This is a genomic window from Leucobacter sp. NPDC058333, from assembly GCF_042726155.1.
GTDB lineage: Bacteria > Actinomycetota > Actinomycetes > Actinomycetales > Microbacteriaceae > Leucobacter.
Genome location: NZ_JBHXHV010000003.1, coordinates 284,754 through 399,743, shown reverse-complemented (window position 1 = coordinate 399,743; position 114,990 = coordinate 284,754). Strand labels below are relative to the sequence as shown.

At 62.6% G+C, this 114,990-nt stretch carries 105 protein-coding genes and 3 tRNA genes (2 of these 108 running past the window's edge); 50 read left to right on the top strand and 58 right to left on the bottom strand.

The window, feature by feature from the left end:
• Together hisD and ACFWHR_RS12360 are read left to right on the top strand one after the other, a co-directional pair.
• Positions 1-633, top strand: partial view of a histidinol dehydrogenase gene (gene hisD / locus ACFWHR_RS12365; RefSeq protein ID WP_382448600.1) — the final stretch only. It extends 684 nt beyond the left edge of the window; 633 of the gene's 1,317 nt are visible here — the last part of the coding sequence; its start codon lies beyond the left edge, outside the window; its stop codon occupies positions 631-633.
• A gap of 154 nt (positions 634-787) precedes the next feature.
• Positions 788-2,167, top strand: a complete 1,380-nt coding sequence (locus ACFWHR_RS12360) for a PhzF family phenazine biosynthesis isomerase (protein ID WP_382448599.1) — start codon at positions 788-790, stop codon at positions 2,165-2,167.
• A 21-nt stretch (positions 2,168-2,188) separates the two neighbouring features.
• Here ACFWHR_RS12360 and ACFWHR_RS12355 read toward each other — a convergent pair whose 3' ends face one another.
• Positions 2,189-2,641 (bottom strand): hypothetical protein, encoded by a 453-nt coding sequence (locus ACFWHR_RS12355; RefSeq protein ID WP_382448598.1) that lies wholly within the window; start codon positions 2,639-2,641, stop codon positions 2,189-2,191.
• A gap of 180 nt (positions 2,642-2,821) precedes the next feature.
• Here ACFWHR_RS12355 and ACFWHR_RS12350 point away from each other — a divergent pair, with 180 nt between their 5' ends.
• Positions 2,822-4,117, top strand: a complete 1,296-nt coding sequence (locus ACFWHR_RS12350) for an acyltransferase family protein (protein WP_382448597.1) — start codon at positions 2,822-2,824, stop codon at positions 4,115-4,117.
• Positions 4,118-4,304: 187 nt separating this feature from the next.
• Here ACFWHR_RS12350 and ACFWHR_RS12345 read toward each other — a convergent pair whose 3' ends face one another.
• Genes ACFWHR_RS12345 through ACFWHR_RS12335 form a run of 3 tightly spaced genes read right to left on the bottom strand, consistent with a single transcriptional unit; the run spans position 4,305 to position 6,399 of the window.
• Entirely contained in the window at positions 4,305-4,625 is a 321-nt protein-coding gene (locus ACFWHR_RS12345) for a hypothetical protein (RefSeq protein WP_382448596.1), read from the bottom strand.
• The gene (locus ACFWHR_RS12340) at positions 4,622-5,143 is read right to left on the bottom strand and encodes a GNAT family N-acetyltransferase (protein WP_382448595.1); all 522 of its coding nucleotides are present in this window, start codon (positions 5,141-5,143) and stop codon (positions 4,622-4,624) included. Before ACFWHR_RS12340 ends, ACFWHR_RS12345 begins: the two co-directional genes overlap by 4 nt.
• Positions 5,140-6,399, bottom strand: coding sequence for a benzoate/H(+) symporter BenE family transporter (locus tag ACFWHR_RS12335; protein WP_382448594.1), 1,260 nt, complete (start codon positions 6,397-6,399; stop codon positions 5,140-5,142). The genes ACFWHR_RS12340 and ACFWHR_RS12335 overlap by 4 nt, the downstream gene beginning before the upstream one ends.
• A 332-nt stretch (positions 6,400-6,731) precedes the next feature.
• Between ACFWHR_RS12335 and ACFWHR_RS12330 the strand changes: the two genes are divergently transcribed.
• On the top strand, positions 6,732-6,911 hold the full coding sequence (locus tag ACFWHR_RS12330) for a hypothetical protein (RefSeq protein ID WP_382448593.1): 180 nt from the start codon (positions 6,732-6,734) through the stop codon (positions 6,909-6,911).
• A 671-nt stretch (positions 6,912-7,582) separates the two neighbouring features.
• Here the strand turns inward: ACFWHR_RS12330 and ACFWHR_RS12325 are convergent.
• Entirely contained in the window at positions 7,583-8,065 is a 483-nt protein-coding gene (locus tag ACFWHR_RS12325; RefSeq protein WP_382448592.1) for a hypothetical protein, read from the bottom strand.
• Between the two features lie 406 nt (positions 8,066-8,471).
• Between ACFWHR_RS12325 and ACFWHR_RS12320 the strand changes: the two genes are divergently transcribed.
• Positions 8,472-9,419 (top strand): tyrosine-type recombinase/integrase, encoded by a 948-nt coding sequence (locus ACFWHR_RS12320; protein WP_382448591.1) that lies wholly within the window; start codon positions 8,472-8,474, stop codon positions 9,417-9,419.
• A gap of 93 nt (positions 9,420-9,512) precedes the next feature.
• On the opposite strand, the gene ACFWHR_RS12315 is transcribed toward ACFWHR_RS12320, so the two are convergent.
• On the bottom strand, positions 9,513-10,640 hold the full coding sequence (locus tag ACFWHR_RS12315) for an alanine/ornithine racemase family PLP-dependent enzyme (RefSeq protein ID WP_382448590.1): 1,128 nt from the start codon (positions 10,638-10,640) through the stop codon (positions 9,513-9,515).
• On the bottom strand, positions 10,637-11,812 hold the full coding sequence (locus tag ACFWHR_RS12310; protein WP_382448589.1) for a DUF1611 domain-containing protein: 1,176 nt from the start codon (positions 11,810-11,812) through the stop codon (positions 10,637-10,639). The genes ACFWHR_RS12315 and ACFWHR_RS12310 overlap by 4 nt, the downstream gene beginning before the upstream one ends.
• A 1,340-nt stretch (positions 11,813-13,152) precedes the next feature.
• On the opposite strand from ACFWHR_RS12310, the gene ACFWHR_RS12305 reads away from it, so the two are divergent.
• The 7 genes from ACFWHR_RS12305 (at position 13,153) to ACFWHR_RS12275 (ending at position 23,054) form a co-directional block, all read left to right on the top strand.
• Positions 13,153-13,482, top strand: coding sequence for a hypothetical protein (locus tag ACFWHR_RS12305; protein WP_382448588.1), 330 nt, complete (start codon positions 13,153-13,155; stop codon positions 13,480-13,482).
• A gap of 1,478 nt (positions 13,483-14,960) precedes the next feature.
• Complete coding sequence (locus ACFWHR_RS12300) at positions 14,961-17,546, top strand: hypothetical protein (protein ID WP_382448587.1); 2,586 nt, start codon at positions 14,961-14,963, stop codon at positions 17,544-17,546.
• 675 nt (positions 17,547-18,221) lie between these two features.
• Positions 18,222-18,551 carry a hypothetical protein gene (locus tag ACFWHR_RS12295; protein ID WP_382448586.1) on the top strand — a complete coding sequence of 110 codons (330 nt, stop codon included), beginning with the start codon at positions 18,222-18,224 and terminating at the stop codon, positions 18,549-18,551.
• A gap of 376 nt (positions 18,552-18,927) precedes the next feature.
• Positions 18,928-19,437, top strand: coding sequence for a hypothetical protein (locus ACFWHR_RS12290; protein ID WP_382448585.1), 510 nt, complete (start codon positions 18,928-18,930; stop codon positions 19,435-19,437).
• Positions 19,438-19,457: 20 nt separating this feature from the next.
• The gene (locus ACFWHR_RS12285; RefSeq protein ID WP_382448584.1) at positions 19,458-20,429 is read left to right on the top strand and encodes a cation transporter; all 972 of its coding nucleotides are present in this window, start codon (positions 19,458-19,460) and stop codon (positions 20,427-20,429) included.
• A 1,072-nt stretch (positions 20,430-21,501) separates the two neighbouring features.
• Entirely contained in the window at positions 21,502-21,951 is a 450-nt protein-coding gene (locus ACFWHR_RS12280) for a hypothetical protein (RefSeq protein ID WP_382448583.1), read from the top strand.
• A 512-nt stretch (positions 21,952-22,463) separates the two neighbouring features.
• Complete coding sequence (locus tag ACFWHR_RS12275; RefSeq protein ID WP_382448582.1) at positions 22,464-23,054, top strand: recombinase family protein; 591 nt, start codon at positions 22,464-22,466, stop codon at positions 23,052-23,054.
• A 153-nt stretch (positions 23,055-23,207) separates the two neighbouring features.
• Here the strand turns inward: ACFWHR_RS12275 and ACFWHR_RS12270 are convergent, their stop codons facing one another.
• Positions 23,208-23,537: a hypothetical protein gene (locus ACFWHR_RS12270; RefSeq protein ID WP_382448581.1), complete on the bottom strand. Its 330-nt coding sequence runs from the start codon at positions 23,535-23,537 to the stop codon at positions 23,208-23,210.
• Between the two features lie 445 nt (positions 23,538-23,982).
• On the opposite strand from ACFWHR_RS12270, the gene nrdH reads away from it, so the two are divergent.
• The 6 genes from nrdH to ACFWHR_RS12240 all read left to right on the top strand — a co-directional run bounded on the left by nrdH (position 23,983) and on the right by ACFWHR_RS12240 (position 27,929).
• Complete coding sequence (gene nrdH / locus ACFWHR_RS12265; RefSeq protein WP_382448580.1) at positions 23,983-24,225, top strand: glutaredoxin-like protein NrdH; 243 nt, start codon at positions 23,983-23,985, stop codon at positions 24,223-24,225.
• Positions 24,222-24,770, top strand: a complete 549-nt coding sequence (locus ACFWHR_RS12260) for a thermonuclease family protein (RefSeq protein ID WP_382448579.1) — start codon at positions 24,222-24,224, stop codon at positions 24,768-24,770. The genes nrdH and ACFWHR_RS12260 overlap by 4 nt, the downstream gene beginning before the upstream one ends.
• 19 nt (positions 24,771-24,789) lie before the next feature.
• Complete coding sequence (locus ACFWHR_RS12255; protein WP_382448578.1) at positions 24,790-25,767, top strand: hypothetical protein; 978 nt, start codon at positions 24,790-24,792, stop codon at positions 25,765-25,767.
• Between the two features lie 76 nt (positions 25,768-25,843).
• Complete coding sequence (locus ACFWHR_RS12250; protein ID WP_382448577.1) at positions 25,844-26,029, top strand: hypothetical protein; 186 nt, start codon at positions 25,844-25,846, stop codon at positions 26,027-26,029.
• Between the two features lie 192 nt (positions 26,030-26,221).
• Entirely contained in the window at positions 26,222-26,662 is a 441-nt protein-coding gene (locus tag ACFWHR_RS12245) for a LexA family protein (protein WP_382448576.1), read from the top strand.
• Complete coding sequence (locus ACFWHR_RS12240) at positions 26,646-27,929, top strand: Y-family DNA polymerase (RefSeq protein WP_382448575.1); 1,284 nt, start codon at positions 26,646-26,648, stop codon at positions 27,927-27,929. The genes ACFWHR_RS12245 and ACFWHR_RS12240 overlap by 17 nt, the downstream gene beginning before the upstream one ends.
• 7 nt (positions 27,930-27,936) lie before the next feature.
• On the opposite strand, the gene ACFWHR_RS12235 is transcribed toward ACFWHR_RS12240, so the two are convergent.
• From ACFWHR_RS12235 to ACFWHR_RS12220, 4 genes are all read right to left on the bottom strand, one after another.
• The gene (locus tag ACFWHR_RS12235; protein ID WP_382448574.1) at positions 27,937-28,629 is read right to left on the bottom strand and encodes an SOS response-associated peptidase; all 693 of its coding nucleotides are present in this window, start codon (positions 28,627-28,629) and stop codon (positions 27,937-27,939) included.
• A 90-nt stretch (positions 28,630-28,719) separates the two neighbouring features.
• Positions 28,720-29,211, bottom strand: a complete 492-nt coding sequence (locus ACFWHR_RS12230; RefSeq protein WP_382448573.1) for a hypothetical protein — start codon at positions 29,209-29,211, stop codon at positions 28,720-28,722.
• A gap of 3 nt (positions 29,212-29,214) precedes the next feature.
• Positions 29,215-29,937: a hypothetical protein gene (locus ACFWHR_RS12225; protein ID WP_382448572.1), complete on the bottom strand. Its 723-nt coding sequence runs from the start codon at positions 29,935-29,937 to the stop codon at positions 29,215-29,217.
• An 89-nt stretch (positions 29,938-30,026) separates the two neighbouring features.
• Complete coding sequence (locus ACFWHR_RS12220) at positions 30,027-31,433, bottom strand: hypothetical protein (RefSeq protein WP_382448571.1); 1,407 nt, start codon at positions 31,431-31,433, stop codon at positions 30,027-30,029.
• 313 nt (positions 31,434-31,746) lie between these two features.
• On the opposite strand from ACFWHR_RS12220, the gene ACFWHR_RS12215 reads away from it, so the two are divergent.
• The 4 genes from ACFWHR_RS12215 (at position 31,747) to mobF (ending at position 37,721) form a co-directional block, all read left to right on the top strand.
• Positions 31,747-32,079 carry a hypothetical protein gene (locus tag ACFWHR_RS12215; protein ID WP_382448570.1) on the top strand — a complete coding sequence of 111 codons (333 nt, stop codon included), beginning with the start codon at positions 31,747-31,749 and terminating at the stop codon, positions 32,077-32,079.
• Complete coding sequence (locus tag ACFWHR_RS12210) at positions 32,076-32,384, top strand: hypothetical protein (RefSeq protein WP_382448569.1); 309 nt, start codon at positions 32,076-32,078, stop codon at positions 32,382-32,384. Before ACFWHR_RS12215 ends, ACFWHR_RS12210 begins: the two co-directional genes overlap by 4 nt.
• A 685-nt stretch (positions 32,385-33,069) precedes the next feature.
• Positions 33,070-33,780: a hypothetical protein gene (locus ACFWHR_RS12205; protein ID WP_382448568.1), complete on the top strand. Its 711-nt coding sequence runs from the start codon at positions 33,070-33,072 to the stop codon at positions 33,778-33,780.
• A 44-nt stretch (positions 33,781-33,824) separates the two neighbouring features.
• On the top strand, positions 33,825-37,721 hold the full coding sequence (gene mobF / locus ACFWHR_RS12200; RefSeq protein WP_382448567.1) for a MobF family relaxase: 3,897 nt from the start codon (positions 33,825-33,827) through the stop codon (positions 37,719-37,721).
• A 15-nt stretch (positions 37,722-37,736) separates the two neighbouring features.
• On the opposite strand, the gene ACFWHR_RS12195 is transcribed toward mobF, so the two are convergent.
• The 14 genes from ACFWHR_RS12195 to ACFWHR_RS12130 all read right to left on the bottom strand — a co-directional run bounded on the left by ACFWHR_RS12195 (position 37,737) and on the right by ACFWHR_RS12130 (position 51,292).
• A complete protein-coding gene (locus ACFWHR_RS12195) occupies positions 37,737-38,783 on the bottom strand; it encodes a hypothetical protein (RefSeq protein ID WP_382448566.1) in 1,047 nt (348 codons plus the stop codon).
• 47 nt (positions 38,784-38,830) lie between these two features.
• On the bottom strand, positions 38,831-39,448 hold the full coding sequence (locus ACFWHR_RS12190; protein ID WP_382448565.1) for a hypothetical protein: 618 nt from the start codon (positions 39,446-39,448) through the stop codon (positions 38,831-38,833).
• A 213-nt stretch (positions 39,449-39,661) separates the two neighbouring features.
• Positions 39,662-40,078: a hypothetical protein gene (locus ACFWHR_RS12185; RefSeq protein ID WP_382448564.1), complete on the bottom strand. Its 417-nt coding sequence runs from the start codon at positions 40,076-40,078 to the stop codon at positions 39,662-39,664.
• A gap of 110 nt (positions 40,079-40,188) precedes the next feature.
• The gene (locus ACFWHR_RS12180; RefSeq protein WP_382448563.1) at positions 40,189-41,277 is read right to left on the bottom strand and encodes a single-stranded DNA-binding protein; all 1,089 of its coding nucleotides are present in this window, start codon (positions 41,275-41,277) and stop codon (positions 40,189-40,191) included.
• A 493-nt stretch (positions 41,278-41,770) separates the two neighbouring features.
• Complete coding sequence (locus ACFWHR_RS12175) at positions 41,771-43,576, bottom strand: type IV secretory system conjugative DNA transfer family protein (RefSeq protein ID WP_382448562.1); 1,806 nt, start codon at positions 43,574-43,576, stop codon at positions 41,771-41,773.
• Positions 43,576-44,064: a hypothetical protein gene (locus tag ACFWHR_RS12170; RefSeq protein ID WP_382448561.1), complete on the bottom strand. Its 489-nt coding sequence runs from the start codon at positions 44,062-44,064 to the stop codon at positions 43,576-43,578. Before ACFWHR_RS12170 ends, ACFWHR_RS12175 begins: the two co-directional genes overlap by 1 nt.
• Positions 44,061-45,533, bottom strand: a complete 1,473-nt coding sequence (locus ACFWHR_RS12165) for a hypothetical protein (RefSeq protein WP_382448560.1) — start codon at positions 45,531-45,533, stop codon at positions 44,061-44,063. The genes ACFWHR_RS12170 and ACFWHR_RS12165 overlap by 4 nt, the downstream gene beginning before the upstream one ends.
• 15 nt (positions 45,534-45,548) lie before the next feature.
• The gene (locus ACFWHR_RS12160; RefSeq protein ID WP_382448559.1) at positions 45,549-47,039 is read right to left on the bottom strand and encodes an SCO6880 family protein; all 1,491 of its coding nucleotides are present in this window, start codon (positions 47,037-47,039) and stop codon (positions 45,549-45,551) included.
• Entirely contained in the window at positions 47,036-48,316 is a 1,281-nt protein-coding gene (locus tag ACFWHR_RS12155; RefSeq protein ID WP_382448558.1) for a hypothetical protein, read from the bottom strand. Before ACFWHR_RS12155 ends, ACFWHR_RS12160 begins: the two co-directional genes overlap by 4 nt.
• Positions 48,317-48,583 (bottom strand): hypothetical protein, encoded by a 267-nt coding sequence (locus ACFWHR_RS12150; RefSeq protein ID WP_382448557.1) that lies wholly within the window; start codon positions 48,581-48,583, stop codon positions 48,317-48,319.
• Positions 48,584-48,698: 115 nt separating this feature from the next.
• Positions 48,699-49,115, bottom strand: coding sequence for a M23 family metallopeptidase (locus ACFWHR_RS12145; protein ID WP_382448556.1), 417 nt, complete (start codon positions 49,113-49,115; stop codon positions 48,699-48,701).
• Positions 49,116-49,333: 218 nt separating this feature from the next.
• Entirely contained in the window at positions 49,334-50,236 is a 903-nt protein-coding gene (locus tag ACFWHR_RS12140; protein ID WP_382448555.1) for a hypothetical protein, read from the bottom strand.
• Positions 50,236-50,673, bottom strand: a complete 438-nt coding sequence (locus ACFWHR_RS12135; RefSeq protein ID WP_382448554.1) for a hypothetical protein — start codon at positions 50,671-50,673, stop codon at positions 50,236-50,238. The genes ACFWHR_RS12140 and ACFWHR_RS12135 overlap by 1 nt, the downstream gene beginning before the upstream one ends.
• A gap of 67 nt (positions 50,674-50,740) precedes the next feature.
• Positions 50,741-51,292 carry a hypothetical protein gene (locus ACFWHR_RS12130; protein ID WP_382448553.1) on the bottom strand — a complete coding sequence of 184 codons (552 nt, stop codon included), beginning with the start codon at positions 51,290-51,292 and terminating at the stop codon, positions 50,741-50,743.
• Positions 51,293-51,697: 405 nt separating this feature from the next.
• Here ACFWHR_RS12130 and ACFWHR_RS12125 point away from each other — a divergent pair, with 405 nt between their 5' ends.
• Both ACFWHR_RS12125 and ACFWHR_RS12120 read left to right on the top strand, forming a co-directional pair.
• Positions 51,698-52,366 (top strand): DUF6349 family protein, encoded by a 669-nt coding sequence (locus ACFWHR_RS12125; RefSeq protein ID WP_382448552.1) that lies wholly within the window; start codon positions 51,698-51,700, stop codon positions 52,364-52,366.
• Between the two features lie 74 nt (positions 52,367-52,440).
• Positions 52,441-52,632 (top strand): hypothetical protein, encoded by a 192-nt coding sequence (locus ACFWHR_RS12120; protein ID WP_382448551.1) that lies wholly within the window; start codon positions 52,441-52,443, stop codon positions 52,630-52,632.
• A 75-nt stretch (positions 52,633-52,707) separates the two neighbouring features.
• On the opposite strand, the gene ACFWHR_RS12115 is transcribed toward ACFWHR_RS12120, so the two are convergent.
• From ACFWHR_RS12115 to ACFWHR_RS12070, 10 genes are all read right to left on the bottom strand, one after another.
• Complete coding sequence (locus ACFWHR_RS12115) at positions 52,708-56,043, bottom strand: hypothetical protein (protein WP_382448550.1); 3,336 nt, start codon at positions 56,041-56,043, stop codon at positions 52,708-52,710.
• Positions 56,044-56,179: 136 nt separating this feature from the next.
• Complete coding sequence (locus tag ACFWHR_RS12110; RefSeq protein ID WP_382448549.1) at positions 56,180-57,559, bottom strand: hypothetical protein; 1,380 nt, start codon at positions 57,557-57,559, stop codon at positions 56,180-56,182.
• 117 nt (positions 57,560-57,676) lie between these two features.
• A complete protein-coding gene (locus ACFWHR_RS12105; RefSeq protein ID WP_382448548.1) occupies positions 57,677-58,483 on the bottom strand; it encodes a hypothetical protein in 807 nt (268 codons plus the stop codon).
• Positions 58,484-58,673: 190 nt separating this feature from the next.
• On the bottom strand, positions 58,674-58,814 hold the full coding sequence (locus tag ACFWHR_RS12100; RefSeq protein ID WP_382448547.1) for a hypothetical protein: 141 nt from the start codon (positions 58,812-58,814) through the stop codon (positions 58,674-58,676).
• A gap of 2 nt (positions 58,815-58,816) precedes the next feature.
• Positions 58,817-59,599 (bottom strand): hypothetical protein, encoded by a 783-nt coding sequence (locus tag ACFWHR_RS12095; RefSeq protein ID WP_382448546.1) that lies wholly within the window; start codon positions 59,597-59,599, stop codon positions 58,817-58,819.
• Complete coding sequence (locus tag ACFWHR_RS12090; protein ID WP_382448545.1) at positions 59,592-60,623, bottom strand: ParB/RepB/Spo0J family partition protein; 1,032 nt, start codon at positions 60,621-60,623, stop codon at positions 59,592-59,594. The genes ACFWHR_RS12095 and ACFWHR_RS12090 overlap by 8 nt, the downstream gene beginning before the upstream one ends.
• A 337-nt stretch (positions 60,624-60,960) precedes the next feature.
• Positions 60,961-62,016, bottom strand: a complete 1,056-nt coding sequence (locus ACFWHR_RS12085; RefSeq protein WP_382448544.1) for a hypothetical protein — start codon at positions 62,014-62,016, stop codon at positions 60,961-60,963.
• 263 nt (positions 62,017-62,279) lie between these two features.
• Positions 62,280-62,486, bottom strand: coding sequence for a helix-turn-helix domain-containing protein (locus ACFWHR_RS12080; RefSeq protein WP_382448543.1), 207 nt, complete (start codon positions 62,484-62,486; stop codon positions 62,280-62,282).
• 396 nt (positions 62,487-62,882) lie between these two features.
• Positions 62,883-62,956: transfer RNA gene (locus ACFWHR_RS12075), tRNA-Ile, on the bottom strand.
• 169 nt (positions 62,957-63,125) lie between these two features.
• Positions 63,126-63,893: a FadR/GntR family transcriptional regulator gene (locus ACFWHR_RS12070; RefSeq protein ID WP_382448542.1), complete on the bottom strand. Its 768-nt coding sequence runs from the start codon at positions 63,891-63,893 to the stop codon at positions 63,126-63,128.
• 220 nt (positions 63,894-64,113) lie between these two features.
• Between ACFWHR_RS12070 and hemQ the strand changes: the two genes are divergently transcribed.
• The 5 genes from hemQ to efeB all read left to right on the top strand — a co-directional run bounded on the left by hemQ (position 64,114) and on the right by efeB (position 69,135).
• Positions 64,114-64,839 carry a hydrogen peroxide-dependent heme synthase gene (gene hemQ / locus ACFWHR_RS12065; RefSeq protein ID WP_382448541.1) on the top strand — a complete coding sequence of 242 codons (726 nt, stop codon included), beginning with the start codon at positions 64,114-64,116 and terminating at the stop codon, positions 64,837-64,839.
• Between the two features lie 121 nt (positions 64,840-64,960).
• Entirely contained in the window at positions 64,961-65,449 is a 489-nt protein-coding gene (locus ACFWHR_RS12060) for a Dps family protein (protein ID WP_382448540.1), read from the top strand.
• A gap of 188 nt (positions 65,450-65,637) precedes the next feature.
• Positions 65,638-66,588, top strand: coding sequence for an iron uptake transporter permease EfeU (efeU, locus tag ACFWHR_RS12055; RefSeq protein ID WP_382448539.1), 951 nt, complete (start codon positions 65,638-65,640; stop codon positions 66,586-66,588).
• Complete coding sequence (efeO, locus tag ACFWHR_RS12050; protein WP_382448538.1) at positions 66,585-67,790, top strand: iron uptake system protein EfeO; 1,206 nt, start codon at positions 66,585-66,587, stop codon at positions 67,788-67,790. Before efeU ends, efeO begins: the two co-directional genes overlap by 4 nt.
• Positions 67,791-67,794: 4 nt before the next feature.
• Positions 67,795-69,135 (top strand): iron uptake transporter deferrochelatase/peroxidase subunit, encoded by a 1,341-nt coding sequence (efeB, locus tag ACFWHR_RS12045; RefSeq protein ID WP_382448537.1) that lies wholly within the window; start codon positions 67,795-67,797, stop codon positions 69,133-69,135.
• A 70-nt stretch (positions 69,136-69,205) separates the two neighbouring features.
• Here the strand turns inward: efeB and ACFWHR_RS12040 are convergent, their stop codons facing one another.
• Positions 69,206-69,988, bottom strand: coding sequence for a glutamine amidotransferase (locus tag ACFWHR_RS12040; RefSeq protein WP_382448536.1), 783 nt, complete (start codon positions 69,986-69,988; stop codon positions 69,206-69,208).
• A gap of 121 nt (positions 69,989-70,109) precedes the next feature.
• Here ACFWHR_RS12040 and ACFWHR_RS12035 point away from each other — a divergent pair, with 121 nt between their 5' ends.
• Positions 70,110-70,565 (top strand): VOC family protein, encoded by a 456-nt coding sequence (locus tag ACFWHR_RS12035; RefSeq protein ID WP_382448535.1) that lies wholly within the window; start codon positions 70,110-70,112, stop codon positions 70,563-70,565.
• A gap of 3 nt (positions 70,566-70,568) precedes the next feature.
• On the opposite strand, the gene ACFWHR_RS12030 is transcribed toward ACFWHR_RS12035, so the two are convergent.
• The 6 genes from ACFWHR_RS12030 to aceE form a co-directional block, all read right to left on the bottom strand.
• A complete protein-coding gene (locus ACFWHR_RS12030; protein WP_382448534.1) occupies positions 70,569-71,807 on the bottom strand; it encodes a beta-ketoacyl-[acyl-carrier-protein] synthase family protein in 1,239 nt (412 codons plus the stop codon).
• A gap of 118 nt (positions 71,808-71,925) precedes the next feature.
• Positions 71,926-72,174, bottom strand: coding sequence for an acyl carrier protein (locus tag ACFWHR_RS12025; protein ID WP_010157098.1), 249 nt, complete (start codon positions 72,172-72,174; stop codon positions 71,926-71,928).
• Between the two features lie 110 nt (positions 72,175-72,284).
• Entirely contained in the window at positions 72,285-73,289 is a 1,005-nt protein-coding gene (locus tag ACFWHR_RS12020; protein WP_382448533.1) for a beta-ketoacyl-ACP synthase III, read from the bottom strand.
• Between the two features lie 19 nt (positions 73,290-73,308).
• On the bottom strand, positions 73,309-74,229 hold the full coding sequence (locus ACFWHR_RS12015; protein ID WP_382448532.1) for an ACP S-malonyltransferase: 921 nt from the start codon (positions 74,227-74,229) through the stop codon (positions 73,309-73,311).
• Positions 74,230-74,344: 115 nt separating this feature from the next.
• The gene (locus ACFWHR_RS12010; protein WP_382448531.1) at positions 74,345-75,553 is read right to left on the bottom strand and encodes a PucR family transcriptional regulator; all 1,209 of its coding nucleotides are present in this window, start codon (positions 75,551-75,553) and stop codon (positions 74,345-74,347) included.
• Between the two features lie 33 nt (positions 75,554-75,586).
• Positions 75,587-78,313: a pyruvate dehydrogenase (acetyl-transferring), homodimeric type gene (gene aceE / locus ACFWHR_RS12005; protein WP_382448530.1), complete on the bottom strand. Its 2,727-nt coding sequence runs from the start codon at positions 78,311-78,313 to the stop codon at positions 75,587-75,589.
• Positions 78,314-78,578: 265 nt separating this feature from the next.
• On the opposite strand from aceE, the gene ACFWHR_RS12000 reads away from it, so the two are divergent.
• On the top strand, positions 78,579-79,043 hold the full coding sequence (locus ACFWHR_RS12000; protein WP_382448529.1) for a peroxiredoxin: 465 nt from the start codon (positions 78,579-78,581) through the stop codon (positions 79,041-79,043).
• Positions 79,044-79,273: 230 nt separating this feature from the next.
• A tRNA-Val gene (locus tag ACFWHR_RS11995) sits at positions 79,274-79,350 on the top strand.
• A gap of 79 nt (positions 79,351-79,429) precedes the next feature.
• On the opposite strand, the gene ACFWHR_RS11990 is transcribed toward ACFWHR_RS11995, so the two are convergent.
• The 4 genes from ACFWHR_RS11990 to ACFWHR_RS11975 all read right to left on the bottom strand — a co-directional run bounded on the left by ACFWHR_RS11990 (position 79,430) and on the right by ACFWHR_RS11975 (position 84,243).
• A complete protein-coding gene (locus ACFWHR_RS11990) occupies positions 79,430-81,235 on the bottom strand; it encodes an amino acid transporter (RefSeq protein WP_382448713.1) in 1,806 nt (601 codons plus the stop codon).
• Between the two features lie 442 nt (positions 81,236-81,677).
• Entirely contained in the window at positions 81,678-82,538 is an 861-nt protein-coding gene (locus ACFWHR_RS11985) for a metal ABC transporter permease (RefSeq protein WP_382448528.1), read from the bottom strand.
• Complete coding sequence (locus ACFWHR_RS11980; protein WP_382448527.1) at positions 82,535-83,278, bottom strand: metal ABC transporter ATP-binding protein; 744 nt, start codon at positions 83,276-83,278, stop codon at positions 82,535-82,537. Before ACFWHR_RS11980 ends, ACFWHR_RS11985 begins: the two co-directional genes overlap by 4 nt.
• Positions 83,275-84,243: a metal ABC transporter substrate-binding protein gene (locus tag ACFWHR_RS11975; protein WP_382448526.1), complete on the bottom strand. Its 969-nt coding sequence runs from the start codon at positions 84,241-84,243 to the stop codon at positions 83,275-83,277. The genes ACFWHR_RS11980 and ACFWHR_RS11975 overlap by 4 nt, the downstream gene beginning before the upstream one ends.
• A gap of 152 nt (positions 84,244-84,395) precedes the next feature.
• On the opposite strand from ACFWHR_RS11975, the gene ACFWHR_RS11970 reads away from it, so the two are divergent.
• Both ACFWHR_RS11970 and crcB read left to right on the top strand, forming a co-directional pair.
• Positions 84,396-84,866, top strand: a complete 471-nt coding sequence (locus tag ACFWHR_RS11970) for a fluoride efflux transporter FluC (protein ID WP_382448525.1) — start codon at positions 84,396-84,398, stop codon at positions 84,864-84,866.
• Positions 84,863-85,234: a fluoride efflux transporter CrcB gene (gene crcB, locus ACFWHR_RS11965; protein WP_382448524.1), complete on the top strand. Its 372-nt coding sequence runs from the start codon at positions 84,863-84,865 to the stop codon at positions 85,232-85,234. Before ACFWHR_RS11970 ends, crcB begins: the two co-directional genes overlap by 4 nt.
• An 18-nt stretch (positions 85,235-85,252) precedes the next feature.
• Here the strand turns inward: crcB and pdxY are convergent, their stop codons facing one another.
• Positions 85,253-86,104 (bottom strand): pyridoxal kinase PdxY, encoded by an 852-nt coding sequence (gene pdxY, locus ACFWHR_RS11960; RefSeq protein WP_382448523.1) that lies wholly within the window; start codon positions 86,102-86,104, stop codon positions 85,253-85,255.
• 177 nt (positions 86,105-86,281) lie between these two features.
• Here pdxY and nhaA point away from each other — a divergent pair, with 177 nt between their 5' ends.
• Positions 86,282-88,123: a Na+/H+ antiporter NhaA gene (gene nhaA, locus ACFWHR_RS11955; RefSeq protein WP_382448522.1), complete on the top strand. Its 1,842-nt coding sequence runs from the start codon at positions 86,282-86,284 to the stop codon at positions 88,121-88,123.
• A gap of 88 nt (positions 88,124-88,211) precedes the next feature.
• Here nhaA and ACFWHR_RS11950 read toward each other — a convergent pair whose 3' ends face one another.
• From ACFWHR_RS11950 to ACFWHR_RS11930, 5 genes are all read right to left on the bottom strand, one after another.
• Positions 88,212-88,745 (bottom strand): hypothetical protein, encoded by a 534-nt coding sequence (locus ACFWHR_RS11950; protein WP_382448521.1) that lies wholly within the window; start codon positions 88,743-88,745, stop codon positions 88,212-88,214.
• Complete coding sequence (locus ACFWHR_RS11945; protein ID WP_382448520.1) at positions 88,745-90,001, bottom strand: DUF6973 domain-containing protein; 1,257 nt, start codon at positions 89,999-90,001, stop codon at positions 88,745-88,747. Before ACFWHR_RS11945 ends, ACFWHR_RS11950 begins: the two co-directional genes overlap by 1 nt.
• On the bottom strand, positions 89,998-90,252 hold the full coding sequence (locus ACFWHR_RS11940; RefSeq protein WP_382448519.1) for a hypothetical protein: 255 nt from the start codon (positions 90,250-90,252) through the stop codon (positions 89,998-90,000). The genes ACFWHR_RS11945 and ACFWHR_RS11940 overlap by 4 nt, the downstream gene beginning before the upstream one ends.
• A gap of 298 nt (positions 90,253-90,550) precedes the next feature.
• Complete coding sequence (locus ACFWHR_RS11935; RefSeq protein WP_382448518.1) at positions 90,551-92,260, bottom strand: FAD-dependent oxidoreductase; 1,710 nt, start codon at positions 92,258-92,260, stop codon at positions 90,551-90,553.
• A 49-nt stretch (positions 92,261-92,309) separates the two neighbouring features.
• Positions 92,310-93,680 (bottom strand): FAD-binding oxidoreductase, encoded by a 1,371-nt coding sequence (locus ACFWHR_RS11930; protein ID WP_382448517.1) that lies wholly within the window; start codon positions 93,678-93,680, stop codon positions 92,310-92,312.
• 85 nt (positions 93,681-93,765) lie between these two features.
• On the opposite strand from ACFWHR_RS11930, the gene gluQRS reads away from it, so the two are divergent.
• Positions 93,766-94,713, top strand: coding sequence for a tRNA glutamyl-Q(34) synthetase GluQRS (gene gluQRS / locus ACFWHR_RS11925; protein ID WP_382448516.1), 948 nt, complete (start codon positions 93,766-93,768; stop codon positions 94,711-94,713).
• On the opposite strand, the gene ACFWHR_RS11920 is transcribed toward gluQRS, so the two are convergent.
• Both ACFWHR_RS11920 and ACFWHR_RS11915 read right to left on the bottom strand, forming a co-directional pair.
• Positions 94,703-95,047, bottom strand: a complete 345-nt coding sequence (locus ACFWHR_RS11920; protein ID WP_382448515.1) for a spore germination protein GerW family protein — start codon at positions 95,045-95,047, stop codon at positions 94,703-94,705. The genes gluQRS and ACFWHR_RS11920 overlap by 11 nt on opposite strands.
• A gap of 22 nt (positions 95,048-95,069) precedes the next feature.
• Positions 95,070-95,897, bottom strand: a complete 828-nt coding sequence (locus tag ACFWHR_RS11915; protein WP_382448514.1) for an SGNH/GDSL hydrolase family protein — start codon at positions 95,895-95,897, stop codon at positions 95,070-95,072.
• Positions 95,898-95,997: 100 nt separating this feature from the next.
• On the opposite strand from ACFWHR_RS11915, the gene ACFWHR_RS11910 reads away from it, so the two are divergent.
• The 3 genes from ACFWHR_RS11910 (at position 95,998) to ACFWHR_RS11900 (ending at position 98,514) form a co-directional block, all read left to right on the top strand.
• Positions 95,998-97,809, top strand: coding sequence for a DEAD/DEAH box helicase (locus ACFWHR_RS11910; protein ID WP_382448513.1), 1,812 nt, complete (start codon positions 95,998-96,000; stop codon positions 97,807-97,809).
• A gap of 10 nt (positions 97,810-97,819) precedes the next feature.
• Complete coding sequence (ybaK, locus tag ACFWHR_RS11905; protein ID WP_382448512.1) at positions 97,820-98,326, top strand: Cys-tRNA(Pro) deacylase; 507 nt, start codon at positions 97,820-97,822, stop codon at positions 98,324-98,326.
• Between the two features lie 103 nt (positions 98,327-98,429).
• A tRNA-Leu gene (locus ACFWHR_RS11900) sits at positions 98,430-98,514 on the top strand.
• A 53-nt stretch (positions 98,515-98,567) separates the two neighbouring features.
• Here ACFWHR_RS11900 and ACFWHR_RS11895 read toward each other — a convergent pair.
• Both ACFWHR_RS11895 and ACFWHR_RS11890 read right to left on the bottom strand, forming a co-directional pair.
• The gene (locus ACFWHR_RS11895) at positions 98,568-99,482 is read right to left on the bottom strand and encodes a dihydrodipicolinate synthase family protein (protein WP_382448511.1); all 915 of its coding nucleotides are present in this window, start codon (positions 99,480-99,482) and stop codon (positions 98,568-98,570) included.
• Between the two features lie 4 nt (positions 99,483-99,486).
• Positions 99,487-100,437, bottom strand: a complete 951-nt coding sequence (locus ACFWHR_RS11890; RefSeq protein WP_382448510.1) for a DMT family transporter — start codon at positions 100,435-100,437, stop codon at positions 99,487-99,489.
• An 81-nt stretch (positions 100,438-100,518) separates the two neighbouring features.
• Here ACFWHR_RS11890 and ACFWHR_RS11885 point away from each other — a divergent pair, with 81 nt between their 5' ends.
• The 3 genes from ACFWHR_RS11885 to mshC all read left to right on the top strand — a co-directional run bounded on the left by ACFWHR_RS11885 (position 100,519) and on the right by mshC (position 104,122).
• Positions 100,519-101,832 carry a M20/M25/M40 family metallo-hydrolase gene (locus ACFWHR_RS11885; RefSeq protein WP_382448509.1) on the top strand — a complete coding sequence of 438 codons (1,314 nt, stop codon included), beginning with the start codon at positions 100,519-100,521 and terminating at the stop codon, positions 101,830-101,832.
• 143 nt (positions 101,833-101,975) lie between these two features.
• A complete protein-coding gene (locus tag ACFWHR_RS11880; RefSeq protein WP_382448508.1) occupies positions 101,976-102,878 on the top strand; it encodes an undecaprenyl-diphosphate phosphatase in 903 nt (300 codons plus the stop codon).
• Complete coding sequence (mshC, locus tag ACFWHR_RS11875; protein WP_382448507.1) at positions 102,878-104,122, top strand: cysteine--1-D-myo-inosityl 2-amino-2-deoxy-alpha-D-glucopyranoside ligase; 1,245 nt, start codon at positions 102,878-102,880, stop codon at positions 104,120-104,122. Before ACFWHR_RS11880 ends, mshC begins: the two co-directional genes overlap by 1 nt.
• A gap of 11 nt (positions 104,123-104,133) precedes the next feature.
• Here mshC and ACFWHR_RS11870 read toward each other — a convergent pair whose 3' ends face one another.
• The gene (locus ACFWHR_RS11870) at positions 104,134-105,255 is read right to left on the bottom strand and encodes a PAC2 family protein (RefSeq protein ID WP_382448506.1); all 1,122 of its coding nucleotides are present in this window, start codon (positions 105,253-105,255) and stop codon (positions 104,134-104,136) included.
• Positions 105,256-105,295: 40 nt separating this feature from the next.
• Between ACFWHR_RS11870 and ACFWHR_RS11865 the strand changes: the two genes are divergently transcribed.
• From ACFWHR_RS11865 to lnt, 8 genes are all read left to right on the top strand, one after another.
• Positions 105,296-106,057, top strand: coding sequence for an HAD family hydrolase (locus ACFWHR_RS11865; protein WP_382448505.1), 762 nt, complete (start codon positions 105,296-105,298; stop codon positions 106,055-106,057).
• Complete coding sequence (locus tag ACFWHR_RS11860) at positions 106,054-107,133, top strand: tRNA (adenine-N1)-methyltransferase (protein WP_382448504.1); 1,080 nt, start codon at positions 106,054-106,056, stop codon at positions 107,131-107,133. The genes ACFWHR_RS11865 and ACFWHR_RS11860 overlap by 4 nt, the downstream gene beginning before the upstream one ends.
• An 89-nt stretch (positions 107,134-107,222) precedes the next feature.
• Positions 107,223-108,149: a peptidylprolyl isomerase gene (locus ACFWHR_RS11855; protein ID WP_382448503.1), complete on the top strand. Its 927-nt coding sequence runs from the start codon at positions 107,223-107,225 to the stop codon at positions 108,147-108,149.
• A gap of 8 nt (positions 108,150-108,157) precedes the next feature.
• Positions 108,158-109,228, top strand: coding sequence for a helix-turn-helix transcriptional regulator (locus ACFWHR_RS11850; protein ID WP_382448502.1), 1,071 nt, complete (start codon positions 108,158-108,160; stop codon positions 109,226-109,228).
• Positions 109,221-110,228 (top strand): helix-turn-helix transcriptional regulator, encoded by a 1,008-nt coding sequence (locus tag ACFWHR_RS11845; RefSeq protein WP_382448501.1) that lies wholly within the window; start codon positions 109,221-109,223, stop codon positions 110,226-110,228. Before ACFWHR_RS11850 ends, ACFWHR_RS11845 begins: the two co-directional genes overlap by 8 nt.
• A 44-nt stretch (positions 110,229-110,272) precedes the next feature.
• Positions 110,273-111,124: a twin-arginine translocase subunit TatC gene (gene tatC, locus ACFWHR_RS11840; protein ID WP_382448500.1), complete on the top strand. Its 852-nt coding sequence runs from the start codon at positions 110,273-110,275 to the stop codon at positions 111,122-111,124.
• The gene (locus ACFWHR_RS11835; RefSeq protein WP_382448499.1) at positions 111,121-113,391 is read left to right on the top strand and encodes a DEAD/DEAH box helicase; all 2,271 of its coding nucleotides are present in this window, start codon (positions 111,121-111,123) and stop codon (positions 113,389-113,391) included. The genes tatC and ACFWHR_RS11835 overlap by 4 nt, the downstream gene beginning before the upstream one ends.
• On the top strand, positions 113,388-114,990 hold the 5' portion of the coding sequence (gene lnt / locus ACFWHR_RS11830) for an apolipoprotein N-acyltransferase (RefSeq protein WP_382448498.1). It continues 65 nt past the right edge of the window; the window shows 1,603 of its 1,668 coding nt (coding positions 1-1,603); its start codon is at positions 113,388-113,390; its stop codon lies off the right edge, out of view. Before ACFWHR_RS11835 ends, lnt begins: the two co-directional genes overlap by 4 nt.

Genomic DNA, 114,990 nt, shown 5'->3' with positions numbered 1-114,990 from the left:
TTCGGACGCGTGGCAATTGACCTACTCGCGGGTCCGTCAGAGGTCGCGGTACTCTCCGACGAGTCAGTAGACCCCGAGCTGGTCGCCGCAGACCTGCTCGGCCAGGCCGAGCACGGGCCGAACTCGCCCGCAGCTCTCGTGACGACGAGCGAGTCGCACGGGCGCGCGGTCATGGCAGCGATCGAACGGCAGTTGCCGACGCTGTCGACGGTCGAGATCTGCGGCCCAGCGTGGCGCGACTACGGCTCGGTCACCGTGGCCGACAGCCGCGAAGTTGCTGTCGCGCTCATGGACGACCTCGCCCCCGAGCACCTCGAGGTCATCACCTCCGACGACGCGTGGTATCACGACAACCTCAGTAATTACGGCTCGGTGTTCTTGGGCCCCTGGAGCACGGTCGCGTACTCCGACAAGGGCATGGCGGGCACGAACCACACGCTGCCGACGGCGGGCGGCGCCAAGCACAGCGCCGGACTCTCGGTCTCGCGCTATCTGAAGCCCCTCACCTACCAGCGCATCTCGAAGGAGGCGACCCCTCTGCTAGCCCCCGCCACCATCACGATTTCGGCGTCCGAGGGCATGTCTGCGCACGAGGCGACTGCCCAAATGCGCCTAGACCGCTACGAGAGCTAGCCCAAGGGGCGTGCCCTGCCCCTGCTCCTGCCCACCCCAACGCCGTTCTTCTGTCGGCGCAAATGATCCGTTCACTCAGCTGATGCGATCATTTGCGACGACAGAACGGGGGAGTGGGGTTGGTAGCTTGGAGTCATCCCATCGGAAGGTTCCCATGTCGCACCCGCCCGCTTGCGCCCTACGCCCGTTTGTTGAAGCCGACGCGGCGTTCTTCGCGTCACTCGCCGCCGATCCGCGAGTGACGCGCTATGTGGGCGACGGCGCGATCTGGGCCGAGGAGCGGATTCGGGATCGCGTCAGCACCGCACTCAGCGGCATTCCAGTCGAAGCGCTGGGTGCCGCGCGTTGGTTCGTAGCGACCGACGGGGACGAGTCGGTCGGGGTTGTGGTTTCGTGGCGGGAAGCCGACGGCATCGAGATCGGATACTGGGTATCGCCGGAGCACTGGGGTCGGGGCATCGCGAGCGCGATGGTCGACGAGGCACTCACGAAAGTTCCCAGGGTGTTCGGCACAGGCCGACTCCTCGCGCGCGTCGACCCCGAAAATGTCGTCTCCGCCAAGTTGTTGACTCGGCGTGGGTTCCGGCTGATCCGGAGCGAACCCGGGTGCGACTATTTCGGGCTGGAGGAGCAAGCGATGGCTGAAGCTATCGCTTGCTCAAAGACTGCGCAGCCAGCACAGTCGCGAGTGCCGATTGTGCAGATCGACGCCTTTGCCGATGCACCGTTTGAGGGGAATCCGGCAGCGGTGATGCTGCTCTCGGAGTGGTACCCGAGCGATGTGCTCCAGCGGATCGCTGAAGAGAACAACCTCTCGGAGACAGCGTTTCTGGTGCAAGGGCTTCCGGACGGCGCGCTTGCCCCCAACCCCGATCATCCCGCCTATCATCTGCGCTGGTTTACGCCAGTGGTCGAGGTCGCGCTGTGCGGCCATGCGACGCTGGCGGCTGCCTCGTACCTATTCGAAGACGTGCATCCCGATGCGACTGAGCTACAGTTCATCACGCTGAGCGGGTGGCTCTCGGTGACGCGCACGGAGACGGGCCAGTATGCGATGGACTTTCCATCCGAGACGCCCGCGCCAGTCGCTATCGATCCCGTCATTGCTGAAGCGCTGGGTGTGCGCGTAGTAGAAGCACTCCGAGCGACCGATCTGATTTACGTGGTCGAAAACGCGCAGACGGTCATTGGTCTTGATCCAGAGCTCGCCGTTCTGGCATCGCTCCCCGTTCGAGGCACCATCGTAACGGCGCGCGGCGATGACACCGAATACGACTTCGTGTCGCGCTGGTTCGGTGCAGAGGCCGGCGTTTCCGAAGATCCTGTTACCGGATCCGCGCACTGTCAACTCGCGCCTTTCTGGTCAGAACGGCTCGACAAGCGCGACCTGCTCGCCCGGCAGGTATCAGCGAGAGGTGGCACCGTCAGAGTGACCTATCGAGGGGAACGCACGCTACTGACCGGCGGGTGCGTGAGATTTATGGACGGCACGGCGTTACTGCCGCGCAACGCGCAGTCGAACGCGGACAACTGAGCCGCTCGCAGGACGTTCGGTTTACTGCTCGAACTGCGGGGTAGTGGCAACGCAATTCACTGCTTCTCCAGGCTCGCCTTGGAATGATGCGATCTCGCGTTCGCCATCGAGCAATATTCGACAGCTCGCCGAGACGTCGGCCGCGGGTGTGGCGCTGAACGAAACGTCGTCGCCGGCGACGGCGATCGTGTCGACCGCCCACCCGGCGGAGTTACCCACGGTTCCTGGCAAGGCCGCGACATCGTCGATAGTGATCGTCTTTGGCTCTTCCAAGCGTCCATCACGATCGACGTACTCGACCGCGGAGAGTGGCGTTTCTGTGGCTGAGTCGGTGCTGATTTCGTAGGTTACGGCCCAGGCGTCTTCGCTACTTTTTCTCACGTCTTGGATGAAGCCGCACCCGGTGAGGGAGAGCCCGAGTACGGCGCAGAAGGGAACGAGTGCGAGCATGCGTGTGCGTTGTGTTTCGTGCATACAGACCAGTTTGGTGACCGGGCGGAACTTGGGGATCGCTCTGCGGTACCGACTGACTCAGACCCCAGTACGACCCGTAATTGAGGTTGGGCCACAAAACTCATGAATGGCACTCCGGTGCCAGGTCGCCACACCGCGGGTGGATGCGAGGGGTAATCTTCGACCGGAACCATGAATTACATGACACATCAATCCTCGTCTCAGCACATGATTCCTGATGCCACCGAACCGTCGCCGATCCGCGGTCGATACGCTGGCGCCGATATCGCAAGACTCCTTGCGATCATCGGAATGATGGCGACCCACCTGGTGCAACAGGCCTCTGCCGAACCCTCTGCGTTTGACCTCGGCGCAATCGCCGTCGTGACTGCAATTGCGGCCGGCATCTCGGCACCGCTCTTCGCGGTACTGGGTGGTGTGAGCATCGTGTTTGCTTCGCGCCGGTATTTGCGAGAAAACCGTACCCTCGCGGCGTGCGTCTCGCTGGCGACGCGTGGGCTCGTGCTTGTGCTGCTGGGTTTCGCGCTCGGTCTCGTTGACGCACCCGCGATCGTTGTGCTCGCATACTACGGCGTGGCCACGATCCTCGTCGCGCCACTTGTGAATGTACCGACATGGGTGCTCACAGGCATTGCTGTGATTATCGGGGCGTTCGGGGGCACACTGAATGCTGCCGTTCGTACGAATCTGGGGGTCGTGACAGAGGGTGGTTCGCTCTCGTTCGAGTCGTTCGTGACAGATGTTCCGGGCTCGCTTCGCGCGCTCGTGCTGACGGGCGTGTATCCAGCTATTACCTGGGTTGTGTATTTGCTTATCGGCATGGTGCTCGCCCGTCTACTTGTGTCACTTCGGACGCGTCGGCAGCTCCGCACGGTCGTCACGCGAGTCGCCGCCGCAGCGGTGGCAATCGCCGCCCTCGCTCAGCTTGCTTCCGCCTGGGTGGTGGCGCATCTCGAACTTTTCGGTATGTCGTTTGCTTCCGGCAGTGAACGCGAGCTCATTGAAACAACGGTGATGACTCCGACGTTCGGTGCGCCGTTTTCACCGGCGCTGTGGTCTCAACTCGTTGCGGGACCGCACTCAGGATCGCCAATGGATATTCTGCGCACCTCGGCTATTGCAGTCGCCGTCATCTGCGTCTGCATCTGGCTGTGCGATGCGCGGTCGCGCCCAGTTTCCGGAAGGGTCTTCGAGATGTTCAGAAGCGCCGGCGCCGCCTCGCTCACGATCTACGTGATGCACGTGCTCATGCTGGGGCTGCTCACTCAGACAGCGGTCCTGCGCCTCGCGGAAACTTCGGGATCAGGATCGAACGTCGCCGCTCTGCCGTGGTGGGCGATCGGACTGCCCGCCCTCGCGCTGCATGTCACGCTCGCGCTGCTGATTGGGCTCATTCTGATGCTCCTGCACCGCCGCGGCCCGCTGGAAGCGCTGACATCTGGCATCGCGAAGTTCGTGCCGCGTCGACTCGGTTAGTCGACCCGTTTAAACTCCCGGCAGGAAGGTCGCTCTCCCGACGATCGGTCGCGAATTGCGGGTGTCGACCTTCGTTCTACGGTGGGTGACGAGAACCAATTTCGTGTGCTTCGACGAGCTACTGGTGAGTCGCTCACGGTCATCGCCGTGGTGCTCGTTGCGGTAGGCATCGCTCGCGGTACGAGGATCAAATGAGGGTGTCAACCTCGAACACTTCGGTGCGCGCGACTGCCTGCTCATGCATTCCAGCCAGCGCGAGACGTTCGGGGTCTGACATGTAAGCCGCCAGTGCCGCAGTGTCCGGTAGATGAATGACCTGGACCTCGAGCGGCGCATCGGTGGCCGCACTCGGGGCGGCGTCTGAGGCGCCGGCTGTGGCTCGGCGAACCCGGCTCACCACTTCGCCGCCGTGTCGCGGTACCAGTCTGAGCACTCGATCCTCATACTCGGTGAGTGCGTCCTCCTGCCCAGATACCGCCCAGAGCAGCACACACAGTCGGAGGGTCATTCCGCCACAATACCGGCGGGAGGCAGGATTTTTGCGAGCTGATGATCTGCATAGGGTGAATTCGAAAATGGCTCGACGGGCTCGTAGCTCAGCCGCTGGTAGAGATGGTGGGCTTCAGCCAAATCCTTGCGTACAGTGAGTCTCAGGGTCCGAATGCCCCGGCGCGCGCTGATGGACTCTAATTCAGTGATGAGCTTCCGCCCGAGGCCCGCGCCACGAGCTTCAGCATCAATGAACACTCGCGTGAGTTCACCGAGCCCCTGCTCGACGGCTCTCACCCCACCGCACCCAACCACCCGCGTGCCGTCGTAAACGACGACGAAAAATCCGCCGCCATCGCAGATATCGTCGCTGGGTTCATCGCTCATCGCCTGCGTGACCTCGCGCTGGGTCGCAGGTCGATCCCAATACCGCGTGACCGTATCGAAGTAGAACCGTCTGATGACTTCCCGCCCGATCGGCGATCGAGGATCAGTAACGCCGAAAGTGATTGATGGTGTGCGCTCGTTGGGGATCATGATTTCGTGGGGTTCGTGGGGTTCGTGGGGTTCGTGGGGTTCGTGGGGTCGCCGGTGCTGTCGCCGTCGCCGCCGGGTGCACGGGGCGTGCGCGGCGCGAGTGCCCAGCGCAGAATGAGTCCGACGACCAGTGACCAGAAGGCTGCGCTGATTCCGGCGAACGCGACGCCCGAGGCAGCCACCAAGAACGTGGCGACTACCGCAATGCGTTCGTCCGCGCGCTCCCAGGCCCCTTGCACCGCTGATCCGAGCGTGGATACAAGTGCGACACCAGCGACCGTCGCGAGAACGCCCTGCGGTGCGAGCACGGCGACCGCGACGACCGCGGAAGAGAGCAGGCCGAGTATGACGTAGAACGTGCCCGTCCACACGGCGGACCGCCAACGACGGTCCTTGGGCACACCGCTTTCGGGGCCAGCGGCCAATGCTGCGGAAATCGCAGCGAGATTGACCGCGTGACCGCCGAACGGTGCACCGATCGCCGAACTGAGGCCAGTAACCATCAGCGATGATCGCCAAGGCGTGTCGTACCCGAAGCTGCGCAGTACCGCGACACCGGGTATGTTTTGGGAGGCCATCGTGACCACGTAGAGCGGCAGTGCGACGCCGATGAGCGACGTGATCGTGAACGTGGGTGACGTCCAACTGAGTGTAGGCACCAGCGCACTCGCATCAACGCCGAGCCCGGCAATATTGAGATGCACCGCGATGACGACGGCAGCGACGAGCATCGCAAGCGGCACCGCCCAGCGCGGGAAGAACCGCAGACCCACCAACCAGATAAGTACGACGGGGAGCACCGCGAACGGAGCGGTGGCTGCCCCGAGCACGGGCTGCAGACAAATGGGGAACAGCACCCCGGCGAGCATCGCCTGCGCGATTCCGCCAGGAATGCGTCGAGCATGACGGCCAAGCCAGGGCCATAACCCGGTTGCGACCAGACACAGCGCGCAAACCAGGAACGCGCCGACGGCGTCAGAAAACTGCCCGACGGCAGCACCGGCTCCGCCGAGAACCGCAGCTCCAGGTGTCGACCAGGCTGCGGTGATGGGCAAGCGGTGGACCAGGGCGAGGATCAGGGTCGCCAGCCCCATGAGAAGTGAAAGCGCCATAAGCCCCGACGCCGCCTGCGCGTCGGTGGCGTGCACGGCGGTCAGACCGGTGATCACGACCGCGAACGATGACGTAAACCCCACGAGCGCGGTTACGGCGCCGGTAGTGACCTCGCGCGTGTTCGCCGAATGGGCACGCGTCACTGCGCGCGACCTAAGTCGCGACTCCGTAACGAGGCGAGGATGCGAGAAGCTATGGTCGAGAACTCGACACGCTCCACCTCTCCCATGTGGTTTAGCTTAGCTGGCGGCTCGTCGCGGCTCGTCTCCGACAGGGTGAACGTCGTACTCCGTGTCTGGCGCGCGGTGCCTATGCGAGGAACGAGCCGCAGTGCTTAGAATTTTGTGGCACTTAATTACTTTATGTGCAGCTTAGTTGAACGTCAGATTGCGAATTTTTCGGCGGCGATATCGTGGCGGTACTTCTGGGGCCGATCTGGATCTCACAGGCGCTCGCGCCGCTTTACGCATATGGAATGTTGTGGATCTCGACCGTGGTTCCGCAACCGAAGTGGATCGCGCGTAACGACATCTCATATGGGGTCTACATTTATGCCTTCCCAGTGCAGCAGATGCTCGCGGTGTTTGGTCTCGGATCGGTGAAACCGCAGCGACCTGAGGCGTGGTCTCTACGCGCGCTTAAAATGGGCGCATGAGCTCACGCCGCGACCCTCCTCAACGAAAGGAGGTCATCAAACGCCGGGATACCTCCAGAATTCACGGGTATCAGCGGCGAGCTTGGAGAGGCGTAGCAATCGAGGTGGGCATCGGGTTGTTCCTCTGGGCTGGATGCGTATACATGATGACCCGCCTGAACTGGAATTTTACGACGATGGTCGGCGGTGGTGCGCTGCGAACAAGCGGGCCTGCGATTCCGGCATGGAGTGCATTTGCGCTCCTCGGATCCCTGGGGCTCGTGGCCGTTGTGTGTGGCGTAATCGATATGCGGAGGGTACTGCTCAAAGCGCAAGCGTCACCCGGTCAGAAATAGGGTCGTGCCCGGTAACTGGAAGCGTAGAGCGCCGCAAGACTGCGGCGGCGTTGCAGTGGAAAGCCGAGGAGTTCGTCGCACGCTTTCGCAACATCAGAGAAGCGGATGTCATTCGGATTCCTGCGCATCTGTGCGATAAGGCTCTGGGCCGTCACCACGCTTAAACGGGGTCATTTCGGGTACCAAAGCGGTCTGTGACTCCTCCAGCAGTCGCCCCAAGTCGAGGAGATTCAGATGACGACGTTGCCCCTCTGTGCGCACTCGAGGGCGAACGTGTCCGGCGCCGAATGGGCTATTTCGGCGACTTCACTACATCAACGATGAGCGCGATCACCGCTATCGCTGCAGATACAGGTTGTAGGCAAAACCCAAGAAGAGGATCCCTCCGACGCCGATATTCGGATCTCCTGCCCAACCCGACTTAATGAGCGATAGGCCCACGATGAAGGGCAATCCGGTGACGAGAAAGGTGATCAGTAGGCCGAGGAACGTACCTTTCGAACGTGCGACAGAGTAAGCACCAAGAACGCCGGACGCGAAGCCAGTGGCTGAGAGGAGCAGCACCCAGATGGGTGCGCCGTTCTCGTATTCAGTAAAGATGATCACAGAGGTCAAGGTCCATGCGGCGAACGCGATGCCAAGAAGCATCCGGCCAAGGTTTCGATTCCGCAGGGCTATCATTTTCCATCCCAGTTGTTCGTCGCGGAGTTCACGAAGGTCCAGTAGATCGATGCCTGACCGAAGCAAGCTGTGCGGACGAGAGTCGATGTGTAGAGCTTGTAACTGCAGTTCTGGAGCAGCTGTGATTTGCACGACCACCAAAGCGAGTCTTGTCTTGTACTTGAAGCTATCAGGAGGCGAAGTGCAGTAGTCATGAACGCTCTTCGTTTTGAACTTTGTAGCCGTACAACTCATGCACTGCACGTAGTTCGACGGAATCATAAGGGAGGCAGGTGGCACACCGAGTGTGCACTACCAGGCTGCGAGCAGGTGCCCATCACGCCGACGAAGCAGCGGAGGTGCTGCAATACCGAACGTCGGCGACTTGTGGAGCAGAACGACTGCATTAAAAGGCTCCCACTACGGCAGCAGTGGGAGCCGAAGGAGTAGGGCGTGCGGGACTTGAACCCGCGACCGATGGATTACGTGTCAGCGCGCATATTACTAGCCTTGAAAGCTGGGTTCGTTACGGACAGGACAAGCGATCTATTGCAGTATAAATAATGTGTTAGACGCTCAACTAATTGATGAATATCGCCTATATCTACTTAGGCAGGGTCGTTCACCCGGGACACTCGAGCAGAGAATAGGCGACGTGCGAAGGCTGCTCATAAAGATTGGTCCAGCCGCGTCCGTCACTCAAATTCAGCTAGAGAGGTTCATTGATGACCATACGAGCCATTGGTCTGCCGCCTATCGAAAGAAGGTTTACGCGTCATACAGAATCTTCTTCTATTGGGCGAGGAAGCGTCAATTTATCGATGTGAACCCATCTCGACATCTCGATACTGTCCGAGTTCCTAGATATCTACCGAGACCGGCACCCGAAGAGGTCGTTCTCAAAGCATTTGACAACGCGTCGTTGGCAGAGTCTGCAATGCTTTGCCTTGGCGCAACACAAGGGCTTCGGCGAACTGAGATCGCTTCTGCGCACCCGATGAACCGCGACGGCGGGGTGCTTCGCGTGGTCGGAAAAGGCACCAAGGCGCGGATGGTGCCTCTCGATCCGCTAACTCGAGGGCTACTCGAACAACTCGAAGCGGATCATGGAACCACGGACTTCTATTTCCCTGGGAGATTTAGCGGTCACGTTCATCCTGCGACCGTCTACAAGTGGCTCAAGCGCCATCTTGGTTCTGCCTGGAGCACACACAACCTACGCCATCGCGCTGCAAGCCTCGGGCTGAGAGAAACAGGGGATTTGAGAGGGATCCAAGAGTTGCTTGGACATTCATCCCTAGCAACAACGCAGGTGTACACGCTTGTGGACGTTGATCAGCTCATCGCAATAGTGAATGCCACTTCGCTCCAGCGCATGGTTATCGAGCGACGGATGAGTCAGGTTTTCTTGCGAGGCAACTCACCCGATAGGCAGGATGGGGATGTAGTTCAAGCGTTACAAACTTTAGCCGCGCATCTTCGAGCACCAACTACTCAGCCGCTGGTCGCATGAATATGAACGAGGTCGTGCGCTGAGCAGTGGGGTATCCGTGCAATCGTATTCGGACGGACTCAGGCCCTCAGCGCAAAAGGTGCGGAGGGGATTTTAGGCTACGCTTTTCAGGGTTTGCGGTCCGGAATTCGAGCCAGGATGGTTTGCTGGGTGCGAGCTTCCGCCTCGAATTGCCGCTTCGACATAGGGCGAGCTCGTGGCACGCATCAGCGCGCTGTACCCCAAGTCGAAGAATATCTCGTCGCCCACGGCCGTGGTGTGGTGGCCGATGTTGAGGATGAGATGGTCGCTGCTCATCCCGAGGATTGTCATTCCCTGTGGGGGAGTGAGACCGTCAGTGACCGTGTCGAGCCGGCCGAGCGCGACGATGGCTTGGCGAATCGTCCCAGTACCGATAGGTGGGGTGCGATCCCCAAACTTCATGGCAACGTAAGTGCCCCAAGGTCGCACCGGCTTGTCACGAACTTCAATGACCTCACCAACGAGCTTGAACGCATCGGTTCGCAGCCCTGAGACAGGCCCGCCCGTGAGTGGTTCTGTCCCCAACAAGATCGCTTCGCCCAGCCGTAATTCATTCACGCGGCCGACGTCCCCACCGCGGAACGCCCAGTTAAGATTTGCAGAGTTCCCACCCGACACAGTTGCAAGCGGGTGTCCGATTTGACGTTCGACCCGCACTGCGAGATCGGAGAGCTCCGACATTTTCTGTTCGTCCGGGACAATGCCGCTATGGCACGCCAGGTTGGTGCCGATCCCGTCGAGTTTGAGTCCCCGAAGTGCTGTGACCGATTGCGCAGCGTCGATAAGCTCACCGGCGGCGATTCCTTCGCGGAGATCTCCCATCTCGACCATCAGAATGACCCCGTGTACCTGCCCCGCGTGTTCAGCTTCACGCGCGAGCGCCCTGAGAATGCTCGGCTCTGTATTGACGCTAAACTCGGCAATCTGTATCGCGCGTTTCACCTGGCTCAGCATTGGCGATCGGATGAGAGTGCAGGTGGCCATCACGCCGGACTCTCGCAGGCGCGCGAGATTGTCGACGCGTGAATCTCCGATTCCGGTGGCACCGCCTCGAACTATCGCCTGGGCAACTTCGGGAAGCCCGCAGGCCCCCTTCGCCACCCCGAGGACGCGGACTCCGAGCCCAGACAGGCGTTCGACTAGGGTACGAGTGTTCCACTCGATAGCGTCAAGATCAATTTCCAGGCGAGGCGCGCTCACAATGCAGGCGCGGTCGAAGTCACTAGGGCTGGGAAAGCTCGCACCACAATCTGCGCCAGTTCGTCAATTGGGCGAGTCAATGGGTCTGTCGCAGGCAGACCGAGGTCGCGCGTATAGGCATCAATCACGGCGTCGAGTTCGCCCTGAGCCATGCCCTCATGATTTATTGCGACGCCAATCACTTGTGTGTCTGCAAAGGCTTCAATGAGAGCGATTTCGCTGCGAACGGTCGGAGTTTTCAACCTCGGGTAATCGCCAAGCATGACTCGTTTCGGCGCGTGCTGCACGATCACCGCTTGTGGTCGACTACCTCTGAGAATCGCTGTCGAACTCAAGTACGCCGGATGGCTGAGGGCGCCCTGACCTTCCACGACTATAACATCGGGCTGTTCCCCGTTGAACGCTGCAACGACTTGCGCTTCCACTTCCCCGGAGCAGAACTGCGGAGTGATCGCGTCGAGGGCGACACCGTACTTTGTTCCCTGAATGAGGGTTGTCTGGCCGGTGCCTACAAGCACCGCTCGAATGCCTCGCTGGTTGAGTGCCCGCACGAGCAACGTAGCTGTGGTGCGCTTTCCTACCGCGCCATCGGTTCCGAGAATGGCGATACGAGGGCAACTCACGTCGAAGATCTGACCCGTGAACATCTTCAGGTCCTTCTTAGGCTTTGGGCGACGTACGTCCGTGATCGTGACATTCGCCAAACGACTCGCCGCGAGGAACTCAGCGTCATCATTCAAGAACTCGTGAAGTCCATTAACGAGGTGCATCCCAAGCGAGAGGCCTTCAAGTAGTGCCCCCCTCTGGTCGGCCGCCAACGAACCAGATGCGGGTGCAAGTCCGCAGATTACGTAGTCGGGGGTCACAGCCGAGTGTGAGATTGCGTCAGCCAACGTCGCATAAATCGGAATCCCGTTGGGTTCGCCATCGAGGAGAGTCCCTGCATCCTGGCCGGCGCACGTGCTGTCGATAACACCTATGATTTGATATCGTTCGGAAGAACGCACCAATCCGTTCGCGGTCTTGCCGTCCTGCTCACCAAACAACCCTTCACAGTAGATCAGCGCCGTGTTCCCAACTGGAAGCCGAACGCCGGGGAGTTGGGGCGAAGTGATCGCGAACTCTGATAGGTGAGCAAAGTTGGAAGTATTTGGAGCGGGGTGCATGTTCATTCCTCCGAGTAGCTCAGAGGAAACGACAGCATCACGACGCGGCCACGAAGGGCCAGGCAGTCCACGAGAAGTCTTCCCTGAAGCTGACAAGTGCCAGCGAGTTGACCATACCGCGCTGGGGTGGGTTGCCACTCAGGAATGAGATTCCGAACCGCACTGCATCCGTAAGTGCATATGCCGACACGATTGCGAAGTAGGACGTGACGCGGCCGGACTCATTTTAGGCATCCGCGAGTGGGACCCGACTAATGCCCCCCCCCCGATCTAGTTCGAAACCACACGAAGAGCAAAGTGCGCGATGTCACCCGATGCCTGCTACCAACGCAATCGAGCCACAATGCGTCGCAGATACTCGTGCGCCGGACCTGATCGAATTGGGCGAATCAGACGCTGGATACGATTGGCATTGAATTACGCGCAGTTGGTGCAGACTCGATCCTCGTTCATTAGGTAGCGGCACTTCGGGCACGGACTCCGCATCCATGCTGGTCGGCTCTCTTTTGAGCTTCTGCGTTCACGAGCGTCTGATTCGGCGCGGTCGGGGAGACTTACCCACCAGTACCCAGGTCGAGATTTGCTTGGCATGGCGTGAGTGGCTCCCGTGGTAGTGGTTGCTTCACGCTCAGACGAGTATCCGCTAATGATTCCACGATAAATTCTCATATCGACACCAGCTCTGCGGACGACTTTCACGTATGCCTTTGTCTCTACAATCGCAGCGACCGCGACTCGTTCGAACGCATGCGCAATAAAGATACGGTTTGCCACAGAGACATCATGGGCGTGAAACATATCGTCAAAAGTGGAAAAGTCTCGCCGAGTTTCAAGTGTCATGAGTACTTCCGTTTCCAGGCTCAACCGCGCTATGTCCACCCGTCTAGTTAGACGGGCGGGATATCCACTCAGTTACTCAGGACAATCCATGAGTAAAGAATCGTGTTGCAGGTGCCGATCACATATCTTGCAGCGTGAGGAGGCTCTTGATTTCGTAAGTCGTCGGTCCTTCGGCCCCCATGCCTACAGTAGACCGAAACATGGCCTCCGGCTGCTGGCGAAGCTTAACAACACGATCCGCTCTTCCCACGCAACCTGGATCACGTTTGACCGGTGCGCGACGCAACTCCATTCGAAAGCATGTTTGAACGAGATGGCGTGAGCTTCCAATACGTGCGGCTGTGTGCTCAGCGCGATCATCGACGAGTTTTACTCGTACATGAGTCCATATGAATGACACATGAGAGCATCGTGGGCCGCTACAAGGAATCCTTCATAAGAACACACACATGCGATGGTCTGTCAAGCTTCGGAAGAAAGTCTTGCGTTCTGGGAGGATACAAACCATGGGGAAAATATTGCATGGCGAGCAAGAATATGAGTTCGAAGATCGGTTGCTCGCGCATCTACATTTCGTGATTGGGCAGAAACTTAAGCGGCAGGAGAGCTTTTTTCTTAGCTGGACGAAGCAACACGAAGAGGGCGGCGGGCGTGTGTCCGTCTGGATATCGCCACACGTAACTGTCGGTTTTCACTTTGCTGGCAGCAGGGAGCCTGAACTCAACAAGGCATGGCTCAGGGCGCTCAACTCGCTCGCGCATACGCCCCGTGGACTGCTCGCGATCCGAGAAGATGAAGCCGAGCGCTATGTGAAAAACAATCCTGACCTCGTTTAGCAACAACGAACATCGCCCTCACGAAGAAACGTGGGGGCGATGGTGTTCTTCCCGGTCGAGTGTTAGGGACAACCCGGGGACTGGGAACAACACTGTTATTTTCGTCCTCGCCATTCGTGAGCGCAAGGGACTGGAGATTTCCGAGCTCTGAATGGTGGTAGGTGACAGTCCAGGTGGGTCGTTTCGGCAGCTTCCAGTTGCGCTGCTTCACCCGCCGATTCACCTCATTCAGCGACCGGCTGGCGTCGTCCCCCGTCATCGCGCGCGGCGAGGCCAGCCCAACATCTTCGCCCGTGCGCTTGGCGCTTTCTATCACTCCAAGTCGGTAGACAATAGTGTGCAGTGGCGCGAGATCGTCAGCGACGCGAGTGTAGTGGCGGCAGCCGCGCGCATTGCCTGCCGTGTGCTCTGCGTTCCTAATGGCCGCGCTTGGCCCTTGGATCCCGCGCGTTTGCGCACTCGACATGGGCGATACGTAATGCCAGTTAGAACCGAACCTCATGCGACGTAGGGTATGCCGCTTCTCCAACAATGATCGTGAAGTGCCGAATACACATATAAGTGCTAGCGCTCGTGCAGGGGCGACGCTTTCAGCGGCATTCTGCACACATGGACCGCCCCGCCCAACGATGATTGGGAGGGGCGGAACGGTGCTTAGTGCATGTCGCCCGCAACTTGGTGCAATGGTGCACAGGGGTATCGGGGGCGACGCCATAAGTGTGCGCGCAATAGATGGACGTGTCGCGGGGGTTGCTGACAGATGATGATGGGTCTACGCTGCAATGTCAGCGATCCGATAATGCGTGTTGCAGAAAAATCCTCGTCCACCCAAACGGACCCTTATGTCGCACTGCTTCTCGCCCGGGATGTGTCATATCAGTCATAACACAAATTCATGCGACGCGGTCTCCGCAGCCCCCCCGACAAGGAGTGCAACCCAGCGACAATGGCAGCGCGTCTTCACACGTCGGCTTGTCTTCCTTGAATCGAGGAATATGAGTCCCGGTATCCACGACGAGCGCTCGTTCTTAGGAAAAATCAAAATGAAATTATGGTGGCCACCTCGCTTGTCATGCAGCGGTGCAGTGGAGTGATCCTTCTCGTTGGCCTACTGACTTTAAAGAATGGCGAGTTCCCATATCGGAACCAGATAAGCGAGGGGGTCCCGATCTGAAGCGATATCCGCTACTATCAGCTCAACCGGCGGAACTATTTCGCTTGTGGGGGTCAGCGAAGATGGCGGCGACGAGGGGGTCGGCGTCTAGCTAGCTCGTGGGTGTCCATCCACAGGCTCCCTTCTGAATAGTTCGAGCCTGATGTTACGCATGCTGTCGCCACCGCTTTATTGATGGCGTCCTTGGGTTGAGGCTGCGGCATTGACTCATCGTCCCTCAAGACGGAAGTCTCCTACGAGAAAGATCTCCACTATGGTGCGTTCCAGAATCGGACAGCGCAGACGTTCATGTATCGGCTTCGCAATGCTTGCAACCGGGGTGACGGTCGCCGCTGGCATGCTCAGCCCCGTGCTGACGTCGCCGGCGGGAGCGGTCCCGGGATCTCCGGGGGTGACATCTCCAGGAGTCACGATTTACTCCGAGGATTTCTCAAATATGCCGGCCGCGGGGGCTCCTATCCAAATCGGAGACTATGTGGGTGGGCCAGCGGCAGATGGCGAGACGTATTTCGCAGATGCCGCGTGGAGCCCCGGTTATGCGGCTTGCAACGGCTGGGTCATGCAACAAGGGACGCCGTTGCCTTCCGGGAGCGGCGGCGCAGTTGGTGACGATGAGTGCGCCCGCAATGAGGGCTTCACGATCTTGGGACGCATGGCGGTGGCGATGGGCCAATTCCAGGGAATGGACGCTGCGACTGCGGCCGATAACCAGATCCTCACACAGTACAGCAACAGCGTAAACGGCGCTCAAGCCGCCGGTGTGCAGCTTCGCACGACGAACAACTCGATCCCGACCGTCGCCGGCCACTACTACGCAGTTTCGGGAGTCTTTGCGCAGACCAACTGCTTCAGTAACCATGCGAAGCAGGAGTTCTCAATTCTCGTCAACGGCGTCCCCACAGTCGTCGGAAGCAACCTGGACCCGTGTACCGACCCACTTGCAGAAGTGATCTTCGTCGAGAACACACGATTCAGCGTCGCGAAACTTCAATCAAACGCGATACAGATTCCAACAACCGGCGTCACCCCAATGCTCGGCATTCAGGTTCGCAACCTCCAAGCGACGGGCACGGGCAACGACGCAGGATTTGATCTCCCTCAGCTGGTAGATGTCACGCCCCAGCTCGATAAGGAATTCACGCCCGCATCTATGTCACAGGGCGAAACAACCACACTCACATACACGGTCACGAACACGAACGACCTCATGGCAAAGGACGGCTGGCACTTCGTCGACGACCTGCCCGCGGGGCTGACCGCGTCGGACCCAGTCGGCGGAACATGCGAACTCACCTCAAGTAGCGCTGCCGGTTCCGCCATTGATATCACCGGGAATCTTGCACTCGGGGCGCCGTCCTGCACCATCACGGTGCAGGTCACGAGCGACATACCGGGCGCATATAACAACTCCGGATGCGTTGACAATCTGGGAGCCGTGATCCCTGACTGCACGAATAACATCACCACAATCACCGGGCTGAACCCCCCAGGCACGACACCGTTGACCGTTCTGCCAGTTATCGATGTGTCGATCGCGAAGACTGTAGACGTCGCCTCCTACAGCCCGAGCGAACCCATCACCTACACCGTTGTCGTAAACAACGCCGGGCCCAGCGACGCTATCAACGCAACCTTCTCGGACCCGCTCCCCGAAGCAGTCACTGGCGCGAGCTGGACATGTGAAGTTACGGAGCTGGGTGCCCCCACCTTGCCGCCGTTCGAACCCACGTCGTGCACCGCAAATGGCACCGGCAACGTATCCGACACCGTGCGAATCAACGCCGGCGGATCATTGACCTACACGATCACCGGGACAGTTGCCGACGGCACAAGCGGCGAGCTCGTGAATACAGCGACGATTGTCCCCGCGGAAACGACTGATGTTCCGAACATGCCGGGCGGAGGCCCTAACCCGGAACCCGACTCAACAACCCCAGTCACGACGGTCGACACCAATTGCCCGCCGTCACCCGGACCTGGATGCTCGTCCACAATTGCGACTCCGGGCAGCGCGATCGATCTTGAAAAGTCCATCGATTCCGTTACCGACACCAATGGCAACGGGATTACAGATGAAGGAGACGTGATTCACTACTCGATCCTCACCACGAACGCCGGCGATGCGCGCTTGTCCGACGTCACTGTGAGCGACCAGCTGGCGGCACCGGCCGGGCCCGCGCTCAGCCTCAGTTGCACTCCCACTATCCCCGCGACTCTTGCGCCAGGAGACACGATCAATTGCGTCGCGGACTACATGGTGACCCGAGATGATACTCTCCACGGCACCATAGAGAACACAGCTACGACAACAGGCACCCCACCCGATGGGCCGAACGTTACTGATTCGGACACCGTGATCGAACCCACCTCCGGAACCGGTGCGATCATCCTCGAGAAGTCGTCCACCACGACAAGCGTCGTACAAGTCGGACAGCGCGTCACCTACGAATTTCTCGTTAAGAACGTGGGCACTGCACTCCTCAACAATGTGACGGTGACAGACGTCGTCCAGGAACCCTCGCTGCAGGGAGATCTCGGTCCGATCACGTGTGGGCCCGAGAACGCGACTAACGGAACACTGACACTCGCACCCGACGAGAAGGTTGTGTGCCGAGCTGAGTACACCGTGACTTCCGCCGACCTCGGCGCTCTCGCAGTACGAGACATCGCCGTCGCCACCGGTACACCGCCGACAGGTGATCCAGTTACGTCTCCCGAAGACTCGTTGTCGATCCCCGTTCGGTCGACGGTCGCGCCTACGGGTCCGACACAACTGGTCACCACTGGGATGAACACACCTTCCGGCCCCTGGATTCTGGCCAGTATCGCCGCAGTAGGCGCAGGGATCATGGTGATTCGCCGAGGAAGGCTCACACTCCGTAAGCGCTAGTCCGCCGAAAGCTTCACGCTCCAAAAGAGGAACTGGAGCCAACCGATACGCCCCATCTGGCCATTTGGCTAGGTGGGGCGAGTCGTGTCTGCCACGATGCGATCGGGGGAATCAGGCGGGTACCCATTCTTGTCGTCGAGGCTAGCTGGGCGAAACCCCTACATCCGGGAGCTGGCAGGTATCTCGACTGCCATGGCACCGCCCCTTCCGCAGTGTCCCGGCTCTCGAACACCCCGATTATGCGCTCCCGATGTATAAACGAATCCCACGGTGACAAGAGGTACCGCACATCCCCACGCGTGTCCCGCAACGCCCTGATCACGGACTCTGGCTGCTGCGGGAACTCGCGCATCACGATCCACACATCCCACGCGACTTGAATCATGTTTGACCATCGCACGACGCAAGCAAGTATGTGCGGACAGGTTTCAGCGTTGCAGCCCCGCCTACCCGTAGCGTTCGGGTACCCGCGGTAGCCGTTCGGGTAGTGCGGCCAGTATTCGTAAGGCGCTCGTGGGACCGAGAATGACTTGGTCTCTCTGGCGCGACGCAACGAGTTCGGCTCTCGTGCTTCCCGTGACGCCGGGTGTGCAAGAATGGCGTTTTTCCTAGAGCGCTTATTTCCATAATTCAAGGGGATATGGTCGCCGAGGCGTTGATGTAACTATGGCGGACATGGGACATCTAATTCATGGCGTCAATGATTACCTGGTTGAGGATCGCCTGCTGGCGCATTTGAAGATTGTGATCAGTCAGAAGCTTGGTCGGCAGGAAGCTTTCTTTCTGAGTTGGTCTAAATCGGCTGCGGAAGGAAGCGGCCGGGTGTGCTTGTGGGTGTCACCGTATGTGCCGCTTGCGTTCAAGTTCACGGCCGACGAGCCGCCCGAGTTGAACCGACATTGGCTCCGAGCGCTGAACGCGCTTTCGCGCTCGCAGCATGGACTTATCGCGATCGACGAGGACCATGCGGAGTCATTCATAAAGAACAACCCAGACGCTTACTAGGGGCTCGGGGCCGCCCCACGACGGACGATCGGGGTGGGGCGGCTTCGTACATAGTGCATGTCACCGTGTCATAGGAACTGAAAGACTGGTACTTCGGTAGCTGGCATATTGTGACGGCGCGTCGATGCTGCGTCTGCTGGGTTGACCGTGCCGCACCCAAGGGCGTATTGGTCATTGCTCAAAATCGCGATTGAGAACTAGCTGTGGTATCGCCCAGAAACTAGGAGTCGTCGCCGCACTCGGATGAGTTTGCTGACAAATAGCGTGAGGCCCATTCTCCGTGTGAGGCCCTCGCGCTCGCCTCTGTCGCCCTAAGACGTCGCCTGCCATGCGAGCGTACCGCCTCTTGGCGTGCCCAGTGTGGGATGATGCATCCGTGAAGCTGAAGTTTAGAGCTGCGAGACGAACGGGTTGCGGGACCCTCAATGCACTGCTGCGGACAGGCGCAATTGCTTCGCTGGCGCTGGCGTTAACTGGATGTAATGCTTCAATTCCCGCTGACCCAAATGGCACGCTTGCTCGGGTGTCGAGCGATGAATTGAGGGTGGGGATCGCTATTGAGCCTGGACTAAGTGAGAGTGGGAACCCGCCCGCCGGTCCGCTCGCAGAGCTGGCAATTGAATACGCAGCGTCTATAGACGCAACGCCGTCTTGGCAGACCGGCGGTGAAGAAACCCTCGTCGGAATGCTCGAGAATGAAAAGATCGATATTGCCTTCGGACATTTCACTCCGGAAACTCCCTGGCTAGATCGGGCAGCGGTATCGCGGTCCTTCGTGATTGACAATCAACATAGCGAAGAACTCGTTGCTTTGATGCCGCTCGGAGAAAACGCTCTGCTCTCGAACTTTGAAACATTTCTGGATGAAACGGAGAGATCGCAATGAGGCGCGGAAACGCAAGGAGCGTGACCGACGGCCTTCCCGAGGAGCAAGCAACGGCACTTCGAAGAGCTATCAGATGGCAGATTTTCACTGTCTGTTATACGGCAGTAACGATCAGTGTTGTCGCATTCGTTCTGGGAAGTTCTCAAGCAATGAAGACCGCATGGATCGAAGACATGCTCTCGCTGCTCCCTCAACTATCGTTCTTCATTGCCCTCATATTCGTGAATCGAAAACCGACACGGAAACGACCGTATGGGCTGCACCGGGCGATGAGCGTAGGACACCTTGTTGCCGGTATCGCTCTCCTAGCGGTGGGCTCCAGCCTCGCCATCGAATCAGCTACTGGACTCTTTAAGACAGAACATCCCACTATCGGCACGGTGAACCTCTTCGGGCACACTCTTTGGCTGGGGTGGTTGATGGTCGTGGTCATGGCGATTGTGGTCGTCGGCCCCGTGTTCCTATATGGGCCCGCGAAAGCAAAACTCGCCCCTGTCCTTCACAACAAGCTGCTATACGCAGATGCGGACATGGCAAAAGCAGACTGGCAGACCAATGTCGCCTCGATAGTGGGTGTACTTGGAGTCGGAATTGGATGGTGGTGGCTTGACGGGCTAGCGGCCGTCTTCATCTCACTCGGCATCATCTGGGACGGAGCTCGCAACACGAAAGCGGCTGTGTCGGACCTTATGGACCAGCGCGCGCGTACCTTTGACGACAAAAAACGTCACCCGCTTCTCGATGAAATCCACCACTACTTATCCACACTTGAATGGGTGAGTGAATCAGGGATTCGTATGCGTGACGAGGGGCAAGTGTTCCACGTCGAAGTTTTCATCGTGCCCCGGGGTGGTGTGCTCGTTGCTGACCGTGCCGAGGAAGTGACGTCCGCTCTGCATGATCTGGATTGGAAAATTCAGGACGTGGCGATTGCCGTTACTACGAAGCTGCCCGACCATTTGGACATCTCGATAGAACCATTCATGACATAGAAGCCTTTGGGTGCATCGGGTCTGATGTTTTGGTGACATTCGACATGGCTAGTTTTTCCTGACCCGGAAGAATGATCACTATGCCGTCTCGCTTCCCTAGAACGGGCTGCGCTGGGTCTGGAAGGTCTGAGGACCACACAGGCCGGGGGCGTTGAGCGTGCCAGTAGTCGGGGGAGCGTAGAACGGCAGCATCGGCGAGAGGGATCGAGTGCGGTCTTGAAACAAATTAACGACTACTAATAGAAATTGTCACGGGTGCAGCCTTGATACCGGTCGAACCCAACCAAGTCGGGGTCACGACAGTGTCTACGCTTTCAATTAGGAAGTCGGCGGGGAGTAAGACGGTTTCATCTGGCGGAAACGTCATTTGAACTGTCAAGGTCATCAACGATGGGACCGGGCTGTCGGGCAACGTAGCGGTGCTCGACGACTTCCCAGTGGGGCTTGAATACGTCAGCTCGGTGTCGGAGGCCTTGACGCGATGTGCTGCGAGGATGTTTACGCAGTCTTGCGATCATGCGTCCCGTCGAAAGACCACAACTGGAACATGTGCGCTTACAGCGCAGGCGCGTTCGCTGCCCGCGCGCGCCGAACAGAGGAATCGCCCTACTCTCGCTCGTCAACGACGACGAAGCGCGGCGACAGTCAACGCGGGAGGCTTCGGTCAACGGCGCCGACCTCGCGATCGGCTGTATATCGACTCTGACCGACTGATGCTTCCCGGAGGTCCGCCCATTCGCCGAGCAGAATGCCATGTGCTGGGGCGTTCTGAGCCGCTCGCACGGTGAGAATCGAGGAGTTCCGACCTGGAGACAACTTGCAGGACGTCCCCGGCTGGCATGCACGGCGGCGGCGAGGTGGCAGGCTGCGCCCATGTGGCATCACGGGATGCCTGGTGCCGTCGGTGCCGGTGCGTTAACCTTTTTGAATGGCGTCACCGACTCGGGTCTACATGGCAGTCCTTTCGACCTTGGTCGCCGCTGGTGCCATCGTCGGATGTGGTGGTCCTGTGCCGGCACCGAGCCCGACGTCGAGCACCACGGCGACGACCAGTCCGACATACACCGTGCCAATGGGGTTTGGAGAGGACGAGTGCCCGTTCGTCGACGCCGGGACCCTCGCTGCCGCCGACCCGACCGGCAACTTCAGCGAACCGGAGGTGAAGTACGTCAGCTTCTCGGCGACTTGCAGTTTCGTCTTCCCTGTATCCTCCGACGTACCAGCCCGGAATGGCGTTCTCACGCTCCAGCTCTCGGACGGCTTGCCCGCCGACATCGCCGTGCAGCAGTCCGAGGTCTACGCCACGACGCCCGCGCCCGTATTGGGTGCTGACACTTTCCGGCTGACCGGACTGCCGGAAAACCTCGCGATCGGGAATATCCAACTGGGTGTCCTTGAGCCGGTGGACGGTGCCCAGTCGCTGCTTATAACGTTCCTCATCGATCCCGAGGGCTCGTCGTATACCGCCGCCAATGTCAGGACCTTCGCCGACGCTGTCGCGACTGCGGTCACGCTCGGCTGAGCAGGTCAGAGGGGCCGGCCGGCGCCGTCCATTTGAGAGCAAGCGGACGCTGTCTCGGCCGATGTGAGTCGCACCAGTAAATTGCGGAGTTCTGACAGGTTCAAATTTCAGTTCTACTGTCTGCTAGGTGAGCTCTTAGCGGGCAGCCTGTCGCAGGTAACGATTGTGCTCGGTTACCGTCTCGGGGCGTTGTCGTTGCCCGCGAGCCCGCAAGCCGTTCCTTCTGCTGATCCGTCGGTGTGGGAATCGGGTGCGCGTGGACAGTCGGTGAGTGGTTCTTCGAGAAGGACGAATGCAGCGCCCGCGATGGTGGCTATGGCAAGAGTGAGGAAATCGTCCACGATCTCGGCGATCCCTCCGATGAGTAGAAGGGAGAGGTGGAGCCCGACGCGCCCGGAAACGGTCGTTTATGAGACGGCGCGATCTCGGAAGAGGATCAACGGCGATTCTCGTCTCGTAAAGCGTGTCCGAAATCTACGTAATGCGAGCGACGTTTGCGTTACAGTCAGCACATGGCAATCATCGGTTACGCACGCGTCTCGACCCGTGAACAAAACTCGGACAGTCAGACCGACGCACTCGAACTAGCCGGCTGCGATAAAATTTTCGTCGACCACGCATCCGGCACGCTCGCGAAACGACCCGCCCTGACCGAAGCACTTGGCTACCTCCGTGAGGGCGACACCGTCGTCGTCACCAAGCTCGACCGGCTCGGCCGCTCAGTGCGAAACCTGAAAGAGATCTCCGACGAACTCCAGCAACGGGGGATAGGGCTGAAAGCCCTATCCCAAGGCATCGACACCACCACTCCCGGCGGCAGGTTGTTCTTCCACATGCTCGCCGCGATCGCGGAATTCGAGCACGACCTCATTGTTGAGCGCACCCAAGACGGACTCGCCGCTGCGCGAGCTCGCGGACGCAAAGGCGGGCGCCGACCCAAGATGACCCCGAACAAGATCACTCAGGCCCGCGCCATGTACGAAACTGGCGACTACACCGTCCAGGAGATCGCTGACACCTTCGGCGTCGCTCGACCCACGATCTACCGCCACTTCGACCAAAGCAAAAACTTGCCGGCATTGCCGAAGGCTCTAACGCAGTAACCGAATGTCGAGGTCATCGAGACTCTTTAAATAGATGAGTCGCCGGAGTAGATTAACGATGTCGCGCCCGATCCCTGTGTTATCCCATACAACGTTCCGGGAGCGACGTATCGCCCCTCCCGGGACTGCTGGAAGGGGCGATACCAATTCTTGCTAGATGAGATCTGGGTTGTTTTTCACATACCGCTCGGCCTCGTCCTCACGGATCGCGATGAGTCCTCGCGGTGTGTGAGACATAGAGTTGAGCGCCCTGATCCATGCACGATTAAGCTCCGGCTCTCTGCTGCCCGAGAAGTGAAATCCAACTGTCACGTGCGGCGACAGCCAGATTGACACTCGGCCGCCCCCTTCCTCATGAGACTTGGTCCAGCTAAGAAAGAAGCTCTCTTGCTTCTTGAGTTTCTGCCCGATCACAAAATGCAGGTGTGCCAGCAGACGATCTTCAAACTCGTATTCACGTACCCCGTGTATAAATTTCCCCATGCTCTGTATCCTCCCAAAGCTAAGGACAAACGCAAAGGGATAGCCAACGGTCGATGCGTTGACTGACTGAGATTACAGGTCCGTGAGTAGACCCACGAAGGCAGTGACCCTGCAAGCAGGGACCGCTCCGCGGGGCGCACGCAGTGCGCCTGAAAGAGCCAGCACGGAGGCCGGCCCTTTCCTTTTGGGGCTACGCCCCGTTTTCTTGCCGTGAAGCCTGCGGCATTCTACGTGCGTTCAGCGCGCCACCTAACCGACCGCCCACCCGCTTTGCGTGCGTGCTTGACGGTGCATTCTCGCGCGTCTGCGCCGCGCGGGCCTGCCCCTCCGGTTAGGTTCTGCGCTGCCCGCCGAGGAAGTCACTTCGTGCCTTCACGGCAAAAAAACGTGAGGGAGGGAACAGGAACCGCGCGGGACGGCGCATCTAGGTAGCAGGAGGAACACCATGAACACCATCATTGTCTACTCGCAGCCCCGCTGCGTCCAGTGCACCGCGACCTACCGAGCTCTCGACAGCAAGGGAATCGACTACGACGTCGTGGACCTTTCGACGGCCCCGCTCGCTCTCAAAACCGTCAAAGAGCTGGGATATCTGCAGGCTCCCGTCGTGGTCACCGACCAGGGTCACTGGTCGGGCTTTCGTCCCGACAAGATCGCAGACCTCAACAATGAACAGGAAGACGCATGAAAAAGCGCACCGCGACCCGCCTCACCAAGCTCGCCGTGACTGTTGCGATCGCCACAGTTGCCACTATCTTCGCAGTACAGAACGCAACCCAGGTCGACACTGACGCGCAGGCCCCTGAACCGGGCACATCCTCCCCGCAACAGGTGATCGCCGTGGTCGACGGCGACACCATCAACACCATCGACGAGAACGGCACCAAGAACCGCGTCCGCATCATCGGCATCAACACCCCAGAAATCGGACGCGGGGGAGTGGCCGACGAATGCTACGCCCAAGACGCCCGCACCGCGCTCAGCAACCTCGTCGACGGCCAGAAGGTCGAGCTCGTCACCGACCCCAGCCAAGGAGACACCGACAAATACGGGCGACTCCTCCGTCACATCCACACCGACTCAGGCAATATCGCGCAGCTGCTCCTCGAGCAGGGAGCCGGGCACGAATACACCTACAACACCCCCTATGCCGGACACGATGACTTCCGCGCTGCAGAGGCCGCAGCGCGCGACGCTCACATCGGGCTCTGGGGACACTGCACCACCCGATAACGAAACGGAGAACACCACCATGCCCGAGAACAAAACGCCCTACGACACCGGATTGCGACTCGAACCCAAGATTTGGGTACAGGACCCCGCGACCCCTGCACCTGCCCAAAACACTTCATCACCTTCGATGAGTATTAAAGAGGTTGAAGAGAAAATCTCAGAGCTCACGGGCAAGGCGGAATGGGCTCAAGAGAACGCCTTCCGCTTGGAAGACGGCGATATTCCCGGCGACTCCCAACGCGAGTACGCGGCGAGGCTCTACGCCGAAATCGAGGCCCTCACCCAGGAATACGGACTCCCGTCTCGGCTCGGCACCGGCGACCCCGAAGAGGGCGAGTATCCGGACGACGACACCACGTATTCCGAAACTGCCACTACCCAGATGAATGGCGACAACTACGGTCGAGTCGACTTCGACGACCCGGAGAGCAACACCATCTTCACCGCCTGGATACAGAAAAACGAAGACGGCAGCTACATCATGCGCGTCGACGAACACCAGGACGTCAAGCTCACGATCGAGACCAGCAGCCAGAGGCACGAGCGCGAAGCGGCCATGCAGTACCTCAGCGCCGAAATGGCCGTCATCGCTACCGATTTTGGTGCCGCAATCGAATACTCGGACCAAGACCCAGACGCCTTCGGAGTTGGGCACTTCGTGTTTCACAACGCGGACGGTAATCAACGGCTGGTCATGACCGAGCAGTACATCGGAACCGACTCATTGGACGCTGACCGCATCCCCAATAGTTGGAGCTGGCGCGCGGAGAAATACGCCACAGTCGACGGCGCAGCGTTCTGGGTTCAAACAGGCGGCGGCGAAGTCAATGCCAGCGGCATTAACCAGCTCGTCAACGAGATCGACGGGTGGGCGCAGGCTCGATACCAGGAACACAGTTCCGCACTGGCGGCTGCCAATCAGGCGCACCAACAGCAGCACGATCAAATGATGCAGAACGTCCACCAGCAACGGGATCAGCCGGGCATCACCCACTAGATCTACCTGCGAAGGGGAGGTAGCCAGGCGCGGCTCCCTCCCCTTTTCGTTTGCCCGAAACAACTAGCCTGGACCCATGCGAGCACGAGCACTCATCGCACTAGAAGCCGGAGCGATCCCCACCCAGGAACGCCACGCCCGCGACCTCAACAATTTCACAGTCACTGAAGTCGTCGGCGACGAACACCACGAATGGGCAGCGGCCAAAGCCTCAGCGGTCATCCCCGCAAATGCCCTGATCCTCGCCTGGTACCGCGAGTAGCCGATCGCGCGGCCGACGCGCCACGCCATGACCTTGGATATCCGATCGGGAACAATCACCCCACCTGAACTGCGCGATTTCGCCGCAGCGGCCGCAACGACGCACCCTAAGCTGATGGGCTCTCGCCCCGAATGTCAGCCCGGAAGCGTAATATCCTTATTCGAACACAGATTCGAATAAGTGGGGTGTGAAATGCAGATCGCGGACATTCGTGCTCTCACTGCAGACGCCCCTGCAGCACTCGTCGATGTCGCAAACGTTGAAGTGCTGTGCGGGTTTCCATCACCCGCTCAGGACTACCAAACCAGCGAGCTCGACCTGAACGAGCACTTGATGCCAAACCGCGTCTCCACGTTCCTCATCCGAGCGCGCGGGCACAGCATTGTCCGGGCGGGGATCTTCGACGGCGACGAACTCATTGTCGATCGCTCAATCCAAGCCAAAGACGGCCACGTGGTTGTGGCCGTGGTCGACGGGGAGATGACCGTGAAGCGGCTCCGGCTCATGTCAGATGGTTCCGTGGTCCTCTCGGCCGAGAATCCGCAGCACCCGAACATCGAGATCGCGGAACTGTCTGAGCTTCGCGTCTGGGGAGTCGTCACCCGGAGTCTGCACCGTGTCCTCCGTACCTGAACGCCAGATCGCGCTCATCGACTGCGAATCGTTCTACGCATCCTGCGAGCGCGTCTTTGACCCCCCTCTCGACGGCAAACCCATCGTGGTGCTCTCAAACAACGACGGCTGCGTCGTCGCTCTGAACCGCGAGGCGAAAGCGCTCGATATCCCAATGGGTATCCCGTGGTTCAAGCTCGAAGGGTACCCCAAAGCCGCCGGCGTCATCGCCCGCTCGAGCAACTACGAGCTCTACGGGTCGCTCTCTGCCCGCGTCATGGAAATCATCGGCCGCTACTGCGCCTGGCAGGAGGTGTACTCGATCGACGAGAGCTTCGTGGAACTCCGCGGCACCGTCGACGAGCTCACCGCTCTCGGGCACGAGATCCGCGCCGAAGTACTCCGCTGCACGGGGATTCCCGTCCGCGTCGGAATTGGACGCTCAAAGACCCTCGCAAAGCTCGCGAGCAGGGGTGCGAAAGCGGATCTCTCACTCGGCGGTGTCTGCCACCTCGGGAGCTACAGCCCCACCCACACCGACCGCATCATGGAAGGCACCCACGTCACCGACCTCTGGGGAATCGCCTCACGCACCGGTAAACGCCTGGCCGCAATGAACATCCACACCGTGAAAGAGCTGCGCGACGCGGACGCGAAGTGGATTCGTAAGAAGTTCTCCGTGGTGATGGAGCGCACCGTGTACGAGCTGCGCGGAATCTCCTGTATCCCGCTCGAAGAGGTACGCGAGTACAAAGACCAGCTGATCTTCTCCCGCAGCTTCTCACGCCCCGTACAGACGGTCTCTGACATGCAGCAAGTGCTCTCCATTTACGCGCAGCGGGTCAGTAGCCGGCTCCGCGCGCAGGGCCAAGTCGCCGGCGTTGTCTCGGCGTGGTCTGCGACAAGCTGGCACCGACCAGGTGAGTCCCACAACCCGCACGTCGCTGTCGGCATCCCAACTCCCACCGATGACCCGATCGGGATTGGCAAGGCAGCGTTCGCGCTCCTGCCACGCATCCGTCACGGAATGCCCTATGTGCGTGCAGGTGTCGTGCTCACAGGGCTTCGACCCAAGGGCAGCGCGGCACCCCTCGCGCTCTTCGAACCAGAGTTCGAGGGGAGGCATGTCGGGGAAACGCTCGACGCGATCACGAGCAAGCTCGGACCGCGAGCGATCGGTGTGGGCCTTGGCGGCTTGCAGGGCGCACCCGTGTGGAACATGAAGCGAGAGATGCTCTCACGCCGTGCCACGACGCACTGGGATGAACTCTGCGAGGCGACCGCCTGAAGTTGCGTTACGCCGGCAGGATCAGCTCGGGACCGTCGCCCCGCAGCGGTAACACCTCGTACTCGCGCAGTTGCTCACTGAGCGATACCGCACCCTCTGAAACGGCCTCCATCAGCAACTTGTCACCCACCGTTTCGGGGTCAAGCCAGTCCTGCAGTAGCTCATCTGACATGAACACCGGCATACGGTCATGCAGTGGCTCCATCACGCCGGCCGAAGCGCGCGTAAGGATTGTCGCAGTGAGGTGCCAGCCTTCGTCATCCCCTGCGTCCGGCTCGTGCCACCACGAATACAGGCCAGCCATCGGAATGATCGGTGCGGGGCCGAAGATCGCGTGTGGCGTTCGCTTCGATTTCGGACCAGTCCACTCATAGAACCCCGACACGGGGATGATGCAACGCCGGTTCTTCACTGATGCTTTGAAGCTCGCTTTCTCCGCGGCCGTCTCCGAGCGCGCATTGAAAGTTGGGAACTTCGTTTTGAGCTCCTTCGACCAGATCGGCACGAGCGACCAGTACGCCAGCTCAAACCGATGATCACCACTCTTGTGATCTGTAAACGCGACAGGGATATCCTGCGTCGGTTTCAAATTCCAGGAGGCTTGGTACCCCTCGGGTCGCTGCGTCATCCATCCGGCGAGTTCCGTGTTCCCGGCAACATCCATGTTCTCGTCGTAGTCGACGATGACTCTTCCGCACATGCCCACAGCGTACGCGTCCCCAGGCGACCGATGCGCCGCACGTAAAAGCGCCCCCTGCCAGGCGGCAGAGGGCGCTTTGGGTTCACAGGCTCAGAAAGGGTTCTCTGACCCCAAGAACTGTTCGCCAGGATCTTTGAGATCCGTGCGGAGATCCGCGAGTGACGAACCTTTATGGTCGATCCACCACCGTGCCTTGTCGATGCGGCGGGCGGGCTCGATCACCTCCGCATCGAACTCATCCTCGCTGAGCTGCTCGGATTGCACCAGTTCTTCGTAGGCGTCACGCAACAGCGTGAATCGCTCCTCTGTGCCCCAGGGGATTTGCTTCTCGCTGCCTTGCAGGGGCGGCAGGTTCATGCGTTCCTGGTCCTCGTAGGCGCTTTCGCGCTTCGCGTTCCACTCGGCGCGCAGCTCTTTTGAAATGGTGCGTTTGCGGGGCGTCGCTCGCAGGCAATCCGTGCAGATCTGCGTTTCCCACCACTCTGCCTTCTTGGGGCGGAGTGAAGCCGCAGTCTCTGACAAGTCTCGCTCTTGCTCGTGACCGCAGGAGTGGCTAATTTCGAATACGGTCTGGCTCGACATGGGTTACACCTCCGTCGCGTTTCGAGAACCAGACACCGCGGTGCGCAGAGCCTGACCAATGCGGCGACGTCCGAAGATGACCCCACCCGCTGCGGCGACGGCGACAGCTGTTGCAGAGAGCGCAACCGAGTCGCCGCTTCCTGTCGTAGCGAGTGTTGTTGGCTGCGTTGCAGGCGCGTACTCAACGCTCGACCCCCACCCATTCGAGGCCGGCCACACACCCACACCTTCAGTGCTCACTGGCACGTCAGGCTCCACAGGAACCTCCGGTGTCACGGGCTGCTCGGGCTCGACCGGGTCAACCGGATCAGTGGGATCGGTTGGGTCGACAGGATCAGTGGGATCGACGGGATCAGTTGGGTCCACCGGATCAGTGGGATCAACCGGATCGGTTGGGTCGACGGGATCGATTGGGTCGACGGGATCGACCGGGTCTACTGGTTCGATGACGGGATCGCCGACGTCGGCGTTCGCGTCGTCGACGACGTCTGCCACGGGCAGGGGAGTCTCGTCGCACGTGTCGAGCTCGACAGTGGCCGGCTCCAACTCGATTGCTGTTTCAAGGGGAGTGAGCGTCAGTGGCGCGCAATCATCAGGGTTTCCTGCTGGCGTGACGGTGGTCTGCTCGGTGGCGATCTCGTCGGTGGGTTCGGCTGCCATTGCCGCGGTAGGTGCGAGAACGATCCCGGCCGCGACTGCGGCGGTAAGGAGGGTCTTGGATTTCACTGGATGCTCCATTGTGTGATGTGGGTGATGGGTGAGGGGTTACGGCGCGGGGCGGTGCCCGCGCGTCATCGCCCTCGGGGTGAAGATCGTTAGTCCTGCGCACTCGCTGCCGGCTCCTTGGGGGTGAGGGCTGCGATTTGCTTTCCGGTGTTCACGATGAGTGACCCATCCGGGGACACCGCGACAGGGGTCACCTTGTCGCCCTTCAATGAAGTCGCCTTGCCGTCCGCGCCGATGAGAGCGGCCGGGTCATCGCCGAGGAAGTTGTCGCCGACCGCGGCGACAACGGCATGGTCGATTTCGGTGGTGGCACCTGTCGTCGCATTGATCAGCACATTCGCGTAGGCGACACTCGCCCCGTTCCGGGTCACTGTCGCCCGCGCGTCTTCTGCTGCGGGGAGGGGGTTGGTGGAGAACGTGTCGCCTGACTTCAGCGAATGGACGACTAGCGTGTCCTTGTCGTCGTTCGTCCACACGACATAGACGTGCTTTTCGTCGCCGCCAACCCAGCGCGACACGGTCGCGCTCTTGTTGGGTTGAGCGAGCGTGATGTCGCGTCCCTTCATGCCGTCCGCATCGGTGACGTAGGCGACACCTTTGTTGGTGCCCCACACGATCTGCTTGTTGGTCGCGGCGACAGGCACTGCGCCCTTCGTGGGGACCGGAATGGTGTCGCGTGTCCCGTCGCCGTTGAGTCGCTCATACTTCGCGCCCACCTTCGCGACGATGAACGCCATGTCGCCGCGGATCGTGAACGCGTCCCCATCGAGGTCGACCGTTGTCCAAGCGTCACTGTCGTGTCCCGTGTCGCTCTCACCATCGGCGTTCTTCGTGTGCATGTCCGTGTCGCTGGTCCAGACGTGCAGGTTGTCGCCGTCGACAACGACTCCGGTGTCGCCGACCCAGTACGCGGTCGCGGCCTTATCGCCGAGGGGCTGGGTCGCGATGATGTCGCCGGTCTGGGTGTCGATGACGCTCGCACTCGCGCGGCTCGTGGTGAGCAGTGTCGCACCGTCTGCGCTCTCGGCTGTCGCTGTCGCGTCGACGTCAGCCACCCATGCCGGCGTCTTCGTCCATCCGTTCAGAGTCACCGTGGTCTGGGGCGTCGCTTCTTCAGTGACCGCCATCGGGGTGGTCGTGACGACCAGCCAGGTGAAGACAGACGCGAGGACGATCGCGACGCCGAATGATCCGGCGATGATCCAAGGCGCACGTGACGGGCGCCGAGCGCTCCGAGTCTCCGGTTCGACCGCGTCGACGCGGAGCAGTTCGGAGAGCGTTTCGGCAGGAGGCGGCTCTTCCACAGCGACTTGCTCGACGTCGGTGTCGGGCTCAATCATTTCCGGCTCAGGTTGCGTTCGCCTTTGCAACGCTCGGGAGAGGTCGAGCCCGCAGTTCTTGCAGAGCGCGTCTTCGGTCTCGATAACGGTGTTCGTGAACAGGCAGAACGAGCACTGCAGGAGCGTGCTCTGGGCGGTGGATGGAAGATCACTCATACCCATCGAACGGGTCGGCCGCGCACTAGGAGGGGGAAGAGCCCCCTCCGATCTTTTGCCCGCTACACCTCACCATGCGCAGATCAACTGCTCGTGTCTGCACAGCAGCAATAACCCCGGGCAGTACTTGCCCAGTTCTTCTATCGCAGCGCAGACGCTGCTTGTTCCGGCTCCACTGCGTTTCGCCGGAACTTCTCCTTACACCACTGGCATTCGAGGGTTTGTGCGTCCCGCGTTCCGTGACACGAGGTGCGCGCGGCCGCGCATCTCAGTAGTGATCGGGTACCCACCCGACGCGAAATGGAGGCCATGAATGGAAAACAGCCAGGGCAAAAAAGGGCAGAACCCGAGTGGTGTGGCGCGTAGTTTCACCCAGGAGGAAATCGACGCCGAGCCAACCGTGACAATTGAGGTCCCCTTCTCGATCCTCGAAAGCGCAGCGGCTGAGATGTACTTCACCCGCGACGACCCTTCAGCGCCAGAGAACTACCACTCGCCAAACGCGAGGAAGGTGCTCGAATACCTCGATGCATGTGTCGATGTGCTTCAAGCCGAGGGGGTCCTCGTCGCTGAGGGAGGTTTCTGGCCGACGATCCGTCAAGAGGGTAGGGCCTACAAGATCGTCGACCCGAAGGGGGAGGCGTGACTGCAGACATAACAATGATCCGCCGAAGTGATGAGCGGCCGTTCATTGTCACCTCTCACCTGGTGACCGTCGTTACCGATCTCGTGTACGCGAGATCCAACGATGAAGCGATCCGTCGTGTTTCGCTCGGCCAAGGAGACCGGATCGACTCGTACGTTGACGAAGATCGGCCTCCGATGCAGCTCAGAGCAGAGCCCGAACCCGTGGAGAGCTACAACTCGTCGGCGACATCGACCGTGACTACGAATCGCGGTGCTTCCCTCGACGCGTCCTCGCGTGGCGTCCGGGTCGGCGTTTCCTCATGAATTCGCTCAAGGCGACCAACCGCAATACATCGGCGGCAAGGCGCACTGCTCCCAGCACCGTGCGGGCGATTTCTACGTACTGGTTGATGTCGTTCATTCGAGATCTCCAATCTCCGGTGAGCGGGAGGGCGGCGCTCGGCTTCTCAGATATGTCCCTCACCTGGGTTATGCGCGGTGGAGCCAGCAAATGGATCGCGGGGCGCTCATGAAGTCCGCAAGCCAACGAGCGTTCGAGGCTCAGATACGTCGTTCTCGCGGATTGGCACACCCGGCAGCCCCGGTCGACGGGGGCGATGGGTGGCGCACTATGTGTGCGCGGCCAGGGTGCGAGCAGACGTTCATCACGCCGACGAAGCAGCGGAAGTACTGCAGCACGGAATGTCGGCGACTCGTCGAGCAATCCCGGCAGCAACGCACAGAGGTCCTCGCCGGGATGCTGCTCTACTCGTGCGCTGCGCCACGCTGCAACAACGTGTTCCTCCCAGACCCCCATAGTCGCGTCCACATGTACTGCTCAGCCCGGTGCCGAAAGCGCGCCCACCGCAAAGACAGCGACCTATCAACGCTGTTCTGCACCTGGTGCCACATCCCACTGCCGCCCGGAAAGACCCGACGCCGCACCTACTGCGGGGCCACCTGCCGAAAGCGCGCCCAGCGTGCGACCCAACAAAACGAAGGATGACTAATGTCCGATAACACCCCGAACCCGATCACCGGCGTCGACGTCACTGTGTCGCGAGAAATCGTCGAACAAATTTGGGAGCTTACGGAGCTCGCCTATGACCGATGGATCGGTGGGCCACCCCAAGTGCTGATGGACCTCTTGAATACAGTCGGCCGTGAAGACCGACGAGCAATTGTCATCGAGCCAATGGGTGACAATCGGGGCGCGGACGGCGCACCAGAACCCCTTGGGGAAGCAGATCAAGAGGCGTTCGACCGACAAATCGAGGAAGAACTTGCAGCGATGGGAGCGTGGGAGGAATCCGAGGAGGGCCAGGCTGTCTACCGACTCTCAGAGCTCGTCGAGTCTCTGCTGCGAAAGCGGCGCGATCAGCACCGTGAACAGTTCGAGATCCTCGCATCGCACCTCGCAGATGAGTACCAGCGCACCACCAACCGCTGGAACGCATCGTTGCGAGCGCAAATCACAGCCGAAGCGACCCTCATTGTTGCCGGAGAGAAGCCAGCCTCAGCTGACGAACGACGAATGCTCGCGCTCGTCCGCGGTATGACCCCCGCTATCGAACTCTCATTCCTGCGTGGGGATAGCAGCCATTCACGCGCCACCCGCTCGGCGCTGCAGCGCGCAGTTCGAGCGCAAAAGGATGGCAACGTCGATGCCGTCGACAAATGGGTGGCACTGGCCCTCGACAGTGCAGTAGACGCGTGCTAACGGTCACCCTCATCGGTGCGTCCCGTGACGCGTGGGGATACCTCATGAATTCGGTCTCGACCGAGCACGCTATCGACCGCGCCGAAGGGAAAGCGGCGTACTACATGGCGAACGGCACGCCCCCGGGGACGTGGGCCGGTGCCGGCCGTGCCGCGCTTGATTTGTCTCCGCGCGACCAGGTCGTGGAAGGGCAACTGGCTGCTCTGTTTGGTGAGGGGGTTCACCCCATCACCGGAACGCAGCTCGGCCGCAAGTACACGACCTTGCTCCCGCTTGAGCGCCGCATCGAGCAGAAGATTCGTGCAGCGGCGACCGACCCTGAAAACCAGTCACTGACTCCCGCCGAGTTCGAGGCACTGGGGGACGCAATTCGAGAAGAAGTCACCAACACCCCAGAGAAGCAATCAGTGGCCGGGTTCGAGTTCGTGTTCTCCCCGCCCAAGAGCGTGAGCTCGTGGTGGGCTCTCGCCGACCCGGAACTGAAAGACGCAATCCGGCAGGCCCACCATGCCGCTATTCAAGCGACTATCGAGAAACTCGAAACCGACATCGTTCGCACACGCACCGGAGCTGACGGGGTCGCACAGACGCACGTGCTCGGGATCACCGCCGCTATGTTCGATCATTGGGACTCCCGCGACGGAGACCCGCAACTCCACACCCACATGCTCGTCTCGAACCGTGTCCAAGGCGAGGACGGGCGTTGGCGCACCATCGACTCCCGCTGGTCCCTCATGCCCGGCGTCGCCACAGCGGGCGCCTACTACGACGGCGTGCTCATGGACGAACTCTCCACCCGCCTCGGCGTCGAGTGGACCGTCCAAGACGTGCTCGAGAAGCCGGAACGCTATTACGAGTGGCTACAAGATGAGCAACGGCCGGATACGCCAGCAGCTCGTCATCAATTCGCGATCGCGTCAGGCACGAATCCTGGCTCGGTGAAGTGGCAAATCGACGGCGTTCCTAAATCACTCGTCGACGAGTACTCCACCCGGTCGAAGCAGATCAATGAGCACGTCGACCGCGAGATCGCCAAGTACGTAGAAAAGCACGGTCGTCGACCCTCTGACCGCACCATCATCAAGATGCGTCAGCAATCCACGCTCACAACGCGCACCGCGAAGAAGGTTCGCTCGTTGCGCGATCTCACCCAGAACTGGCGGCACCGCGCCCGCCCGCACGTCGGCGACTCGTTCATGTTCGCGGACCGACTGCGGGAAGCCGCGGTCACGAGAACCGACGACCTGCCCCTGTGGTCCTTCCGGCAGGACGACGTCAACGATGACGCCGCGCGCGACGCGGCCGAATATGCGCTCCACTCCCTCGCCACCTCGCGCGCGACCTGGGGGCGACGAAATGCCGAGACCGCGGTACTGCGCGCGATCGCTGGCTGGAGATTCCGATCCCCGAACGATCGGAACCAGGCCGTCAAGCGCGTGGTCGAACTCGTGCTCTCTCAAGCGATTCCGCTCACACCGAAGAACGAACTGCACACCCCGTACCGGTTTCACACCGCAGACGGTGAAGACATGTTCCAGCCCGAAGCACGCGACCTGTTTACAACCCGCGAGGTGTGGGACGCAGAGGATCGCCTGCTCAAAGCTGGGGAGCGAATAGATATAGGGATATCCATCGAGCAGGCGATCACCAGCCACCTTATCTCTCAACCCACAGGAACCGAAGGGCGAATTCTGTCCAATGACCAGGCAGCAGCCGTGGAAAACATCGCTACCAGTGGCCGCCAGGTCGACGTGCTCGTCGGCCCGGCCGGAGCAGGTAAAACCACCAGCCTCGAAAAGCTTCGCGAGATCTGGGAGCACCAGTTCGGGGAGGGGAGTGTGCGCGGGCTCGCCCCGACCGCGCGCGCAGCGGAAGTGCTCGCGGAATCTCTCGGTATCCAAACCGAGAACACCGCGAAGTGGCTCCACGAAACAGCGCGCGGCACCGATTCGAAAGACGGCATCGACTATCGGCTTCGCCCCGGTGAACTGATGATCGTCGACGAAGCCTCCATCGGGGGCACACTCGCGCTCGATGCGATCCGAGCACAGGTCGACGCGGCCGGCGCAAAGCTCCTGCTTGTAGGGGACTGGGCGCAACTCGCAGCCGTCGACGCCGGCGGCGCATTCGGGCTGCTCGCATCAGCGCGCCCCGACGTTCCCGAGCTCGTCAACCTCCACCGATTCAAAGCCGAATGGGAAGGTGATGCTTCGAAGCTGCTCCGACTCGGCAAAACAGCCGGCCTCGACCCATACATTGAGCACGGCCGCGTCTCGGCCGGTCTCGACGAAAACATCATCGCCGAAGCGGTCGACGCGTGGAAGCAGGACGAAGCCACACTCAACGCTGCAGGCGACGCGACCCTCGTATCGCTCTTGATCGCGCCCACCAACGAGATGGTCGAACGGCTCAATGACATCGCCCGCACTTGGCGCATCCAGCAGGGTGCCGTCGACGCAACCCAGGAAGCGGTGATCACCTCCGGCGCTGCGTCACCAGGTGATCGCATCGTGACCCGGCAGAACGCGCGCACGCTCCGCACCGACCACGACCGCTGGGTGAAAAACAACGACGAGTGGATTGTCGCCGGCATCAATCCCGACTCCGGCGACATCGTCGCTGTCGCGGGCGAGGAGTACGTCACCCTGCCCGCCGACTACTGCCGGGAGCACGTGCAGCTCGCTTATGCGACCACCGCTCACCGTTCCCAGGGGCGAACCGTGGACACAGCCCACACCATCGTCGATTCGAGCGCCTCACGGGAGACGTTCTATGTCGCCATGACGCGCGGCAAGCAATCGAACCGGGCCTATGTCGTAGTCGACGAAAACGGCGAGATGGGCGACCCCGCAGCGCTCGGCATGTCGCGCACCTGGCGCGAAACCCTCGAACACGTCGTCATGAAGAAAGGAGGCGACATTGCAGCACACGACACACTGCACGACGAAGCCGAACGCATCGGGTCGATCCGGCAGCTCGCGGCCGAGTACCAGACCCTCACCGCTGACCAGCTCGAACGCGAATACATCCCCGTGCTCGCACGCCTTAACCTCGTTGACCCGAAGTCGCCAGACTCCCCGTACCTAGGTCCCGTACTTGCGAACCTGCTCCGACTGGAATCGCGCGGCCGCGACGTCCCGGGCACCATCACCGAGCTGCTCGCCAGTCGAGATCTCGACGGCGCGCGCGACGTGCTCGCGGTCTTGCACTACCGACTGAACACGCACCTCGAAGATCTGCGCGAGCACGAGGTCTACGGCAGATTCGCACCACTCCTGAAACCGTTCGGAATCACCGCCAACGAGACCCGCTCCGACCTGAAGCTCGGCCGAATGCTCACCGCACTGGAAGGCGCGGCCGACACCTCACTCGAGGACGCGGTGCGCGGTGCGTTGGAGCGCATGGACCGGGGGAGCACCCGCGACGTCGCCGCCCGACTCGCTCACCTGTTGCGTACCCAATACGGCCTCGACCCGGACGCGCTCACTGCCCCCGAAGATCTCCGCAGCGCGACCGCAGCTCATTATGTCGCCGGCCTCATCGAAGTCGCCCCGGACTTTGGAGATCCAGACTTTGCCGAGGCACTGAAAGATCGTGAGCTCGCGATACAGCTCCGGGCGGAACTGCTCGTCGACCGCGCGATCGCCGATGAAGAGCCCTGGCTGAAAGCGCTCGGTAATGTGCTGCCAGGTGCTGAATCTGAGTGGCGTCAACGCGCCGTTACCGTGGCCTGCTTCCGTGACCTTTACGGCGTCGACACTGACGAGCCGCTCGGCCGCGAGCACGCTCATGCCCGGAACCGTGAGCGCGATCGTCAAATCGCCGCAGCGGCACTCCGCGTCACCCCGCAATACCAGCCGCAACCCACCGTGGTGAGTACCACGTCGACGCCCGAATACGAGCCTGCACAAAGCAGCTCACCCGGCTACGGGCAGCCGTAAGGCAGCCCAGTAACGCTAGAAGCCGATGCTGGGCCCGTGGGCAGGACCGCCAGGCTCCTGCCCACCCTGAGCGTGGGGCCACGTTCCGTCCCAGGGATTCCTGTGCGGGGGAGCTAAGGCAGCACGATCCTGCTGGGCGATAACGACGGCGGGATGATTCGGCCAGGTTGCCGGAACAGCGGGCAGCTCAGGTGCTTGGTAATCCGACTGGTCCTGGTTCCAGCGCTTCAGCCACTCGAGCGCAATAGTCTGCCTCGCAGAGTCAACGTCCGTAGCTTCCACTCGATCGCGGATCGTGGAGACGAGCGCCAGGTGATCCTCGAAGTACGAATTGATCGCGGCCGCGCCCGCGCTACCGTCGACGTCGACCGTCTGCAACCACGCCGGGTCAGTCGCAGGAGGTTCGCCCAAATGTCGGCGCAGGACGAGCACGTCAATGGTCGCGTCGGTGCCGGCAATCTCACCATGCGCGCCGCGAGGCATTCGGACTGCCCCGAGCAGCTCCCCATGCTTCGCGATCTCTCGCCGCGATCGCTCGCTCTTGGCGTCCATCGTCCACCGCGACGACATCACCATGACGATGCCGCCCGGTTTCGTCTGCCGCAGCGACTTCACGATGAAGTGATTGTGGAGACTCAGTCGAGCCTCGTTATAGGCCGGATCGTAGAGCCGTGTCTGCGCGAACGGGACGTTGCCGATCGCCAGGTCGTACCCATCATGGTCAAGGAACGTGTCGCCAAACGATTCGTTCCTGATGTTTGCCGCCGGATGCAACAAGCGCGCGACGTCGGCCGTGGTCGGGTCGAGCTCAACGCCCGTAACTTGCTGGCCCGGGCGGGCTTGCGCAATGAAATTGCCCGTCCCGCAGCCTGGCTCCAGCACGTGAGCGTCCGACGGCACACCGAGACGGTCGGCCGCGTTCCACATCGCTGAGACGTACTCAGTGTGCGTGTAGTGGGCGTTCAGCACCGTGCGGCGCGCAGCAGCCCACTCCGTGTCGCCCCACAGTTCCTGCAGCGCGTCCCGATCCGCCGAGTACTTCGTCGACGTCGGATCGAACAATTCCGGCGTCGCACCCCAACCGGGGAAGCGGCTCAGCTCGTCAAGCTCTACGGCTGAGGGTTCGCGGCCTTCTCGAAGAAGTCGCTGGAGAGTGCGGACCGCAGACACTCCACCGCCCACCCGGGAGACTGCTCCGGTTCCTGCTCCAGGAACAGGCACACGTTGAGCAGGATTATCGCCTGCGTCAACGTCAACGCCGGCCCCGTGTAGTCGTGACGGGTCGCCGTCTCCAGCGCCCAGCCCATCAACGATTCCTGCAGCTCGGGAAGCTCCCACATCGCCTGATCCAGTGACGCCCAAAACGTCAGCGTTGGGCTCTCCAGCAGGTGCTCCCTGGCGGACGACTCCTCCCCGTACTCCTCCGTCTGTTCCTGGTCGAATGCCTCCCGAAGCTCCAGGTACTCCGGAACCTCCGTCGCGGTGCGAATCACGATCTGACGTGCGAACAGGAACCGCATCACTACTGCCGCGTTCGGCCGACTCGTCAGATCCGCCACGCCGACCGCGAGACGATCCAGCCACGTCAGAGACGACTCGTACGTGTCCCGCTGCGCCATCTCCCGCAGCGCCATCAGATCGTTGTTGATCTGACCAACCCGACGCAAATAGTCCGTCGTCTCCGGCCACGACTGCTGCAGTTTCGCGAGGCTCTCCTGATCGTGCATGTGCTGTTCCTTCCGTCGCTTCTGCTGTCTCGAATTCGCCCCACAGGTCGAACGCTATCTGGGTATCCGGTACCCGCTGCTTCCTACGTGCCATTCTGGCCCCCACCCTCGACGTTTCTACGTTCCATGCCCTTTGAAGCGCGGGCCTGCGCAGTCCCGCAACGAAAAGCGGGGGCCGTGCCAAAAGGCACGACCCCCGCTCAGGAGTGCAGGTCAGGAATACGCGCGAGTCGCCTCCAACTGGCGGTCACGTTCCTGCTGATGCACCGCGGTAACGCTCTGGTACTGATCCGAGCCAAAGGCGCGGACGTGCGCGGTGGACTCCTCCCAGGACTCCGGCCGCCGCCCCTCGGGTGTTTCGAGCGCTGACGTCACGTACCTCTGCTCAACAGGACCCATAAGATGTGGGGCACCGTAGTGAAGGCGCGCACCGAATTCGCGTAAGTCCGTCGAATCTCTTGCCATGTCATGAAGCTGGGACTCACCCTCGGGGCTGACGCGACCCACGGCACGTAGCTCATCAATACGTTTCCAGAACTCGAGATGCTCAAGTTCGGCGAACACGATGACTTCCGGAGACGGTGATGGAGTGCCCACTTCTTTCACCGAAAAACTTGACACTGTTGCCATGCGCTTCTTCCTTTCGATCAGTAACTGGTACCTCAAGAAGCGCCCTGCTGCGCACACGCGAAAGCGGGGCTAGCGAACCATGCCAACCCCGCTTCACTCGACCCGTGTGTTCAGATTCCTGGTGTCACAGACGCGCTTGCGGCGACGTCGCGCCGTGCCTCGTTGACCAGAGCCCAATTAGTGTCCACTGGCTGTGCGGGGCCCGCGGCCGCCGCAGCTTCGTTCCAGCTCTTCGCGTGCCCGCTACCGGCATATTCGTCCGCGACGCTCGACACGTACGCCACGACCGCTTCGTTCGCGCCACCGGCACGCAGCGCGTTCCCCGTCGCCTGCCCAAGCCCCGACGCCGACACTGACGGGTCGTCCCAGACAGCGATGACCTGGTCGGCCACTGCGCCGTCAACGTAACGCTTGCTAACGACGTCATGCAACCGGCTCGCGACCGTAGCCCGGGCCTCCGAACGTGCCTTTTTGTCAACCCACGTTTCGGTCTCTGCCCAACTGAGTCGCTCCCCATCTCCGGCATATTGTTCGGCGACGCTCGTAACGTACACAAGCGCAGACAGAGTCGCGCCACCTCGCTTCAACGCATCACTGACTGGCGTAGGGAAAGTACGGTCCGGACCGCCTTTCAGAACGACTTCCCATGCCTGCATTGCGGCGTCGGCCGTTTCAGGGGTGATGTGCCCGGCTTCGAGCACCTGCTTGACCCGCAACGCAAACTCTGCACTGGCCTCAGCGTCAAATGCTGGGTCGACCTCCGAATCTGGGGCCGTTGGTGAAGCCAACTGGGTTGCTTCCTGCGCGACCGACTGGGTTGCTTCCTGCGCCCGGTTCTGCCGGCGAGAACGATCGAGCGTGAACGTCGACAAGCGAGGGTCGATGCCAAACGAATCGACGTAGAAGTGTGTCGACGGGTACGTTTGGCCGTCAGCCGCCTCTCTAACGCGCTTTTCCTTGTCACCGAAAATGATGATGGAGTCGCCCCGCTCGAACTTGTCGCGGATGAGATCGGCGTCGTTGCCCCGGAAGCTTGCCTCGTACCAGACGGGGTCCAAGTCAACCCACTGCTGCTGGTCTTGATCGTACCTACGCCGGTTCTCAACAACGTCGATGTACATCACCTGCTTCTTGTTGTCTGTCGCGGGGAGATATCTCGGCTCTTTGCCCCCGATGTTGACTCGCACCATTTCAGCCATGATTGCTACCTTTCGATCTGGGCGGACGACGCCTTCGTCCGCTTGCACCACGAAAGAACGGGCCGCGCACCACCTGGTGCGCGGCCCGTTTCAGAGGTAGTCCTTGAGAGATCTCGTAGTCGAACCAACTACTGGGTTCACTAAAATCGCGATCGCCTGGAAGTTAGCTTGCCGTTTCGGGAGCTTTCGCCAAGTACGAGAAGATTCGATTAGCTCATGCAGGAGGCTATGGCACTCCCGGCACATCGGCCACAGATCCTCGTGGGCTTCGTTGCCGAACCGTGCGTAGTCGCAGTGGTGCAGGTCATCGCGGCTAATCCGCCACTTTGATCCGCACTCGCCCCGGCACATTATGGGCTCGGGGGCAATCCGAGCGGCTTCCTCGATTGCCCATTCTTCCCGTCTGGCGAACCAGCGAGGGGAAGTTATGTACTTGGCGTAGTACTCCCGCCAACGTTGTCGGCCGTTCGACCGGATCGCACCCAGCTTCAGTTCACGCACGATCTGTACCCGACGTGGCGCTTAACCGAGCTGCGAACGGTGACGCAACTCTCATTTGGGCTGCCATCGTCGTTTTGTCCTTGCTGCAGCGACCGTAGGCGTCGTTCTTGTCAAATGGTGTCAGTTTCGCGATGACGGGCTTGAGGTTGCGGTAGAACAGCAGTCCATACCCGCCCATCATTTCGCGGATCTCGTTGGGTTCCAGTACTGAGCGTTTTTCTTCGCTGACTTGGATGGAAGGAGTTCCGTCACCCCAGGTGTGTGATTCTCGCTTGACCCACAACTCGCCAATCAGGGCCGAGAGCTTTCGCAGCTCATCCTCGTCACTCCCACCGGGCAGGATGATCTTTGCCACGGCGGCGTCCCACATGGTTTTCGCATTCTCCGGGCCCCACTGTGCCAGCTGCTCCTTTGATTGGAACACTGCAACGACGACGCGACCACGACCGCCGCCGGCGGTGATGATCTCGTACAAACCCTGGTACTCGAAGTTTCCCAGCTCGTCGAGAATGTAACTCACTGGTGGGTCGACGCGACTTCCCGGGGAGGCATCAGCAATGCCTTTGGTGACGTAGTCAAGCTCAGCGAACAGGCCATCAATAATGCGCGTGTATCCGCCCGAGGCTTGCTTATCGCCGACCATGTATACCGTCTGTTTCTCAAGTACGAACGACACCGGATCAAACTCTTCACCCTTGGCGGGCGAGAACCAATCTCTCGCCGATCGCGATTCAAGGAATGCCAGAACGGTTGGGAGCACCCCCCATTGCGCAGCGCGTTGCTCCGGGGGCATATTGATTACGGACTCCAAATGGCGGGCATGCTCTAACAAGCCGTGCTCGTGTTCGCGGATCGCGTGCACCGCCTCCAATGCCCTTTGCGGCGACGAGACCCAATCCCAGATCTTGTCGACAGGACGTTCATAATCTCCACACGCTGCACCATGAAACAGGTGAGCCGCGAGCTGTTGCCCAAGCGTGTCCCAGTGACCACCGTTTGAAGTGGAGCCTGAGAACGAATCTGACGGGATGAGCGAACGCACGCGACGCACAAGAGTTCGCTCCTCGACGCATCCGTCGACCGGATCCCAACGGAGCACGTGACCGAGATCCTCGCCTCCATCAATTCCAGGCGCAAAGATCCAACATTTCGATCCACTTCGCTCGCGTTCAAGCATGGTGATTTGAGCGTTGTCCATCTTTGACGACGTGGTGATGAGCGCGCCTGGTGCCGAAAGGATCCAGTTCAGGATGAGGTACCAACCCTTACCGGAACGTGACGGACCGATGATGATGGTGGGGTCCTCTACTCTGAGCCAAAGGTCGATACCCCAGAACGAGCCGATCCGATACCCGCAATCGGACGGGCGCAAATGGTTGCTGTCGATCATGGGCCGAAGGTTCGGTCCACGGACCTTCACGAGCTGTTTCGTGCTCAGCTCACGGTTGACATCCTTCAACGGAGCTAGACCGGGTTTGTGCTGCGGATCTTTCTTCTGCCGCGCCCGAGCCACGGCCCAGAGAATGATCACACCCAGGCTCAATCCCATAAATATCAAGATCAGGCCCCAATGCACGAAACCAGGGACGTTGGCGTGAGTGACGATCGTCGGATCGGATTGACCCCATAGCCCAATCAGTTCACCGATCGACATTTTGTCAGCTCCGTTAAACGCAGACGGATTGGTGATTCCAATTACTGCGAGCTGCGGAAACACCACGATCGCGACCGCACTAATCAGAACGATAGCTGCGGCTACTTGCCAGGGGAGTGACGACCACTTCCAGTTTGGTTGCATCAGAGTCTCACCTCCATTCCAGGAATCGTGCGGGAAACAGATTCGTACATGAGCGTGCCTGCCCGAGACACGAACGACAGCTCGTCTACTACCGGCCGTGCATGTCTACCAAGCCCTTCAACCGCGTACTCGCTCAGGTCGTTCACCATCGGGGAGCCGAGCCGCAGAAACTCCGCCAGCTCGTCGACCAGCGGCGTTCGGTCGAGATAGCGACCGGCGGCTTTCACTGCACGTAACGCGGGGGAGGGGACGCGCAGCGGCATCTCTCGGCATATCTTCCCCACATGCTCTGACCATGCGAGAAATACCTGCACGCGTTCCGCTGCATCAAACTCACTGCCCATCTGAGGTTCGGTGAGGCGCGCACTCACGTTGTCAGTGATGTCCATGTACAGGCTCCACAGCTCGAAGAACGTGGGGTCTTCGGGTCCAGGAGTGGTATCGAGTCCCTGCCGAAACTCTCGATAGAGCTCTCTTACTCCGCTCATGCGGCAACCGCCTTCATCTTGCGATCGCGCATCTGCCGATCGGTATCGAATAGTTCCTTCTCCCACTCGGTCGACGTCGGGTTCCCGTCGACCGCGTACGATCCTGATTTCATCTTCACGAGGAACTGACCCCGAGATAGGGTTCCGATTGCTGCAGCCTCCGCGCGGGTGAACATCTTTCGTTCAATCGCATCATCCAAGGTCTCTTCGTTCTGCCAGAACGAGATGCGATTTGCGTATCCGCGAAGCAGCGTCTTGGCGAGTTCTCGTTCTTGAGAACCTTCCGCTCCAACGGCGTCAAAATCTCCACCCTCGTGAACGATGAGAATCATGGCTACGCCGTACTCACCTGAGAGCTTGAGCTGCTTCCGGTGAGCTTCGAGGGCGGCCTTGGTACGCATGTCCGCCCATCCTTCTTCGCGAATGAGAAGGTACTGGCGGCCTGCATTCTTGTTTGAGATCGTGTTGAGCACCCAAGCGTTCGTCACGGCCTGGGTGACGGAAAGCGCCTGCTCGCCACGCTGTCCGATTGCGAACGTGTCAATCACCGTGTATGGCGAATCAGGATTCAGCTCAATCGACGAATCCGTATCGAACATCCCTCCCAGATCCCCATGCACGAGTCGCCGCAGCCCATCGCGAAGATCATCAGCATCTCGCCGGTCGAAATATCCATCCTGCGCCGTCAGTAGCTCACGGGAGGAGATCTTCTCCCACACGGCCCGCAGCGTGGGTCGGTTTCCCGACTCAGCAACGACTTCCTCAAGAGCCCATTCGAGTATTGTCATCTCACGTGCGATGAGAGGCCGCTCGCCAGGAGTGAGGAGACCTGCAATCTGCTGCAGCACCGAGATACGGCTCGCCCGGACTCGCGCCTCGTAGTTGACGAGGAGCTCGTCGTGCTGCCGTTCCGGGGCTTCAAGCGCATTGAGGCGAATCTCGCTCCCGAAAACGCCCATCTTGAACACATTCCCGCCGAGAGCTTCGGCAACTGCTCCGTGTTCTCCTTTCGAATCTGACGTGTTGATAGCAAACCGTCCGAATTCGACGAGCAACGTCACCAGCCGCTTAATTGAGAACGACTTTCCTTGTCGCAGTGAGCCTTGGATAAGGATGTTCGGCGCAGATGCGAGCCCACGGCGGTAGAGCTCCCACGGATCGAACGTAAACGGCTTGCCGCTATTCATATCGACCCCGATGATCGGACCTGCGACATCGTGCACATCCGCTGCAGCGAACGTGTTTGCTGCAGCCAGCTGATGCCCCGTTGCCCGGTGCCACGGACGACTAATCGGAATCGTCCAAAACCCACCTTGAAACTGCAAGGGGCTCTGTATTGGGAGCTTCTCGACCTTCTCGTCGTCAGCTACCTCGTCATCACGCACGGCACTCGCATACATCTTCTGCAGTGCTCTGCGTTGGCGCCGGTCGAGACCTGCGCCCTCAATCGTGAGGAGTTTCTTTACCATCCGCCATGCCCCCTATTACTTCATTCCCAAACCGCACGGATACGCCACATTCATCAACGCTTCGGCCTGCTGCCAAGGCATCGTTCGCGGCTCTAACCCGGTCGCCGAGCACGCGTTCCGAATGGATGCGGCTTCCTGTTCAAGCGTTTCAGGGGACGTTGCTGTCACCGTGAGATAGGCCGAAAACCGCAGCTCGCCCTGCCCTGCGACCAGGTCAGCTTCCTGCTCTTCCAGCGCGTGCCAGTCGGCGTTGTCTGCCGCAGTAGTCGGTTTGCCTGACTTCGCCCGAATTCCCGCGTTCGTGATCCAGGTACGTTTTTGTTCCTCGATCTTTTTCATGGCGTCACCGATTTGAACTGGTTGGCCCACCAGCATGAACGTCTGCCGTACTGGCCGCCCAGATTGCTGTTTAGCGAAGACCAGCCGTGACATGAACCCGGGGAACGTCTCGTACCGGGGCCACTCCTGAATCCAGTACGTACGGTGCCAACCAGAATCCGTCTCCACGACATTCCGATGCTCGTCGATCAGCATTGGGGCAGCCGACAGCGGGTCGATCCCTTCCCAAACGGTGCCGATTCGAGAATCCACGCCCTGCTGAGACGCCGGGTCGACCAGTGACCGTCCCCAGGCTCCCCACTCCCGAGCGTTCATCCACACGAAACGCGTGAAACCGGCATTGTAGAGCGCGTCAGATGTCGTGGAGATCTCCAACTCAGCAAGCTTGAGCATCCCCGCCTTTTCGCTTTTCTCACCCTTCACGAGCGCCTTCGCTTCACCTGAAAGCTTGAAGGTGAGCGCGAGTACTGACGTGTGTTTCGTTACCGCCTGATCAGCAAGATCGAGAGCCTCTTGATACGACTCTGCAACACCCCCAACCAGGCCCATAGATCGTTCTTCGAAGTACCGGCGTTCTGCCGCAACCGTCCCGGGACGTGCCTGCTCAAGAACAGTGACTCGCGTTACATGCTCTTTCTGCGTGAACGATCCCAGCACCTTCGACCATTCGAAGATCAGTCCCTCACGGTCCTCCTCAGACAACGTCGACGGGGCTCCGGCTTGTGGCATCCCGAGCCCATTCGTCGCGAGCACACAGCACACCGTTGCGGTGCCCTGCCGGGCATCCCACACCACCACTGCACCGCTATCTGTCTCGTAGAGATGAATGCGTCCCTCTCGTCCAGGAAGATCCAGCGACGACGTCGGTGTGATCTTCTTTTTCTCGGGCCGTGCACGGTATTTCGTTGCGCCGACAGATTTGCGCATGATTCCTCCAACTTCACGCATCAGGTGCGTCACTAGTGATTGGCCGTGCCGGCGTAACAGGCCGAGTGCGGCGAGGGGTGCGTACACCGGGAGCGCGCTGAGGAGTCCGATGAGGCCATCGCCAATAACGGCGACTGCCCCGACAATTACGGCGATGCCCATCGCGGTAAATCCCGGCCCGTCGATGCCGTTCACAAGCCCCTGGGAGGGCAGACGGGCAAACTTTACGGTGCCGCTCACTGCTGCTTCCCCTTCGATGGGCGAGGCGCAGGTGGGCGTCCCTCAGCTGTCTTGGGTGGCTCGGGCACCTGGACGGGGCCACTGCTACCGCTCCGCTGCATCTTTGGTGGTGGAGACCCGGCAGGTTTCGGTGAAGGGGACCCCGCATCGCCGCCGAACGTTCCTGCCGCAGCTGGCCCCTGCCCGGGGCGAGCATCTTTGACCGGGGGCTTCCCTGTGCCGCCCTGTTTCGTTCCGGCGCCTGTCGAGGAGCTGGTAGACGAACTGCCTGTCTTCGTGCTGTTTTTCGGTGGTGTCGATCCCGAACCGCGGCCGCCCCCGCCGCCCTTGCCGTTCGGGAGACGACGGCCAACGGCAGATACCACCTTTTGTGTTTTCTGCTTCGCCTCTCCGCCTGCACGCTCTCCAACGTGGTCGCCGCCGCCGCCACCGCCCATCCACTGGAAAAAGCTGTACGCGAGAATCGGCATGAACGCGGTAATGAACACACCAATTGCAAGTGACAGGCCCGCGCCCGACCAGATCGTTTCGACTTTCCCAAACCCAGCCATAACGAGGACCAGCGTTCCGAGAATGAGTGGCTTTGCGAGCGCCATCGCGGTGACAGCACTCATCCAACGTTTCATCCAGTCATCACTGGTCCCTTTCGCGGGGAGTAAAACGAATGCGAGAGGTGCGAACGCGACCAGGATCATCAACACGAAATCCCGGAACGCCATAGCGAACATGATGAAAAACAACCCGCACGCCATGACTCCGAGGACCAGCATCATCTGCGCAACTGGAGGAGCGCCGACGATAGTGCCAACGGTGTGAGCGCCCCAGTTCGCTTGACCCGAGAACAGTGTCTCGATCATCGTCGCGAACCCGCCTTTGCCCGTGAGACGGTCGAGTAGTCCGCCACTAAATTCATCAATCACCAGGAGGCCCTGGCCGACGATGAAATACGAGAAGTAGAACGCCGGGAGAGACGCGGCAGTGGCCAAGACTGTGCGTTTGATGAGATCTGGACGCTGGAGTACCGCGCCGCCCGCAAGTCCCACGATGAAAGTGATCGCCATAACCAAAATGGCCATGCCCAACCACCGTCCAGTCTCTGCTTGCGCGGTGTTCCAGAGTGCGTCGCCCGGACGGAAGCTTTGCGAGCCCAGAGCGGTGTCTGCAAGCCATTTGATCGCATCAGCAACCCAGTTCCCTGCATCTTCCATCGAGCCACAAAGCAGGTCCGCTACCCCGCACTCGAAGTCAACGAGCTCGTCTTCCGCCCGGGCAAGCACTTACTGAATTCCTAGATCGAAACCGACGAGGAACTGGAAGATGCCCGAAATGCCACCGAGGCAGGCAACAGCCAGCGCGCACCAAAGGACGGATTTTGAGGCAAGTTGCTGCGCATTCTGATTTCCAAAGCCCTTGAATCCGAGCGTAATAAAGCAAGCGATCAGTGCGCCTGCGCTCGCGATCAAGCCAAGCCCCAGAATCCACGAGACGATCTGAATGAGTGCGGACGCACCAGGGGCACTGAAATCCGGGTTGAGATCCGGCATGAGTATGTTCCTTTCGACAGATGTTGTTTTGTCACTGCACGAAGGACAAGCGAGCGCAGCTATAACGACGAAGCGGGGCCAGCCCAGAAGGCCAGCCCCGCTTCGCATTCGTCAATTACGGATTGCCGATGTAGGGGTACGGATTCACGTCCGGGTTGTAGTTTCTTGCTGTCGTGGCCAACGTGAAATGTGTGTGTGGGCCGCTCGTGCAACCACTCATGCCCGACCGTGCGACCGTCTGCCCCACGCGCACCGCCGCCCCAACCGTGATACCCACCGATGCGGGAGAGCCCAGCTCAATATGGTTGTGCGAGCTGTACAGGGTGAGGCCTTGGTAGTTGTGCTGAATGATGACGGTGGAGTTTTCCCCATGCCACCAGGAGGGGTTGGCCGCGCAGACCCCGGGCAGCCCGCCACCGTCTCCACCTGCGGTGAGCACAATGCCGTCATATGGTGCATAGAGCGCGCCTCCCGTGGCTGACACGAGGTCGATGCTGAAGCCATCGTGAAAGCCTTGCGAAATGCCGCGCATGTGTGAGGGCCACGCCCACCCGTTTGCCCCAACTGGCCCATCATCGCCGGACGGCGGACCAACTGTGGGGCCCGGGGGCTCCTCGCCGGTGATCGTTGATCCCAGAGCTGCAACGCCCGCGCCACCGAACAGAGCGACGCCAAACAGGCCAAACCCGGCGAGGCCCCCCATTTGGAGGACCTTGCGCCGGGTCGCCTGAGTGGCGAGGAGTTTTGCCGCTACTGGCGCGGCCATATTTCTGGGAACTGAGCTTCGAGTGTGTACGCGACCCCGCAGAGCCCCCCATCCTTGGGAGCGTCGCACCAGATCGCAAAATATGCGGGGTGCATGGTGGTCGCTGCCGCCGTGCCCATTTTGGAGTTGTCGACGTCAGAGAGCACCCACCAATGAGTGAGACTCGCACCCGCTGTGTCGGGTTCCATGTCTGTGCCGGCTGGGAAGGAGGGGACTAGCGACGGGTCGATCTTGGCGATTTCTTCCTCACCTACGACTGTCTGCGGGTGTGCGAGCCAGAAGTGGTCCGGCAGTAAGGCGAAGTTCTCGTAGGTGGTGCCGTTCAGCAGGGTCCACCATGAGTAGTTCTCCGGGTTATCGCGCAGAGACCATGAATCGGCCTGGAGCTTGAGCACGTGGTCCGGCGGGAGATAGTGACGCTGAATTTCTTCGAACGGTCGCGCCTCCACCAGCGTGTGAATCTCACCTTCTGGGCCTACGTACTTCTCGGACGGATGCGTCATTCTCGCGATAGCTGCGTCGACGTATTCTTGCCTGTCTAGCTTCGAGAAGTCCGCGGTAAATGCCACCGCGGCCGCGCCTGCAGCGGCCTCTCGTGGGTCCGTGGTGACTGGCATCACAGCCATACCGTTTTCATCCACGTCAAATTCGTAGCCGTCTTGCTTCACCTTCACTTTCTTGTCAGGGTTTTTGCTTTCTCCAGACTCCTCGGCCGGCCTTTCCTCGCTAGATGACGCACTCGTTGCAACCTGAGCTTCAGCAGTAAGCGATCGAATCCATCCAAAGATTGCAGCGATGAGTACCAGTGCAAAGAGCACCATCATCACAATGGAAACATTGCGCCGGCCACGTGGGAGAGCCCTCCACCATTTCTTGATCATCCGCATTACTCCGTCCCTTCTTCGCTCTTCCAGACCTGCTCTTGCTCGAGGAGATAGTCGCCAATAGCTGTCGCCCACTTCGCGCCGTTTACCATCTGGGGGTCCGCCCACGACTGCACTCTGGTTGGTTCGTGCTCGCCCCCGTTACAGCCCGTCATGCCCGTCCACGACCGCATTCTTTGCATCACGAGCTGCAATTGGTAGTGGAAATCGAGGGGCGCACCAGGAGGTGCAGCCGGCAGGAACTGTAGCTGGTTGCGGTACTGGAACAGCGCTAGCAGCTCCTGAATCATGGCCTCATGGCGGAACCAACATGGCGGAATGATCGCGTCTTGGAGTCCATACCGACGAACGAGCTCCGGCACCCACTCGGTGAGTACCGTCATAGTCTCGACGCGTTCTTCCGCGTCAAGCCGCCACCAGTTAATTGGAGCTGCGTACATAGGCGGCGGCACCGCCGGCGGAACTCGATCAGTCGGTGTTACTGGCGAATCAGGACGCTCCCCGCGCTCACGCACCACGACGCACCCGCTTCACAATCCGATCCCACACAGACGGCAGGTCTGTCAGCGTCGCACCTGGAACTCGGGAAAGGTCTCCTTTGATGCGACGGCGAACCGCTGCCGGTCCCTCACCGCGGGGCACGCTGTGCAGCCAGGAGGCCGCAGTATCGTCTGCCGCAACGAGTGCGCGGAGTCGACGCGGCCGGGAAGTCGTTGCGATCCCAAGCAGCAAGCAGCCGAAAACAACGCCAGCAGTGCCCAGCGGGTACAACTCAGGCTTGAACAAGGCCACGAATGCGCCCCAGCCCAACAGAACCATTCCAAACGCCCACCACTGCCAGACTGATTCCTGCACCTCGAACGACAGTCGATCATCGTCCGTCAGTGAGACGCGGACTCCCTCGAAACGAGCGACCTTCTTTCGCGCAATTTCGAAGACCCGAACGGCTGCGACGTGATCGACGACCGCCTGATCCGATGCTGCGCGATGTGCTGCGGCCTCCTTCCTGCGAAGCAGAGCACGGTCAACGCGGGATCGGGAAAGTGCGTAACGGTTCATACCCCCAGAACACGTGAGCTGCGCACACGCCGCTGCGCGGGGAGAGCACCCACAGGGTGCTCCCGGACGAGCCGGCACGGAGGCCGGCCCATTCCTTACCAGGGCTGCGCCCCGTTTTGTTGCCGTGAAGCCTGCGGCATTCTACGTGCGTTCAGCGCGCCACCCATTCGACCGCCCACCCGCGATGCGTGCGTGCTTGACGGGGCATTCTCGCGCGTCTGCGCCGCGCGGGCCTGCCCCTTCGAATAGGTTCTGCGCCGCCCGCCCAAGAAGTCACTTCGTGCCTTCACGGCAAAAAAACGTGAGGGAGGGAATCGAGAGAGGGAGAACCAAGGTGATGGATCAGATTGGGTCAGCAGCAGGGGCAATTACCGCAGTGATCGTGTGGACCGTGGCGATCTACAAGTGCTGGATCTCACCGGCAGTAAAGAAGGACCAGAACCGATGAACACCGCTCAGCTCGCGTTCGACATCGACGCGCTTCTCCACGACGCGCTCCTCGCCGCCACACCCGCCTGGGACGGTGCGCCGCTGCGGTACCACGAAGAACACCGGACTTCAGCCGAGCTAGACGCCGCCTTCGACCGGTACCGATTTGAGTACGGCAACCACGGTTGCATCCCGGACAGCCACATGTGGAGCCGATACATGTTCGGACCCCAACACGGCCTCGCGATCGACAACCACGAATTCGTGCTCTACGCAGCAGAAACCAGCTGCCGAGAAGCCGAACACGACCACCACGGCGAGAACCTGCCCGGCGATACCCAGTTCCAAGCACTCTGCGAGCCCTGCAACTGGCGGTATCAAAGCAACGACGAGAGTTTCGTGATCGAAACCTGGCACGACCACGCAGTCCCCGGATGGCGCACCCTCCCCGTCGTCCCGCAGCGGCTCCAGGGCATCCCGCCACGCCACCGCAACCCGCTCCGCGAATGGGTAGAAGAGCACTACCCGCTCGAAGCCCAAGCACCCGGCCACCCCATCGTCACCGCACGCAACCCAGTGGGAACCCGACACGTCCCCGGCCGTTCGCCCTGGGGTGGGTACGACCTCTCCGACTCAGCCCTGTAACTCCCCACCACCACATGACTGGGTGGCGCTGACACGTCACCCAGTCTCCATCCGCACCTCCAGGAGATCATCTCATGCGTCGTCTACTCATCCCTCGCTCGCCGTTCGGTCTGTTCTTCCGGGTGGCCATGCTTTACGCATTCCTCGCCGCCGTAACGTTCCTGCTCCACATGATGACGGTCGGAGCGACCATCGTCGCGGTCGGAATGCACCTGCATTTCGTGACCACCGTCGACACGCTCCAGGTCATCCTCGGTGCCAGTTGACCGGCGCGCACAACAACAGAGGGCCTTGCGCCGGTGTGATACCGACCCAAGACCCTCTGCGTGCGTGCTCAGCGCTCAGCTAGCGAGTGTTCCTTCACCTCCGTTCAGTGCCAGCTCGGAGCGGCGACGGCGTGCCTGGAAGAAAGCGAGTGCTCCACCTGCAGCCATAAGCAGCAGTGCTGCGGTACCCACGGTGAGCAGTCCGGCACCACCAGTGACCGCGAGTGCCGGCTTCGGGGTGATCTCGAAGTTCTCTGACTTCTCGCCGCACTTACCGACGTGCACCACGGTCTCCACACCATTCTCGACACGCACCAGCGTCTCGACGTAGCCGCCCAGGCCGACGTGCTCCTCGCGGGTGACGACCTTGTTCGACTCGTACGATCCGGCCTTGGTGACCTTCACGCCAGTTGCGTCCTCGAAGTCCTTGAGCTCGCGCTCGGTCGAGCACACCATCTGCTCACCCTCGACACGGTCGTACGCCTTGAACGTGACCTTGTACTCAACCTCGGGACGATCCGAAAGCGGGCCATCGACGATCGCGGTATCGAACATCTCGTCGCCCACGTTCACCGTCCCTGCGGACTCGGTGTGAACGGTCGGCTCCTTGACCACAGTGGTCTCGTCCGGGAGCCCACACTTGCCGGTATGCAGCGATACCGGGGGCTCGTCGCCGTCGATGACCTTGAGATCCTCGACCCAGTACGTGGTGCCCGCAGAGTTCGTGACCACGTCCGGCGACTTCACCTTGCCGGTGCCGTCGACCTGGACCGGCTTGGTCTGCGCCACGGGCTGTGCATCACACACAGCGTCCGGGTCGCTCACCTCAGTCTTGGTCCACAGCACGGGCTTGCCGTCCTTGTCGACAATCGGCTTCCAGTTCTCGTCGTACTTCGGCTGACCGGCCTCGGGCTTCAGGTACAGCGTGAAATCAACCTCGTAGGACACCTCGGGGCGCTCAGAGAGCGGACCCTTGACGTCGGCAACGTCGTGGATGTTGCCGCGAACGGCACCCTCTTCGATTGCCTTCGTGGTGACCTCGGGGGTCTTGACGGTGGTGGTCTCGTTCGGGAGGCCACACTCACCCGTGTGCAGCACGACCTCGTCGCCGCCGCCCTTCGGAGTAGCAGTCAGTTCCTCAACCCAGTACACGGTGCCTTCGGTCTCTGCCTTCACCTTCGGTGAGGTGACCTCGCCGAGCTTGGTGACTGCGACATCGTCGGTGTGAGCGACGGGCTGTGCTGCGCACACCGCGTCAGGGTTCTTGACCTCGGCCTCAGTCCACAGCACCGGGTTACCTGCGGCGTCGTGAACGGGCTTCCAGTTCTCGTCGTACTTCGGCTCGCCTGCGACGGGCTTCAGATACGCGGTGAAATCAACGGCGAGATCCCACTTCGAGGTGCTCGGCAGGCCGCCGTCGACCTTCGCGACGTCCTGGATATCGCCCTTGACCGCGCCGGTCTTCTGCGCCTGCGTGGTGACCTCGGGACGGAGTACCTTTGCCGTTTCGGCGGGAACGCCGTAATCGTCACAGGTCTCCTCAAATTTGCCCTTGCTGCTCGCGGGCTGATCCTCGTCGAGGACGCACCACTGAACCGTGATGTAGTTCGCCTTCGTGTCGATCGGGAGCGACAGAATATCCGAGGTCAGCTTCTGGCCCGGGGTATCCACGACGAGCTGCGTGGTCTGCACGACCTGCGCATCCTTCGGGGCCTTCTCCTGCTGCTTCGGCTTCGAGTCCGACGCGTACACCGTGCCGCGAACGGTCGCGGGAGTCCGCTTCCCGTCCGTCTGCAACCAGCCGCCACCGCCCGCGAGGTTTACCTCGAGGGCGTCGGTGTAGTCATCACCAATGGTGATTTCAGACGCCGACAGGTCGCTCTTGAACTCCAGCTCGGTCGGGGTCCACTGCGACTCGTTCTCCTGGCCGTAGCCGTCAGTGAAGTGGTAGTTCTCCGGCAACGACGAGGCAGATTTCCCCTGGATCGGCTTCGGAGCAACGATCGCGGGAAGCTGATCCTTCGCGTCAATCTCCCAAACGAACGTCACATAACCGGTCTCTTTTGCGACATCATCGGACTGAATCGCGTAGGTCTTGTTCGGGCCATCAGCGGTGGTGGTCGTCAGCTCCGCGGTGCCAGCAACAGGTGCATTATTTGGTACCGTCCCCGAGGGGTTTTCCGCTGGGTTCTGCAGGAAGGGTCCGTAGATCGTTCCCTTGGCCGTGATCGGCGCGTAGCGGATGTTGCCATCAGCGCCGAACTGGTGACGCCAGATGCCAGACCCGACATTGGGGTCAGCGGCGAAGTTGAGGGTGTCGGAGTACTTTTCACCCTTCTTCACCTTCTTGGTGACGGTCATTGACGTGAGGGTGGGAGCCCAGATCGTGTCGGGGTCGACGTACTGCGCCTCGAAGTCGCCCGCACGGGTTTCAGTCGTCGGGGGAGTAGAGATGCCGATCTTCTGGTTCAGGCCGCCCTGATCCGAGATGACGAGCTCGCCAGGCTGCGAGACGGTGTACTCGAAACCGCCCGTGAACTTAACCTGGTAGTAGCGGCCGAACTCGTACCCTTCGGGGGGCATACCCTCCCACTGAATCTGGTGCGCGGCACCATCGGTGATCGTGGCGGTCTTGCCGTCAGCCGACACATCGACGCCGGGCTGAGCGATGAGCTTGCCGTTCTCGATCTCCATGTGCTTCGAGCCAGCCTGCACCTCCACGTACCCCGTGTAGGCGCCAGTCGGGGTGATGACGGGTGCGCCAGGCTGGTTCACCGGGCCACTGCCAGCGCCCGGGTTCGCAGCGTACGCGCGGCCCTCGTTGACCATTGCGGCGGCCTGGTCGACGACGCCTTGCTGGCCCATGCCAGCGAGCGCCTGCTTGATCTGGTTGATCGTGGCGTTGTAGCCGGCGTCGGCCGAAGCGGAGCGCAGATCCCACACGGCGAGCTGCACGGCGGCTGCCTGCCCGTTGTCGGAGGTGGTGCCCCAGTTCCCGAGGATGAACTTCAGCGCCTCAGTGTCAGCGGGGCTCAGCGCACCGGCCGATCCTGACGCGCCGTTGATCCCGAGGAAGCCGTTGAACCAGCCCTGGAAGCTGTACCCGTCGACACCGGAGGCCGGCTGCAGTGGTGCGTCCGTACCTTCGGGAACAATCTGCCCCATCTCCAGGCAATACACGACGGTGCCGTCCGAGTGGACCAGCGCGCCGATACCGGAACCGGCACCGTCGTACAGTCCTGCACCGGGGGTTGCCGCCTGCGCGACCTGCGCCGGAATGAGCACGGTGCCCAAGCCAACGCCGCTCGCTACGAGAAAGCCGGAGAGCACGAGCACTCCAGCTCGCCGAGTGATCCCTCGACGCTTTCGGCGTTCACGGCGTGTGAACGATCCTTCTTCTGTCAGTGACATGAAAGGCCTTTCCTGTCTGTCTATTCACAGACGGATTGCCGCCTGCGCAAGGAAGATGCATACTCCTGCGCAGCTCACACAAAAGGAGGGTGCTCCGCCGTTAGCGGCGCACCCTCCCAAGAGAGAACTTTCTGGCTTACCAGCCTTCGTCGGTGCCGTTGGCTAGGCAGTGAACGCCAGTGATGTTGTCCCATGACCCGGTGGGATACGTTCCGGGAGGGCAGGACGTGGCCGGAGCAGAACCTCCGCCACCAGCCGGTGCGCCGCCACCGTCGCCGCCAGTGCTCGGAGCGCCGCCCCCGCCACCGCCTGTACTCGGGGCTCCGCCGCCGCCGTCAGTGGGCGGGGCCGGAGGCGTCCACGTTCCGCCACCGCCACCACCAGCACCTGCGTCCGTTCCGCCGCCCGTGCCAGGAGCCCAACCGCCACCAGTGCCGGTATCCCAGCCGTACCCTGTTTCTTCGGTGTACGTGCCGGTCTCGCTAACGGACTCGCCACCCATTTGGCCAGCCGTAGCCGCAGCGGCCGCCTCTTCGGCAGCAACCTGGTCAGCGTGTGCCTGCTGAGCTTTCTTCGCCGAAGCCACGTAGGCCGATAGCTTCGTGGCCACTCGCTGCGAGGTCACGGCCTTCTCCGCAGCGGTCTTCTGCACGGTCGCCGCAGACGTGGTCACGACCTTCGCAGCATCACCCGACTTCGGAGCCGCGGCGTTCACAGCCTTGGCCTGCTTCGGAACGGACTCAGATACTGCCACCAGATCGGGCAGCGTCGCAGCAACCGCCTCCGTGTAGGTCTGCGAGCGATCTGTCTCAGAGGCGATCGCGTCCTCGGTCGTCGAGAGTTCCGTGTTCGCCGCCTTGATGTCAGCTCGCACAGCATCGAGCGTTGCAGGAGTCACTTTCTCCGGCGCCACAGCACTATCTACTGCCTCCGGCGACTCGTCATTGACGACCGCTCGCATATCCTCAAGCGACAGCGTGAGGTACGAGCTGGGTGCCGTGGCGGCGGGAGCATCCTTCTTGGCTTTCTTCGCGGCCGCGGCAGCCTTCTCATCAGCGTCGCGCATCTTCTGGATGCTGTTCTTCGCCGACTTCACCAGCTTTGACGCACGATCCGACGGCTTGGGAGCTTTCCCGATCGTCTTGTCCATTGCCGCAGCGGTCTTCGTGATGCTCGCCGTCTGCTTCTTCGTGAGAATTGGGTCAGCCGTCTTCCCCAACTCGCGCAGCTCCTTGCCGAAACCCTGGACTTCATCACGCTGCAGCGTGCTCAACACAACCGCGGCATCGAGATCCGCATGAGCCTCCAGGGTTGCAGACTGCGACCTGGCGAGATCAGCACTGAGTGCTTGATATTCCTTTGCCCGCACGTTCTGGAGGATGAGCGGAGTCGCGATGACACCGCCCAGGACGAGTGCACCAGCGACGCCGGCCGCGATCCAGAGATTGCGTTTCCGGTGACCGGCAGCCGTCGTTGGCTGCTGCTGAACTTCTGAGGGACCGCTTACGGGTTCCATGATCTGGTGTTCCTTTCGTTCGGGCTTCGCCACGCTCTAAAGGTAGCGGGAGCCACAGACAGTCATAATTTTAGGAAACTACTGGGTGTGGCCAATTCGTGGCCTTCCGTATTGGTGTCAGTGGGCGTTCACCTGTGACAACTGAGGGATCTCGTGTTCCTCAAAGTCGCCGGCATCCTCCATACGCTTCAAGAACCGCTGCCCCGTCTTCGCGTGCTTGTTCCCCAACCACTCGCCGACGAGCTTGCCGGTGGGGCGTCTCGACTCCTCGCGCACGAACTCCAGGACACGATCACGGACTTCACTCTCGGAGATCTCGGGGTTCTCGGCCGACCCGCCGTCGACCAGATGTAGTGAGCTCGTATGCGCTTCCCCGGCGTGGGCCAGTTCCCGTGGTGATTGCTCCACAGGAGGGTCGACCGGTTGCGGTGCCAGGGGCACCGCGTGCTGCACTTCCACGCGACGTGCGGGCGCCTCCGCCCGTTCACGGCGCGCCTGCAGCTTGGCCCGTTCCTTCTCATCCGGGATGAGCTTCATCACCAGGTGCGTGATGGCAAGCAAGATCGCGGGCGGCGTCGACGCCAGGATGGCGGCCGCCCACGCACTCGTGAGGGTCAGGTCTGCCGCCCGCCACGCATGGGTAGCGTTCGCCACGATAGACACCCCAGAGAGCAAGGTGAACGCCGAATAGGCAAGCCAACGCCCCTTCACGCCATGCAGCCTGAACTGGGCCGCAGCGATCATCGTAGACACGCTGCCCACGTCGATCAGGATCGGGTACAGCTCAGGAAGTGGAAGACCATTCACTCGAGCAACGTCGATGAGCGTCACGTACGAGATCGCCATCGCGACCCCGCCGACAATCGCGAGCGGGATACCGAGAGACGCCACCATCGCCCAGGTGCGGCTCGGCTTTTTCGACATCAGTAGTCCTCCCGCTCAGCGTGGTGGACTTCCGCGTCATCCAAATCCTCAGAGTCGCTGCTCCGAGGATCCTTGAGATGCATCCACGGGTCTCTCCGTGCCCAGAGCCAAAGCCCAATGCAGACGAACAGAATTACACCGATTGCGGAGACTGCGTACCGTACGACCGCGGAATAAACGTCATCGATTGTCATCGGTTCTGTCCGTTCTTGGTTGATGTGAACGTGGTCAATCCGGCGACGAGAGGTATTGCGGCCCCCACGATCACGACGGCGAGCACTGCCGTCGTGAGCATCCACATGAGCACGGGGTATTCGGTGTAGTCGTTCATGGTCAAATCCATTCCGTGAGGGCGAGCGATCCGCGCTCGCCAGCCCTGAAAGCGTTCTTGAAGTGAGTCAGCGCGCGCGTATGTGAACCGGAGTCTGAGAAACGGAACTCTGCGTTTTTGAGGAACTGCCCAAACAGGCTTGTCTCCTCGGTGCGATGACGCGAACCACGCGCGATCTTGATCACTGCGACGACTTGCTCGATCGTGAGCGAAGGGCAATGGCGATGCGCTGCGACACGATCATCGACCTCGTACGAGAGGCGCTGCGGCGGGTTGATTGCGATCCACCACAGCAACTCACTCACGGCCTCGACATGCTTTGGGTCAATGACCTGCGCGAGTATCGCCAACGTGCTGTCAACGACCTCCTTCAACGTCGTCCCGTCCTCGGTGGACTCGTTCTCTCGGAATGGTTCGTATCCGGTGAACTCGGCGTACTCGAGCGGAAGCCCGCGGGTACCCCACATCTCTTGCGCCCACCGCCGCGCGCATTGCCAGAGGTACCCCCAGGGATCGTCAGCGCCCGCGGCGTAACGTACCGGGCACTTGTCGGAGTCGTTGCGGGTGCTCAGCACGCGTTCGATGATCATGTTCACGATCTCGTCGTCGTCGACGTGGTATCCCCACGACTTCGCGACCGCCGACAGGCTCGGCGAAAGATGCTTGTAGAGCTGCTCAATGAACGCTGCACCCTCAGCAGTGTTGAGCGCTGCAGCACCGGTATCAGCGATATCGGTCAGGATCTTTCGTTGCCGCCAGGGGGTGAATTTCTCGATCTCAGACATCTGCTGCCTCACTCTCGGCCTGACGTAGGCTCAGGGCCTTCGTCGACTCTTGAAACAGCAACGTCGTGACCTCTCGGCCGATCGTTTGCAGGCTCTCGGAAGCGTTTTCACTCACTTCACACTCGATGACAACCACTGAAGTGAGGGAGCGGACGAGGGCTACACGCGTCGCTCGGAGCATGTCTCGGCCCATCTGGCCCCTACGGCCAGCCAGCAGCAGAAAGTCTCGGAGATTGCCGTCCAGCTTCTCCTGGAGCAGTGTTGTGTGACGGACGATCTCATCGAGGCGGTCCTCTGCGTCTCGGAGCTGCAACGCCTCGGGGTCCTCAGCTTGCCGCTGGACGGCGGCGGAGATCTTTTGCACCTCCTTGAACACAGGCCCTACCTTCGCCTTGGAATCACGGAGTTTCTCGACCGCTCGCTGCGCGACTTCACGAACTGCGGGCTCGATCTTCTCGTCAACGGAAAGATCGCGGATGGTGCGAATCTGGTCTAGCCACTCAGGCTTATGACCCGTCTTCGCTTTGGCGACTTCGCTGATGCTTACTGAGGCCTCATGCCGCCCGTTATTCCCGGCGGGAATAACGGGACTTTCATTGCCCTGACGCAATCCCGACAACTGCTTCTCTTTCGTTTTCAACTCGTACAGAGGAAGATCGAATGTCTCCCAAGCGGCAAGGATCTCCAGCGGTGACAGATCCCGACGTGCCCGGTTGGTAACGAATTCGAGTACGTCTTCCTGGTTCTCGTCGAGACCTGTGTAGACCTCGGCCCGGATCGTGGTGCGGCCGTCTTGTTTGGCAGCTTCGAGGCGGTGTGCGCCGTCGATGAGCACGAGCCTTCCGCCTGCTCGTTCGGAGACCGCGATTGGGACGATCTGCTTACCCGTTTCGGCGATTGAGCGACGCAGCAGCTCGACGTGGTCGGCATCGACCTCGCGCTGGCGCTGGCGCACGATGATGGTGTCGACATCGAGTTCGGTGGAGCGGATGGTGACGTTTTCGGGGAGCAGGGTGTTCGTCATGATGCAACCTTCAGGAATAGTGAAACTTCGGCAGGAGTCTGATCTGCATCCCAGACCAGTGCGGCGGCAGCCTCAGCGTGAATCACGCAAAGGTGCCGGCGAGACGGATTAGTGCGACACGTGCACTCACGTGCTCGGTCGGCGTGCTTGGGGCAATACGTGCGGAACTTGGGAGTTAGGACGATCGCCCACCCGCGAGAGACCATCGACGCGAGCTGTGCTGCGTGATCGTGCCAGGTGGTTTCATGCGACAGTGCTGGAAACAGCGGCTCTGAGGTGCTGCATGAGCGGGCTTCGCAGCGGATCGCGACGACTTCGCGCCGCCACACGCGGCCCATCAGCGATCACCACTCACTGCGAGGAGTTCCGCTTCGAGCTCAGCGAACGCCGAATCGACGTTACGCCTGGGTTGGCCGCAGTCAGCGCAGTGAGACCGGTCGATCTCGGGGAGCTTCTCATTTCCCCACCAGTGCTCTCCACGCGCACAGGCAGATGCGTGCCGCTCCGTAGCGAATCCGGACGCCGGCGGCGTTGGATCGAAAGGTGCGGTTCCGTCGCCACCCACCGGCCACTTCGTGGGGTACCGGGCGATAACCGACGCGATGTAACTCGCGGGCTTGTTCACGCGCCCAGCGGCTCTCAGGAGCGTGTCACGTGTCGCCTGGACCACGTCGACCGTAGAGAGATCAACGCGGCCCTGCACCTCACGAGAGAGCGCAGCAAGGGTGAGCCCGCATCCGGGGGCGAGAGCTTCGAGCTGCGCGTCGACTTCACGCTCGCGCGTGGTGTGGTTGGTTGGTTGGTTTGATGAAGCGTAATAACCAACCTGACCTAACCTAGTTTTCTCTTCCTCTAAGGACGGCGGATTATCCGCAGCCTTCGGGTTACCCGTCGCGGGTTTCCCGCGGACGGCGGATAATCCGCCGTCCACACGATCAGGGGTTTTGTCAGCCGCTTCGGAAAACCCGACACGGGTTTCCTCGTTGGCTGCTAGGAACTCTTCGTACGGCTCGTCGAACTCCAAAATAGCCAGATGTTCAGCGACAAAGTACCCCTCGTTTGGGTCTTGCAGGAAGAGACGGTACCGCTTCTGGCCACCCTTCGGGCGTCCCATCTCGTCGACGAAGCCAGCCGGATACCGGTCTCTCACCTCGATGATGAAGCCGGCCTCCAATAGGCGTTTCTTCGCACTGATCCACGCATCTTTGCCGAGCCCCAATTGCTTGCGGGCTTCGGTCTGCGTGGGCATTCTCGAAGGATCGTGCGAGAGCAGGTACAACAGCACGCTCAGCGGGTTGCCGGTGAGGCGGCTGTCGCGTACCCACCAGTTGCGGTGCTGACCAAATTCAGACTCGAACTTGAGCCGAGGACGGACGATTCGATAATCATTCATCGCCGAGTTTTCCGGTCTAAGTAGCTGATGAGATCGAATTGCTTCGGATCGACAGAACCGAGAAGGTGCATACCCTGCCTGGGTTTAACGTTCTTTAAAACAGACATCTCAGGCGTGAGAAGATTAGGGTGCTCGTGAGCGGCAGATTCACATCCAAGTTCGTCAACTGCGCGTGAGACCGTGTCGTTCTTCAGAGACACGAATTGATATTCCTTTCGGGATGTCGCCGAACCCCCGGAGTTCCAGCTCCGGGGGTTCTTGCTTTATCGATTCACTTCTGGCGTCACGGATTCGATGGCTCTAAGCAGCAGGTTGTAGTCATCAATAGTGATAGGGACCTTGCCGTTCAGCTTTCTAGATACCCACATCTCATTGCGTCCGATGCGGCGAGCTATCCAAGCCCTAGACAGGTCGCGCTCTTTTCGCAAACTGTCGAGCGTGTTGGCGGCTTCATGGTTTGAGGTAGGCACGGTTTGACAGTATCGCGAACTGTTGCAAATCGCAACACAATGAGGCTGGTCGTGTTGCGTTGTGCAAACGATCACGTAGGATCGCAATTATGGCGAAGATCGAATCTCAAGCACCCATTACTCCAGACGTGACGGGGGAGCGGATTGCAATGTTGCTTTGGCGAAGTCATATGTCAGTGGCATCGCTTGCTCGGACGATCGGGCGGGACCGTTCGGCATTTAGTCTGAAACTTAATGGGCACCGGCGCTGGTATCTTGACGAGCTCATCGAAATTGCGAGCGAACTTGAGACGACAGTCGGATTCCTACTCGGAGAAACCGACGACGATCGTCGCCCCGCACGTCTCAATGGGACACAAAAGGCTCCCACTACGGCAGCAGTGGGAGCCGAAGGAGTAGGGCGTGCGGGACTTGAACCCGCGACCGATGGATTATGAGTCCAGTGCTCTAACCAACTGAGCTAACGCCCCCTGGGCAACCGTTCTATCTTATCCACGGCCAGCCCGCACCGGCGCGCAAGCCCCACGGGGCGGCGTCGAACACGAGGGTTCCGCGTGAGACCGAGGCTATACCCCGCGGAAAACCACTCGTTCTCGGCACAAACCCTCGTGGTCAGCGCGGCCGAAGGCAAGGCCCGGGCTACTGCCCGGCCGCGACTTCGCCCGGGTCGTAGCCCGCGTCGATGAGCGACGTTGCGCGCTCGGTGTGCTGACTGAAGTCGAGCATGTCGGTGCGCAGCCCGAGGTCGCGGTCCACGTGCAGCGCCATCGAATGGGCTGCGTTGCGCACATCGCGAGCCTCGATTGCTGCGAGCACCGCGCCGTGGTCGAGGTGCATTGTTTCGAGCGTGGTGCCGAGAATCACGCGGCCCTGAGCGCTCGCGCGCTGCAACACCGACATCACGCCGAGATACAGATCGAGCAGCAGCTTGCTGCCGCTGGCCTCGACGACGAGCAGGTGGAAGGAGCCCGGGAGCGTGCTCTGCTCGCACGTCATCACGATGTCGTCGTCGGCATGCTGATCGCGTAGCGCGGCGGCGCGAAGCGCTTCGAGGTGTTCCTCACTGCGGTGCACCGCTGCGTGCTGCGCGGCCTCGATCTCGAGCGAGCGTCGATACACGAGCACTTCTTCGAGGTCGTGATCGCCGAGAAACTCGGTCAGCAGCGTGCTGACGGGAGTCCGCGAGCGCACAAATGTCCCAACGCCAGGCACCGTCTCGAGCATTCCGAACGCTGCGAGTGAGCGCACGGCCTCGCGCACGGTTGATTTGCCGACGCCGATGAGCTCCATCAACTCGGGCTCTTTGGGGATGAGGTCGCCGACTGCCCAAGCGCTTGACGAGATCTTGTCACGCAGATAGTCGAGGGTGTCTCGAGCCTTCTGCGAGCCACGCAGGGGAGTGGACATAGTGGACCTCTTGCCGAGCCGAATGGACGTTTGCTCAATGGTATCGGACCGTCCGCGCACGCTTCGCAAGGCGACTCGCTCGCTCTACACCCAACGAGACGGAGCGTGTTGCCGCAAAGCGATCGCCTTCACATCAGATGTGGCACATCAGATCTACAGATTGAGCGATGGTAGCGTGCAGTATGAACGCCGCAGCACAACCGGACGAGGGGCAAACACAATGAGTGACGAACAGCGACCGCAGGTTGACCACAGCGGGGTGGCGGAACAGATTAACGCCTCGACGAACTTCACCATGTATGCGGTGTTCAAGGAGACTCGGGATCCTGGCGCAGTCGGCATCGCCGCTGCGACGACTCAGACGGTGCAGGGGCTCATTTCAGAGCTCGGCGAAATTGAAGGCCTCACGACGCGTGGCTGGTACGACGTTTCTGGCTTCAGAGCTGACGCCGACCTGCTTGTGTGGTGGCACGCCCCCACTACCGAGTCGCTGCAGCGCGCCTATCGCACACTGTGGGAAGGAGCTGGCGGTCGCCTTACACCCGTCTGGTCGAATGTCGGCGTGCACCGCGCCGCCGAATTTAACCGCGGCCACGTACCTGCGTTCCTGGCGGGAGACGATCCCAAGGATTTTGTTTGCGTTTACCCGTTCGTGCGGGGGCGCGACTGGTACCTCTTGCCAGACGCTGATCGTGGGAAGATGCTGCGGGAACACGGCATGGCCGCTCGTGACTACGGCGACGTACTCGCGAACACGGTGGCGTCGTTCGCGCTCGGCGATTACGAGTGGCTGCTTGCGTTTGAGGCGGACGACCTCGTGCGCATCGTGGACCTGATGCGAGAGCTGCGCGCCGTCGAAGCGCGCCGCCACGTGATTGAGGAGACGCCATTCTTCACCGGCCCGCGGCGCTCTGCCGAGGTGCTTCTCGAGCGCGCCGTGAAGTAACGTTCCTGCACGTCATCTGGGAGTTTACCTCGCGTTAAGCCCAGCCTTGCCTACCTTGCGCGGTCGCGAAATCGGCGTAGTGTGAAGGTACTCAGTCACACGAACGAAAGGGACCCACTCGATGTCTACTAAGCAGATCACTGTTCCAGCAGCTCAGGGCGACCTCCACCGTCCCACCGGTGTGGCGCAGTACTTGACCCCCGTTGTGCACGACCTCGTCGCGCTCGCAGTGAACGGCAAGCAGGCCCACTGGCACGTGCGTGGCGAGAACTTCATTGGGGTCCACGAGTTCCTCGATGTCGTCGTTTCGAACGCACAAGACGCCGCTGACACGGTCGCGGAGCGCATCGTGGCCCTGGGCCTCCCGATCGACGCTCGCATCGGCACCGTAGCTGCACGCACCACGACTCCCGAGCTGAGCGACGGCTTCCAGCAGTCGAAGGTCACGGTTCGCGAGGTCGTCGCGCAGATCGATGCGACGCTCGAAACCGTGTATGCGGCGGTGAAGGGTCTCGATGACATTGACCTGGTGAGCCAGGACGTCGTGATTGCTATTGCACAGCAGCTCGACAAGGATCGCTGGTTCCTGTCGTCGCACTTCGCTGAGTAATCTGGCCATCAGTCTTTCAACGGCAGACGCTGCACGCCTAGCGCGCCAGAGGGAATAGAACACTCACGGCGCAACGCCTCGCAAAGCGGGTGCGATCCTTCCCGGGATCGCGCCCGCTTTTTTGGTGCGTTCACATCAGATGAATCTGTGGTAAATTCGCTCTGTAAGGGCATCCTTACTCAGGTCTCATGATTGATGAAGGGCGCCCTCGCATGATCGGTACGCTGATGATCGGACTCCGCGAGGGGCTCGAAGCGGCGCTGGTAGTGAGCGTGCTGCTCGCATACGTGAAGCAGATTGGTCGCCCGGACGCGGCGAAAAAGATCTGGGTCGGTATCTCAGCCGCGATCCTACTTTCGATGGTCGTGGGCGCCGTCCTCACATTTGGTGCGTACGGGCTCTCGTTCCAGGCGCAAGAAGTCATTGGCGGCACGCTCTCGATCCTCGCGGTCGTGATGGTCACGTGGATGGTGTTCTGGATGCTGCGTGCGGCGCGCGGTCTCAGCTCCGAACTGCGCGGGCAAGTCGACCGCGCGCTCGTGGGAGGCGGCTGGAGCGTAGCAGTGCTCGCGTTCATTTCAGTGGGGCGAGAGGGGCTCGAGACCGCTCTCTTTATCTGGGCGACAACGCGTGCGAGTCAGCTCTCACCCCTCCTGGGATTCGCCACCGCGGTGTCGGGCATCGTGCTCGCGATCGTGCTCGGTTGGGCGCTGTTCCGCGGCATGATCCGCATTAATCTCACCCAGTTCTTCCGGTGGTCGGGCATCCTCCTGATCATTTTTGCCGCTGGGGTGTTCGCTTACGGTATCCACGACCTGCAGGAGGCCGCGGTGCTTCCAGGGCCGTTTGCGGAACCGCCGCCCGGCGTGAGTGCTTTTGCAGCGTCCTGGTACGGCGACGCCGCGTGGGCATTCCGCATTCCGCACATCATCGCGCCCGATGGCTTCCTCGGCGCGCTGCTCAAGGGCGTCTTCGGGTTCTCACCCGAAATGACCAAGCTCGAAGTTATCGCGTGGTTTGCCTACCTAGTTCCTACTCTCACCTTGTTCCTGCGTGGCTCGCTCGCGCAGGGACGGGCCATCCGCACGCACCGCGCGGCGGCCGCTCCGGCCCTCGCCACCTCGAAAGGATCCCTGTGAACATCGCCCCTTCTCGCCGGCGCACCGGCGGCGCTCTGCTCGCAATAACCGCTGGCGCGCTTCTGCTCACCGGCTGCGTGCCGAACGCGGCCCCCTCCGCCGATGCGATCGCCGTCAAAGCGACCGATACCGACTGCGCCGTTGAAAGTGCGAAAGCGCAGAGCGGCACCGTGACGTTCTCGGTGACCAACGACGGTTCGAAGGTGAATGAATTTTACGTACTCGGCAGTAACGAGCTCACGATCGTCGGGGAAGTCGAGAATATCGCGCCAGGTGCAAGTCGTGATCTCACCGTGCAGGTTGGTCCTGGCGACTACTTCACGAGCTGCAAGCCAGGCATGATCGGCGAGGGCGTTGGTCAGGCCGCGTTTACCGTTGCCGGTGAAGAGCTTTCCACTTCGCCGGAGGACGACGCCATCGTCGCCCAGTACATCGGTTACGTCAAGGCGCAGAGCGAAGAGCTGCTGCCGCAGGTGCAGGCTTTCGTCGACGCGTACAAGGCTGGGGATGACGAGGAGGCGAAGCGATTGTTCCCGCTCGCCCGCATCAGCTACGAGCGCATCGAGCCGACGGCCGAGCAGTTCGGTGATCTCGATCCGAAGATCGATTACCGCAAGCCGGGCGCAGATGAAGAGGGTATCCCGTTCACGGGTTTCCATCGCATTGAAATGGACCTGTGGCACGACGCCGCTGTCGCGAATGGCGATTACGCTGGAGATCCCGACCTCACGCCGCTCACAACTGATCAGCGAGCAAAGGTGGGCGATCAGCTCGTCGCGGACGTCACCGATCTGAAAGACAAGGTCGCTTCGCCGGAGTTCACGCTGACTCTCGCTGACATCACGGAGGGCGCAAAGGGACTGCTCGACGAGATTGCGGCGCCCGACGGAAAGTTGCCCGGTGAAGAGAACGAGTTCGCGCACACAGACCTGTACGACTTCACCGCAAACGTCGAGGGCGCCGAGGTCGCATTCGATACCGTGCGTGAAGCCGCTGTGGCCAACGGCGAAGACAAGCTCGTCGCAGAGCTCGACAAGCGTTTCGACGATATGTTCGCGTTGCTGGAAACCTACGGCAACTACGATGACGGCTTCGTCTCCTATGACACCGTGCCGCAGTCAGAGCGAAATGAACTCGCTGCCAAACTGAGTGCGCTGAGCGAGCCGCTGTCAAAGCTCACAGCGGCGGTCGTGGCAAGCTAGCTTCATGAACGATGCACCATCATCCGTGAACCCGGGTGACGAGGCGGGGGGCTCCGAGGCTGCGGCCGCGGGGCCCCTCCGCCCGTCGCGACGAGGCCTGTTGGGCCTCGTCGGAGCGGGTGTTGCCGGACTCGCGGCCGGAGCTGCGGCTGGCGGTGTCGCTGCCTCAATCGCGCACTCGGGCACGGCAGGCCCGGGCACCGGTACCTCGCGCACGGTGCCGTTTTTTGGCGCGCATCAGGCCGGGATCACGACGCCGGCGCAGGATCGCCTGCACTTCGCGTCATTCCGTATGCTCTCTGGTGCATCTCGGGACGACCTGATTCAGTTGCTCACCGACTGGACGGCTGCCGCGGAAACGCTCACGCTGGGTCGCGCAATCGGAACGGGGGTCGAGCCCGATAACGCGCTGTTGCCGCCGGAGGACACGGGCGAAGCTGAGGGGTTGAACGCTGCTCACCTGACGCTCACCTTCGGGTTAGGACGCGCGTTGTTCGACGAACGTGATGGTGTTGAGGATCCCTTCGGCATCCGGGCTCGGCTGCCGAAGGCGCTCGTCCCTCTGCCGTCGTTCGCGTTTGATCTGCTCGAGGCCGATCAGAGCGACGGAGATCTCTGCGTGCAGGCCTGTGCCGACGATCCTCAGGTTGCCGTGCACGCAATTCGAAATCTCGCGCGCATCGCAGCGGGCCGGGCCCACCTCGTATGGAGCCAACTCGGTTTCGGGCGGACATCATCGACCACGCGATCGCAGGACACCCCGCGCAATCTGTTCGGTTTCAAAGACGGTACCGCCAATGTGATGTCAGAGGAAACGAAGGCTCTCGATCAGCACATCTGGGCTGGCGACGAGGCTCCTGCCTGGCTGCGTGGCGGCAGCTATCTCGTGGCGCGAAAGATTCAGATGACCATCGAGACGTGGGATCGTGCGTCGATCGGCGAGCAGGAACGCATCATCGGCCGCACTAAGCTCGCGGGCGGTCCACTGTCGGGCGGCGGCGAGTTCACCGCCGCCGACTTTACCTCGCCGCACGCCGACGATGCTTCGGTTCCCGCGATTGATATGGCAGCGCACCTGCGTCTCGCGCACCCCGACCACAATTCAGGGATGCGATTGCTGCGCAGGGGATACAACTACGTCGACGGATCGAACGGCTTGGGGCAACTCGGTGCCGGGCTGTTCTTTATCTCATTTCAGCGGGACCCGGCCGCGTTCGTGCGGGTACAGCGGTCACTGAAGTCAGACCTGCTCAACGAGTACATTCGTCACATCGGATCGGGCCTCTGGGCGGTGCCCGGGGGAGTGCAGCGCGGCGAGTTCCTGGCGCAATCGCTGTTTGACTAGCCGTAATTCGTTAGCAGTGGCGTGCGCTGAGAGAACAGGTGTGCCGCTGCGTTTACTCGGGTGCGCTGCGTCAGCTCGCGTGCGCGATGCCCGCGACCACTGGTCCGCGCTGGCCGCGGTTGCTATCGAGATACTCCTCGACGAAACGACCCAACACCATGTGCGATGCGCGCACATCGGCCGATTCGGCCGTCGCGATGATCGTGTCGACCTGCGACGGTTCGAAGTAGCCGTGGCCCGCGTAGGAGCGCACGCGCGCCGTGAACGCCGCAGTGTCGAGTTCGGGGTGAAACTGGGTGGCATAGACATTGCTGCCGACGCGGAACGCCTGCACGGGGCAGGTGGGCGAACTTGCGAGCACGGTGATGCTCGCCGGAACCTCGCTGATGGCTTCTTTGTGCCCGACGAACGCATCGAACGTCGGCGGTAGCTCACGTAACAGGGGGTCATCGCGCCCAGCCTCCGTGAGGCTGATACGCACAGCCTGCGACGGCTCGCCGTAGGTCCGATCGACGCGCGCTCCCTGGTGTGAGCCGATTGTGCCGACGCCGTAGCAGACCCCGAGGAACGGGAAGTCGCGGCGCACCACATCGTCGAGCAGCGCTCCGAGCTCCTGCTCCACGCGCAACTCGATCGGCGACTTGCGATCCTCAGGCTCGCTGACTGTGAATGGGCTGCCAGCAAGGATGATCCCGGAATAGCGCGGAAAATCGATCGGGCCGATCGACGCCCGGTCAGCGCGAATCCACTCGAGCTCTTCCGGCAGCAGTCCGGTCAGCCGGCAGTAGGCGGCGTGCTCATGCGCCGCGACGTCGTCTTCGCCGCGCGTCGTAATGAGCAGAAACGGCTTCATCCCTCTACCGTACCGCTCTGCGCCGCTCCCGAGCGTGTCACGCGTCATCTGCGGTCATGCTGGCATTCCGAGTGTCGGCGCACCCGTTGTGCGAGCGGCAACCGGGGAGTACAACTGTGGCATGGCACTCCACTGGAAACTAGTTATCGACGCCCGCGACGCCGGGCAGCTCGCACTGTTCTGGGCCGCGGCGCTTGAGTACGTCGTAGAGAATCCCGAACCGCTGATACAACAATTGATTGAAGCGGGGCAGCTCCCTGAAGGAGCGACCGTGGGAGCTCCTGGGTCGCGTCGTTTTCGAGGCTATAGCGCCATTCGGCACCCAGATGATCCGCACGATGCCCTGAGCGGAGTGGGTTCAGGCCGCCGGATTCTGTTCCAGGACGTGCCCGAGACGAAAGCGGTCAAGAACCGGCTGCACATCGATGTCCACGCGGCAAACACATCTCTTGAGGCGCATGTCGCCCGACTCGAGGCACTCGGGGCTCGGCGGCTGACTGAAATGGATCAGGGGCCGGCCGGGCACTGGTGGGTGCTGGCCGACCCCGAAGGGAACGAGTTCTGTGCGGCGGGGTAGCGCCTAGCTGTAGGAGCGGATCGCCAGCACGGCGTTGTGGCCGCCGAAGCCAAACGAGTTCGAAATCGCGAGCTGAGGTCCTTCACCGAGCGACTGCTCGGCGCTTGACACAGTTAATGGAATTTCGGGATCCTGCGACACGAGGTTGATCGTCGGGGGAGCGATGCGATGCTGCACCGCGAGCACCGTGAAGATCGCCTCGAGCGCGCCGGTTCCGCCCAGCAGGTGACCGGTCGCAGCCTTCGTCGCCGACACCGGGATATCGGTGATGCGATCACCGAACACGTTGCGCAACGCGACGTATTCCGCGATGTCTCCGACGGGAGTGGAGGTGGCGTGCGCATTGATGTGCGTGACCTCGTCTGGTGTCGCACCCGCCTGTTCGAGCGCGAGGTGTACGGCGCGGCTTGCACCGCGGCCCTCGGGATCGTTCGCGGTGATGTGGTACGAATCGGCGGTTACGCCGCCGCCCGCGATCTCGGCGTAGATCTTCGCGCCGCGAGCGATCGCGTGTTCTTCGGTCTCGAGCACGAGTGCACCGGCGCCCTCGCCCATCACGAAGCCGTCGCGGTCGGTGTTGTACGGTCGCGAGGCCGTAGCGGGGGAGTCATTGCGCTTCGACAGCGCCTGCGCCGAATTGAACGACGCGAGCGTAATCGGGTGAATCGCAGCCTCAGCGCCACCGGCGATCACGACGTCAGCGAGCCCGAGCTGCAGGTGCTCGTACGCGTTCGCGATCGACTCAGTGCTCGAAGCGCAGGCAGAGGCTACGGTGCGCGCGTATGCGCGGGCCTCAAGATGCATCGAGACCGCGGCCGCGGGCGCGTTCGGCATCAGCATCGGAACCGTGAGCGGCATGACACGGCGCGGTCCCTTTTCGCGCAGGGTGTCCCACGCGTCGAGCAGCGTCCAGAGGCCGCCAATGCCCGTGGCCCAGTCGACGCCGAGACGTTCGGGGGCAACCTCAGGGCTGCCCGCGTCGGCCCAGGCCTCCTGTGCCGCTACGAGCGCGAACCGGCTGGAGGGGTCGAGGCGCTTAGCGACCGGGCGCTCAAGCACCTCGGCGGGGTCGACCTTTGCGGTGCCGGCGAACGTTACGGCGAGGCCGTACTGCTCAGCCCAATCGTTCTCAAGCGTGCGAACACCGGATTCCCCGGCGAGCAGTGCGCGCCAGCTATCGGGGGCCGTGCCGCCGATGGGCGAGGAGGCGCCGATGCCGGTAACGACAATCTTCTTCGTCATGTGTTCGTGCTCCGCGTTCTGAGAGGGGCTGGAAAAGTAAGTGGAAGAGCGAGCGCGGCGGAACCCTTACAGGGTGGAGGCGTCCGTTGACCGCCGCGCTCCGCTCGATACCGCGTGCTTAGGCCTGAGCCTTCACGATGAAGTCGACGGCGTCGCCGACGGTCTTGAGGTTCTTGACTTCCTCGTCGGGGATCTTGACGTCGAACTTCTCTTCTGCGTTGACGACGATCGTCATCATCGAGATCGAGTCGATGTCGAGGTCATCGGTGAACGACTTGTCGAGTGCGACGACGTCCGCTGCAATGCCGGTCTCGTCGTTGACGAGCTCTGCAAGACCTGCAAGGACCTCTTCATTGCTGAATGCCATTGTGTGTTTCTCCTTGAATTGGGGTTTCGGTCGGTGAAAAGTGTATGTCGCGCGACGCCATCGCGCGCTCCGACGCGCGAGACTCGCGCGGCTCGGCCGGATGGGCGCGGCTAGGGGATCTCTACGACCTGGGCGCCGTAGACGAGGCCCGCGCCGAATCCGATCGTCAGTGCGAGACCGCCCGACAGCTCGGGGCGCTCTTCGAGAAGCGCGTGCAGCGCGAGCGGAATTGATGCGGCCGATGTGTTGCCCTGCATCTCGATGTCGCGCGCGATCGCCACGGTATCCGGCAGCTTCAACTGCTTCGCAAACTCATCGACAATGCGCATGTTGGCCTGGTGGGGTACGAATGCGGCGAGGTCGGACGCCTCAATACCGGAGGCCTCCAGTGTTTGGCGAGCGACCTTAGCCATCTCCCAGACCGCCCAGCGGAACACCGTCTGGCCGTCTTGCCGCAGCGTCGGCCAAGGCACGACGCCGGGGTTATTGCGGTACTCCTCAAAGGTCGAGGTGACTCGAATGGTGTCCCACTTTTCGCCATCGGAACCCCACACCGTCGGGCCGATACCCGTGTGGTCGCTCGGTCCGACAACAACCGCGCCGGCACCGTCCGCGAGCAGGAACGAAATGCTGCGATCGGTCGGGTCGACGATGTCAGACAGCTTCTCGGCGCCGATCACAACCACATTGCGGCAGACGCCCGAGCGCACGAGAGCGTCCGCCTGAGCGACGCCATAGACATACCCTGCGCACGCAGCGGAGATGTCGAACGCCGCGGCAGGAGTGAGCCCCAGGCGGTGCGCCGCAAGGGCAGCCATCGACGGGGTCACGGCGACGTTCGAGATCGTCGAGATGATGACGCCGTCGATCTCAGAGCGGTCGAGGCCGGACTTTACAATGGCCTCTTCGGCAGCGGCGACTGCGAGGTCGACCGCCTCGACTGAACGGCTCGCGCGGCGGCGCTGCACGATTCCCGTACGCTGGCGGATCCACTCATCGGACGAGTCGATCGGACCTACGAGGTCGTCGTTCGGTACATCGAGGTCACCGCGGGCGGCACCAATCGAGAGAATGCGAGAGTGAGCAGGGCCCGAGGGCTGCACGAGAGCAGGCATGTGCACGGTTCCGTTTCGGTTAGGCAGCGGGGCCGGTGATGAGCGCCACGGCCGCGTCGAGATCTTCAGGGGTCTTAATGGCAACGGTGGGCGTTCCCTTGAGCGCGCGCTTCGCGATGCCGGTAAGGGCGCCAGCAGGCGCGAGCTCCACGAGGCCGGAGATACCGGCGGCCTCGAAGCTGGCCATGCAGGCATCCCAGCGCACCGGGTGAGCAATTTGTGACACGAGCAACTCCACGAAGCGCTCGCCACTTGTCACGCGTGAACCGTCGGAGTTCGTCCACAGTGGGTGACGAGGATCGGTAGCCGCGACGCTCTCCGTTGCCTCGCGCAGCGCGGGGATGGCCGAAGCCATTGCGTCGGTATGGAACGCCCCCGCGACCTGCAGAGCGATCACACGAGCTCCACGAGGTGCATCTGCTGCCAATGCTTCGAGCTTCGCACGCTCGCCCGCAGCGACAATCTGGCCGCCGCCATTGCGGTTCGCCGCGGTGAGCCCGTGCTCCGCGATCTTCGCGAGAACGTCGGCCTCGACGCCGCCGACTACGGCAGCCATGCCGGTCTCGACGCGTGACGCTGCCTCAGCCATCGCGCGGCCACGCACCGCGACGAGGCGCAGTGCGTCGGCTTCGGTGAGTACCCCGGCAGCGGCGGCGGCGGCGAACTCGCCCACCGAGTGACCAGCGATGCCCGCGTCGGCGATTGACACGCGCGCCGACAACTCACGCCAGGCGAGCAGGCTCGCTGCGACGATGAGTGGCTGAGCAATGGCGGTGTCGCGAATCGTGTCGGCGTCACTCACTGTGCCGTGGGCCACGAGATCGATGCCGGCGTTCTCGGAGGCTTCTCCGAGGAAGTCGCTGGCACCGGGCAGCTCGAGCCAGGGCGCGAGGAAGCCGGGGGTTTGTGAGCCCTGTCCAGGGCAAGCGATGACAATCACGTGTTCCAGTTTCTCAGATCATGGCCACTCGGCCTGCATATTTCCGACCACACTTTGCGAATTTCTTTGTGGACTCCGTCAGAAGTGTGCAGCGCCGAGTGGGTTTCGCAGCGTGTCAGCGGGTGGTGTCCCGCTTCGGCGCGGGCGAACGGCGGCCGTGTTGAGCGATCGATCCCGCGATCAGCGCCGACTGCAAAATCAGCGCTTCACGTGCTCCGGTTGCGTTCCAGCCGATGACGTCTGACACCTTTTTCAACCGGTAGCGCACGGTGTTCGGGTGGACGAACAGCTCGCGTGCGGTCGCTTCGAGCGATCGACCGTTGTCGAGATAGCACCAGAGTGTCTCCAGCAACTCACCGGAGTGAGCAGCGAGCGGCTCATAGATCTGTTCAATGAGTGTGCGGCGTGCAAGGCCGTCGCCAGCCAACGCGCGTTCGGGCAGCAGATCGTCGGCCGCTACAGGTCGTGGGGCGTGTCGCCAAGAACGTGCGACGGCGACCCCTGCGAGCGCGGCGCGGGCGCTACGCGATGCATCAACGAGATTCTCGACAGGCGGGCCCAGTACGAGCGGCCCGTCAGAGAATCCGTCCGCGAGTCGCTGCGCGATCTCCAAGAATGAGAGTGACGCCGCTGGGCCCGTGCCCGGTTCCGTCGTCGGAGCATCCAGGCGACCGAGAACGAGCACGAGGCGCGTTCCCTGCAGCCCGATGAGCACGTCGGCCCCGGCGTGTCGAGCCGAGCGACGCAACTGATCAACGTCGACATAGCGCTCAGCGGTGCCCACGAGAACCGCGGCCTCGCCGTCGCCGTGCCAGCCGAGGGCCGCAATGCGGCTGGGGAGCTCATCGTCGCTCTCGCCGGTCAAAATGGAGTCGACGACGAGCGCTTCGAGGCGTGCATCCCAGAGCCCGCGCGCCTCGGCCGCCCGGGCGTATACGTCGGCCGCCGCGAAGGCGACGTCTCGTGAATAGTGCAGCACTGCCTCGCGAAGTGCCTCGCTCTTCGGCGCGACGCGATCCTCTACGACGGAGACCACCACGCGAATCAGCTGCAGCGTTTCTTGCAGGCTGATCGAGCGCAGCAGTTCCCGCGGGGCGGCGCTAAACACGTCAGACGCGATCCACGGCGTCGAGGTTGGATCCTCGTACCACTGAATGAACGAGCTGATACCGGTCTGCGCCACGAGCCCGATCGCCGAACGGCGGCTGGGCGGCATATTGCCATACCAGGGGAGCGTCTCGTCGAGCCTCGTAATGGTTCGGGTCGAGAGCTCCCCGGTAATCGTGCGAAGCCAGGCTAACTCCTGCGCTTTCGTGCGATCCATGGGCATCGAATCGTCGGTCAAACCGCGGCCCGCTTAGGACTCCCCGCCGGCGCCGCCCGTGGTACCGGCGTTCACGTCGCCCAACCGGTACTGTTCAGCTGCTCGGCGCGGAACGTCAGCGTCGATCTTGCCCTGCAACGCGAGGCGCTGCAGCACCTTCACCACGACCGACTCGCGGTCGATTCCGAAGTACCGACGCGCGGCGGCGCGGGTGTCCGAGAAACCGAAGCCATCGGCGCCGAGCACCGAGTAGTCGCCCGGCACGAACGCGCGGATCTGCTCGGGAACCTGGGTTGCCCAGTCGCTCACAGCCACCACGGGGCCCTCGGAGCCCTGCAACTTCTTCGTGAGGTATGGCACACGCGGCTCTTCGCCGAAGTTACGGAAGTTGTGATCCTCAGCGGCGACACCATCGCGCCCCAGCTCAGTCCAGCTCGTGACGCTCCAGACATCGGCAGCCACGTCCCAGTCGCGAGCGAGGATCTCCTGCGCCTCAAGCGCCCACGGCACGGCTACACCGGATGCGAAGATCTGCGCGGGGTGGGTGCCGGCCTTCGCCGGCCCAACCTTGTGGATACCGCGGATGATGCCCTCGATGTCGATATCTTCGGGCTCGGCGGGGTGCACGATCGGCTCGTTGTAGACCGTGAGGTAATACATCACGTTGGGCTCGGGGTGCTGTCCGCCGTACATCCGCTCAATGCCCGAGCGCATGATGTGACCGATCTCGTAGCCGTAGGCCGCGTCGTACGCGACGACTGCCGGGTTCGTCGCAGCGAGCGCGATCGAGTGACCGTCGGCGTGCTGCAAGCCCTCACCCGTCAGCGTGGTGCGACCGGCTGTCGCGCCGACCACGAAGCCGCGCGCCATCTGGTCGCCAGCGGCCCAGAATGCGTCGCCGGTGCGCTGGAATCCGAACATCGAGTAGAAGATGTACACGGGAATCAGCGGCTCGCCCTGCGTCGAATACGACGTGCCGACCGCGGTGAATGCGGCGGCAGCGCCGGCCTCGTTAATGCCGACGTGCAACAGCACGCCCTGCGGGCTCTCCTTGTAAGCGAGCAGCAGCTCACGGTCGACGGAGACGTAGTTCTGCCCGTTCGGGTTATAGATCTTCGAGGTCGGGAAGTACGAATCCATACCGAAGGTGCGAGCCTCGTCAGGAATGATCGGCACGATGCGCGGGCCGAACGACTTGTCGCGCATCAGGTCCTTGAGTAGGCGCACGAACACCATCGTCGTCGCGGCCTCCTGCGTGCCAGAGCCCTTCGCGGCAATCGCGTAGGTCTTCTGCTCGGGGAGGGCGAGCTCGGTGTGCTTCGTGCGGCGCTCAGGCAGATACCCGCCGAGGGCCTGGCGGCGCTCGTGGATGTACTTGATCGCCTCGTCGTCGTCGCCCGGGAAGTAGTACGGCGGGCGGTACGGGTCGGCCTCGAGCTGAGCGTCCGAGATCGGAATGCGCATGGTGTCGCGGAACGTCTTCAGATCGTCCAGCGTCATCTTCTTCATCTGGTGGGTCGCGTTGCGGCCCTCGAAGTGCGGGCCGAGGCCGTATCCCTTAACGGTCTTCGCGAGGATCACGGTGGGGCGACCCTTGTGCGCGAGCGCCGCGGCGTACGCCGCGTAGACCTTGCGGTAGTCGTGGCCGCCGCGGCGCAGCTGCCAGATCTGGTCGTCGCTGTACTCGTCGACGAGGTGCATCGCGCGCTCGTCCTTGCCGAAGAAGTGATTGCGGATGTACGCGCCGTTCTCGGCCTTGTACGTCTGGTAGTCACCGTCGGGAGTGGTGTTCATGATGTTCAGCAGCGCGCCATCGACGTCGCGCTCGAGCAGGTCGTCCCACTCGCGGCCCCAGATGACCTTGATGACGTTCCAGCCCGCGCCACGGAAGTAGCTTTCGAGCTCCTGAATGATCTTGCCGTTACCGCGCACCGGGCCGTCGAGTCGCTGCAGATTGCAGTTGATGACGAAGGTCAGGTTGTCGAGACCCTCGTTCGCAGCGACCTGCAACTGGCCACGGCTCTCGACCTCGTCCATCTCACCGTCACCCAGGAACGCCCATACGTGCTGGTCGGAGGCGTCCTTGATGCCGCGGTTGGTGAGGTACTTGTTGAGCTGTGCCTGGTAGATCGCGTTGATCGGGCCGAGTCCCATCGACACCGTCGGGAACTGCCAGAAGTTCGGCGCGAGGCGCGGGTGCGGGTAACTGGGCAGGCCGCCGCCCGCGTGCGACTTCTCTTGGCGGAAGCCGTCGAGCTGGTCGGCCGTGAGGCGACCCTCGAGGAACGCGCGGGCGTACATGCCGGGGGAGGCGTGGCCCTGCGCGAAGATCTGGTCGCCGCCGCCCGGGTGATCTTGGCCGCGGAAGAAGTGGTTGAAGCCAACCTCGTACAGCGAAGCTGCTGACGCGTAGGTCGAGATGTGTCCGCCGACACCGATGCCAGGGGCCTGTGCCCGGTGCACCGTCATGGCGGCGTTCCAGCGCAGCCACGAGCGATACTTGCGCTCGAGCTCTTCGTTGCCGGGGAAGTCGGGCTCGTCGTCGGACGCGATGGTGTTCACATAGTCCGTGGTCGGCACCTGCGGCACGTTGAGGTGCAGCTGGCGCGAGCGATCGAGCAGGCTCGTCATGATCTCCCGGCCGCGACCGGCCCCGCGCTCATCGACGACCGCGTCAAGCGACTCACGCCATTCGGCGGTCTCCTGCGGATCCTGATCTGAGTTCCCGCTTGAGTAGGGATCCTGCGTGTTGACGGCCAAGATTGTGCTCCATTCACCATGAGGCGTGCGCGAGCCAGAACCGCTGGTTGGTGCGTCGGCGCGCAGCACGAAGGCGCCCGCTGGATTCGCGGGTGTGCCTCCACACTAGCGAATGTGCATGATGGATCAGTCAACTGGCACGAATCGTTCGTGTATTTCGCACAATCTGCGCGCTCCGCGACACATGGCTAGGGTGGAAGCGTCGTGATGTTAGGGCGCGCCTCGCGCGTGGAACCGGGTGATCTGGCCCGTGAATGGAGCCACTTTGGTCCTCGCAGTCGGTGAAGTTGCGCCCGAGTTCACGCTCTCCGATCAACACGGTGAAGAGCTGGTGCTCACAGAAATGCTCGTCGACGGGCCCGTCGCGCTCGTTTTCGTACCGTTTGCGTTCTCGCGAATCTGTACGGGCGAGTTCGCAGAGCTCGGTGACGAGCTCGCGAAGTTCGAGTCGCACGGCGTGCGGTTGCTCGGAGTGTCTGTCGATTCGGTCTGGACGCTTCGGGCGTGGGCGGATCAAGAGGGGTTTGACTTCTCGATCCTCTCCGATTTCTGGCCGCACGGCGAGACCGCCCGCGCCTACGGGGCGTTCGTTGAGCGCACCGGGGCGGCGGCGCGGGCAACGGTGATTATCGATCAGGATCGCCGCGTCGCCGCGTCCTTCGAGACCCCCGTCGGCGAACCCCGTGCCCTTGCGGCATACCGCGAGGCCCTGGCGGCGTTGCGAAGTTAGCTCGGCCCCGCGCCGGCCACCGCGTCCGGCCCCGCCGAACGCGAGGCCTGGCGCCGAACGCGAGGCTTCGCGCCGAACACGAGTGAATCCAACGCGAAAATCCCTTCGGTCTCGGCGGATCCCCTCGTGTTCAGCGCCGCCGCGCCGCGGGAGCTTCGCGCGCTGCGGGCCGCCCGATTTCGCGCGCCGGGGCGCGTCCCCTAAGCTATGGGGTGCCGCATTGCGGCGAGGGGCCTGTAGCTCAGTTGGTTAGAGCATCTCGTTTACACCGAGAGGGTCGGGGGTTCGAGTCCCTCCGGGCCCACCAGATATTTCCTTGGACGCTCAATGCGCCACGAGCGGTGCTGCCAACTCGGCGCCACGCTCGCTACTGCCGCAAGCCCCGACTACGAAACATGCACCCAAGGCCGGCGGGTGAGGTCGGGTTCTGCCTCACGCAGTACCTCGCGCGTCATCGGCGCGATCTCGCCCTCACCGAACAGCAGGAAGCGCAGCAGGTTCGCGAGCGGGTTGCCCTCCGTCCAGCGGAAGAAGATGTGCGGCGTGCACTGCAGATCTTGGCGCAGGTGCATGGCGACCGCCGCGATTCCGTTCGGGACAGTGCTGCCGCGCACGGTCAAGATGCGGTAGCCGTTGCGCACTTCGCCCTCGACGAGCAGTTCGTTCTCGAAGTCGGAGCTATCGGAGACGACGATCTCGATGAACAGCACGTCGTCGTCGGGCAGGCTGTGGGCGAATCTCGCGTGTTCGAGCTTCGCGCGGTAACGCTCCGGGCGGAGGTCGTTGGGCTCGTGCGCGATGAGGCGCACGATACTGCCCGGCGATCCGTCGATGAACGACGCGGCCATCGGGTCGAGTCTGACCGATGTGGCGCGCAACTCGGTCGAGCGCTTCACACGGGAAACGAAACTCACCACAATGATGCCAACGATGAAGCACGCCGCGATCCTGATGCCATCGGGCCGTTCGATGACGTTCGCAACCGTGGTGTAGAGAAAGACCACCGAAATCACGCCGAAGCCGATTGTCGCCCCGCGCTGACCGCGTTTGCGCGCCGCGAGTGTCACGGCGACAGCGGCGGAGGTGATCAGCACGAGCACACCAGTGGCGTAGGCGCCGCCCTGCGCGTCAACGCTCGCCTGGAAGATCACCGTGATGACGAAGCCGATTGCCGTGAAGACGAGCACGAGCGGCCGTGTAGCGCGCGCCCAGGCCGGAGCCATGCCGTAGCGGGGGAGATAGCGTGGCACAAGGTTGAGTAGCCCCGCCATCGCCGATGCTCCAGCGAACCAGAGGATGGCGATCGTGATCAGGTCGTAGACGGTGCCAAAGCCTTCACCGAGGTAGGTGTGTGCGAGGTACGCAAGTGCGCGGCCATTTGCCTCTCCGCCCGGCTGAAATTCCTTTGCGGGAATCAGCGCAACGGTCGTCAGTGACGATGAGATCAGGAACGCGCTCATGATGAGCGCCGAGGTCGTCAGCAGCCGCTTCGCGCCGCGGATGCGCCCGGCAGGGTTCGCCTCGGTGTCGCCGGGGTCCCCCTGAATCTGCGGCATCACCGCGACGCCGGTCTCAAATCCCGAGAGTCCGAGGGCGAGCTTCGGAAACACGATGAGCGCGACGGCGATGACGAGGATCGGGTTGCCGTGCTGCGTCGTGAGCACGCTCCACCAGTCACCGAGCATCACCGGATGGCTGAACAGCTCAAACAGCGCGACAGCTATGACGACGATATTCACGAGCAGGAAGGCTCCGACAAGCACCGTAGCGAGCCGGATCGCCTCGCGGAACCCCCGCAAAAAGACGACGCCGAGCCCCGTCAGCAGCGCGAGCGTGATGACCACCTCCTGGCCGTGCAGTACCTGCGGCGCGAACGGGTTCTCAACGAGGTGCGCGGTGGCGTCGGCGGCCGATAGCGTCATCGTGATCATGAAATCGGTGGCGGCGAACCCGAGTAGCGCGAGCACGGTCAGCTTGCCGCCCCAGCGCGGCATGAGCTTTGCGAGCATCGAGATTGATCCCGTGCCGTGGGGGCTCTCGCTCGCGACGCGACGATAGACGGGAAGCGCTCCGGCGAGGGTGACGATGACGAGCAGGATCGTCGCAAGCGGCGCCACCGCCCCCGCGGCGAGCGCGGCGATTGCCGGCTGATACCCGAGCGTCGAGAAGTAGTCGAGACCGGTGAGGCACATGACGCGTAGCCAGTGGGTACGCTCGTGTCGTTCGGGGCGGCCGTGGGGTCCCGGCTGGCGTCCGGGGGAGACCGTGGTGTCTGCGAGCAGCCACTGCCGCAGTCGCGCGCGCGAACTTCGCGGAGCTGGCGTGTAGGTCGGTGCCTCAAGAGATGAGACGTTGCTGGCAATCACGAAAACTCCGTTCAGGGAACCGCAATGGCGCGTTCGCCATCGCGCGCGTGGCGCACAATCAGTAGACCCTAGATTGGGGCGGCTGGCGGCGATCCTTACGGTTTCCATACGCGTCTGTGCGTGATGTATACGGTCTACTCACGGGCCTGCCCGCGGCACTCAGCGCTGAACCGCCCGCGATCGGCAAGCGATCTGCGTTCCGCAAGTTGCCGGTGCCCGGAAGTGGCTCGCGCAACGCGGATAACTTGCGGAACGCGAGCCCCAGAACCTACGCCCGCCGCGCGACGCGACGCGCCAGTCCGCGGGTGAGCAATCCTTGACGCGGGCTGAACAGAAACGCCACGGTGAATGCCGCGCCCTGCACGAGGATGACGAGGCCGCCGGAGGCTGCGTCCATCCAGTAACTCAAAATGATGCCAATCACCGAGCACGTCGCCGACAGCACCGGGGCGATGATGAGCATCCGACCAAACCGGTCGGTGAGCAGGTACGCAGTGGCTCCGGGAATGATGAGCATTGCGACGACGAGGATCACCCCTACGACCTGCAGCGCGACCACTGAGGTGAGCGCGAGCAGCCCGAGCAGCAGCGCGCCGAGAAGCTTCGGGTTGAGACCGATGGCGCGCGCGTGGGTGGGGTCGAACGCGAACAGGGTGAGATCGCGTCGCTTGATGACGAGGACCGCGAACGCGATTGCGGCGAGCACGCCAATCTGCAGCAGGTCGCCGTTCGAGACGCCGAGAATGTTGCCGAACACGATGTGGCTGAGATCGGTCTGACTGGGCGTGACAGAGATGAGCACGAGCCCGAGCGCGAATAGCGTGGTGAAGACGATGCCTATCGCGGCGTCCTCTTTCACTCGACTGGTGTCTCGGATCGCGCCAATGAGCGCGACTGCGAGGAACCCAAACAGCAGTGCGCCGAGCGCGAAGGGAGCGCCGACGATGTATGCGAGCACCACTCCGGGCAGCACCGCGTGCGAGACCGCGTCGCCCATGAGCGACCAGCCAGTAAGTACGAGCCAGCACGACAGCACCGCACACACCACGGCAGCGATCACAGTCGTGGCGAGCGCGCGGATCATGAACTCGTACTGCAACGGCTCAATCAGAAAGTCGAAGGGGCTCATGGCGTCTCCTCGGGTACCGCGGAGCCACTCAACCCAAACGCCTCGGCCAACCGTGCGGGCGCGAGCGCCTCGCTGACAGACCCGTGGAAGAGCACCTGCCGCAGCAATAGCGCGGCTTCGTCGGCGAGGGAGGGGAGGGCATGCAGATCGTGCGTGGATACGAGCACCGTTCGACCATTTGCGGCCAGCTCGCGGAGCAGGCGCACGATGGTCGCCTCGCTGCGCTGATCCACCCCGGCGAAGGGTTCGTCCAGCAGCAGAATCTCGGCGTCCTGCGCGATACAGCGCGCGACGAACGCCCGCTTCTTCTGCCCGCCGGAGAGCTTGCCGATTTGACGGTCAGCGAGTTCCGTGAGCTCGACGCGTTCGAGTGCGTCTGCCACTGCCGCTCGATCGGCCGCACCCGCGCGGCGCGTGACACCGAGCTTGCCGTAGCGGCCCATCATGACGACGTCCCGCACAGACACCGGAAACGCCCAGTCGACGTCTTCACTCTGCGGCACGTACGCCACGCGTCCGCTCTTCCGTGCGGCGGCCGGGGTCATGCCAGCGATCCGCACACTGCCGTGCTCGGGGCGAAGCGCGCCCATGATTGATTTGAAGAGCGTCGATTTGCCCGAGCCGTTCATCCCGATCAGACCGGTTACACCCCCGGCTGCCACCGTAAGGGAGGCCCCATCGAGCGCGAGCACTTCGCCGTACCGCACGGTGACGCTGTCCACTTCGATTGCCGCGGTCACTGCGCATCACCCGATCCGGATCCGCTCAATGCCGCGACGATGGTGTCGGCGTCGTAGGTGAGTAAATCGAGGTAGCTGGGAACGGGGCCATCGGGCTCCGATAGGGAATCCACGTACAGGGTGCCACCGAATGCCGCGCCGGAGCTCTCCGCGACCTGCTGCATCGGTCGGTCGGACACAGTTGACTCGCAGAACACCGCCGGCACTTCCTTACCACGCACGAACTCGATGGTGTCGGCGATTTGCTGCGGCGTCGCCTGCTGCTCTGCGTTGACCGGCCAGATGTACTGCTCGGTCAACCCTGCATCGCGCGCGAGATACGAGAACGCGCCTTCGCAGGTTACCAACGCGCGGTGTGACTCGGGGAGCTGTTCGACTGCACCGGTGAGGCGATCCTCGATTGATCGAAGCTGTTTCTGGTACGCGGCACCGTTCTTTGCGTACTCAGCAGCGTTGTCTGGATCGAGCGAGGTGAACGCGTCGACCATGTTTGTGACGTAAATCTGGGCATTGCGCGGGCTCATCCAGGCGTGCGGGTTCGGCTTACCCGCGTATGCGTCACCGGTAATGTCAATCGGATCGATGCCCTCTGAAACGACCACGTGGGGGACGTCGGTCTGGTCCACGAATTTTGCGAACCACGACTCGAGACCGAGCCCATTGTCGAGGATCAAATCAGCCTCCGACGCCTTCGCAATGTCGAGTGGGGTGGGCTCGTAGCCGTGTATTTCTGCGCCGACCTTGGTGATCGATCGCACCTGCACGTGGTCGCCTCCCACGGCGCGGGCCATGTCTGCGAGCACGGTGAAGGTGGTGAGCACGACGGGAGCATCAGGGTCGCCGGTCCAGTCGTCGTCTGTCCAGGCGTCGTCCCCACCGCTCGCGCAGCCCGAAGTGAGCAACGCGACCGTGACCGCGAAGACGACAGCGAGGCCGCTTCGGCGACGGACGGTGCTGCGGGTCACTCTCGGCCTCCTGAACTCTGCGACGGCCCCAAACTACGATGCCATCGCCTAGGCGAATATAAAAGTTCGACAACACGAACTTATCGCCGATGATAGTCCAGCTGTGCGGGAATTGCGAGGATCGAGTGCGGGCCAGCCGTACACTGATCTGCGTGGTTACCCCGTCCCGCTTGACCGACCTCTCATGGGTCGCGCTGGGGGGCGCGTTCGGTTCACTCGCGCGCTACCTGGTCTCGCTCTGGATCGGCGCGCCCGACGCGACCGGCGGCTTTCCCGTCGCAACCTTGGCCGTCAATCTATTGGGTGCAGGTGTCCTGGGTGCCCTCGCCGAGGTCGCGTCGCGTCGCGGTGGCGCACGGTGGCGCCGCGCACGACTCATTTTCGGCACGGGGGTATTGGGCGGGTTCACGACCTACAGTTTGCTCGCGGACGATCTCGCTACCGCGCTTTTGGACGGGCACACGGCGATCGTGCTCAGCTACGCGGCGGCGACACTCTGTGGCGGCGTGATCATGACTTGGCTGGGGATCGTCATGGGGCGCCGGATCGCGGCGGGTCCGTCCCCGTCTGCGAATGCCGGCCCGCAGACGGCTACTGGCTCCTACAGTGGAGACGAGCGGTGACCGGCGTCTGGCTCGCGGTCGGTATTGCGATCGCGGGCGGCGTCGGAGCGGCGGCCCGGCACCTTGTTGACTCAAGCTTTTCCCCGCAGATGCGTGCGCGCTTTCCGTGGGGCATCATCACGATTAATTTGACCGGTTCCTTCGCCATTGGCATCGTGACCGGTCTCTCGCTCGCTCACCCGGTCGCCGCGGTCGCAGCGACCGGGTTCTTGGGGGGATACACGACGTTCAGCACCGCGAGCCTCGACACGGTGCAGCTCCTGATGAAGCGGCGCTACGGTGCCGCACTCGTAAACGGAGTCGGTGTGCTCGTGGCGGCGGTTGTGCTTGCCGCCGCTGGGATTTTGCTCGGCCGGGCGTTGGTCTAGCGTTCGTCAAGATCCGGGTTAGCGCACCTGATGGGCCGCGAAACGCATGTCCGGGTGCGCGTAGGCCTCCTGCGACTCAACCAGGAGCAGCTCACGTGAACCGGCCGCGTAGGTCCGTTCGAGAAGCGCGTAGACGCTCGCGGTAGTCCGCTCAAGAGCGTCGGCCGGGTCGCCCGTGCGGCGGAAGTGCGCCGTGAACAGTGCGGCTGTGACATCGCCTGACCCGTTCACCTTGAACGGAATGCGCGGTGTTTCAATGAGCCACGCGCCATCGCCGGTGACGGCGAGCATCTCGATCGTGTCGCTCGGCCGATCCGGTCGCTCAACGCTCGTGACGAGCACCGTGCTCGGACCGAGCTCGCGCACCTGGTCGACGGCGGCAAGCGTCGATTCGAGCGACGCGGGCGTCGTGCCGGTGAGAAAGCCGAGTTCGAACTGATTTGGCGTGATCAGATCAGCGCGAGGCACCACGCGATCCCGAATGAGATTTTGCACCTCGGGTGCGACGTGACAACCCGACTTCGCGTTTCCGAGCACCGGATCACAGGCGTAGATCGCGTCTGGGCTGTGGCGCTTCACACGATCCACCGCGTCAAGAATCGCGTCGCCGATGCTGTCGCTGCCCTGATACCCGGAGAGCACGGCATCGACGCCTTCGAGACCACCGCGTTCTTCGATACCGATTACGATCTCTCGCACATCGTCGCCCGACATGAGCGGTCCGCGCCACGCGCCGTATCCGGTGTGATTCGAGAAGGCGACGGTGTAGACCGGCATCACCTCCACTCCGATCCGCTGCAGCGGAAACACCGCCGCTGAATTACCGACGTGGCCGTACGAAACCGAAGACTGAATCGAGAGGATGCGCATGCGACGATACTGTCACTGGTCCTTCGGATGTACCAGTTTGTTTGCTGAGATCAGAACCAGTCCCGCGTGCGGAGCTTGTGAGTCGCCCTGAGATTCGAGTGATACGACCACCCAAAGTAGACTTCGTCTCCTATGCCGGGGTTCGCCAGTGCCCTGTCGCCGTCGGAGAGGCCCCGTATGCACAAGAACAAACCCGATTGGGTGCGGGTGGTTGCAGACCGCCTGCGCACCGAGTCAGGCAGCGCACTGCTGCTCGTCGCGGTGTCCGTAGTGGCACTCATCTGGGCGAATACGCCCTGGTCTGAGAGTTATACGAGTCTGTGGGAGACACACGCCACTATCGGGGTTGGCTCGCTCAACATCGACATGAGTCTGCACCACTGGGTGAACGACGGTTTGATGGTCGTGTTCTTCTTCTTGATCGGCCTTGAGGTGCGGCAAGAGTTCGCCGTGGGCGCGCTGCGCGACCGCCGCCAGGCCCTGGTTCCGTTGATTGCTGGCGTCGCCGGTGTGGCGCTGCCAGCGCTCATTTACTTGGCGATCGCCGGACGCACAGCACCCGAGGGCTGGGGCGCGGTCATCGGCACCGATACGGCGTTTCTGCTCGGAGCGCTCGCGCTCGTTGGCCCGCGAATGTCGAGCCAACTGCGCGTCTTCCTGCTGACGCTGACCGTCGTCGACGATTTTCTCGCGGTCGCGATCATCGGCATCGTCTACACCGAGTCGGTGCAGTGGGTGCCACTGATTCTCGCGGTCGTCTGCCTCGCCCTCATCTTCTTGCTCGCGCGCGCTAACGAGTGGCGCAGCACGCCCTACGTGGTGTTGATCGTGCTGCTCTGGGCGGCAACCCTGCTGTCTGGCGTGCACCCCTCGCTGGCGGGTATGGCCGCCGGCCTTCTGATTCCGGCCGCCGCACCCGAGCGCGATGATGTCGTGCGGGCGAAGCAACTATTCCGTGATTACTGGCAGTCGCCGCGTGCCGACGCGGCGCGTAACGTTCGCCTCGGCCTGGCAAAGTCGATCTCGGTGAACGAGCGATTGCACGATGTGCTGCGCAGTCCCGTCTCGCTCGTCATCGTGCCGCTGTTTGCGCTCGCCAACGCGGGCGTCGACCTGCGCGGTGGCGTGCTGTTCGAGGCGCTGACTTCACCGATCACGTGGGGCGTCGTCGCTGGTCTTGTGATCGGTAAGTTCGCGGGCATCGGGATTGGCAGCTGGGCAGCCGTGCGCGCGAAACTCGGCACACTGCCACAGGGAGTCGGTGTCGGCAGCGTGCTCGGCGGCGCTGCGCTGAGTGGCATCGGTTTCACGATGTCGCTGCTGATTATCTCGCTCGCCCTGGAGGGCGAGGTCGCGCAGCAGGCAATTGTCGGTGTCATCATCGCGATGATCCTGTCGTGGGTGCTCGGCTGGCTCGTCTTCACATTCGCGCGCGTGAAGCTGGGGGAGACGACCGCCGATCTTCCCACGACGCTCGCAGATCCAATCGACTTGGAGCGGGATCACTATCTCGGAGACCCCGATGCACAGGACACGATCGTCGAGTATCTCGACTTCGAGTGTCCGTTCTGCGCGACGGCGACGGGCATGTGGATGGACCTGCGCGACCACTACGGTATCGACGGCGGCCGCTACGTTGTGCGCCATTTTCCTCTCGAGGACTACCACCCGCGCGCGTTCGACGCCGCGATCGCGGCCGAGGCTGCTGCGAGGCAGGGCAAGTTCTGGGAGATGCACAACGTACTCTTCGCGAACCAGGATCGCCTCGAGGCCGAACACCTGCGCGGCTACGCAGAAGATATCGAACTTGATCTCGAACAATTCGACCGCGACTTGCTCAGCGAAGAGATCGTCGAGCACATTCGCAGCGACATGCGCAGCGCGATCGAGAGCGGTGCGGGCGGCACGCCGACGTTCTTCCTGAACGATCACCGCCACAAGGGAGCACACGATGCCCGCAGCCTGATCGCGGCGCTTGAGGCGCAGCGACGTGAGTCGGCCGTTCGCCGGCGGTCGTAGGCGGTGCGGGCGTGAGCAGGGCTGGTGAACGCGTCGTAGTCGGGGTCGCGCGATCCTGCGGTGCGCTGCTCTGATTACGGGTTGTGCATTAGTAGTTGAATGCTTCGGTATCGTCGGGGGAGAGCAGTATGCAGTCTTGATTTCGTCTCTCAAGCCACTTCTGCATCGACTCGGGGGTCTCCGAACGCGGGGTCACGCTCAGTGAGTCCGCATCGAAAATGTAGCCGCTCGACGGGAGCTCCACTGGGGGAGGGTTTACTGAACGACCGAAGTTGATTTGCACCACCCTTTTCGTTCCGTTAAGCAGAATGCCCGTGTAGTAATTGCCGAAGTAGCTGTCTTCGTGGGTGTAATGAAAGCCGAGGATGTCGTTGACCATGTTGCCGTACGTGCCTTCGGGAATCACGAGCATGCGGTCCCACTTCTCTGGAATCAACGAGGTGGCTAGCACGACCTCGCCAGACGCGCAGGCTTTCTTCAGAGCGGCATCAAACTTCCCTGCCCGAAACGACGCCGCGTGACGTTCAGCGCTTTCTGCGCAGGCGGTTGTGCCCAGCAGGATGAGGAATGCGGCCGTGACGGTTATTAATCGTCGGCACTGTGTGCTGATCTGGGGGGTCATCACTGCCAGTATCCTGTCCCCGACCTCGGAATCGGATAGTGCGGCCGTTCGATGCCGAAATCCGAACGATCGTTTCCGGGGAGGCTATCTCTTCCAGTATCTTCGTCAAATTCCTTGGGGCCGGGATGGGGCCCGTTGTAGTCACTCCACTGCAACTGCTTATCGGCGTCGATCGTGATGACGTCTCCGTTGCGGACGGCCTCGTCGATGAGGCCAGCGAGTTCTTTCTCGCTCGCGAACGGGTGGTCGGTCGCGATGCTGCGTCCCACCTCGTTGTTGTAGAGGTCCATGGCTTCGGGTGGACCAGGGTTGCTGTAGTACCCCTCGTGCGCGCTGGTGAATTGCTCTGCCCATTCGGCACCGAACTTTTTCGTCATGATTGCTGACCAGTAGGTGTGGCGGAAGGCGTCGTTTTGGTCGTAGTTGCCCGGCCTTCCGGTGCCGACCGGGAAGTGTTCTTCTGCGACGTTCAGCGCGGTTTTCTGGAGGTCGTATGCGTCCTTGAGTTCCCACACCAACATCGCTTCGAGCATGTCTCGCTCCGTGGCGGTCAGCTCTGTATCAAAATCTAGGCCCACTGATTGCATTACTCCTTTGACGAGGTCGTGTGGCACACCAAACGGTGACCAGGGGAGAGCTTTACCACCGAATCTCGGGTCATCCTTGATTTGATACTTCAGCAGGATCTCATCGAGCGAGAGCTTCTTGGTGCCGCCGGCTCCGCCGCCGAAGTCGGTGCCAGAGAACCCGAGAGCCGCGAGGATCTTCTGAAGCGCGCTCTCCACGTGTCCGAGCTGGCCAATCAAGCGGGAGTATCCGGCCAGGGCTGCGGCTTCGCGTGCTGCCCGCGCGGCTTGCACCCCCGAGTACGCAGTCGCGACCTGAGCGACGGTCGTGATCGAACCCCCGTTCGCGGCATCCGAGAACGCCGTCGCTAGCGCCTTCTCGGCAGGCCCAGTATCAGGAAGCGCGTCCAGGATATTCCACGCCTCGTCCAAGGCCGCGTTCGCATCACTGATGACCGATGGTAAGAGCGCGATCTCGTCGATGTGTTCCTTGATCGCTGACGCGCTGCGGGAGAAGCTCGCAGAGGCTGCGTCACCTGTTTTGCCGGTGAAGCCGGGGTCGGCTGCGGCTTTGGTCCACACGTTCGCGGCTTCCTCGAACATGGCTTTCGTGGATGCGTGTGCCAGGTCGTAGCTGTACCGGGGTGCGTTCGCGATCACTTCGAGCCTCGATTCGAAGAACCCGCTCATCGCAGCGCTCCGATGACCTTCGACAGCGACGCGACAATGTCTTGCTCAGCCTCGATGAGCGTCGCCAGGGACTCTGTCATTCCGCCCGCGGATAGCGCGAGGGAGCGCCGGTACCCGGCCCTCAGTAGGCCGATACAGGAGTTCGTGCTTGAGAACGCAGCGTCGATATTCACGAGTTCCGGAAGGCCCGAAGTGGGGGAGGGGTTCGATGAATCAGAAGACGCGTCGGCCATCCGCTGCAACGCGCTCACGTGCGAGCGAACCAGATCCGCGCTCAAGGAGATAGCGCGACTCACGAGACCAACCGCCCGCCGACACACACGGGTACTTGGACGACATCAGGGAGGTGCAACGAGGAAGACACTGAATTTCCTTTCCGTTTCCCCCATGTTTGTAATGTTGACTATGATACACATCGCTCTCGCCGAAGTCAATTGTTGGACGAGCACTAGGAATCGTTCGAGACGAACCGGTGGCAAGGTCCCAAGATCCCCGTCCGCCGCAGCTGCGGCGGAAATCAACGGTAGAACGCGGCAGGTGTCGCGTAGGCTACGCGCTCGCGCCATACTCCTGCGCGCGGAGTGCGGTGAGGTGAGCGTGTACGAGCGGCATGACCGATGCGCCCTCGCCGCTCGCCGACGCCACGCGCTTCATCGATCCGGAGCGCACGTCGCCGGCGGCAAACACCCCCGGAAGCGTGGTTTCGAGATCGGCCGGCGGCATGCCGTCGGTCCACGACTCGCGAGGCACGTCGCGACCGGTCAGCACGTAGCCCTGCGCATCGAGCGCAATGTCGTCGGGCAACCACGAACAATCGGGGCGCGCACCGAGCATGCAGAAGAGGCCGTCGACCGGCAGCTCTTGCTCCGTGCCGCCTGCGGTGCTGGTGATCCGGATCCATTCAAGCCGCACCTGACCGCCGCCGTCGCTGATCTCACTGTTGGCCAGCAGCGTGATGTTCGGGGTGGCCTCTATCTCGCGAATGAGATAGTCGGACATGGTCTCGCTGAGTGAGGCGCGCCTGATCAGAATCGTGACGTGCGTCGCAAACTTGGCCAGGTGCACTGCCGCCTGGCCCGCCGAGTTGCCGCCGCCGACGACAACTGCGCGCCGTCCCTGCAACTCGCGCGCGGTCGAGGTTGCTGCGCCATAGTGCACGCCAGCTCCGGCGAAGGCGTCGACGCTGGGCAGCGCGAGGCGACGGTAGGCGACCCCGGTCGAGAGCAGTACCGTACGCGCAATCACCTCGCTCTCACCGACGCGCACGCGGTACCCGGCAGCACCGTCTGCCGTGCACTGCTCAATGCTTGCGACTGTGCGCCCGGTATAGAACCTCGCACCGAACCGGCTTGCCTGGATACGCGAGCGCTGGGCGAGCCGCATCCCTGAGATACCGCGCGGAAACCCGAGATAGTTGCGAATCATCGAACTTGACCCGGCCTGGCCGCCGATCGCGTCCCGCTCCAACACCACGGTCGAGAGTCCTTCAGATGCCGCGTACACCGCCGATGCGAGCCCCGCAGGGCCAGCGCCGATCACGAGCAGATCTGTCACTTCACCGCTCGGAATATCGTCGAGTCGGCCGTAAATCTGCTGGTTGATCGCTGCGGCCGTCGCGCCATTCACCAATCGGCCGTCGTACACCCGCACGAGAGGAAACCTGACTGGCTCATCCAGGCTCAGTTTCAGCTCGGAGAGCAGCGCAGCGCCGTCAACGCTGTCGGGCGCGAGCAGGCGATTGGGAAATCCGAGCCGCTCAAGCAGGTCACGAATTGCGTTGGCCTCGCGATCGTGAGGTTCGGCGACTATCTCAATGGCGGTCACTGTCGGACTCGCGACCGACCAGCCCCACTCAGAGAGCAGCTCAATGATTGCGGTGTGAAACTCCTCGTCGCGCGGGCCGAGCGGCACCCCGACGAATGTGTCGATGTAACGCCGCAGAATCGCCTCGCGCAGCACATCCAGGTGGGAGGCCCACTCGGCGCCGGGGGTCACGAGTACCACCCGACGCGAGGTGGGGGAGAGCGGTTGGGTGTCGCGGAGAAGTTCCCATCCGAGCGTGTGGCCTACCCGCACGTGCGCGGCGATCATCGCGATCGACTCTCCGCGTTCAACGAAGCCGCGCACCATCGTGAGTGCCGTCTCAGCATCACCCGCGAGCTCGATGCGGTAGTCGCGATCGTAGCGTGCCCGAAACTCCTGCTCGATGGTGGGCAGGAGGGAGTCTGCTACGAGCAGCACTATGGGTCGATCACTCATTCGATCAGCGTAACCATTCCGGCCTGTATGCGCTGATCGAGCGCGGCGACTAGATCGCGCGATCCGGAGTGAGAATGCCGCCCGGATCGAGAGCCGCCTTGATCGACCGTTGCACGTCGAGCGCGACCTCGTCGAGCTGCCAACCCAGCTCGTGGCGCTTGACCGAGCCGATGCCGTGTTCGCCCGAAATCGTGCCGCCGAGCGAGAGTGCGAGCCGGGTGATGTCGTCGATCACGGCGTCGGCCTCGGATATCCCGGTCGGCGTATCCGGCGATTCGACCGTGCAGTGCAGGTTGCCGTCCCCCGCATGGGCCACGGTCGACACGCGTTTACTGTGAGCCGCCGAGACCTCGGCAACACCGTGGAACATCCGAGCGAGCGCTGCGACTGGCACGCCGACGTCACACGAAATCTTGAGCCCGCGTGCATTCAATGCCGGGTTTGAGAGGCGGCGCGCTTCGAGCAGCGCATCCGTTTCAGAGATCTCCGTGTCGTCCGCGCCAAGCGTGCGGCAGAGCGTTGTAATGTCCTCCGCCTTCGTCTCGGCGTCGAGGCCGACCGTCTGGCCGACGAGCATCGCACCAGCGGGTACCTCCAGCCCGCTCGGGTGGAATGACTCGATGATCTCGACGCTCAGTGAATCCATCAGCTCAAGCACTTCCGGCTGAGTAGGTCCGTTCACGATCGCGGTGACCGCGAGACCCGCGTCTTCGAGTGACGAGAAGCTCGCGCGGAACGAACGGGGCGACCCCGGTGCTACGGGCTTCAACCGCACGATCGCCTGAGTGATGATGCCCAGCGTGCCTTCGGAACCGACGAACAGTCGGGTGAGGTCGTATCCGACGACATTCTTGCGCGTGCGCGCGCCGGTGCGCATGACGCGGCCGTCGGCGAGCACGACCTCGAGCGCTGCGACGGAATCGGTCGTGACGCCGTGCGCCACGCAGCGGAGCCCGCCGGCGTTGGTGGCGATGTTGCCGCCCACTGTGCTGATGCGAGCGCTCGCCGGGTCGGGCGGAAAGAAGAGACCGTGTTCGCGCGCGGTCGCATCGAGCGTCGCAGTGATGACGCCCGGCTGCACCGTCGCCAATCGGTTGTCGACGTCGATGTCGAGGATCGCCGTCATTCGCTCGAGCGACACCACGAGCCCGCCGTCGTACCCCATCGCGCCACCCGCGAGCCCGGTGCCGGCGCCGCGGACGCTCACCGGCACGCCCGCGCGAGTGGCCCACGCCAGTGCGGTCGACACGTCGGCGGTTGATTCCGCGAGCACGACGGCAATCGGAGCGCCGGTCGCCACCGCGCGGGAGGTATCCCTGGCATACGGAGCGACGAGTTGCGGATCGCTGACGAGCCGGGTCGTCAGCGCAGCCTGCAACTCTGAGATGTCGGGCTGCTCGTCGAAACGGGGGTTGAGCACGTGCGCCTCCTTGCGGTCGAGTCTTCAGCGTATCGCCCGATGCTCGGCGCCGGGCGCACCCCGCTCCCGTGCGAGAATTGCTGGCATGAGTGCTGGTGTCGGGGCGGGGCGATATGCGCCGAGCCCGTCGGGCGACCTGCACGTCGGGAACCTGCGCACCGCGCTGCTCGCCTGGTGTTTTGCACGAACAAGCGGACGTCAGTTTTTGATGCGCATCGAAGACCTTGATCGCGCGCGCGACGCCGGATCGGCCGACCGACAGCTCGCCGATCTCGAGCAGCTCGGCCTCGACTGGGACGGCGATCCGGTGCTGCAATCGCGGCTCGGCGGCGACCATGCCTCCGCGCTCGCGCAGCTTGAAGCCGCCGGGCTCGTCTACGAGTGCACGTGCTCGCGCGCCGACATTCTCGCCGCGCCTAGTGCCCCGCACGCGCCGCCGGGCGCGTACCCGGGGACGTGCCGTGACCGGAGTGACACCGAGCGCGAACTCGCACGCGAGCGCATCGCCCCGCGACGACCCGCGCTGCGACTGCGCGTGCCCGACGGGGTCAGCGCCCCGAGCTTCGATGACCTTCTGATGGGCCGTGTCGGGGGAGCTATCGACGATTTCGTGCTTCGCCGCGGAGACGGTGTGGTTGCCTACAATCTCGCGGTGGTCGTCGATGACGCTTCAATGGGCATCGACCAGATTGTGCGCGGCGACGACCTCGCATCATCGACGCCGCGGCAGATCGTATTGCAGCGGTTACTGAAGCTGCCGTCGCCGCCGGAGGTCGAGTACGCACACGTGCCGCTTGTACTCGGTCAGAGCGGCGCTCGGCTGGCGAAACGCGACGGCGCGGTGACGCTCAATGACCTGCGTGCCGAGGGGGTAACAGCGGATCGCGTGCGCTCGGTGCTTGCTCAATCGCTGAATCTCGCGGGCGCAGGTGAGGTCGTCACAGCACACCAGATGCTTCAGCGATTTGATCCCGCGCAACTGCCCAGGTCAGCCTGGACCTGGGCAAGCGCGGAAAACCTCGCTACTTCTTGAGTGCGCGGATGATCCGCGCGAGTGCGCGACCGGCGACCCAGAGGAACGGGGTGCCGACGGCGAGCAGCGCAATGATGTTCGGCTCGAAGCGAGTCGTGCCTTCGCGGGTGACATAGGCACCGATCGGCACGGCGAAGCCACCGCCACCGCCACCCGAGCCTTCGCCCTGGGTGATGCCCTCGCCCGCCCCGGCACCCTCGCCAGCGCCAAAGCCGTACGCCGTGTAGGCGACCGGAATCAGGGTCGTGCCATCGACGTCAACGGGGTCGCCGTACGCGGAGTGCACGCCAACTTCTACCAGAGTGTCTGCGATCTGCTTCGTCAGGTGAGTCATGGCCCCACCCTACTCGCTCGACCTACGCTTCGGCACTCCCGTGACGGGAACTTCGCAGGGATACGGCGGTCGGACGTTTGGCCTCGATGTTGTCTCCGGAAGAGACCTTCTTGATGCGTCGAATCACCCACGGCACGAAGTGCTCTCGCGCCCACACCACGTCGTCACGACGCGCTTCCCGCCAGTTACGCACTGGTACAGCGGGTACGTCGAGCGGTGCGAGATCGTGTGGGATACCGAGCGCGGTGAGCGCGGCGCGCGCGATCGTGTGGTGGCCGAGCGCATTCAGGTGCAACCTGTCGCCCGCCCAGTAGCGGCTGTCGTGCAGCTCGTCGAGCGCCCACTGGTCGACGACGATGCAGTCGTGGCGAAGGGCAACCTTTCGCACATTCTCGTTGTAGATCGCGACCTTGCCGCGAATCGAGCGGAACACCGGCTGGAACGCCGTGTCCACTCCCGTAAACAGCATGATCGTCGCACCGCCGACGCTTAGCCGCTCAACAATGCGCTCGAGCTTCGCTGCGACCTCGTCCGGGTCGGTGCCGGGGCGAATCACGTCATTGCCGCCCGCGCACACGCTAATCAGGTCGGGGCGCAAGTCGAGTGCCGCGTCCACCTGCTCGTCGGCGATCTGCTGAATGAGCTTGCCGCGCACGGCAAGATTGCCGTAGGCAAACTCGTCGTCAAACGCGCCGAGTACCTCTGCAAATCGATCAGCCCAGCCGCGCAGCCCTCCCGGGCTGTCAGCATCGGGGTCGCCGACACCCTCGGTGAAGGAATCTCCGAGCGCGACGAACCGCGACCACGGGAGTTCGACTCCGGTCTGTTCGACGCTGCCGTCCTGTGCCATGACTCACCTCGGGTGTGTGTGGGGGGGGGTTGATGATGCAGCCACACGCGGGCGTCCATACAGACGCAGCGCACGGCATACAGCGATAGTCTAGAACGTCGTGACAGATTCGGACCCGGGCCTCCACCTTCCTGGGACGAGTGCAGCTGAGCACCTGCCTCCCGCGTATCCGGAACGCGCGGCGCACGGCACCGCTGGAACGCTGCGCGCGTGGCAGGAAGAGGCCATCAAACGCTACCTTGACGCCGCTCCGCGCGATTTTCTTGCCTCTGCAACGCCGGGGGCAGGCAAGACCACTTTCGCCCTCAGACTCGCGGCGATCCTGCGCTCCAATCACACGGTGCGCCAGATTATCGTCGTCGCCCCGACCGAGCATCTCAAGACGCAGTGGGCCGATGCAGCCGCGCGCGCGGGCATTCGCCTGAACCCGAACTACTCGAACAGCGACGGACTCGCGTACGGGCGGCATTTTCACGGCGTGGTGGTGACCTACGCGCAGGTCGCCATGAAGCCGGTGCAGCACCGGCTGCTCACCGAGCACGACGACACCCTCGTGATTATGGACGAGGTGCATCACGGCGGCGACGCGCTCAGCTGGGGAGACGCGATCCGCGAGGCCTACGGCACCGCGCGTCGGCGATTGTCACTCACGGGAACCCCGTTCCGCTCCGACGAAGCGCCCATCCCGTTCGTGCAGTACGCGCCGCAGGGTGACGGTTCGCGGCTCTCGCTCACGGACTACGACTACGGATACGGGCGCGCGCTCGCTGACGGCATCGTTCGCCCCGTGATCTTCATGGTTTACGCGGGCAAGATGCGGTGGCAGACTTCTGCTGGCGAAGAGATGGAAGCCGCGCTCGGCGAGGGCAACACCAAAGACGTCACGTCGCAGGCCTGGCGTACGGCACTCGACCCGGCGGGCGACTGGATCGGTAAGGTGCTGCGGGCCGCCGATCGGCGCCTCACGGAGGTGCGGCAGCATGTGCACGATGCTGGCGGACTGGTCATCGCGACCGATCATGCCTCTGCGAAGTCGTACGCTTCCCAGCTCGCTGACATTACTGGCGAGCAGGTCGCCCTGATTCTCTCCGACGATGCTGGCGCCTCCGCGAAGATCGACGAGTTCTCGAGCGGCGACTCGCGCTGGATGGTCGCTGTCCGGATGGTGTCGGAGGGTGTCGATGTTCCGCGGCTCTCCGTGGGGGTCTACGCAACGAGCTCATCAACGCCGCTGTTCTTTGCACAGGCGATTGGCCGATTCGTGCGTTCGCGTCGCCGCGGAGAGGTCGCTTCGGTGTTCATTCCGAACGTTCCGGCGCTCATGCAACTCGCCTCGGAGCTTGAGAAGGAACGCAACCACGTACTCGAAGGGCCGAAGAGCGCCGAGGAAATGTGGGACGCCGAGGCAGCAATGATGGCGGAGGCCGAACGCGGTGATCAGGCGTCGTCTGAGCTGGTCGACGGTGAAACGTTCGTGTATCAAGCGCTCGCGTCAGACGCGCACTTCGACCGTGCGGTCTTCGACGGCGCCGAGTTCGGCGGCTACGCAGAGGTCGAGAGTGAGGAAGAGCTCGACTTTTTGGGTTTCCCCGGACTGCTGGAGCCGCAAGACGTGAAGGCTTTGCTGCAGCAGCGGCAGGCCAAACAGGCGCGCCGCAGCGCCGGGCGGCAGGGCATTCTCGAGCACGCGCCGGAGAAGGCAGAGTCGCCCGAGGCACTGCACCGCACCCTGGGGGAGCAACGCAAGCTGCTGAGCTCGCTCGTTGGCATGTACTCGAAGGTGTCTGGCGAGCCCCACAAGGATGTGCACACCGAGCTGCGGCGGGTGTGTGGTGGCCCCGCGGTGGCGCAGGCATCGGTGACGCAGTTGCAAAAGCGCATCGAACTGCTCAGGCGGCGGCTGCGCCCGTAAGCTGTCACGCATGGCCAAGAAGCACGCCACTGGGGCGTCGAGCGCGTCGACGCCCGCGACGGTGGCGCTCGCTCGGGCGGGCATTTCCTTCGCAGCGCGCGCCTACGTTCACGATCCAGCGGTGACCGACTACGGGGGAGAGGCGGCAGCCGCCCTCGGTGTGTCTCCCGACCTGGTGTTCAAAACCCTGCTCGCTGAGGTCGACGGCCAATTTGTCGTCGCGGTCGTGCCGGTTGCGGGAATGCTCGATTTAAAAGCGCTCGCTGCGTCGCTCGGGGGCAAGCGCGCAGCGATGGCGGATCCGACAACCGCCGAGCGAAAAACAGGCTACGTGCTCGGGGGAATCAGCCCGATCGGTCAGCGCACACGGTTGACCACGGTGCTCGACGAGTCAGCTCGCGAACTCGACACGGTGCTCGTCTCTGGCGGTCGCCGCGGGCTCGATCTCGAACTTGCGCCCGCCGACCTGCAGCGCGCGACGGCGGCCCGGTGGGCTCCCATTGCGCGCCGTTCGTAGCGACCGGTGTACGACGCGCGCGAGATCACGACCCGATTCGATTCGCCCCGAGAAACCGTGCTAAGTTATCTTCTGTTCGGCCGATGAAGGTTCCGAATCGTTCGCGCGGGTGGCGGAATGGCAGACGCGCTAGCTTGAGGTGCTAGTGCCCGTATTAGGGCGTGGGGGTTCAAGTCCCCCTCCGCGCACGTGAACGAAAGAGGCTCTCCTGATGGAGAGCCTCTTTTGGTTGTGCGGGGGTTCAGTCTCGTGTCTCAATACGTTTCAGTGCTTCGGCAACGCGAGCGCGGTCGGCCGCCGTGAGCCCCTCCAGGGGGAGCGGCAGGCACCGCGCGGGAGCCAACCCGAGGTGTTCGGCGACCGCCGCGACGACGCGCAGACTGCCCCCCAGTTCTGCGTTCAGGCGCCAGAGCGGTGCCAAACGATCGGATTCGGCGCGGGCCGTCACGCGGTCGCCCGCGAGTGATGCTCGCGTGATGCGCAGTGCCGGTTCTGGCAGCGTGCCGCCGATCACGGAGTACCACGCGTCACAACCGGCGAGCAGCCCGGTCGTGGCGACGGCGTCGCCAGATATACCGATGGTGACGTGCTCGGGAATGACGGCACGAATTTGTTCGACGCGGGCGCGAAACTCGTTCTCCTCAAGCGGAATACCGGGAATCTTGAAGGACGCAATCCCCGGTAGCGCGGCAATGCGCGCATACAGTTCGAGGGTGAAGGTCACGTGAGTTGTGGCCGGGTTGTCGTAGACGATCACCGGGAGCTCTGACGCTTCTGATGCGGCGCGAAACAGCCCGTAGACGTCGTCGTCCGTGAGCGGCTGATAGGCCAGGGGAGCGAGCAGCAGTGCAGCCGCCCCTGCTGACTCTGCGTGCGCGATGTTCGCGAGTACATCCCGCGTACGGAGCGCCCCAACACCGACGATTACGGGAGTGTCGCCCGCGTGCTGCACCGCGACTTCAGCGACCCGCGCGCGTTCCGCAACACTCAGATAGGCATACGACCCCGTCGATCCGAGCGCAGCGATTGAATCGACACCGGCGTCCGCAAGCCGCTCAATGAGAGCAGCGAAGGCGCGTTCATCGACTTCCTCGCCGCCATCGGCCGTGTGGGTAAACGGCGTGAGCGGAAACGCGCTGAGACCCGAAAATTGCATCGTCTTACTCCCGTTGTTTCCGTTGATACGACGCCAGCTCACCAAACTTCACCGCGATTACACCTGCGACGATCAGCGCCGCACCCAGCCACTGCATGCCCGTCGGTATCACCGAGAGCAGCAAGATAGTCCAAAAAATGCCAAACAACGGTTCTGAATATCCGGTGAAGCTCGCGACGGTCGCGCCCAGCCGCCGCGCAGCAGCGACTCCGAGCACATACGCCATCACGGTTGATATCAGCACCATGCCGGCGACTGCGAGTACCGGCGAGAGCTGCGCCCCGGCGATCGTCACCGGGCCCGGTGTGGCAACAAACGGGAGCGCGCCGGTGCCGCAGGCAACGATGAGCATGACTGCTGCGACCGCAAGGCCCAAGCCAACGAACGGCAGTGGGGCAATGCCGTGCGTGGTCGTCGCACTTGTCGCGTAGTAGGCAGCGTTGCCGACGGCAGCGACCAGAGCGAACGCAATGCCGAGTGGGTGCAACCCACCTACAACGTCGCCCCCGCCCGAGAACGACACCGCGACGAGTCCGAGCACGGCGATTGCCGCCCCGACGAGTGTGATTGCCCCGGGTGACACGCGCGACCGCGCCCACAGCCACATCATGAGCAAAACGGGACCCATGAACTCGATGAGCAGCGCGAGACTCGGGGGAATGTACTCGACCGCGAGAAAGAACGCGAGCTGGCAGCCCGCCACGGCGAGCACGCCAAAGAGCAGGATCGATTTCCACGCCCGCCAGACACGCGTCCACTGACCGCGCAACAGCACGAGGGTCGGTCCGGCCAGCACGATCGCGGCGAACGTGATGCGAGCGGCCGCGGCCGCGCCTGGTGACCACCCCGCACTGATGAGCGCGCTCGCGAAGATACCGGAGAGTGCGAAACTCGCCGCAGACCCAATCGCCAGCACAAACCCCGCCACCGGCACCGACCGTGTCGACACGCGCATGCACCCCCTCGTCGCCGCCCGCTTCGCGCGTCGGTCTCAAGCCGAGCCTATCGCGGGGAGAGCGCGAGCTACGCTTAAGTCATGAGCCTCGAGAATTCTGAGCACGCGCTGTCAGAAACGGCCCGCGTAGCCCGCGACTTGATTCGTATTGACACCTCAAACCGCGGTGGTGGCGACGCCGAGCCCGAGCGGCCAGCCGCTGACTACGTTGCCGCGTACCTGCGCGACCTTGGCCTCGAGCCTGAGATCTTCGAGTCAGATCCGGGCCGCGCGAGCGTCGTCGCCCGTGTCTCCGGAGCAGACCCGACGCTGCCCGCACTCGTGCTGCACGGGCACCTCGATGTCGTTCCAGCCGACCCGGCGAACTGGACAGTGGACCCCTTCGCCGGTGTCGTCAAAGACGGGATGCTGTGGGGGCGCGGCGCTGTCGATATGAAAGACATGGACGCGATGATCCTGACGGCAATTGCCGAGCTGCTGCGTGCGGGCGAGCGTCCGCGGCGCGACGTGATCTTGGCGTTCTTCGCCGATGAAGAGAACGGCGGCGTGTACGGTGCTCAGTACCTGGTGCGGAATCATCCGGAGCTTTTCGCTGGCGCGCAGACGGCAATTAGCGAGGTCGGCGGGTATTCGATCGACATTGCTGGCACGCGGGCGTACCTCATTCAGACTGGCGAAAAGTCGCTCGAGTGGATCAAGCTCCGCGCACGCGGTACGGCTGCGCACGGTTCGCGGGTGTGGCACGACAACGCGGTGACGCGACTCGCCGAAGCGATTGCCGCGCTGGGCCGACACGAGTGGCCGGTCGCGCTCACCGACACAACCCGTGAGCTCGTGGATGCGATTGCGGCGATTCTGGGTGAAGACCCGCGGGAAGTGGCCCCCGAAGAATTGGTGCTGCGGCTGGGCAAGGGCGGCGGATTCATTCAGGCCAGCCTGCGCAGCACGAGCAATCCGACCGTGCTCAACGCCGGCTACAAGCACAACGTCATTCCTGACACCGCTGAGGCGCTCGTCGATGTGCGCGCGTTGCCTGTTGATCAGGACACCATTCTCGACCAGATTCGCGCGATCATCGGTGATGATATAGAGCTTGAGCAGGTGCACTCAGACATCGGGCTCGAGGTGCCGTTCGCGGGTGAGCTGGTTGAGGCGATGACCGCGAGCTTGCAGCGCGCGGACCCCGAAGCGCGGGTCCTTCCGTATTTGCTTTCCGGTGGCACCGACAATAAGTCGCTCGCGCGTCTCGGCATCACGGGATATGGGTTCGCGCCGCTGCGGCTGCCCGCCGATCTCGACTTCCCCGGTATGTTCCACGGCGTCGATGAGCGAGTACCCCTTGACGCGCTCGACTTCGGGCACGGCGTGCTCGTCGATCTGCTGCGGACATACTGAGCACATTGATCGGCAACCGGGCTGATCGCAGCTGACGGCGTGCCGCAGGCTTCATGAGAATTCGGGGCGGCGTGAGCTAGTCTGGTCCGCGGCCCGAATGCGCTTCGACAGTTCGTTCACGTCGCAGCGCCTGGAAAGGAATCATGGGAATTTTCGAGGCGATCCTCCTCGGTATCATTCAGGGGCTCACCGAGTTTTTGCCCATCTCGTCGAGTGCGCACCTGCGCATCGCGAGCGAGCTGCTCGGCATCGGTGACGCGGGCGCCGCGTTCACCGCGATCACGCAGATCGGCACCGAAGCGGCGGTCATCGTCTTCTTCTGGCGTGACATCGTGCGGATCATCGGGCGCTGGTTCCAGTCGCTCGGCGGAACGCGCGTACCGCGTAATGATCCCGACGCCCTGATGGGTTGGTGGATCATCATTGGCACGCTGCCCATCGTGATTTTGGGACTTCTGTTTCAGGATCAGATCGAGACCACGCTGCGCTCGCTCTGGTTTGTCGCGGTCAGCCTCATCGTCTTCGGCCTGCTGCTCGGCGTCGCTGACCGGGTCGGACGCAAAGCGCGTCCAATTGAAACATTGACGTGGAAGCACGGCCTCATCTTCGGTCTCGCGCAAGCGCTCGCGCTCATCCCCGGTGTCTCACGTTCGGGCGGCACGATCACGGCTGGTCTGTTTATGGGGTACACCCGCGAAGCCGCCGCTCGTTATTCGTTCCTCCTCGCAATTCCGGCCGTGCTGGGCTCGGGCTTCTATCAGGTCGTGAAAGCCGTACGCGCGCCCGAGGGGGAGACCCCGATGGGACTCACCCTGATTGCAACGGTCGTCGCGTTTGTGATCGCGCTCTTCGTGATCGGACTGTTTATGAAGTACATCTCGAAGCGCAGTTTCATGCCTTTCGTCGTGTACCGCGTGCTGCTCGGTGGCGTGATCATTGCGCTGCTCGCAACAGGCGTGCTTTCCGCTGATGGCGGCTCGTCAGTTGCCGCTTCCGGCACGGTGGCGCCCGCTGTCGCCCACGCGCTCACGGTCGGAGCACTCTGATGAGAACCTGGACTGCCCCTGAACTGCCTACGCTGCCCGGCACCGGCGTTGCCCCCAAACTGTTTAACACCGCGACTGAGCGCCTTGAACACCCGGCTATGCCTGAGGGACGCGCGCTGCTCTACGTCTGCGGGATCACGCCGTACGACGCGACGCACCTGGGCCACGCCTTCACCTACCTCGCCTTCGACATCATGCAGCGTGCCTGGCGCGATGCCGGTATCGAAACGGTCTACGCGCAGAACATCACGGACGTTGACGATCCGCTGCTCGAGCGTGCAAATGACACCGGCGTCGACTGGCGAGCGCTCGCGGACGAGCAGATCGGGTTGTTCCGTTCCGACATGCACCGCATGGGCATGTTGCCGCCGGAGCACTACGTTGCGGTTACAGAGCAGATCGATGAGATCGCTGCAGCCGTGCGCGAGCTACTCGATCGCGGTTTCGCCTATTTCGTGCCGACCGACGACGCTGACGACAACGACATCTACTTTGACACCGCTGCTGCAGAGCGCGAATCACAGTGGCGACTCGGTGACGTCGCACCCTACGATCACGACCTGATGCTCAGGCTGAGTGCCGAGCGAGGTGGCGACCCTGAGCGGCCTGGTAAGCGCGGCCCGCTCGACCCCCTACTGTGGCGCGCGGCACGCGCCAGTGAACCGAGCTGGGAGAGCCCCGTTGGTGCAGGCCGGCCCGGCTGGCACATCGAGTGCTCGGTCATTGCGCGGGGTGCCCTCGGTGGCGCGTTCACCGTGCAGGGCGGCGGCTCGGATCTCGTCTTCCCGCACCACGAGTTCACGGCAGCGCACGCGACCGCGCTATCCGGGACACCCCTCGCACACGCCTATTGCCACGCGGGCCTCGTGTCGTATCACGGACACAAGATGTCGAAGTCTCGCGGAAACCTCGTGTTCGTCTCGAAACTGCTCGACAGCGGGGCAGATCCCTCAGCGATCCGTCTCGGTCTCCTGGCCCACCACTATCGCTCTGAGTGGGAGTGGCGCGACAGCGACCTTGACATGGCCAACCGCCGGCTTGAGGCGTGGCGCGCGGGGCTGCAACGAACCAGCGAAGATCCGATGCCCGCGGCAGCGGTCGTGCGGCAGCTGCGGTCAGCGATCGCGAACGACCTCGATACCCCGGTAATGCTCGCAAACCTCGACGCCGCGCTCGACAACGGCGTGGATTCCCCGGCCCTCGTGGCCGACGCAGTGCTGGCCCTGCTCGGGGTGCAGCTCTAGCGCGCGGACAGCTAGGCAGTGGGGTCTTCGCGGGCCTGATCTGGGGCGGGCGGATCTTCGTCCTCGCCGGTATTCGCGTTCGGCGACGGGTCGGGTGAGGCCGCGCGATCCGGCGACCCGGCGGGGAAGTCCAAATCTCGGGCGAAACGAGGCCCGCCCTTCAAGAACTTCTCGAACTCGAGGGCGATCGCGTCGCCCGTCGTCTCAGCGGCGAGTTCTTCGTCGCGTGATTCTTCGAGTTTGCGAATGTAGCGCGACATGTCTTCGTCAGCCTCGGCGATGCGATTGATGTTCGCCTCCCACTCGTTGGCCTGCACAAGCAGTTCGCCACGGGGGATCACGATGTCGAGCAACTCTTCGAGCTTGTCGAGCAGCGCGAGCGAAGCTTTCGGCGACGGCGTGCTGTGCACGTAGTGGGGCACCTGTGCCCAGAGTGACAGCGTCTCAATCCCGGCCTCTGCGAGGGCAAGATCGATGACCGATGAGATACCAGCTGGGCCCTCATAGTTGCTGCGCACGGCGCCAGTCTCGGCCCGGCGCGCCTCGTTCTCTGATGTCACGGTCGTGACGATCGGTCGCGTGTGCGGCGCGTCCGAGAACATGGAGCCGAGAATGATCACGAAGTCGATGGCCCACACATCGACGAGCTCAACGATCTCGTCGGCAAAGTTCTGCCAGTCGCGCGCGGGTTCAACACCCGCGAGCAAGAAGAGGTCGGTGACCGGGCTCCCGTCAATGCGTCGCACCGTGTCACTGTCGGTCGCCGCGGCGGGCGCCGGAGTCCCTTCCGGTCTTCCCGCCGCTTCGTCGCCTGACGTCCCGGATTCGGGTGACGTGGGTTCTGCTATGCGCGCGAATCCGGCCGATTCTGAAGCACGTCCCGGTCGCTGTACGGGCCCAAACAGCCGGGTATCTGGCCACTCCAGCACGCGCTTGCCCGACTCATCGAACATGATCTTTGGGCGATGCACTTGGAAGTCGACATAACCTTCAGCGCCGATCACATGGAGGACTTCTGCATCGAGCATGCCGCCCAGATGCTGGAGCACCTCGGTGGTCGCATCCCCGGCGTCGCTCCAACCCTGGAACGCAACGATCATGACGCGTGAACTCGAGGCGGAGGGAGTGGGCATACGATCAGGGTATCGGCTGCCGATCACTAGACTGGTTCGGATGAATGTATTCCTCTCTGAGCGGACACCCGACGCCAGGCCAGCCGCCGTGCTGTGGGACATGGACGGCACGCTCATCGACTCAGAGCCGCTGTGGCTCGATGCCGAACTGTCGATGCTTGGCCGCTACGGCATCGAGCTGACGAGCGAGATCAGCGACAGTCTCGTCGGCTCGGGCTTGCGAGCTGCGGCTAGCCGATTCCAAGAACTCGGAGTACCCCTCGGGATCGACGAGATCATCTCCGAGTGGACGACCAAGGTAATTGCTGGTCTCGCTGAGTCAGCGCCGCTGTGGCGACCGGGCGCGGTTGAGCTGCTGCAATCTCTGCGTGCGGCTGGCATTCCCAGCGCACTCGTCACAATGGCAGTGCGCGAGATTGCCGACGCTGTTGTGGCGCTGCTTCCCGGCGAACTGTTCGTCGCTGTGCTCGGCGGCGACGAGGTTGAGCACGAGAAGCCTCACGCTGACCCGTACCTTCGCGGCGCGAACCTCATCGGGGTTGAGATCACCGAGTGCGTTGCGCTCGAAGACTCGATAACCGGTGTGCACTCTGCGCACGCGGCCGGCGCGATCGCGATCGGCATTCCGAACCTGCTTGACCTGTCGAACGCCCCCGCCCACGAGATTTGGCCGACGCTCGAAGGCGTCGATGCTGACCGTCTGACGGCGCGGTATCTGGCACTGCGCGGTGCGGTCTCAGCACATGAAGATTCTGTTACACCTTCACCCTCAGCGAATACCGAAACGGGAGTCCAACAGTGAGCGAGCACGAAACGACACACGCCACTCCGGCGGTTCGGGGCCCATTTGGCTACGGAGACCGCGTGCAGCTGACGGGGCCGAAGGGGCGGCTCAACACGATCACGCTGGTGGTAGACGGTGAGTTTCACAGCCACCGTGGGCTGATTCCCCACTCTGAGATAGTTGGCCTGCCCGATGCCTCGGTCGTGACGAACAGCAGTGGTGAGGAATACCTCGCGCTTCGCCCGCTGCTCTCCGATTTCGTGATGTCGATGCCGCGCGGCGCGGCAATTGTGTATCCGAAAGACGCGGCGCAAATCCTCTCACTCGCTGACATCTTCCCCGGCGCTCGAGTTGTGGAAGCCGGCGTCGGTTCGGGCGCATTGTCGCTCCATCTGCTGCGCGGTGTCGGCCCGGAAGGCGCGCTTTTCTCGTTTGAGAGGCGCGACGAGTTCGCGGAAATCGCGACGGCAAACGTTGCTGCTTTCGCGGGGAGTGTGCCCGAAAACTGGCGCGTAACCGTCGGAGACCTCCAAGAAACGCTGCCAGCTGTCTGCGAGCCGGGCAGCATCGACCGTGTCGTGCTCGACATGCTTGCTCCTTGGGAGTGTGTCGACGTTGCGGCCGAGGCACTGGCGCCGGGCGGGGTGCTGATTTGCTACGTCGCAACTGTGACGCAGCTCTCGCGCACAGTCGAACAGATTCGGCGAAGCGGTGATTTCGCGCACGCGCAGGCATCTGAGACGCTCGTGCGCGGCTGGCACGTCGAGGGCTTGGCGGTGCGGCCCGATCATCGAATGGTCGCGCACACCGGTTTTCTTGTGACCGCGCGCAGATTGGCACCGGGCACTGTGCTTCCTGAACTGAAGCGACGCGCCTCAAAGAGCGACTTCAGCGATACGGATCTGGGGAACTGGCTTCCCGATCTTGGACCCGAGGGGGAGGCGCCGACGAGCGCCGAGGTGTGGACGCCCGAGGCTGTGGGAGAGCGCCCGAAGAGTGACAAGGTGCTTCGCAAGAAGGTGCGAGAGACGCAGCAGTTCGCTCGTGAGCGCGGCGGTGAGAGCGCTACCCCCGGAGACTCCGTAGCAGAATAGATCGCACTATCCGGTCGCGTCGCGTGTGTTCCCTCAGTCGCGATTCGATAGGATAGGCGGGTTCACGTCGGCTTCCTCGAGAGGTGCTCATGCTCCGTCGCATTATCCCCGCAACCGCAGCTGCTGTGCTGCTCCTCGGCGGGGTAGCAGGCTGCAGTGCGCAACAGGCGCAGGCCGCCGACTGCTTTCCTTCGCTGCAGCCGGGAGCACTCAGCGACGGCACGACCGTGCTCGGCAGCTTCGGTGAAGCACCACAGATCTCAGCTCCGAAGAGCGTCAAAATTCTCACTTCTCAGCGCTCAGTCGTCGAGACGGGTGACTCTGACGGTTATGTTGCCGGCGAGCAATCGCTCGTGGGCGTCAATATGGCATTCTTCGATGCGGCAAGCGGCGACTCACTCTACGCGAGCGCTGGTTTCGCAGATTCAACGCAGCCATCTCAGCCGCTGCTCGTGTCGAAGGCGACGGCAAATCCGCTCAGCGAAGCCGTGCGATGCAGTGTGCCCGGTGACCGCGTCGTGCTGGCGCTATCGCCGCAAGACAGTGCTCAAATCGCGACCCAGCTCGGTGCCGCTCCGGATGCCAACGTGATCGGCGTGATCGACGTAGTTTCGACGGGACCGACCGCGACCGAGGGGAAGGCGCGTGGCCTGCCCAACGGATTCCCCGCAGTCGTCACAAACGACAAGGGTCGACCCGGCGTTGTTTTGCCGCCGACCGAAGCTCCTACGGGCACCACAACGGCCGTGCGTATTGCCGGCGACGGTGACAAGGTCGCGAAGTCGGACACCGTCATCGCGCAGGTGCTCTCCGTTGGCTGGGACGGCACGGTTCAAGAGAACACCTGGGACACCGGGTTGACGTTGCTCCCGAACGAGACCGACGCGACGGCGGCTGGAGTGAGCTACCGCGCCGAGCTGACGGGCGCGCGTGTGGGTTCGCAGCTCGTCGTTGTCGAACACGTGACTGGCGCAGGCGCGCGCGTCGTCGTGATCGACGTGCTCGGGGTCAGCTGAGGCAGCCGGTGGCGGGTAGCTCAACGGCGTCGACCCGTTCCGAGAAGCCGCAACGCTCGACAGTACCGAGTGAGCAGCGGCTGTTTAGCCTCGTACTGGCGCTCGTAGTCAGCCCATTCGGGGCGACCAAGCGCGAGCTGCTCTCGTCCGTGTACGGGTACGCAGACCGCTACCAGCATGGTGAGACGAGCGTTGCTCTCGAGAAGCAGTTCGAGCGCGATAAAGATCAGCTGCGATCGCTCGGTATTCAGATCGAGGCTTTTGATGACCCGCAAGAGGCGGGCAACAATCACCTCACCCGCTACCGGATTTCGAAGGACCGGCTGCAGTTTCCGGCGGATCTGCGATTTTCCGAACGGGAGCTCATGCTGCTGCGTCTCGCCGCGCTCGCGTGGAGCGAGGGGAGCCTGAGCGCCGAGTCCCGGCGCGCTGCGATGAAGCTTGAAGCATTGGGAGCTGGACTCGACGTGCAACACTTGGGCATCGCGCCGCGGCTGGGAACCGCGGAAGCGGCCGCGGCACCGTTGCAGCAGGCTATCGACGCCGGTCGCGCGGTTCGTTTTGCGTATCGCCTGCCCGATCGGGACGAACCGCTGGCGCGTCACGTTGCGCCGCTTCGCTTGCATCGCGCCGAGGGGCGGTGGCATCTTGTCTCATGGGATCTCGACCGCGATGCCGCCCGCACATTTCTCTTGGCGCGAATCGAAGGCCGTGTGCAACAGCTCAACGAGCCGTTCGACCCTGAGCTCCGCACGAGGGCAGACTCCGCTGTGGCCGACCTTGAGCGACTCCGTCACGAGCGCAGGGCCGTGCTGCGCGTGCGCAAGGGGAGCATTGCGGAGGCCCGGCTGTCATCCCGCGCTGGGATCGATGCATCGCGCGCCTCGGTCAGATGCGCCGCGAGCGACCACGTTGAGATCGAGGTGGGCGTGCTCGACCCGCACGTATTTGCGTCCGAACTGATCGGGTACGGCGCTGACGTTTCGGTGTGCGAGCCTGAGTCGTTGCGCGAGTTGGTGGTCGCCGGTCTGCGTCGGATAGCGGCAGTGCACGCCGGCGCAGAGGAGCCGCATGCGTAAACAGGTGCTCGCGCCGGAGCGCGTGACATTCTTGCTCACCATGGTCGCGTATCTGCGCGATGTCGGATCAGCGTCGGTTGCGGAGATCGCTGAGCGCTTCGCAGTGCCGCCTGAGCTCGTTCGCACGCTCGTCCGGTTTCTCGGCACGGCTGGTGTGCCGGGTGAGACCCTCAGCTACCAAGATGAAGACCTGTTCGACATCGACTGGGACGCGCTTGACCAGCACGACGTGGTGAGCCTCACTCGCACCGTCGGTGTCGACGAGACACCGCGCTTCGCGCCGCTCGAGACCGCCGCCCTCATAGCTGGTCTGCAGGCGCTCACCGGCATGCTCAGTCCGGAAGACGCGGAGCTCGCACGGGCAACTGCTGCGAAGTTGGGCGCCGCGCTCGGCGCCGCACCGACCGCTCCCGTATCGGTCACTGACGTACAAGACGACGCTCGATTGCCCGAGCTGGTCTCCGCGATCGAGGCAGAGCGCACAGTGACCTTCGTCTACCGCGATGCTTCCGGCACCGACTCGCAACGCACGGTGCGACCGCACTCGCTCACGCAGGGGGCAGGCACCTGGTACCTGCGCGGGTACTGCGAGGATCGTCGAGCCGACCGCACGTTCCGAGTCGACCAAATGAGCGAGGTGCGCGTGCGTGACTTGAGCGGCGCAGATGAATCGCTGCACGAGAGTTACCCACCGGCGAACACGAGCACGTTCGACGAACCGTATCGCAACGCGAGCGAGGGCATCGACATCGCAGATACGGCCGCCATTGTTGCGTTGGTCACCGAGGCCGCGCTTCCACAGCTCGCTGGATTCGCCCCGGAGGTGCTCGATGAGGCACAAGATGGTCGGGTGCGCGTGCGCGTCGATGCGTGGCACGCCGGGACCGCGGTGCAACTGGTACAGGTCGTACCGGGCGACGTAGAAATTGAGTCGCCGGAGGCGGCGCGCGCTGCCGTTCGACAGTGGTCGGAGCGGGCGCTTTCGGCATACGGCGCGTAGTCGCATCGAGCTGTTCGTCACCATCGCTGAGATACACTAAACCAATGGCTACCGAGGCGCGCAAGCGGCGCAATCCCGATGGGCGAATGAGCCTCGGTGAGCACCTCGTCGAGTTTCGCAAACGCCTGATGATCTCGGCCGCGGCCATCGTCGTAGCCCTCGTCGCCGGCTGGTTTCTGTCGCCCTGGGTCTGGGACATGCTGCGGCAGCCGGTCACAGATCTTGTGGACTCCGGCCGCGACGCGCAAATCTCCTACGCTGACATCTCCAGCGGCTTCGACACGAAGGTGCAGATCGCGCTGTTCATCGCGATCTTGATCGCGTCGCCCGTCTGGCTCTATCAGGTGTGGGCGTTTCTCGCGCCCGGTCTGACGCGGCGCGAAAAACTCACGGGCGTCGGTTTTCTTGGTGCGGCCGTGCCCCTGTTTCTTGGCGGCGCCTACGCAGGTTGGTTGGTACTCCCCAACATTGTCCGCCTCATGGCGAGTTTTCAGCCGGAAGAAGACACGTTCAATCTCAACGCGCGAAACTACCTCGACTTCGCCGTCAAACTGCTGCTCGCCGTTGGTGTCGGATTTGTGATGCCGGTGCTGCTCGTGATGCTGAACTTTATCGGCGTGCTTCGCGGCGCGGCGATTATTCGCAGCTGGCGCATCGCGATCCTCGTCATCATTCTGTTCGCGGCGATCGCGACCCCCGCGGCCGATCTGATGAGCATGTTCTTGCTCGCGGCTCCCATCGTGTTGCTGTTCTTCATCGCAGCAGGTATCGCCCTCTTACACGACCGCAGGGTCGACAAACGCCGCGCCGCTGAGCTCGCGGACTATGATCTCGAAGACGCGACCGAGGCGCCGGCGAAGCCGGAAGAGCCCGGGCGCGCGAAAGGACGTTCATGAGTTCGCGCGAGACGGTTCAGCCCTCGGTAGAAACCGCCCTTGATGCGTTTGCAGCGAAGCTCGAGTACCCACTCGACACATTTCAGCGCACGGCGTGCGAGCGGCTCGAAGAGGGCCGCAGTGTGCTTGTTGCCGCGCCCACGGGCTCAGGGAAGACCACTGTCGCGGAGTTCGCGGTCTACCTCGCGCGCCGCGAGCGAGACGCCCGCATCTTCTACACGGCGCCCATCAAGGCCCTGTCGAATCAGAAGTTTCGCGAACTCTGCAACGAGTACGGCGAAGACGAGGTCGGCCTACTGACGGGTGACGTCGTGCTTCGCGGTGACGCCCCCATCATTGTGATGACCACCGAAGTGCTCCGGAACATGATCTACGCCGGCTCGGACGCGCTCGATGACCTCGAATGTGTGGTGCTCGACGAAGTGCACTATCTCGGCGACCGATTCCGCGGCGCTGTCTGGGAAGAGATTATTCTGCACCTGCCGCGGCAGGTGCGGTTGGTGTCCCTTTCCGCGACGGTGTCGAACGCGGAGGAATTTGGCGATTGGATGCACGCCGTGCGCGGCGAGACCGACGTGATCTTGTCGGAGCACCGACCGGTGCCGCTCTACCAGCACGTGCTCACGTCGCGGGCGCTGCTTCCGCTGTACGTAGATCGCGCAGGCGAGCTTGCGACCGGTGGCCGGCTGAATCCCGAGTTGCTCGAACTCGACCGGCGGGGCGGTTCGCGGGATCGCGGCCGTGGCGAGCGATCTCGCGGCCGCCCACCCGTGCGCCGTTCTCGCCGCATCTCGCGCTCTGATATTGCTCGCGCGCTCGACGAGACGGACCTCGTACCAGCGATCGTGTTCATCTTCAGCAGAAACGGCTGCGACCAGGCTGTGCGGCAGTGTCTGACCGAGGGCATCACGCTCACGACGCGCGAGGAGCGCGACGAGATTCGTCGCATTGCCCGTACCGAGGTCGAGGGAATGAGCGATGAGGAGCGGCGCGTGCTGGGCGTGCGCGAGTGGCTCGCGGGTCTCGAACGCGGTGTCGCGGCACACCACGCAGGGCTGCTGCCCGCCTTCAAATCTGTCGTCGAACGGCTGTTTCAGCGTCGGCTCGTGAAGCTCGTATTTGCAACGGAAACGCTGGCGCTCGGCATCAACATGCCGGCACGCGCCGTCGTCATCGAGCGACTCGACAAGTACAACGGCGAGCAGCGCGTGCCGCTGACCTCGGGGGAGTTCACGCAGCTGACCGGCCGCGCTGGCCGACGCGGTATCGACGACGAGGGGCACGCCGTCGTCGTCTGGAGTGACGACGTAGACCTTGAAGCCCTCGCGCACCTCGCTGGCGCGCGGTCCTTCCCCGTGCGGTCGAGCTTCAGGCCGACGGCAAACATGACGGTCAATCTGCTGCAGCGGATGGATCGCGCCCGCGTGCGCGACATGTTGGAGCTGTCTTTCGCACAGTTCCAGGCCGACCGTGCCGTCGTCGATCAGGCGCGCGAGTTGCGTGCCGAACAGGAATCTCTCGCGGGATACGATGCGGCGGCGGCGCGCGCGCAGGGTTCAGACCGCAAGCGGTGGGAGGATCGCGCACGCAAGCTCCGTCGCCGCATTGAACGCGGCCGGCGCCAGATCGCGTCACGCACTGGCACGATCGCGCGCACCTTCGATCGCGTGGTCGAGCAGTTGCTCGAGCTCGGCTACCTCGAAGCCGACCGCTCTGGCGAACCCAACGTTACCCCGTGGGGAAATCTGCTGCGCCGCATCTACGGCGACCGCGACTTGCTCGTCGCCGAGTGCATTCGTGAAGACACCTGGCGCGGTCTCGACGCTGCCGGGCTTGCGGCGATGTGCTGCGTCCTGAGCTACGAGCCGCGACGCGATGATGAGGGTGAGGGCAGATTGCCTGCCGGGGCGGCCTTCGCTGAGGCGCACGATCGGGTGCTCGACACCTGGGTGCGACTCGATGATCTTGCCGAACGATCGCGCTTGCCGCGCAGCGAGATGCCGCACGCCGGTCTTGCGAGCACTATGCACTCGTGGTCGCGCGGGCGGCCGATCGAACAGGTGCTTGAGTCGGCGGGCATCGGCGCGGGCGACTTCGTGCGGTGGGCAAAACAGACCATCGACCTGCTCGATCAGGTCGCGCAGGCGTGCGAGGCTGCTGTGCTCGACGGAGTCGATGAGGATCGACTCGGCGACCTCGCCCGGCTCGCGCGCGAAGCAAAACGCAGCGTGAAGCGCGGCATCGTCGAAGCGTCGAGTAGTTCGTGAGCGCCGCTGTTCGTGGGTCGTGGCTGTTGCGCTCCGACCCCGCTCGTGGCCGCGTGCTCCGCTGGTACGTCTCTGCAGCTGCCGCGATTGCCGGGGGGCTACTACTCGACGCGGCGACGCCCGATCTCGCGTGGTGGCCGCTCATGTTCCCGGCGGTTGCTCTTGTGTGCGCCAGTGTCTGGCAGCAGCGAGCTGGGTGGGGCTTCGTCGCTGGGCTGCTCGCTGGCGCCGCGTTCTGGATGCCGCACATCGGCTGGCTCACGCTGTACCTGGGGCTCATTCCATGGGCGGCGCTCTGTGCGGTGATGATGCTGTGGTACGGCCTGTTCGGACTCGCCGCGGCGGTCGCGACTCGGGGGATTCGCTCGCTCCCTTCCCTGGCGTCACGACCCGGTGTTGTCGTTTTCTGGCAGGCAGCGACTGTTGCCGGCCTGTGGCTTGTGCGCGAGCAGTTGCAGGGCTCAGTACCCTACGGTGGTTTCCCGTGGGGCAGGCTTGCGACCACGCAGGCCAACGGCCCGATCCTGCAGTCCGTTTCATGGCTCGGATTCGCCGGGCTATCGGCCGCACTCGCGTTCGCGTGCGCTCTGCCGATCGCGGCCGCGTTCGCGGGACGCGGTGGGCGTTCGTCAGTGCGCCCCGTGCTCGCGACTGTGTCACTGTCGCTGGCGCTGCTCGTGGTGCTCGCTGCGCTGCCTGCCGTGCCGCTCGCGAGTACAGGCACGTTGCGAGTCGCGGCGGTTCAGGGTAATTCCCAATCTGGGATCTTCGACGATCGCGAGGCCGGCGGGGTCATCAGCGATCACTTTGCTGCCACCGAGGACCTGCTCGATCAGCTCGAGGCAGATGGTCAGCGCGTTGATGTCATCGTGTGGCCGGAGAACAGTGCCGAATTCGCCGCCCCCGACAATCCGTTGCGCAGTCAGCGCCTGGCAAAGCTAGCCGAGCGCGCCGGCGCGCCGATCGTTGTCGGATCAGTGCTGGCGAACCCCGACGGCAGTTACAGCAACAGTTCGCTCGTGTGGGACGGCGATGGCCCTACCGGTGAACGCTACGACAAGCGGTACCCCGTGCCGTTCGCGGAATATATGCCGAATCGGCCATTTTTTCACGCGATCGTGCCGGATCTGGTTGACCTTGTGCAACTCGATTACGCGCCGGGAACGCGCCCGTCGGCGCTTGAGGTAGTTACCCCGGCGGGCACTGTGCAGGCCGGCATCGCTATCTGCTTCGACATTATCTTTGACGCCCACGCCGCGGACATGTTGTCCGACGGCGCGCAGATTATTTTTGCGCAGACGAACAACGCCGACTTCGGCCGCACCGACGAGAATGCTCAGCAGCTCGCAATTGCCCGCACACGCGCCGTCGAGACGGGCCGCGCCGTCGTGAATGACTCAACGGTGGGTACGAGTGCGATCGTCGCGCCCGACGGTCGTGACCTTGCGACGCTGACCCCGTACACGCGTGATTCGATGGTGGCTGAGGTGCCGCTTGTGAGCGGGGATACGCTGGCCCTCCGCTTCGGAGCGGCAATTGCGCTGGTCTGGACCGCTCTCGGTCTCTTTGGTCTTGTGGCGGGCACGGCCGGCCTCGTTC

Bases quoted from the DNA above. Each gene is read 5' to 3' on its own strand.
- ACFWHR_RS12360 (WP_382448599.1), top strand. From the start codon at position 788: ATGTCGCACCCGCCCGCTTGCGCCCTACGCCCGTTTGTTGAAGCCGAC.
- ACFWHR_RS12355 (WP_382448598.1), bottom strand. From the start codon at position 2,641: ATGCACGAAACACAACGCACACGCATGCTCGCACTCGTTCCCTTCTGC.
- ACFWHR_RS12350 (WP_382448597.1), top strand. From the start codon at position 2,822: ATGACACATCAATCCTCGTCTCAGCACATGATTCCTGATGCCACCGAA.
- ACFWHR_RS12345 (WP_382448596.1), bottom strand. From the start codon at position 4,625: ATGACCCTCCGACTGTGTGTGCTGCTCTGGGCGGTATCTGGGCAGGAG.
- ACFWHR_RS12340 (WP_382448595.1), bottom strand. From the start codon at position 5,143: ATGATCCCCAACGAGCGCACACCATCAATCACTTTCGGCGTTACTGAT.
- ACFWHR_RS12330 (WP_382448593.1), top strand. From the start codon at position 6,732: ATGTTGTGGATCTCGACCGTGGTTCCGCAACCGAAGTGGATCGCGCGT.
- ACFWHR_RS12310 (WP_382448589.1), bottom strand. From the start codon at position 11,812: ATGAACATGCACCCCGCTCCAAATACTTCCAACTTTGCTCACCTATCA.
- ACFWHR_RS12305 (WP_382448588.1), top strand. From the start codon at position 13,153: ATGGGGAAAATATTGCATGGCGAGCAAGAATATGAGTTCGAAGATCGG.
- ACFWHR_RS12300 (WP_382448587.1), top strand. From the start codon at position 14,961: ATGCTTGCAACCGGGGTGACGGTCGCCGCTGGCATGCTCAGCCCCGTG.
- ACFWHR_RS12295 (WP_382448586.1), top strand. From the start codon at position 18,222: ATGGGACATCTAATTCATGGCGTCAATGATTACCTGGTTGAGGATCGC.
- ACFWHR_RS12280 (WP_382448583.1), top strand. From the start codon at position 21,502: ATGGGGTTTGGAGAGGACGAGTGCCCGTTCGTCGACGCCGGGACCCTC.
- ACFWHR_RS12275 (WP_382448582.1), top strand. From the start codon at position 22,464: ATGGCAATCATCGGTTACGCACGCGTCTCGACCCGTGAACAAAACTCG.
- ACFWHR_RS12270 (WP_382448581.1), bottom strand. From the start codon at position 23,537: ATGGGGAAATTTATACACGGGGTACGTGAATACGAGTTTGAAGATCGT.
- nrdH (WP_382448580.1), top strand. From the start codon at position 23,983: ATGAACACCATCATTGTCTACTCGCAGCCCCGCTGCGTCCAGTGCACC.
- ACFWHR_RS12260 (WP_382448579.1), top strand. From the start codon at position 24,222: ATGAAAAAGCGCACCGCGACCCGCCTCACCAAGCTCGCCGTGACTGTT.
- ACFWHR_RS12255 (WP_382448578.1), top strand. From the start codon at position 24,790: ATGCCCGAGAACAAAACGCCCTACGACACCGGATTGCGACTCGAACCC.
- ACFWHR_RS12250 (WP_382448577.1), top strand. From the start codon at position 25,844: ATGCGAGCACGAGCACTCATCGCACTAGAAGCCGGAGCGATCCCCACC.
- ACFWHR_RS12245 (WP_382448576.1), top strand. From the start codon at position 26,222: ATGCAGATCGCGGACATTCGTGCTCTCACTGCAGACGCCCCTGCAGCA.
- ACFWHR_RS12235 (WP_382448574.1), bottom strand. From the start codon at position 28,629: ATGTGCGGAAGAGTCATCGTCGACTACGACGAGAACATGGATGTTGCC.
- ACFWHR_RS12230 (WP_382448573.1), bottom strand. From the start codon at position 29,211: ATGTCGAGCCAGACCGTATTCGAAATTAGCCACTCCTGCGGTCACGAG.
- ACFWHR_RS12220 (WP_382448571.1), bottom strand. From the start codon at position 31,433: ATGAGTGATCTTCCATCCACCGCCCAGAGCACGCTCCTGCAGTGCTCG.
- ACFWHR_RS12215 (WP_382448570.1), top strand. From the start codon at position 31,747: ATGGAAAACAGCCAGGGCAAAAAAGGGCAGAACCCGAGTGGTGTGGCG.
- ACFWHR_RS12205 (WP_382448568.1), top strand. From the start codon at position 33,070: ATGTCCGATAACACCCCGAACCCGATCACCGGCGTCGACGTCACTGTG.
- mobF (WP_382448567.1), top strand. From the start codon at position 33,825: ATGAATTCGGTCTCGACCGAGCACGCTATCGACCGCGCCGAAGGGAAA.
- ACFWHR_RS12190 (WP_382448565.1), bottom strand. From the start codon at position 39,448: ATGCACGATCAGGAGAGCCTCGCGAAACTGCAGCAGTCGTGGCCGGAG.
- ACFWHR_RS12185 (WP_382448564.1), bottom strand. From the start codon at position 40,078: ATGGCAACAGTGTCAAGTTTTTCGGTGAAAGAAGTGGGCACTCCATCA.
- ACFWHR_RS12180 (WP_382448563.1), bottom strand. From the start codon at position 41,277: ATGGCTGAAATGGTGCGAGTCAACATCGGGGGCAAAGAGCCGAGATAT.
- ACFWHR_RS12175 (WP_382448562.1), bottom strand. From the start codon at position 43,576: ATGCAACCAAACTGGAAGTGGTCGTCACTCCCCTGGCAAGTAGCCGCA.
- ACFWHR_RS12170 (WP_382448561.1), bottom strand. From the start codon at position 44,064: ATGAGCGGAGTAAGAGAGCTCTATCGAGAGTTTCGGCAGGGACTCGAT.
- ACFWHR_RS12165 (WP_382448560.1), bottom strand. From the start codon at position 45,533: ATGGTAAAGAAACTCCTCACGATTGAGGGCGCAGGTCTCGACCGGCGC.
- ACFWHR_RS12150 (WP_382448557.1), bottom strand. From the start codon at position 48,583: ATGCCGGATCTCAACCCGGATTTCAGTGCCCCTGGTGCGTCCGCACTC.
- ACFWHR_RS12145 (WP_382448556.1), bottom strand. From the start codon at position 49,115: ATGCGCGGCATTTCGCAAGGCTTTCACGATGGCTTCAGCATCGACCTC.
- ACFWHR_RS12140 (WP_382448555.1), bottom strand. From the start codon at position 50,236: ATGCGGATGATCAAGAAATGGTGGAGGGCTCTCCCACGTGGCCGGCGC.
- ACFWHR_RS12135 (WP_382448554.1), bottom strand. From the start codon at position 50,673: ATGTACGCAGCTCCAATTAACTGGTGGCGGCTTGACGCGGAAGAACGC.
- ACFWHR_RS12130 (WP_382448553.1), bottom strand. From the start codon at position 51,292: ATGAACCGTTACGCACTTTCCCGATCCCGCGTTGACCGTGCTCTGCTT.
- ACFWHR_RS12120 (WP_382448551.1), top strand. From the start codon at position 52,441: ATGCGTCGTCTACTCATCCCTCGCTCGCCGTTCGGTCTGTTCTTCCGG.
- ACFWHR_RS12115 (WP_382448550.1), bottom strand. From the start codon at position 56,043: ATGTCACTGACAGAAGAAGGATCGTTCACACGCCGTGAACGCCGAAAG.
- ACFWHR_RS12110 (WP_382448549.1), bottom strand. From the start codon at position 57,559: ATGGAACCCGTAAGCGGTCCCTCAGAAGTTCAGCAGCAGCCAACGACG.
- ACFWHR_RS12105 (WP_382448548.1), bottom strand. From the start codon at position 58,483: ATGTCGAAAAAGCCGAGCCGCACCTGGGCGATGGTGGCGTCTCTCGGT.
- ACFWHR_RS12100 (WP_382448547.1), bottom strand. From the start codon at position 58,814: ATGAACGACTACACCGAATACCCCGTGCTCATGTGGATGCTCACGACG.
- ACFWHR_RS12095 (WP_382448546.1), bottom strand. From the start codon at position 59,599: ATGTCTGAGATCGAGAAATTCACCCCCTGGCGGCAACGAAAGATCCTG.
- ACFWHR_RS12090 (WP_382448545.1), bottom strand. From the start codon at position 60,623: ATGACGAACACCCTGCTCCCCGAAAACGTCACCATCCGCTCCACCGAA.
- ACFWHR_RS12085 (WP_382448544.1), bottom strand. From the start codon at position 62,016: ATGAATGATTATCGAATCGTCCGTCCTCGGCTCAAGTTCGAGTCTGAA.
- ACFWHR_RS12070 (WP_382448542.1), bottom strand. From the start codon at position 63,893: ATGTCCACTCCCCTGCGTGGCTCGCAGAAGGCTCGAGACACCCTCGAC.
- hemQ (WP_382448541.1), top strand. From the start codon at position 64,114: ATGAGTGACGAACAGCGACCGCAGGTTGACCACAGCGGGGTGGCGGAA.
- ACFWHR_RS12060 (WP_382448540.1), top strand. From the start codon at position 64,961: ATGTCTACTAAGCAGATCACTGTTCCAGCAGCTCAGGGCGACCTCCAC.
- efeU (WP_382448539.1), top strand. From the start codon at position 65,638: ATGATTGATGAAGGGCGCCCTCGCATGATCGGTACGCTGATGATCGGA.
- efeB (WP_382448537.1), top strand. From the start codon at position 67,795: ATGAACGATGCACCATCATCCGTGAACCCGGGTGACGAGGCGGGGGGC.
- ACFWHR_RS12040 (WP_382448536.1), bottom strand. From the start codon at position 69,988: ATGAAGCCGTTTCTGCTCATTACGACGCGCGGCGAAGACGACGTCGCG.
- ACFWHR_RS12035 (WP_382448535.1), top strand. From the start codon at position 70,110: ATGGCACTCCACTGGAAACTAGTTATCGACGCCCGCGACGCCGGGCAG.
- ACFWHR_RS12030 (WP_382448534.1), bottom strand. From the start codon at position 71,807: ATGACGAAGAAGATTGTCGTTACCGGCATCGGCGCCTCCTCGCCCATC.
- ACFWHR_RS12025 (WP_010157098.1), bottom strand. From the start codon at position 72,174: ATGGCATTCAGCAATGAAGAGGTCCTTGCAGGTCTTGCAGAGCTCGTC.
- ACFWHR_RS12020 (WP_382448533.1), bottom strand. From the start codon at position 73,289: ATGCCTGCTCTCGTGCAGCCCTCGGGCCCTGCTCACTCTCGCATTCTC.
- ACFWHR_RS12010 (WP_382448531.1), bottom strand. From the start codon at position 75,553: ATGGATCGCACGAAAGCGCAGGAGTTAGCCTGGCTTCGCACGATTACC.
- ACFWHR_RS11990 (WP_382448713.1), bottom strand. From the start codon at position 81,235: ATGTGCCTCACCGGTCTCGACTACTTCTCGACGCTCGGGTATCAGCCG.
- ACFWHR_RS11985 (WP_382448528.1), bottom strand. From the start codon at position 82,538: ATGAGCCCCTTCGACTTTCTGATTGAGCCGTTGCAGTACGAGTTCATG.
- pdxY (WP_382448523.1), bottom strand. From the start codon at position 86,104: ATGCGCATCCTCTCGATTCAGTCTTCGGTTTCGTACGGCCACGTCGGT.
- nhaA (WP_382448522.1), top strand. From the start codon at position 86,282: ATGCACAAGAACAAACCCGATTGGGTGCGGGTGGTTGCAGACCGCCTG.
- ACFWHR_RS11950 (WP_382448521.1), bottom strand. From the start codon at position 88,745: ATGACCCCCCAGATCAGCACACAGTGCCGACGATTAATAACCGTCACG.
- ACFWHR_RS11945 (WP_382448520.1), bottom strand. From the start codon at position 90,001: ATGAGCGGGTTCTTCGAATCGAGGCTCGAAGTGATCGCGAACGCACCC.
- ACFWHR_RS11935 (WP_382448518.1), bottom strand. From the start codon at position 92,260: ATGAGTGATCGACCCATAGTGCTGCTCGTAGCAGACTCCCTCCTGCCC.
- gluQRS (WP_382448516.1), top strand. From the start codon at position 93,766: ATGAGTGCTGGTGTCGGGGCGGGGCGATATGCGCCGAGCCCGTCGGGC.
- ACFWHR_RS11920 (WP_382448515.1), bottom strand. From the start codon at position 95,047: ATGACTCACCTGACGAAGCAGATCGCAGACACTCTGGTAGAAGTTGGC.
- ACFWHR_RS11915 (WP_382448514.1), bottom strand. From the start codon at position 95,897: ATGGCACAGGACGGCAGCGTCGAACAGACCGGAGTCGAACTCCCGTGG.
- ybaK (WP_382448512.1), top strand. From the start codon at position 97,820: ATGGCCAAGAAGCACGCCACTGGGGCGTCGAGCGCGTCGACGCCCGCG.
- ACFWHR_RS11895 (WP_382448511.1), bottom strand. From the start codon at position 99,482: ATGCAATTTTCGGGTCTCAGCGCGTTTCCGCTCACGCCGTTTACCCAC.
- ACFWHR_RS11890 (WP_382448510.1), bottom strand. From the start codon at position 100,437: ATGCGCGTGTCGACACGGTCGGTGCCGGTGGCGGGGTTTGTGCTGGCG.
- ACFWHR_RS11885 (WP_382448509.1), top strand. From the start codon at position 100,519: ATGAGCCTCGAGAATTCTGAGCACGCGCTGTCAGAAACGGCCCGCGTA.
- ACFWHR_RS11880 (WP_382448508.1), top strand. From the start codon at position 101,976: ATGGGAATTTTCGAGGCGATCCTCCTCGGTATCATTCAGGGGCTCACC.
- mshC (WP_382448507.1), top strand. From the start codon at position 102,878: ATGAGAACCTGGACTGCCCCTGAACTGCCTACGCTGCCCGGCACCGGC.
- ACFWHR_RS11870 (WP_382448506.1), bottom strand. From the start codon at position 105,255: ATGCCCACTCCCTCCGCCTCGAGTTCACGCGTCATGATCGTTGCGTTC.
- ACFWHR_RS11865 (WP_382448505.1), top strand. From the start codon at position 105,296: ATGAATGTATTCCTCTCTGAGCGGACACCCGACGCCAGGCCAGCCGCC.
- ACFWHR_RS11855 (WP_382448503.1), top strand. From the start codon at position 107,223: ATGCTCCGTCGCATTATCCCCGCAACCGCAGCTGCTGTGCTGCTCCTC.
- ACFWHR_RS11845 (WP_382448501.1), top strand. From the start codon at position 109,221: ATGCGTAAACAGGTGCTCGCGCCGGAGCGCGTGACATTCTTGCTCACC.
- tatC (WP_382448500.1), top strand. From the start codon at position 110,273: ATGGCTACCGAGGCGCGCAAGCGGCGCAATCCCGATGGGCGAATGAGC.
- ACFWHR_RS11835 (WP_382448499.1), top strand. From the start codon at position 111,121: ATGAGTTCGCGCGAGACGGTTCAGCCCTCGGTAGAAACCGCCCTTGAT.